This is a genomic window from Pseudofulvibacter geojedonensis, assembly GCF_042675745.1.
GTDB lineage: Bacteria > Bacteroidota > Bacteroidia > Flavobacteriales > Flavobacteriaceae > Pseudofulvibacter > Pseudofulvibacter geojedonensis.
On sequence record NZ_JBHTJM010000001.1, the window covers coordinates 64,587 to 174,342 of the forward strand.

Annotated in this window: 92 protein-coding genes and 2 other RNA genes; 43 read left to right on the plus strand and 51 right to left on the minus strand. The window is 30.7% G+C overall.

Translation table 11 applies throughout. From position 1 onward, the window contains the following. Positions 1-186: 186 nt before the first annotated feature. The 4 genes from ACFQ1O_RS00290 to ACFQ1O_RS00305 all read right to left on the minus strand — a co-directional run bounded on the left by ACFQ1O_RS00290 (position 187) and on the right by ACFQ1O_RS00305 (position 7,192). Complete coding sequence (locus ACFQ1O_RS00290) at positions 187-2,766, minus strand: T9SS type A sorting domain-containing protein (protein ID WP_377712101.1); 2,580 nt, start codon at positions 2,764-2,766, stop codon at positions 187-189. Positions 2,767-2,929: 163 nt separating this feature from the next. Then, a complete protein-coding gene (locus ACFQ1O_RS00295; RefSeq protein ID WP_377712103.1) occupies positions 2,930-5,821 on the minus strand; it encodes a sensor histidine kinase in 2,892 nt (963 codons plus the stop codon). 56 nt (positions 5,822-5,877) lie between these two features. Then, positions 5,878-6,624: a LytR/AlgR family response regulator transcription factor gene (locus ACFQ1O_RS00300; RefSeq protein ID WP_377712107.1), complete on the minus strand. Its 747-nt coding sequence runs from the start codon at positions 6,622-6,624 to the stop codon at positions 5,878-5,880. Between the two features lie 106 nt (positions 6,625-6,730). Continuing rightward, positions 6,731-7,192 (minus strand): Lrp/AsnC family transcriptional regulator, encoded by a 462-nt coding sequence (locus ACFQ1O_RS00305; RefSeq protein ID WP_377712110.1) that lies wholly within the window; start codon positions 7,190-7,192, stop codon positions 6,731-6,733. A 151-nt stretch (positions 7,193-7,343) separates the two neighbouring features. Between ACFQ1O_RS00305 and ACFQ1O_RS00310 the strand changes: the two genes are divergently transcribed. Next, positions 7,344-8,456: a histidine decarboxylase gene (locus ACFQ1O_RS00310; RefSeq protein WP_377712112.1), complete on the plus strand. Its 1,113-nt coding sequence runs from the start codon at positions 7,344-7,346 to the stop codon at positions 8,454-8,456. A gap of 70 nt (positions 8,457-8,526) precedes the next feature. Here ACFQ1O_RS00310 and ACFQ1O_RS00315 read toward each other — a convergent pair whose 3' ends face one another. Further along, a complete protein-coding gene (locus ACFQ1O_RS00315) occupies positions 8,527-9,183 on the minus strand; it encodes a class I SAM-dependent methyltransferase (RefSeq protein WP_377712114.1) in 657 nt (218 codons plus the stop codon). 59 nt (positions 9,184-9,242) lie between these two features. On the opposite strand from ACFQ1O_RS00315, the gene ACFQ1O_RS00320 reads away from it, so the two are divergent. Continuing rightward, entirely contained in the window at positions 9,243-9,917 is a 675-nt protein-coding gene (locus ACFQ1O_RS00320; RefSeq protein ID WP_377712116.1) for a hypothetical protein, read from the plus strand. Continuing rightward, positions 9,898-10,341 (plus strand): hypothetical protein, encoded by a 444-nt coding sequence (locus ACFQ1O_RS00325; RefSeq protein ID WP_377712118.1) that lies wholly within the window; start codon positions 9,898-9,900, stop codon positions 10,339-10,341. Before ACFQ1O_RS00320 ends, ACFQ1O_RS00325 begins: the two co-directional genes overlap by 20 nt. A gap of 69 nt (positions 10,342-10,410) precedes the next feature. Here ACFQ1O_RS00325 and ACFQ1O_RS00330 read toward each other — a convergent pair whose 3' ends face one another. Both ACFQ1O_RS00330 and asnA read right to left on the minus strand, forming a co-directional pair. Further along, the gene (locus tag ACFQ1O_RS00330; protein ID WP_377712120.1) at positions 10,411-11,658 is read right to left on the minus strand and encodes an aminotransferase class I/II-fold pyridoxal phosphate-dependent enzyme; all 1,248 of its coding nucleotides are present in this window, start codon (positions 11,656-11,658) and stop codon (positions 10,411-10,413) included. A gap of 21 nt (positions 11,659-11,679) precedes the next feature. After that, positions 11,680-12,636, minus strand: a complete 957-nt coding sequence (asnA, locus tag ACFQ1O_RS00335) for an aspartate--ammonia ligase (RefSeq protein ID WP_377712122.1) — start codon at positions 12,634-12,636, stop codon at positions 11,680-11,682. 163 nt (positions 12,637-12,799) lie between these two features. On the opposite strand from asnA, the gene ACFQ1O_RS00340 reads away from it, so the two are divergent. The 4 genes from ACFQ1O_RS00340 to ACFQ1O_RS00355 all read left to right on the plus strand — a co-directional run bounded on the left by ACFQ1O_RS00340 (position 12,800) and on the right by ACFQ1O_RS00355 (position 16,043). Then, positions 12,800-13,255, plus strand: coding sequence for an Lrp/AsnC ligand binding domain-containing protein (locus ACFQ1O_RS00340; protein ID WP_377712124.1), 456 nt, complete (start codon positions 12,800-12,802; stop codon positions 13,253-13,255). 78 nt (positions 13,256-13,333) lie between these two features. Beyond that, positions 13,334-13,840, plus strand: coding sequence for a hypothetical protein (locus tag ACFQ1O_RS00345; RefSeq protein ID WP_377712126.1), 507 nt, complete (start codon positions 13,334-13,336; stop codon positions 13,838-13,840). A gap of 2 nt (positions 13,841-13,842) precedes the next feature. Then, positions 13,843-14,448 (plus strand): peroxidase-related enzyme, encoded by a 606-nt coding sequence (locus ACFQ1O_RS00350; RefSeq protein ID WP_377712127.1) that lies wholly within the window; start codon positions 13,843-13,845, stop codon positions 14,446-14,448. Between the two features lie 95 nt (positions 14,449-14,543). Next, on the plus strand, positions 14,544-16,043 hold the full coding sequence (locus tag ACFQ1O_RS00355) for a carboxypeptidase-like regulatory domain-containing protein (RefSeq protein ID WP_377712128.1): 1,500 nt from the start codon (positions 14,544-14,546) through the stop codon (positions 16,041-16,043). Between the two features lie 12 nt (positions 16,044-16,055). Here ACFQ1O_RS00355 and ACFQ1O_RS00360 read toward each other — a convergent pair whose 3' ends face one another. Next, positions 16,056-16,595: a 1-acyl-sn-glycerol-3-phosphate acyltransferase gene (locus tag ACFQ1O_RS00360; RefSeq protein ID WP_377712129.1), complete on the minus strand. Its 540-nt coding sequence runs from the start codon at positions 16,593-16,595 to the stop codon at positions 16,056-16,058. A 142-nt stretch (positions 16,596-16,737) separates the two neighbouring features. Between ACFQ1O_RS00360 and ACFQ1O_RS00365 the strand changes: the two genes are divergently transcribed. Continuing rightward, positions 16,738-17,403, plus strand: a complete 666-nt coding sequence (locus ACFQ1O_RS00365; protein WP_377712130.1) for a spermidine synthase — start codon at positions 16,738-16,740, stop codon at positions 17,401-17,403. A gap of 3 nt (positions 17,404-17,406) precedes the next feature. Here the strand turns inward: ACFQ1O_RS00365 and ACFQ1O_RS00370 are convergent, their stop codons facing one another. Genes ACFQ1O_RS00370 through ACFQ1O_RS00395 form a run of 6 tightly spaced genes read right to left on the minus strand, consistent with a single transcriptional unit; the run spans position 17,407 to position 21,469 of the window. Then, complete coding sequence (locus ACFQ1O_RS00370; protein ID WP_377712132.1) at positions 17,407-17,781, minus strand: RDD family protein; 375 nt, start codon at positions 17,779-17,781, stop codon at positions 17,407-17,409. Continuing rightward, on the minus strand, positions 17,782-18,504 hold the full coding sequence (gene kdsB, locus ACFQ1O_RS00375) for a 3-deoxy-manno-octulosonate cytidylyltransferase (protein WP_377712134.1): 723 nt from the start codon (positions 18,502-18,504) through the stop codon (positions 17,782-17,784). It lies immediately after the preceding gene. Positions 18,505-18,558: 54 nt separating this feature from the next. Next, a complete protein-coding gene (locus ACFQ1O_RS00380; RefSeq protein ID WP_377712136.1) occupies positions 18,559-18,840 on the minus strand; it encodes a hypothetical protein in 282 nt (93 codons plus the stop codon). 5 nt (positions 18,841-18,845) lie between these two features. Next, positions 18,846-19,445: a YdeI/OmpD-associated family protein gene (locus ACFQ1O_RS00385; protein WP_377712138.1), complete on the minus strand. Its 600-nt coding sequence runs from the start codon at positions 19,443-19,445 to the stop codon at positions 18,846-18,848. Positions 19,446-19,447: 2 nt separating this feature from the next. Continuing rightward, the gene (locus ACFQ1O_RS00390; RefSeq protein WP_377712140.1) at positions 19,448-20,026 is read right to left on the minus strand and encodes a DUF4126 domain-containing protein; all 579 of its coding nucleotides are present in this window, start codon (positions 20,024-20,026) and stop codon (positions 19,448-19,450) included. A 15-nt stretch (positions 20,027-20,041) separates the two neighbouring features. Next, positions 20,042-21,469 carry an ATP-dependent DNA helicase gene (locus tag ACFQ1O_RS00395; RefSeq protein WP_377712142.1) on the minus strand — a complete coding sequence of 476 codons (1,428 nt, stop codon included), beginning with the start codon at positions 21,467-21,469 and terminating at the stop codon, positions 20,042-20,044. A 157-nt stretch (positions 21,470-21,626) separates the two neighbouring features. On the opposite strand from ACFQ1O_RS00395, the gene ACFQ1O_RS00400 reads away from it, so the two are divergent. The 4 genes from ACFQ1O_RS00400 to ACFQ1O_RS00415 all read left to right on the plus strand — a co-directional run bounded on the left by ACFQ1O_RS00400 (position 21,627) and on the right by ACFQ1O_RS00415 (position 24,363). Then, positions 21,627-22,355 carry a hypothetical protein gene (locus ACFQ1O_RS00400; protein ID WP_377712144.1) on the plus strand — a complete coding sequence of 243 codons (729 nt, stop codon included), beginning with the start codon at positions 21,627-21,629 and terminating at the stop codon, positions 22,353-22,355. Next, positions 22,303-23,163: a DUF3822 family protein gene (locus ACFQ1O_RS00405; RefSeq protein WP_377712146.1), complete on the plus strand. Its 861-nt coding sequence runs from the start codon at positions 22,303-22,305 to the stop codon at positions 23,161-23,163. The genes ACFQ1O_RS00400 and ACFQ1O_RS00405 overlap by 53 nt, the downstream gene beginning before the upstream one ends. Further along, positions 23,164-23,724, plus strand: coding sequence for an RsmD family RNA methyltransferase (locus tag ACFQ1O_RS00410; protein WP_377712148.1), 561 nt, complete (start codon positions 23,164-23,166; stop codon positions 23,722-23,724). Positions 23,725-23,796: 72 nt separating this feature from the next. Continuing rightward, complete coding sequence (locus tag ACFQ1O_RS00415; RefSeq protein ID WP_377712150.1) at positions 23,797-24,363, plus strand: T9SS type A sorting domain-containing protein; 567 nt, start codon at positions 23,797-23,799, stop codon at positions 24,361-24,363. Here the strand turns inward: ACFQ1O_RS00415 and rnpB are convergent. Continuing rightward, an RNA gene (gene rnpB, locus ACFQ1O_RS00420) (RNase P RNA component class A) lies at positions 24,357-24,664 on the minus strand. The genes ACFQ1O_RS00415 and rnpB overlap by 7 nt on opposite strands. Positions 24,665-24,766: 102 nt before the next feature. Here rnpB and dnaX point away from each other — a divergent pair. Together dnaX and miaE are read left to right on the plus strand one after the other, a co-directional pair. Continuing rightward, positions 24,767-26,464 (plus strand): DNA polymerase III subunit gamma/tau, encoded by a 1,698-nt coding sequence (gene dnaX, locus ACFQ1O_RS00425; RefSeq protein ID WP_377712152.1) that lies wholly within the window; start codon positions 24,767-24,769, stop codon positions 26,462-26,464. A 63-nt stretch (positions 26,465-26,527) separates the two neighbouring features. Further along, positions 26,528-27,112 carry a tRNA-(ms[2]io[6]A)-hydroxylase gene (gene miaE / locus ACFQ1O_RS00430; protein ID WP_377712279.1) on the plus strand — a complete coding sequence of 195 codons (585 nt, stop codon included), beginning with the start codon at positions 26,528-26,530 and terminating at the stop codon, positions 27,110-27,112. Between the two features lie 360 nt (positions 27,113-27,472). Here the strand turns inward: miaE and ACFQ1O_RS00435 are convergent, their stop codons facing one another. The 4 genes from ACFQ1O_RS00435 to ACFQ1O_RS00450 form a co-directional block, all read right to left on the minus strand. Continuing rightward, a complete protein-coding gene (locus tag ACFQ1O_RS00435; protein WP_377712154.1) occupies positions 27,473-30,790 on the minus strand; it encodes a LamG-like jellyroll fold domain-containing protein in 3,318 nt (1,105 codons plus the stop codon). 274 nt (positions 30,791-31,064) lie between these two features. Continuing rightward, positions 31,065-31,952, minus strand: coding sequence for a Ppx/GppA phosphatase family protein (locus tag ACFQ1O_RS00440; protein ID WP_377712156.1), 888 nt, complete (start codon positions 31,950-31,952; stop codon positions 31,065-31,067). Continuing rightward, on the minus strand, positions 31,949-34,009 hold the full coding sequence (gene ppk1 / locus ACFQ1O_RS00445) for a polyphosphate kinase 1 (protein WP_377712158.1): 2,061 nt from the start codon (positions 34,007-34,009) through the stop codon (positions 31,949-31,951). The genes ACFQ1O_RS00440 and ppk1 overlap by 4 nt, the downstream gene beginning before the upstream one ends. Beyond that, positions 34,006-34,491 (minus strand): SixA phosphatase family protein, encoded by a 486-nt coding sequence (locus ACFQ1O_RS00450; RefSeq protein WP_377712160.1) that lies wholly within the window; start codon positions 34,489-34,491, stop codon positions 34,006-34,008. The genes ppk1 and ACFQ1O_RS00450 overlap by 4 nt, the downstream gene beginning before the upstream one ends. A 265-nt stretch (positions 34,492-34,756) precedes the next feature. Here ACFQ1O_RS00450 and ACFQ1O_RS00455 point away from each other — a divergent pair, with 265 nt between their 5' ends. The 3 genes from ACFQ1O_RS00455 to ACFQ1O_RS00465 all read left to right on the plus strand — a co-directional run bounded on the left by ACFQ1O_RS00455 (position 34,757) and on the right by ACFQ1O_RS00465 (position 46,899). Beyond that, positions 34,757-43,921, plus strand: coding sequence for an HYR-like domain-containing protein (locus ACFQ1O_RS00455; RefSeq protein WP_377712162.1), 9,165 nt, complete (start codon positions 34,757-34,759; stop codon positions 43,919-43,921). Between the two features lie 78 nt (positions 43,922-43,999). After that, positions 44,000-44,917, plus strand: coding sequence for a PorP/SprF family type IX secretion system membrane protein (locus ACFQ1O_RS00460; RefSeq protein WP_377712164.1), 918 nt, complete (start codon positions 44,000-44,002; stop codon positions 44,915-44,917). An 80-nt stretch (positions 44,918-44,997) separates the two neighbouring features. Continuing rightward, entirely contained in the window at positions 44,998-46,899 is a 1,902-nt protein-coding gene (locus ACFQ1O_RS00465) for an OmpA family protein (RefSeq protein ID WP_377712166.1), read from the plus strand. A 404-nt stretch (positions 46,900-47,303) separates the two neighbouring features. Here the strand turns inward: ACFQ1O_RS00465 and pdxH are convergent, their stop codons facing one another. Next, positions 47,304-47,948 carry a pyridoxamine 5'-phosphate oxidase gene (gene pdxH / locus ACFQ1O_RS00470; RefSeq protein WP_377712168.1) on the minus strand — a complete coding sequence of 215 codons (645 nt, stop codon included), beginning with the start codon at positions 47,946-47,948 and terminating at the stop codon, positions 47,304-47,306. Positions 47,949-48,022: 74 nt separating this feature from the next. Between pdxH and ACFQ1O_RS00475 the strand changes: the two genes are divergently transcribed. Next, positions 48,023-48,448: a hypothetical protein gene (locus tag ACFQ1O_RS00475; RefSeq protein ID WP_377712170.1), complete on the plus strand. Its 426-nt coding sequence runs from the start codon at positions 48,023-48,025 to the stop codon at positions 48,446-48,448. 18 nt (positions 48,449-48,466) lie between these two features. On the opposite strand, the gene ACFQ1O_RS00480 is transcribed toward ACFQ1O_RS00475, so the two are convergent. The 6 genes from ACFQ1O_RS00480 to rpsA all read right to left on the minus strand — a co-directional run bounded on the left by ACFQ1O_RS00480 (position 48,467) and on the right by rpsA (position 54,846). Then, positions 48,467-50,158 carry a gliding motility-associated C-terminal domain-containing protein gene (locus ACFQ1O_RS00480; RefSeq protein WP_377712172.1) on the minus strand — a complete coding sequence of 564 codons (1,692 nt, stop codon included), beginning with the start codon at positions 50,156-50,158 and terminating at the stop codon, positions 48,467-48,469. A 17-nt stretch (positions 50,159-50,175) separates the two neighbouring features. Beyond that, the gene (locus ACFQ1O_RS00485; protein WP_377712174.1) at positions 50,176-51,084 is read right to left on the minus strand and encodes a ribonuclease Z; all 909 of its coding nucleotides are present in this window, start codon (positions 51,082-51,084) and stop codon (positions 50,176-50,178) included. A gap of 88 nt (positions 51,085-51,172) precedes the next feature. Beyond that, positions 51,173-51,508 carry a ribonuclease Z gene (locus ACFQ1O_RS00490; protein ID WP_377712176.1) on the minus strand — a complete coding sequence of 112 codons (336 nt, stop codon included), beginning with the start codon at positions 51,506-51,508 and terminating at the stop codon, positions 51,173-51,175. Beyond that, a complete protein-coding gene (locus ACFQ1O_RS00495; RefSeq protein WP_377712178.1) occupies positions 51,505-52,437 on the minus strand; it encodes an aspartate carbamoyltransferase catalytic subunit in 933 nt (310 codons plus the stop codon). Before ACFQ1O_RS00495 ends, ACFQ1O_RS00490 begins: the two co-directional genes overlap by 4 nt. A 9-nt stretch (positions 52,438-52,446) precedes the next feature. Then, positions 52,447-52,986: a bifunctional pyr operon transcriptional regulator/uracil phosphoribosyltransferase PyrR gene (gene pyrR / locus ACFQ1O_RS00500; protein ID WP_377712180.1), complete on the minus strand. Its 540-nt coding sequence runs from the start codon at positions 52,984-52,986 to the stop codon at positions 52,447-52,449. A 108-nt stretch (positions 52,987-53,094) separates the two neighbouring features. Continuing rightward, positions 53,095-54,846 (minus strand): 30S ribosomal protein S1, encoded by a 1,752-nt coding sequence (gene rpsA / locus ACFQ1O_RS00505; RefSeq protein ID WP_377712281.1) that lies wholly within the window; start codon positions 54,844-54,846, stop codon positions 53,095-53,097. Between the two features lie 278 nt (positions 54,847-55,124). On the opposite strand from rpsA, the gene ACFQ1O_RS00510 reads away from it, so the two are divergent. After that, positions 55,125-55,505 carry a LysM peptidoglycan-binding domain-containing protein gene (locus ACFQ1O_RS00510; RefSeq protein WP_377712283.1) on the plus strand — a complete coding sequence of 127 codons (381 nt, stop codon included), beginning with the start codon at positions 55,125-55,127 and terminating at the stop codon, positions 55,503-55,505. Between the two features lie 75 nt (positions 55,506-55,580). Here ACFQ1O_RS00510 and cmk read toward each other — a convergent pair whose 3' ends face one another. From cmk to ACFQ1O_RS00545, 7 genes are all read right to left on the minus strand, one after another. Beyond that, entirely contained in the window at positions 55,581-56,264 is a 684-nt protein-coding gene (gene cmk / locus ACFQ1O_RS00515) for a (d)CMP kinase (RefSeq protein WP_377712285.1), read from the minus strand. Positions 56,265-56,271: 7 nt separating this feature from the next. Further along, positions 56,272-57,291, minus strand: coding sequence for a type IX secretion system protein PorQ (gene porQ, locus ACFQ1O_RS00520; RefSeq protein WP_377712182.1), 1,020 nt, complete (start codon positions 57,289-57,291; stop codon positions 56,272-56,274). A 95-nt stretch (positions 57,292-57,386) separates the two neighbouring features. Continuing rightward, positions 57,387-59,837 carry an endopeptidase La gene (lon, locus tag ACFQ1O_RS00525; RefSeq protein ID WP_377712184.1) on the minus strand — a complete coding sequence of 817 codons (2,451 nt, stop codon included), beginning with the start codon at positions 59,835-59,837 and terminating at the stop codon, positions 57,387-57,389. 195 nt (positions 59,838-60,032) lie between these two features. Then, complete coding sequence (locus ACFQ1O_RS00530; protein ID WP_377712186.1) at positions 60,033-61,439, minus strand: DUF6252 family protein; 1,407 nt, start codon at positions 61,437-61,439, stop codon at positions 60,033-60,035. Positions 61,440-61,451: 12 nt separating this feature from the next. After that, positions 61,452-62,186 carry a hypothetical protein gene (locus ACFQ1O_RS00535; RefSeq protein ID WP_377712188.1) on the minus strand — a complete coding sequence of 245 codons (735 nt, stop codon included), beginning with the start codon at positions 62,184-62,186 and terminating at the stop codon, positions 61,452-61,454. A gap of 46 nt (positions 62,187-62,232) precedes the next feature. Then, entirely contained in the window at positions 62,233-63,549 is a 1,317-nt protein-coding gene (locus ACFQ1O_RS00540; RefSeq protein ID WP_377712190.1) for an MFS transporter, read from the minus strand. Between the two features lie 79 nt (positions 63,550-63,628). Beyond that, a complete protein-coding gene (locus tag ACFQ1O_RS00545; protein ID WP_377712192.1) occupies positions 63,629-64,471 on the minus strand; it encodes a M48 family metallopeptidase in 843 nt (280 codons plus the stop codon). A 151-nt stretch (positions 64,472-64,622) separates the two neighbouring features. Between ACFQ1O_RS00545 and msrB the strand changes: the two genes are divergently transcribed. From msrB to lpdA, 3 genes are all read left to right on the plus strand, one after another. Next, the gene (gene msrB / locus ACFQ1O_RS00550; protein WP_377712194.1) at positions 64,623-65,111 is read left to right on the plus strand and encodes a peptide-methionine (R)-S-oxide reductase MsrB; all 489 of its coding nucleotides are present in this window, start codon (positions 64,623-64,625) and stop codon (positions 65,109-65,111) included. 53 nt (positions 65,112-65,164) lie between these two features. Next, a complete protein-coding gene (locus tag ACFQ1O_RS00555; protein WP_377712196.1) occupies positions 65,165-65,380 on the plus strand; it encodes a hypothetical protein in 216 nt (71 codons plus the stop codon). A gap of 146 nt (positions 65,381-65,526) precedes the next feature. Then, positions 65,527-66,918: a dihydrolipoyl dehydrogenase gene (gene lpdA, locus ACFQ1O_RS00560; protein WP_377712198.1), complete on the plus strand. Its 1,392-nt coding sequence runs from the start codon at positions 65,527-65,529 to the stop codon at positions 66,916-66,918. A gap of 69 nt (positions 66,919-66,987) precedes the next feature. Here the strand turns inward: lpdA and aroQ are convergent, their stop codons facing one another. From aroQ to ACFQ1O_RS00575, 3 genes are all read right to left on the minus strand, one after another. After that, entirely contained in the window at positions 66,988-67,401 is a 414-nt protein-coding gene (aroQ, locus tag ACFQ1O_RS00565; RefSeq protein WP_377712200.1) for a type II 3-dehydroquinate dehydratase, read from the minus strand. 84 nt (positions 67,402-67,485) lie between these two features. Further along, on the minus strand, positions 67,486-67,965 hold the full coding sequence (locus ACFQ1O_RS00570) for an Lrp/AsnC family transcriptional regulator (RefSeq protein ID WP_377712202.1): 480 nt from the start codon (positions 67,963-67,965) through the stop codon (positions 67,486-67,488). 50 nt (positions 67,966-68,015) lie between these two features. Next, positions 68,016-69,155, minus strand: a complete 1,140-nt coding sequence (locus ACFQ1O_RS00575) for a M14 family metallopeptidase (RefSeq protein WP_377712204.1) — start codon at positions 69,153-69,155, stop codon at positions 68,016-68,018. A gap of 282 nt (positions 69,156-69,437) precedes the next feature. On the opposite strand from ACFQ1O_RS00575, the gene ACFQ1O_RS00580 reads away from it, so the two are divergent. The 5 genes from ACFQ1O_RS00580 (at position 69,438) to ACFQ1O_RS00600 (ending at position 75,026) form a co-directional block, all read left to right on the plus strand. Next, complete coding sequence (locus ACFQ1O_RS00580) at positions 69,438-69,851, plus strand: helix-turn-helix transcriptional regulator (RefSeq protein ID WP_377712206.1); 414 nt, start codon at positions 69,438-69,440, stop codon at positions 69,849-69,851. A gap of 44 nt (positions 69,852-69,895) precedes the next feature. After that, positions 69,896-70,276: a DNA topoisomerase IV gene (locus ACFQ1O_RS00585; RefSeq protein ID WP_377712208.1), complete on the plus strand. Its 381-nt coding sequence runs from the start codon at positions 69,896-69,898 to the stop codon at positions 70,274-70,276. Positions 70,277-70,283: 7 nt separating this feature from the next. Continuing rightward, a complete protein-coding gene (locus ACFQ1O_RS00590; protein WP_377712210.1) occupies positions 70,284-71,072 on the plus strand; it encodes a TerC family protein in 789 nt (262 codons plus the stop codon). Between the two features lie 89 nt (positions 71,073-71,161). Continuing rightward, positions 71,162-73,063 carry a 7TM diverse intracellular signaling domain-containing protein gene (locus ACFQ1O_RS00595; protein WP_377712212.1) on the plus strand — a complete coding sequence of 634 codons (1,902 nt, stop codon included), beginning with the start codon at positions 71,162-71,164 and terminating at the stop codon, positions 73,061-73,063. Positions 73,064-73,121: 58 nt separating this feature from the next. Further along, a complete protein-coding gene (locus ACFQ1O_RS00600; RefSeq protein WP_377712214.1) occupies positions 73,122-75,026 on the plus strand; it encodes a 7TM diverse intracellular signaling domain-containing protein in 1,905 nt (634 codons plus the stop codon). Here the strand turns inward: ACFQ1O_RS00600 and ACFQ1O_RS00605 are convergent. The 8 genes from ACFQ1O_RS00605 to ACFQ1O_RS00640 form a co-directional block, all read right to left on the minus strand. Beyond that, complete coding sequence (locus ACFQ1O_RS00605) at positions 75,023-75,877, minus strand: mechanosensitive ion channel family protein (RefSeq protein WP_377712216.1); 855 nt, start codon at positions 75,875-75,877, stop codon at positions 75,023-75,025. The genes ACFQ1O_RS00600 and ACFQ1O_RS00605 overlap by 4 nt on opposite strands. A 66-nt stretch (positions 75,878-75,943) precedes the next feature. Beyond that, entirely contained in the window at positions 75,944-79,141 is a 3,198-nt protein-coding gene (locus ACFQ1O_RS00610; protein WP_377712218.1) for an AsmA-like C-terminal region-containing protein, read from the minus strand. Between the two features lie 58 nt (positions 79,142-79,199). Beyond that, on the minus strand, positions 79,200-79,643 hold the full coding sequence (locus ACFQ1O_RS00615; protein ID WP_377712220.1) for a hypothetical protein: 444 nt from the start codon (positions 79,641-79,643) through the stop codon (positions 79,200-79,202). Between the two features lie 93 nt (positions 79,644-79,736). Continuing rightward, positions 79,737-82,376, minus strand: coding sequence for a DNA gyrase/topoisomerase IV subunit A (locus tag ACFQ1O_RS00620; protein ID WP_377712222.1), 2,640 nt, complete (start codon positions 82,374-82,376; stop codon positions 79,737-79,739). Then, entirely contained in the window at positions 82,377-82,847 is a 471-nt protein-coding gene (locus ACFQ1O_RS00625) for a hypothetical protein (RefSeq protein ID WP_377712224.1), read from the minus strand. 74 nt (positions 82,848-82,921) lie between these two features. After that, entirely contained in the window at positions 82,922-84,775 is a 1,854-nt protein-coding gene (locus tag ACFQ1O_RS00630; protein WP_377712226.1) for a DNA topoisomerase IV subunit B, read from the minus strand. 158 nt (positions 84,776-84,933) lie between these two features. Beyond that, positions 84,934-86,025, minus strand: a complete 1,092-nt coding sequence (gene ychF, locus ACFQ1O_RS00635; protein ID WP_377712228.1) for a redox-regulated ATPase YchF — start codon at positions 86,023-86,025, stop codon at positions 84,934-84,936. Between the two features lie 326 nt (positions 86,026-86,351). Continuing rightward, complete coding sequence (locus ACFQ1O_RS00640) at positions 86,352-86,705, minus strand: 4Fe-4S dicluster domain-containing protein (protein ID WP_377712230.1); 354 nt, start codon at positions 86,703-86,705, stop codon at positions 86,352-86,354. 121 nt (positions 86,706-86,826) lie between these two features. On the opposite strand from ACFQ1O_RS00640, the gene ACFQ1O_RS00645 reads away from it, so the two are divergent. From ACFQ1O_RS00645 to ACFQ1O_RS00690, 10 genes are all read left to right on the plus strand, one after another. After that, positions 86,827-87,888, plus strand: a complete 1,062-nt coding sequence (locus tag ACFQ1O_RS00645) for an acyl-CoA reductase (RefSeq protein ID WP_377712232.1) — start codon at positions 86,827-86,829, stop codon at positions 87,886-87,888. Between the two features lie 44 nt (positions 87,889-87,932). Then, complete coding sequence (gene serC, locus ACFQ1O_RS00650; protein ID WP_377712235.1) at positions 87,933-89,006, plus strand: 3-phosphoserine/phosphohydroxythreonine transaminase; 1,074 nt, start codon at positions 87,933-87,935, stop codon at positions 89,004-89,006. Continuing rightward, positions 89,007-89,957 (plus strand): NAD(P)-dependent oxidoreductase, encoded by a 951-nt coding sequence (locus tag ACFQ1O_RS00655; RefSeq protein WP_377712238.1) that lies wholly within the window; start codon positions 89,007-89,009, stop codon positions 89,955-89,957. Between the two features lie 95 nt (positions 89,958-90,052). After that, entirely contained in the window at positions 90,053-91,216 is a 1,164-nt protein-coding gene (locus tag ACFQ1O_RS00660; RefSeq protein ID WP_377712240.1) for a M20/M25/M40 family metallo-hydrolase, read from the plus strand. A gap of 166 nt (positions 91,217-91,382) precedes the next feature. Then, positions 91,383-92,021, plus strand: coding sequence for a DUF937 domain-containing protein (locus ACFQ1O_RS00665; RefSeq protein ID WP_377712242.1), 639 nt, complete (start codon positions 91,383-91,385; stop codon positions 92,019-92,021). Between the two features lie 85 nt (positions 92,022-92,106). Next, on the plus strand, positions 92,107-92,514 hold the full coding sequence (locus ACFQ1O_RS00670; RefSeq protein WP_377712245.1) for a DUF6146 family protein: 408 nt from the start codon (positions 92,107-92,109) through the stop codon (positions 92,512-92,514). A gap of 84 nt (positions 92,515-92,598) precedes the next feature. Next, complete coding sequence (locus tag ACFQ1O_RS00675) at positions 92,599-93,108, plus strand: DUF6787 family protein (RefSeq protein ID WP_377712248.1); 510 nt, start codon at positions 92,599-92,601, stop codon at positions 93,106-93,108. A gap of 61 nt (positions 93,109-93,169) precedes the next feature. After that, entirely contained in the window at positions 93,170-93,511 is a 342-nt protein-coding gene (locus tag ACFQ1O_RS00680) for a hypothetical protein (RefSeq protein ID WP_377712250.1), read from the plus strand. A gap of 39 nt (positions 93,512-93,550) precedes the next feature. Then, complete coding sequence (locus tag ACFQ1O_RS00685) at positions 93,551-95,956, plus strand: TonB-dependent receptor (protein ID WP_377712252.1); 2,406 nt, start codon at positions 93,551-93,553, stop codon at positions 95,954-95,956. A 20-nt stretch (positions 95,957-95,976) separates the two neighbouring features. After that, positions 95,977-96,525 carry a type 1 periplasmic binding fold superfamily protein gene (locus ACFQ1O_RS00690; protein WP_377712254.1) on the plus strand — a complete coding sequence of 183 codons (549 nt, stop codon included), beginning with the start codon at positions 95,977-95,979 and terminating at the stop codon, positions 96,523-96,525. Positions 96,526-96,588: 63 nt separating this feature from the next. On the opposite strand, the gene ACFQ1O_RS00695 is transcribed toward ACFQ1O_RS00690, so the two are convergent. From ACFQ1O_RS00695 to ACFQ1O_RS00715, 5 genes are all read right to left on the minus strand, one after another. Beyond that, on the minus strand, positions 96,589-96,906 hold the full coding sequence (locus ACFQ1O_RS00695) for a hypothetical protein (RefSeq protein WP_377712256.1): 318 nt from the start codon (positions 96,904-96,906) through the stop codon (positions 96,589-96,591). Between the two features lie 137 nt (positions 96,907-97,043). Further along, complete coding sequence (gene rny / locus ACFQ1O_RS00700; RefSeq protein ID WP_377712258.1) at positions 97,044-98,609, minus strand: ribonuclease Y; 1,566 nt, start codon at positions 98,607-98,609, stop codon at positions 97,044-97,046. A gap of 49 nt (positions 98,610-98,658) precedes the next feature. Next, positions 98,659-98,765, minus strand: a non-coding RNA gene (gene ssrS / locus ACFQ1O_RS00705) — 6S RNA. 56 nt (positions 98,766-98,821) lie between these two features. After that, a complete protein-coding gene (locus ACFQ1O_RS00710; RefSeq protein ID WP_377712260.1) occupies positions 98,822-99,112 on the minus strand; it encodes a cell division protein ZapA in 291 nt (96 codons plus the stop codon). Between the two features lie 5 nt (positions 99,113-99,117). Beyond that, positions 99,118-99,408 carry a hypothetical protein gene (locus tag ACFQ1O_RS00715; protein ID WP_377712262.1) on the minus strand — a complete coding sequence of 97 codons (291 nt, stop codon included), beginning with the start codon at positions 99,406-99,408 and terminating at the stop codon, positions 99,118-99,120. A 215-nt stretch (positions 99,409-99,623) separates the two neighbouring features. Between ACFQ1O_RS00715 and ACFQ1O_RS00720 the strand changes: the two genes are divergently transcribed. The 4 genes from ACFQ1O_RS00720 (at position 99,624) to ACFQ1O_RS00735 (ending at position 107,179) form a co-directional block, all read left to right on the plus strand. After that, positions 99,624-101,321 carry a M23 family metallopeptidase gene (locus tag ACFQ1O_RS00720; RefSeq protein WP_377712264.1) on the plus strand — a complete coding sequence of 566 codons (1,698 nt, stop codon included), beginning with the start codon at positions 99,624-99,626 and terminating at the stop codon, positions 101,319-101,321. 3 nt (positions 101,322-101,324) lie between these two features. Then, complete coding sequence (locus ACFQ1O_RS00725) at positions 101,325-103,796, plus strand: TonB-dependent receptor (protein ID WP_377712266.1); 2,472 nt, start codon at positions 101,325-101,327, stop codon at positions 103,794-103,796. A gap of 454 nt (positions 103,797-104,250) precedes the next feature. Beyond that, the gene (locus ACFQ1O_RS00730; protein WP_377712267.1) at positions 104,251-106,476 is read left to right on the plus strand and encodes an NADP-dependent isocitrate dehydrogenase; all 2,226 of its coding nucleotides are present in this window, start codon (positions 104,251-104,253) and stop codon (positions 106,474-106,476) included. A gap of 157 nt (positions 106,477-106,633) precedes the next feature. Next, complete coding sequence (locus tag ACFQ1O_RS00735; RefSeq protein WP_377712269.1) at positions 106,634-107,179, plus strand: hypothetical protein; 546 nt, start codon at positions 106,634-106,636, stop codon at positions 107,177-107,179. A gap of 79 nt (positions 107,180-107,258) precedes the next feature. Here ACFQ1O_RS00735 and ACFQ1O_RS00740 read toward each other — a convergent pair whose 3' ends face one another. Further along, positions 107,259-107,966 carry a hypothetical protein gene (locus ACFQ1O_RS00740; protein WP_377712271.1) on the minus strand — a complete coding sequence of 236 codons (708 nt, stop codon included), beginning with the start codon at positions 107,964-107,966 and terminating at the stop codon, positions 107,259-107,261. 150 nt (positions 107,967-108,116) lie between these two features. Between ACFQ1O_RS00740 and murQ the strand changes: the two genes are divergently transcribed. Both murQ and ACFQ1O_RS00750 read left to right on the plus strand, forming a co-directional pair. Further along, on the plus strand, positions 108,117-108,941 hold the full coding sequence (gene murQ / locus ACFQ1O_RS00745) for an N-acetylmuramic acid 6-phosphate etherase (RefSeq protein ID WP_377712273.1): 825 nt from the start codon (positions 108,117-108,119) through the stop codon (positions 108,939-108,941). Continuing rightward, on the plus strand, positions 108,925-109,137 hold the full coding sequence (locus ACFQ1O_RS00750; RefSeq protein ID WP_377712275.1) for a DUF6095 family protein: 213 nt from the start codon (positions 108,925-108,927) through the stop codon (positions 109,135-109,137). Before murQ ends, ACFQ1O_RS00750 begins: the two co-directional genes overlap by 17 nt. Here ACFQ1O_RS00750 and ACFQ1O_RS00755 read toward each other — a convergent pair. Continuing rightward, positions 109,127-109,645 (minus strand): DinB family protein, encoded by a 519-nt coding sequence (locus ACFQ1O_RS00755; protein WP_377712277.1) that lies wholly within the window; start codon positions 109,643-109,645, stop codon positions 109,127-109,129. The two genes, ACFQ1O_RS00750 and ACFQ1O_RS00755, sit on opposite strands and share 11 nt — an antisense overlap. Positions 109,646-109,756: the final 111 nt, after the last annotated feature.

Sequence of the window (109,756 nt, forward strand, 5' to 3'; positions counted from 1 at the left end):
ACCATTTCACACTATTACACTACTCTCCTATCGTCGTTTCGTATAAGAAGTGTTCCATTAACTTTAGTAAAAGAAGGTTTTGAGAAGAAAACTTTTAAAAGAAAAATCAGTAAGTAAATAGACCTTTATAGAAAAAGCTCAGTTATTACAACTGAGCTTTAAACGCAAGCAATTTTAAGATACTACTTAATTTTTTATAAAACGCTTCACTCCTACTTTACCATTTTGTGTATATACTTTTAGCAAGTACATACCTAATGATAAATTTGAAACATTAATTTCTGAAGTATTATTTTCTAACACTTTTTGTCCTTGTATAGAATAAATTTCTACTTTTTCTAAACTTTCTTCTAATTGAATATTTAAGCTATTTTGTACTGGATTTGGATGTATTTTAAATGCCTCTAACAAGTCATTATCTGCAATACCTAATGGAGGTGCTCCAAATTCATAAGCTCCCCTATCTACTGTAGCATTAAAAATTCGTTGGTTTCCTAATAAATCGGCAGCAGTGGTGGCCAAACTATTATTTCCTGTATCAATAGCATATGACCCTGTACTTAACTGAAATGCTGGGTTTAAATTTGGATCGGTTACATAAGTACCCGTTGGTGCACTTGGAAAGGTTGAAAAACCATCTTCGTCTGTATTGTTTGTTACTTGTAAGGTTCCTACTGTCCCAACGTTATTGGTGTTATTAAATTCCTCACTACTACTTGCCGACTTACCAATAGATTTTGATAACTGTCCTCCATTTTCCGTATTCCCCCAAAATATGTTATTTGCTATGGTAATATTTCCAAGTTTACCATTATTTCTTGATAAAGTTATAACAGGAAAATTACCAGCATTTGTGTTTGCTGTACCCAAACTAACATTATTAACAAAGGTATTGTTTACTATAGATGCATTGAGAATTACGTTATTAAAGTATGCACGCAAACGTGCAGCTGCTCCACCTGTTCCAGTTCTACTTAGCGCTGTATTATTGGCCGTTTTATTGGCGTTAAATAAAGAGTTTGTAATTGAGATATTAATAGTTTCACTAGAGCCAGATAAATGATAATCAATTCCTGCGCCAACATTAGCTAAATTATGTTCTATAACACAAGCATCTATTGTTATACTTGATGTGTCATTTGATGTGATAGACAAGCCTGCTCCAGACAGCGCTACATTGTTTTTTATCACACAATTCTTAATTATTAAATCAGTAACAGATATTGCTTTATATATTCCAGCGCCAAACCTATCACTACCACTTGTTGCATCGGCATAACCATCTTTTACAGTGACCCCATTTATTTCAATATTATTAGCAATTACTTCTACTACATGCCTACTGTTATCATCTCTCGTTAAATCATTAAAATCTACTGTAGCGTCATCATCACCTAATAAATCACCACTTAAAATAGTTTCGTTGGTGGTATGTATTTTTGTAATATCCCTATCAGATAACGTAGTTTCAGTTCCTTCAAAACCTCCAAATAAATTTGTATTTAAAACAAAACTAGCACTTCTATCTGTTGTAGCTATTGGCTTATAAATACCTTTAGCAACCCAAACATCTACACTTGACGTTGCTATATTTAATGCTGTTTGTAAATCTGTATAAGCGTTTGCCCAAGAAGTTCCATCATTATTTCCAGTTGCGTTTTTATTTACATAAATCTTTGGATTTGGTTGCGTGGTTTGAAAGTTTTTAGAGTCAGACCAATTGGGGTTATTAACACATTGTTTTTTTATGTAAACTTCATAATCTGTAAACACATCCAACCCTATTAAATTAACGATAGAAGATACCGTTGTACTTGAAATATTAGTTATGATTGTGGCATTACTAAAGGGTTCGGAAGTTTTATGATATGCTAAATCATATACATCACCATCACTAGCTATTGTAACTTTGGCTGTTGTGTTTGTGATATCTGAAATGCTTAAGATTGATGTAGAAGCTTTAAAACAATAATTGTTATAGTTTGCCAATGTTTCTACTTCAGCCGCTGTAAACCTTCTATTATATATTAATATATCATCAATAACATCTGAATACCGATTTGCGATAGGTAAATGATTATATCTACTATTTGCAACTGTAACATTACCATTAGTAATTGGTGAAGTAGTTATTGGAGCTGAGACTATAGTATGTGTATCTAAAACATTATCTATATATATGTTTGATGTAAAATTACTGCTAGAAATATCTTCTGTTGCACTAAAGGTTATGACTATATGATGCCATTCACCGTCTGATATTACCATAGGATGTTCGTGTCCATAACCTATTACAGATGGATTATTCCCTGGATTGGTTACAACAAATCTACTGGATAAATTTATTTTTCCGTTTCTGTAAAAAATATAGTAACCAATGTCATTACTATCAAAACCGGCGGAGGTATCTCGGGTACTATCATCTATAATAGTTTTAATATCGCTAGTATTCGTATTGGTTTTTAGCCAAAAAGAATAACTCAAATCAAACGCATCAGAAAATGGGTTGCTACCTGCTATTGAAATATTAGGTCTTGTTAAATAATCGCCATTAAGGTTTATGGCACTTGTAGGTGCAGAATCAAAACGATCATTAACCTCTGTTAGAGCTGTTCCTGTTTGGGTAAAATCATTTCCTCCTACAGAGCTGTCTTCTAAAACAGCACCATTGGCAAAGTTGTATTTTGCCCTAATATTAGTTGTTGAAATTTGTGCAGATGCAAACCCATAAATGAGTAACAACACATATAGTTGTTTGGTTTTCATAATAATTAATTTATAAAGTTTTTTATAAATGTATTTCAATTTACTTATCGCGTAACAACAAACTTTATGAATGTAAAATTGAGTTTATGAATAAAGAATTTACATTCTTTTTTTAGTATAAAAATTGAGCCAGAAAACAAGTGTGGTGTGTATAAAAAATGAATTAGAATTGTCTTTTAAAAGGCATTAACACCACTACTTTAGTCCCTATTGAAAGATTTTTTTCATATAAATCCTCAATTGAATAACCAATATTACCGTTAAATTGTTTTTTAAAAATTTCTAATCGCTTTTCAATTGCACCTAAAGCATATGATTCGTGATGATTTCCTTGCCTTTTAGATATTTTTGCAGCCTCTACTCTTCCTATTCCATTATCAATAATGGTACATTGTAATACCTCATTCATTAATTTAAAATTAATAGTAAGTATTTTATTTCCTGACTTATGCAACAAACCATGAACTAATGAATTCTCTATAAAAGGCTGTATTAATAAAGATGGTACATTTATTTCTATATTTTCAGAGTAATTTATATCATAGGTAAATTCTTTTCCAAAACGTAATTTCTCTAGTTGCAAATAAACTTTTAAGAAACGTAACTCCTTCTCTATTGGTATAAAATCTTTATTTGAATAATTTAATGCATTACGTATTAACTCTGCAAACAATACAATAGAATCGTAAGATGCTTCTGTATCCTGTTTTAACACTAAATCTTGAATAGAATTTAAAGCATTAAAAATAAAATGCGGATTCATTTGAGAACGCAATGCTGTTAAGTTTATGGCTATTATTTCTTTCTCTAAAGATAGTTTTTCTAGCTCTACAACACGTTCTCTTTCTTTCTTTCGCATTTTACTTTTAAAGTATAAAACTATACCAATAGTAATAAATAATATTATTAAAGTTATAAACCACCATGTTTTCCAAAATGGAAGGTTTATTACAATGTTAATTTCTTTTATAGTGCTCGCTTTAGAGGTACTAGGTAAACTAGGTTGCACTTGAAAAGTAAAATTACCCGCAGGTAAGCTATTATATTTTACAGCATTTTCACCTGCATCTGTTAAAAACCATTTATCATTAAAACCTTTTAGTCGATATTTATAGCGTCCTTTTGTATTATATGATAATCCATTAACATTAAAACCTAATTTAATTGAATTTTGATGAAACTTTAAATTGTAGCTTGATGTTATGCTTGTGTCTTTTTCATTAATTTGAATCTGATTAAAATATACCTGAGGATGATAATTTTTAAAAGATTTTTCTTTATCTATTGAGAACAATCCTTCACTAGATGAAAAATAAATTCGATCATTAACTATTTCTATTCCAGATATATCATAAGATAAAACCCCTTCATTTTTGGTAAGTGTTTTAAACTGTTTAGTATTAATATTTAACGATTGTATACTGTTTTCTAAAGCTATCCATAAAATATCTTTATCGGCTTTTATTTTTTCTATATTGTTAGATGTTAAACCATTATGTACATTATAATGGTATAAAACGGTATTGTTTTTAATTCCTAATACACCATTTTTAAAAGTAGCTACCCAAATGGTACCATCATTAGTTTTTGTTATAGATTTACCGTAAATAGGTTTATTTTTATATTGTATTTCTTTTGAATTCCATACACTATCATAAACAATTAAATCGTCTACATATGCAACATAAACTTCTTTATTTTGCTTGTCGTATAATGAAGTATAGGTACGTTTACCTGTAGAAATAATTTTTCTTTTTGTTAAAAGAGTATTTTTGTCTAATTCAATATCAGATTCTCTTACTAATTTAACGCTGTAGTAATTTGTGCTTACTAAATTGCCATTATCATCAATCAAAAAACTTTTAACCGCCTGGTAATCGCTCACTTTAGTGTATTTTGAATTTTTAATATTAACAACATACGAACTCCGATCTTTACTTACAATTATTTTATTGCTTGGGTGGTATATTAAAGATGAAACCCTGTCATTTGTTGGTAAAGTAATTATTTTGCTTGAATTCTTTTTCGTATCATATACCCCTATTTTCCCATTTGTAAGTCCGAAAATAAGTGTACTATCGTTTACTTTATCTAAACTACTAATGTTTTTATTTTCAGATAAAATAGAACTTTTTTCAATGTTTATATTTGGAATAATATAAATACCACTATTTAACGTTGTAAACCAATAATTATCATCCTTATCTTTTACTATTCTGGTGATGTCTTCTTCTTTAAATAGTTGCTTTTTAAATTGAAACTTATCATTTGTATAACTATACATCCAGACACCTTTATTAGTTCCTATCCATATTTCATTGTTATTAGAAAATATTGCATAAATCCTTTTATCTGCAACAGCTTCTAAACCTTTAATTTTTTTAAATCTATTTTTAGAGATATTAAATCGAAAAAAAATGTTTTTAGACATCCTGCTTTGCACTAAAAACGACTCTGAATCTTGTTTAAAAATAATTGATTTACCTTGACTAATGGCTGAATTATTTTTAGTTCTATATGGTAAGTGTGTTGCTAAAGAATGTAATTTGGCGCTTTTACCTAAATCGATTCTGTAAACGGAGTCTTTACTTTGAAAATAGATTGCTTTTTTATCGCTAAATGGATTTCCTAAATCTTTGTCTCCAATTAAGAAAGTAGAAATTTCTTTACTTTTTAAACTTATCTGATAAACTTTAGAAAGCGAAAATACCCATAAGTAATGATTTCCTATTGCAAAATCGGCTAACTCTCCTTTTAGCTTACTACTTAAGTCTATAAATAAATTTAACTTATTATTCTTAGTATAAAAGAATTGTCCTGAAATATTATTGCACCATATTTGATTGAACTCATCTTGTTTAACACCAAACACAGACAATCCTTTTTGATGCTGGTTGGTATATTGTTTAAACTTTTTACCATCATATTTAAATAGTCCTTTGTCTGCAGCAAGCCAGATAAATCCCTTGCTATCTTCTACTATGCTATAGAATTCTTTGTCTGGCAACCCATTTTTTTCTGTGAGATGTAAAAAAACAGGTTCTTGAGCTTGCAATAAACATGAAGCGAAAAATAAAAGATATAGTAATAAGTATTTGATATAGAGAAGTTTTAAATAAACACTTGTTCAAATTCGCTAATTCTAGCTCTAGAAATTTTAGCTGTTACAGAACTATTAGCCAAAGTAATACTTAGAGCAGATTTATTTAAAAATTCAATATAATCTAAATTAATAATCCACGCTCTATGCGAACGAAAAAAAGATTCATCATTTGGTAAAACGCCTTCAAAATATTTTAAATTTTTACTTGTAGTTACCGTATTACAATCTTTTAAATACAACTTACTGTAAGCTCCATCTGCCTCTATAGCAATGATATCACTTAAATTAATAATACGTCTATTCCCTAATTCTGGAATAACAATTTTTTTTGGATTAGAATTCCTTATTTGATCTAATAAATTTTGATAATCTACCTGAATGTTTTTTTGAATAAGTTGATTTTCAAGCTTATTAATTGCCATTGCTAACTTTTTTCTATCAATTGGTTTTACCAAATAATCAATCGCATTCAATTCAAAAGCCTTTATAGCATATTGGTCATAAGCTGTCACGAAAATAATTTCAAAATCTATTTTATCTAAAAAATCTACAATTTCATAACCTGCATAGTTAGGCATTTGAACATCTAAAAAAACTACATGTGGTTTAAGCTTTTTAATTTGCTCTACCCCCTCTTTTAAATTACTACATGAAGAAAGTACTTTGATATTAGAATTAGTTCTTTCTAACAAATTTGCAAGTACATTTCTTGCACTTTGCTCATCGTCAATAAGTATAGCGTTAATTTTATCCATACACAAATATAAAGAGTCGGTTATAATTTCTTCACAAATAATTTATGACTAGCAAAACTGATTTATAAATGATTGTAATTATTTTATATTTTGACTATTAATTTCTTTAAGGCATTATTATAGAATTATTTTTTGTTTGTTTGATAACAAACGAAGTTTGTATGTTAGAAATAACTCCTAATTGAGAAATCTTTTCAATTATAAAATTTTGATAGTCATTCATATCATTGAGAATAACCTTTAGCAAAACATCATAATTACCGGCAATGTAAGATACTTCTAATATCTCATCCATACCTTTAACATGTTCTTCAAACTCTATAAAATCTGATCCCTGATGCTTAACTAAAGTTACTTGGCAATATGCTAACAATGTTTTTCCTAAAGTTTGTGGATTTACTATAGCCATATACTTATTTATAATGCCATTACTTTCTAGTCTTTTTATTCGTTCATGCGTGGGGGTTATAGATAAGTTTACCTTATTTGCAAGTTGTTTAATAGACTGCTTACAGTCTTTTTGAAGTTCACGAATTAAACATAAATCGATTTCATCTAATTGATTCATAGCAAAAATTTCTGTTTAAGGGTTAAAAAACAATAGTCAAAGGTATAAATTTCTTTTATATAGAAAATAACAAGTATTTTTTCTTAAATATACATCTTATAACAGTAATATATACCTCAGTTTTATCTTTGCAAAAAAATAAAATTGAATTATGACAGAAATAGAACAGATTTACAGTAGAATTAATGAAAATTCTTCTAGCTTTTTAGGTTACCCTTTAGCTAAAGATTTTAATTATAAAGAGTTTGCTCCGTTTTTAAATTTATGTATAAATAATGTTGGAGACCCAGAATCTCCTTCTACATTAGCAATAGACACAAAAGATGTAGAAAGAGAGGTAGTTTCCTTTTTTGCAGACATTTTATCTTCTAGTATAAAAGATATTTGGGGATATGTTACAAACGGAGGAACAGAAGGAAATCTTTATGGTTTATACTTAGCCCGTGAAAGCTTTAATAACCCTATTGTTTATTATAGCGAGTCTACACACTATAGTGTTAAAAAGAACTTACACTTACTAAACTTAAACAGTATTGTTGTAAGGAGTCAGCCAAATGGTGAAATGGATTATGAAGATTTAGAAAATCTTATTACACTAAATAGAGATAAGCCTGCAGTTTTCTTCTTAAACATAGGAACTACTATGACTGAAGCTATTGACAATATAGATCAAGTAAAAAGGATCATTAATAAATATGCCATTAAAGATTATTATATACACTGTGATGCTGCTTTTTTAGGCTGTATTGCCCCTTTTGTAGAACCAAAACCAAAGTTTGATTTTTCTGAAGGAATTGATAGTATTTCTATTTCTGGTCATAAATTTATAGGAGGTCCTATACCATGTGGTATTGTTCTGGCTAAGCGAAAACACAGAAATCGTATTGTAAATTCGGTTTCTTATGTAGGAACTTTAGACACAACTATTACTGGGTCTAGAAACGGTTTAACTCCTTTATTTTTATGGTCGTTTATTAAAAAAAATGGTAAGAAAGGATTAATAAGTAGAGCTAGAAAATCTCAAGAATTAGCTGCCTATACCGAAGAAAGACTAAAAAATATTGGCATTAATGCATGGCGTAATAATGATGCCTTAACAGTAGTTTTTGACAAGCCATCTGCTAAATTGCTCAAAAAATATCAATTAGCATCAGAAAATAATATAGCACATATTATTTGTATTCCTGGTTTAGAAAAAGTACAAATTGATGCTTTTATTGAAGATTATAAAAAAGAGATATTAGTATCAGAAGTATTTGCTTAAAAATATAATACCTACATCATTTTGTCTTAAAATAAAAAAGGTCATCTAAGTTTAGATGGCCTTTATTTTACTACAAAGTATATAAAACGGTTTTTATAACACCTTTATTTTCATTTAATTTAATAGAAAGTAATTCTTCTTCTGTTCTAGGCTTGAAATTAAAAGGAGGTTTTGTTATAACCAAACCACTTTTCTTTTTTAATCGAATCCCTTGTCCAGATATAATATCTTGATTCGCTATAAATCCTCCGGTAGGTATATGCTCTGTAACTATAACATGTTTAAAGTTGTATAATTTTGTTACAACTTCTTGTACTTCTCGATTAGATAAATGCTGTAAAACTTGCCTAATAATAACACAATCGGCTTGTGGTAAATTGTCTTTTGCAATGTCTAAACAAATGAATTCTAATCCTTTCTTCGAATATAATTTTTTATTCCTATCAATTAGATTTTCAACAATATCTACTGCTATATAGCGATGGGTATAACCTACTAACCTATTACCTACATTGAAATCTCCACAACCTAAATCTAACACCGTAAGTCCCTTTGCTTTAGATTCTAAAAATTCTATTAGAACATTTACATAAGGTTCTACCAATTGTGATAGATGAGATCCTTCTCCAGAATAAAAATCGTACTCCTCTCCTCCCCAGAGTTTCATTTCATATACTTGTGTCATCGCAGCTTTAGTAGGCCAAGGTTTATTCTTTTTTTCTTTCAATTAAAACTAGTTAAAGTTAGTAACGGCAAAATGATTTATATTTATATAAAATTACAACTATGCATAAACACTTCTTGCTTATAATTATCACAATTGTATTAATCTCGTGTAAAGAAAATAAAAAAAACACCAATTCTAAAGTTGAAAAAGAAACATATGAGGTAGAGGTTGATTCATACCAAATTAGTGAAGAAGAGTCCGAAAAATTACGGATTGAAGATTCAATCAATATTGAAATAAATAAAAAAATAATAGAAAAAGAATCAATACTTAAGAAAAACGGAAATTATACAGATAGAGATCAAATTGTAAATATTTTAATAAAACTAGGTTTCTTATCGTCTTTTAAAGCTAATAATGTAGCTTTAAAAGAAATAGTTCTTAAACCAGATAGTAAAGATGTTTACTGGGTTCCGTGCAAGTATAAAACAAAAACTACTATCGAATTTAATGATCGAGATTCATCTCCATATCTAATTGCGTCTACATCTAACTTAGATACTTTTTACTATTATATAGACAAGATTTCAATAAATAAAAACGGTAATGAAATAGAAATAAGTCTAAAAAGCATAGCTCAAGATGGCAGTATATCTGATAAATATCATATAAAGCCTTTTATGGTATACCTATATGATCACTATGTATTAGAATTTAATCATAAATCTTTTGCTATAAAGTCTATTGTTGATTCTTTAAAAGTTGAAGAGTGTGATGAACCAAAAAGAAGATAAATACCCAGAAATTATAGCCTTAAAACGTTTTTGTAAAGAAAAAAACTGCTTTACAAAACAAGCAGATAGTTCATATAATATTCATCCGTATTTAACTCCTATTTTATTATTTATAGGTAATGAAGAAGTTTTGATACAAGTACAAGACGAATATGAAGACTTATTTAAAGATAACGTTCTGCTTAACGTTATTCTTTGTTTACAAGAATTAGAGTTGGTTGAAGATTCTACAGATTATCTAAATTGGCTACAATTACAGAGTATTGAAAAAAGTACTGAATCTTTACGATTATATTATCAGAACATGGTTAAAACTGTCTCAAAATTAAGAGTTCAATTTCCAAATAACAGAATTACAGCTTTTATACCAGATTTAGATTATCAACTTAATTCGAATAGTATGTATTACTTAAGAAAGAAATAGTATAAAATATAAAAAGCCACCTTATAATGATTAATAAAGTGGCTAATTTATTTATCTGTAGTTATGTTTTTAAACAGCTACAGATGCTTTCATTTCTAATGCGGCTATTTTTGTAGCTAAGCAAACTATTCTCATTGCCTGTTCTATTTCATCTATGGTAGGACAAGAAGGAGCTAAACGAATATTACTATTTTTAGGATCTTTTTTATAAGGATAAGTTGCACCTGCTCCTGTAAGTTTCACACCAGCCTCGGCAGAAAGTGCTACTACTCTTTTTGCACAACCTTCAGGAACATTAAAACTAATAAAGTATCCTCCTTTTGGTTTCGTCCAGGTTGCTAAGTTTGTTCCTCCTAATTCTTCTTCTAAAATACTCAAGGTCTTAACAAAACGAGGCTTTAATAAAGCTGCATGTTTTTTCATATGCTCATACAGACCTTCAATATTTTTAAAAAAACGATTGTGTCTTTCCTGATTTAATTTATCTGGACCAATAGTAGAAATAAACAAATGTTTTCTATACCAATCCATGTTATCAGTACTACCTCCAACTGCAGCTACCCCTGCACCTGCAAAAGTAATTTTAGATGTTGAACACAGAATAAAAGGTCTATTATCGTTACCAAACTCTTTACAAGTAGTCAAAATATTTTTTAATTGATCTTGATCTTCAGACAAATGATGTACAGCATATGCGTTATCCCAAAAGATTCTAAAATCTTCTGCAGCTGTGTTCATCATACTTAAACGATTTACCACTTCATCTGAACAACTTAATCCTGTTGGATTACTGTATTTAGGAACTATCCAAATACCTTTTATACTAGAGTCATTAGCAACCAATTTTTCTACAACGTCCATATCAGGTCCATCTTCCGTACAAGCAACTGGAATCATATCAATACCAAAGTGCTCACAAATGCTAAAGTGACGATCATATCCTGGAACTGGACAAATAAATTTAATTTTTTCTTTTCCCCAAGGCTGATAACTATCACACATACCATGAGTTATCCCTCTAGATATAATATCATGCATAATTGTTAAAGAAGCATTTCCTCCAATAACAACTTCTTCTACAGAAGATACTTCTAAAAAATCTTTAAATAATTGTTTAGTTGCTGGCAATCCATCTAATCCTCCATAATTTCTAGTTTCAGCTCCAGTAGAACTTAAATAATCGTTAGATGTAACAGTATCTAAAAGCTCATTAGACAAATCTAATTGAGCAGCACTTGGCTTTCCTCTAGACATGTCTAATGATAATTTTTTTGCTTTAAAAGCTTCAAACTGTGTTTGTAACTGTTCGAGTGTCATTTTTTGTGTTGTTGTGTTTTCTTAATATGCCGTAAAGATAGGCTGTACGGTTGAAATATCCGCTCTTTTATTTACAAACATTGCTACTCTACTTTGCCCTATTCCACCACCTATTGTATAAGGCAGTTTTCCCGCTAATAAAGCCGTATGAAAAGGTAATTCTTTTCTTTTTTCTTGTCCTGTTAGTTTTAATTGATGTTCTAAAGCTTTTTCATCTACACGAACACCCATAGAACTAATTTCTAAACTCTTTTCTCTTATAGAGTCCCAGACCAATAAATCGGCATTAATACCAGGTCTACCTTGTGCATCTTTGGTTGTCCAATCATCGTAATCTGGAGCTCTTAAATCATGTTCTACTCCGTTAGACAGCTTGTCTCCTATGCCAATTAATAAAACTGCTCCAAACTCTCTAGTTATAGCATGTTCTCGTTCTTTTGAACTTAATGCAGGATATTTTTCATATAAATCTTCTGTATGCATTACAGTTAACGATTCTGGTAAGCTTACTACTCTACCAATCTTTGTAGCCATCTCTTTCTCGGTCTCTTTTAATGCTTCAAAAACTGCCGTTCCATGAGCAACCAAGGTTTCAATAGTCCTCTCTTGCTTATCAATAACCTTTTCCCAATCCCATTGATCTACCAAATGTGAATGAATACTCGATAATTCTTCATCTGCCCTTATTGCTTTCATATCGGTTACTATACCTTCCCCTTTTTTAGCTTCAAGCTCTCCAAGGTACCAACGTTTCCATTTTGCTAATGAATGTACAATTTCATGTTCAACTCCTCCTAACTTAAAAGATACTGGTCTTTCTACTCCATTTAGATTATCATTCAAACCAGAATTTTCAGATACATAAAGAGGCGCATTCACCTTAGTTAAGTTTAAACGCTTTTTCAATTGTGTTTCAAATACTTCTTTCGATTTAGTGATTAATTGTTCACTTGCTAAACTTCTTTTAATAGTTTTCATGATAATTAAGTTATTAATTCTGAAAACAAAAATATTTAGTTATTAAATTAAAATGTTTAAATAAGTTTATTTTTTTTATGCTTTTGCATATATTGCTTTTTTTTTGAAACTTTAATGCTTAATTAAATAATTTTTTATTACTTAACCATATACAAAATAGCTTATGAACTTTCATTTAGATAGTACCGATAAAAAAATTTTAAAACACCTCATAAAAGATGCTAGAATTAAAGTAGTAGATATAGCTAGTTTTGTAGGTGTTACTAGTGCTGCTATACATCAAAGAATCGGAAAAATTAAACGAGGTGGTATTATTAAAGAATTTACTTTACGACTCGATGAAAAAAAATTAGGATATGCTACCTGCGCTTTCGTTGGAGTTTTTTTAGATAAGAATAGTAACTACGAACAAATAATTAATCAGTTAAAACGTATTGAAGAAGTGGTTGAAGCTCATTATACTACGGGTGAATACGGATTATTTGTAAAACTATATACTAAAGACAATGATCATTTAATGACAGTTTTAAACAAAAAAATCAAACAAATTAAAGAAGTAACGAGAACAGAAACTTTTATTTCTTTAGAAGAACCTATAAATAGATCTATATCTTTTTAAGCATTGAGATGACAAACATCTTTATATTTAAGTAATAATAATGTAAATTATACGTCTAATCTTCATATAAAAGGTCAAATGCGTGTATTTCTGTTATTATTACTACTTGCCACCAGTATTTACTCTTCTTTAGCACAAGATATGAGCAATGAGGAGCTACAAAAAATCATAAAAAAACAATCAGATAGTATTCAAGACCGTAGTCGTTTAGGTTACTGGCAATTTCATAAAGAAGATGTACTTCTAATTTGTGTTACTGACACGAAAGCTAATAGAATGCGAATCATGTCTCCTATAACAAAGGTAGAGCAATTAAATAACGAATTACTTTTAAACTCTTTAACAGCAAACTTTCATACCGCATTAGATGTTAAGTACGCAATATCAGATAATATACTTTGGTCTGTTTTTATTCACCCCTTAAAAGAATTAGCAACTCATCAAGTTGAAGATGCAATTTCACAGGTATACTATGCCAATCTAACTTTTGGTTACACCTACTCTAGTACAAACTTAGTTTTCCCTGGAAAAAAAGAGAATTCTGAAAAACAAAAAGATACGAATAACCCCAAAACAAAACATTAATCATGAGCTGGATAAAAACCATTTCTTTTGAAGAGGCTACTGGTAAATTAAAAACCATTTACAACCGAATTAAAGGTCCAAACAATCAAATTGACAATGTATTAAGTATTCATAGTTTGAGACCGCATACGTTAACTGGTCATATGAGCTTATACAAAAATGTTCTTCACCATTCAGATAATACATTCGACAATTGGTTCTTAGAACTATTAGGAACTTATACCAGTTTTTTAAATAAATGTGACTATTGTTTTGAACATCATTTTGTAGGAATGTCTCATTTTTTAGATAACAACCAAAAGGCTAAAGCCATAAAACAAGCAATACAAGAAGACAATTTATCCAGTGTGCTAAACAACAAACAACTTCATTTGGCAAATTATACCAAAAAACTAACCTTTGAACCATACAATATTCAGAAATCTGATATAGAAATGTATCAGCAAGCAGGAATAGATGACGGTGAACTATTAGAAATTAATCAGGTTGTTTCTTATTTTAACTATGTTAACAGAACTGTTTTAGGTCTTGGAGTCAACACTAATAATGAAGTATTAGGACTATCTCCTAAGAATACTAATTCTGAAACTGAATGGTCACATCAATAAAATGTATTGAACGCTAAAAAATTCTTAAAAATGGTCTAATATTTGTTTAGTAATTAGAAATATCAGAATTTGGCTTCAAATTTAAAACACTAACCATGGTGAACAGATTTTCTATTTTTTTATGCTTTTTACTTGCTGGATATACAATATCTGCTCAAACAACAATCGCTGCTAAAGTAATTGACACAGATTCTAAAGATCCAATTCCTTTCTTAACTGTAAAATATGCAGAAGGTAAAGGTGTTGTAACAAATGAAGAAGGTGACTTTAGTATTACAATAAATGAGGACATTAAAGAGACGGATTCTATTCAATTATCATATATGGGATATGGTAAAAAAAGTTTTGCTATTAAGGGGTTCAATTTGTCTACAATAGAACTGAAAGAAGAGGCTTTAGAGTTAGCTACTGTTTTTGTTACAGACAAGAAACTACCACCAGAAGAAATTATAGAACGTGTAAAAAACAACTTGACTCGTAATTACAAAGGTGGTTATACTAAAAATAAGTTTTTTCTAAGAGAAAGTTACAGCCAGTATTACAAGCAATTTGATTTTGGTTTTAAAAAATCGTCTATAAAAGAGTTGAATAAAGAATTAATAGATAGCATAGCTAATAGCATACCTAAACGCATGGCTTACTATAATGAAACTCTAGGTAATTTGTACACTCAAAATTTTAACTCTCAACAAAAACTAAATATTATAAAAGGTTCTAAACTATTCAATAAAGATTTAAACTTATCTTTTGAAGCCTTAAATAAAAAGTTGATGGATATTATGAATAAGAATATCAAAAGAGATTCTTATTTAAAGATTCGATCTGGTATTATTGGTACTAAAGTTGAAGTAGACTCTATAGTTAACGATGTTAAAGAAGCTGAGAAAAAGGCTAAAGAAAATCCACATGAACATTTTCATGATCAACGTACCAAAACATTAAGATATTTACTAGGAAACTTATTCTACGAAGAAGATTCTGAAATGAACATGCTACACAAGTCACATAAATATGAATTTGAATTGTTAGATTATGCTGAAGTTAATGATGATTTAGCTTATGTGATTAGTTATAGATCTAAAAATGGTAATGGTTTTAACGGAAAAATGTATGTAAATACAGATGATTTTGCAGTTCTTAGAATTGATTATGCTAGCAGTAAAAATATTTATGATAAAAAGTTTAATATGTTTGGTATTAATGCAAATCATATCAATTTTGAAGGGTCTATGCATTTTAGTAAGCATGATGAAAATAAGTATTACACACTACAATATTTACAGCATAGGAACCTTGATTCTTTTAAATTAGACAGACCACTAGCGGTTATAGAAAAAAATAAACATGTAAAAGGAAAGCGAAAACAAAACGAATTGAAACTTCAGATGCTTTTCAATTTGATAAATAGAAGCACTTATGATTTAGTAATTTTTAATTCTGAAGAGGTTAATAATGATGTTGTCAATAATATTACAGAAAATAAAAAGGTAGAAGTTAAACACTTTTCTAAATACAATCCTGATTTTTGGAAAGGTTATAATATTATAGAACCTAATAAAGCTATCCGTTCTTTTACAGCAGAAGAGCAATTATAAAAGAAAATATATTTATGAGTACTCTGGAACCCTTCCTACTACTCCCTCAAAAAAAGAATACATAAATTCAAAATCGGCTTCTACATTATCTGTTGGGTAAAAAGGAGCCGATATTTTATGCTGTTTTTTACCAAAATCAAAAGCAACCATAACTATTGGCACTTGAGCTTCTTTAGCAATATAATAAAAACCCGTTTTCCATTTTTCTACTTTCTTTCTAGTACCTTCTGGAGCTATATTCAAAATAAACTTATCATTATCTTTAAATAATTGAGCATAAGCTTCAACTTTATTCTGCCCCTTGGTTCTATCAATAGCATAACCACCTACTTTTCGTAAATACCAGCCTAAAGGACCTTTAAACAACTCTTTTTTTGCTACAAAATTTATTTTTGTATCTAATATATTTCTCAACATAATACCCATTGGAAAATCATGCCAATGAGTATGAGGTACAGCAATAACAATGTACTTATTTAAGTCACGAGGAAAATCACCTATAATTTCCCATTTCAACAGTTTAAAATATATAAACTTATAAATAGCTTTCATTTATATAGTAAAATTTACTTTACTTAAAGATACATAAAAAGCAATGAAATCTTTAATTTGCTTTTTACATAAAAAGCAAACCTAAACAAATTATTATTAAAAAAATGTATATTTGGTTACAGATACCCCAATATCTTGCAAAATGACCCGACTTAAAAAGCTTATTAGTTACCTATATCCTATAAGGGTAAAACAAATTCCTTCGTCTAGAAGTGGCCAATTAGAAATTACTATGGTTAATGGTAAATTACTAATTGATGCCGAACATGTTAATTATAGCTATGGAAACCTTCAGAAAGCTCTAAAAAAAGGTCTAACAGCTATAGGAGAAACTAAATTAAATTCTTTTAAAAATATTTTAGTTTTAGGGGTTGCAGGTGGTAGTGTTATAGAAACTATTAGAAGAGACTTTAAACTTCATATTCCAATTACTGGTGTTGAGATTGATGCAGATGTAATTGGTTTAGCAAACGAATATTTTAATTTAGATAAAGCTCAAAATTTAGATCTTAAAATAGACGATGCTTTTGATTATATAAGCAATACAAAAGATACATTTGATCTTATTATAGTTGATATATTTAATGATGAACAAATGCCTGATAATTTATTTAACAAAGTATTTTGGGTAGACATATATAAAACACTTAATAGCAACGGAGTATGTCTATTCAACTCAATAGTTAGTTCAAACAGAGAGATAGAAAGAAATCAACAACTCCATAAACTTAACAAAGGTATTTTTAAGAGTATACAACGTATAAAAACTCAGAAAATAAATGAATTGTTTATTCTTGAAAGAGACTGAAACCTATTTATCTTTTTCCACTTTAGTTTTAGATAAAAAATCATGAATTCCGTTTTTAAATATCAAAAACGAAAAATGATCAAAAGGTATTAACCTAAAAAAAGTACGAGAAAATATATCTGAATTATCTGGTTTACCTCCATTCATTTTTACAACTTTCGTTTTAGTAATAAATTTCCCTAATGTTTTTTGATATTTTAACTCAAAAAAAGAATAATAGAATATAAATAATAAGAAAGCTATTGAATAAAAAACTAAAGAAGAAATAACATAATCATGTATATTAATTAATTTTGAAACTAAATAATTAATTACCAGCAAGACAACTAGCCAAGCAAAAAGATTAATAATAAAATTTATAAACCTGATTATCTTCATTTAAAACTTTTTATTCGCTGCTACTAAATCCTCAGGGGTATCTATACCAATAGAAATATGAGGAGTTTCTACCATTTTAATATTTTTATTAAATTCTAAATAACGTAGTTGTTCTAATTTTTCGGTAGCTTCTAAGTACTTCATAGGTAACTTAGTAAAATCTAACAATGCTTGTTTTCTAAAAGCGTAAATACCTTGGTGTTTGTAATACTTTGCTGTAGATTTTTCTCTAGCATAAGGAATTGGCGAACGAGAAAAATACAAAGCTCTATTGTTATTATCTATTACCACTTTTACTGCATTTGAGTTATTTATTTCATCTAAATCAGTAATCGAGTGCATTATAGAAGCTAAATCTATTTCTTTATCTTCATCTCCTTTAAAAACTTTTAACAGATCACTTAATGCATCTTTATGCACAAAAGGTTCATCTCCTTGTACATTAACCACAATATCACATTCAATATTAGTTACTGCTTCTGCAATACGATCGCTTCCACACTCATGCTCTGCTATACTCATAATTGCATTTCCGCCATTATTTACAACTTCTTCATAAATCAAATTAGAATCAGTTACTACATATACATCAGAAAACAATTGAGTACTAACAGCGTTTTCATAAGTACGCATTATAACTGATTTCCCTCCTAGGTCTTTCATTAGTTTACCAGGGAATCTTGAGGCTTCATAACGAGCCGGTATCATTGCTACTGTTTTCATATTCACACCTTATATGTGGCTTGCTTTTATTTATTGGGAAACAAAAGTAGTTAATTATATTCGTACATACAGAAAGTAATTCAACCACATTGACAACCCAGAAATAATAGATAAAATGATTGTTGTATATATATAACCTTTGCTAAAAACTTCTTTTATTTTCCATATAAGAACTCCTAAAAAGCCTAAAAAACCTAGTGTTGACACTCCTATAACTGTTAACTGTAGCTCAGAAGAAAAACTTTCCAGAGCTTCATAGTAATTTACAAAATAGGTTACAAAAATGGTTAAAGCACATATACCACAACAAAGAGCTAATAATTTATTAAAATTCATTATCGTTAACAGTTTTTATATTTATCATGTAAACCCTTCCCTTCTAAAATCATAGGTTTAACTTTTTCTAATCTATTTATTTGAGTAGCTTCTCTTTTAGCCGAACTAATATGATCTACATACTCTCTTTGCTTACCAGGTGTTAATTTTTCAAAAGCAGTCTTTAATTCTCTACTAGCTAATAAAGCGTCTTTAAGTAGACCTTCTAAAACAACTTCTTTTTTATTGCGAACAGGTTTTATTTCCTTTCCTAACTTTTGATTTTCTATTGCTTCAAGCACATATGCCTTAACCAAGTTTTTATCTACGGATTCGTTTTCACTAAATCTCCACTGGCGTAAAGCTTTGGTTTTTCCTTCTTGAGCATTTACTAGTTTATTTTGTTCATCTTTTAAAAAAACACCATTAAAAAACCATATACCTGCATGATGTTTAAAAGCTCCTAACCCAACTACATTTTTACCGTTAATAGTATACACTGGTGCACTCCATTTTAAGGTTTCTTCTAGCTCTGTACTCAACAAAATAGATCTCAACTCATTTAACAAATCAGACCAATTTTCATGATTCTCTATATACTCTTCTATACTTGTTACTTTTTTCATAGTTAACTTTTCTTAAAAAAAGTTTTAACCTTCTTAAAGAAGAAAAAACTTCCAACTAACATTAAAACAGCTACAATAGCAGCTATCACGGGAATAAAAATTGATAACGCAGACATAGCAGTTGCCCCTCCTGTTTCAACAGTTGCAACTACAGGGTTAGCTATTCCACCCGTTGTTGCTGTAGATGTGGCTCTTGTTGTTGCAGCTGTTCCTTTTATAGCTGCTGCAGTTCCCCCTCCTGCTATAATTGCTAAAGCCCAAGTTACCAACGGATCTAAGTTTGCTGCTGTACTAACCATAACTGCAGTTCCGGCTACAGCTGCTAATGGAACAGCTATAGTATCTAACAAGTTATCAAACCAAGGAATATAATACGCAAATATTTCAAGCACAGTAGCAATTCCTAAAGTTACTAAGGCTGTCATGCTACCAATCCATTGCCAACTTTCATTTAACGGAATAACATCTAAATAGGCTGCTAAACTTAAAGCAAATAAAGGGACGAATACTCTAAACCCCACCGAAGCCGCTAAACCAACTCCTAAAAATATACTAATAATGGTTTCTGATAACTCTAACATATCTATATTATATTATTAATCTTCAACAAAAAAATCGCCTTTAAAGCCAATTAAATACAACTTTTCTTCTGCTCTTGTTATAGCTGTATACAACCATCTTAAATAATCTTTACTTACTCCATTAGGTAAATATGGTTGTTCTACAAAGACTGTTTTCCACTGCCCTCCTTGAGACTTATGACATGTAATAGCATATGAAAACTTAACTTGTAAAGCATTAAAATACTTGTTTTTCTTTACTTTTTGAAACTTTTTATATTTAGAAGTTTCGTTTTCATAATCTTTCATTACCTCTTGATACAATTTATTACCATCTTCATAAGATAAAGCTGGTGTTTCTGCATCAATAGTATTTAATAATAAAACGGTTTCAAAATCGGCCATATTTGGGTAATCTACCATTCTTACTTTTACTTCTGCAAAACGAAAACCGTACAACTCTTTAAAAGAAAATATCTCTAGAACCTCTATTATATCACCATTAGCAATAAAACCAGCTTCACTAGATTCCTTTAGCCAAAAATAATTATTCTTAACAACCATTAGATAATCTCCAGTACTTAATTCATTTTCCTGAAATAAAATTCTTGAACGGATTTGTTGATTGTAAATATTAGCCCTTTTATTAGATCTAACTATAATAGCAGTGTCTTCTCTACTATGATTATTGTAAGCATCCGTAATTGCTTCCTGAATGTCATACCCATCTGTTAAACGAACGATATCTGTAAAAGATTGTAAATGAAATTTAAAATTGTCAAAAAAATGAGATGACAATTGTTCTCTTATAAAAGTAGCATTGGTTAGAATACCTGATCCTTCAGATTGTCGTACTACTTCATCTAGTTCTAAAAAATCAACAGTCTTATTATAATTTAAGGCTAGTTTGTTTTCATCTAATGCAGGACTAATATCTAACTTTACTGGTGGCAGCTGTGCAGTATCTCCAATAAAAACTAATTTACAATTATGTCCAGCATAAACATACATTAATAAGTCATCCAGTAAAGAACCGTTTTCAAAAAGTTTAGAATCTGAATTTACATCAGATATCATAGAAGCCTCATCTACAATAAAAATAGTGTTTTTGTGTTTATTAGGTTGCAAAACAAAACTTAATCCACCTCCTTTTTGTTTTTTAGGAAAATATATTTTTTTATGTATGGTTAGTGCTTCTCGTTTAGAGTATTTTGCAATTACTTTAGCCGCTCTACCTGTAGGTGCTAATAAAACAGCAGATTTATGCGCTTTCCACATATTGGTAACTAAAGTACTTATTAATGTGGTTTTTCCAGTACCTGCATAGCCTTTTAATAAAAATAAACTTTCTTTATCTCCATCTAATATAAAATTAGACAACTTCTGTAAAACTGCCTCTTGTTTTAGTGTTAACTCAAATGGAAATTGTTCTTTTAGTAAGGTATAAAACTCAGTAACATTCATTAATTCAGACTCAGTAGATTTATGTTTTTCAAAGATAGGTAGGTTTTTTTCTTTTCCTTAAAATTATACCATATAAAATTTGAACTTATTCCTTTTCTGATTGAAAAAAAATTGTAGATTTGCGTACATACATTTATAATCTATAATTTAATACATAATGATTACATTAGTTTTAATTCTTTTAACTTTAGTAGCTGCTGTTGTTTTAGTAAAGCTTATCGATAAATTTGTTCCTCAGAAAACAAAGTGGATTTTTACTATTTTATTTTGGCTAATAGCTGTTTTTGTTGGTTGGAAACTGTACGATTCAATTATGGCTCCAATAGAGTTCAAGAAAGAAAAAGAGATTCGCTACGCAAAAGTAATCGAAAACTTAAAAGATATTAGAGATGCGCAAATTGCTCATAAAGCAGTTACTGGTAAGTATTCTAAAGACTTTAATGCTTTAGTTAGGTTTATAGATACTGCAGAGTATACTTTAACTCAACGTAGAGATTCTAGTATAAATGATGAAGAATACTTTAAGACTTATGGTGTAGAAAACACAAAAGACATCGTTATTATTGATACTATAGGTACAGCTTCTGTAAAAGATTCTATCTTTAAAAACTCTGATCGTTATAAAACAATGATGAACGTTCCTGGATCTGATCAAATCTTTAAGTTAGACGCTGGAGAAATTGAAAAAGGTAAATCTATGTTACCAGTTTTCGAGGCTAAGATTTCTAAAAAGTATTTATTAGAAGATCAACCTAAAAACTTGGTTGCTGAAGAATTAGAATTACAAGCTGTAGATGGTGTTAATGGAGAATTCATTAGTGTAGGATCTATGGATGAAGTTAGTACCAACGGTAACTGGCCAAGAAAATATGACGAAGAAAAGTAGTCTTAATATACTATCAAACTTACAACTGTCCGTTCAAGCTAGCTTGGATGGACTTTCTTTTTGTATTCTAGATACTATAGAAAAAAATATAGTTGCTTTAGAAGAATTTTATTTTGATAAACAATTAACCCCTCTTGAGTTAGAACAAAAACTACAAGAGCTTTTCATTTCTAATGAATTCTTACAACAAGAGTTTAAACAAGTGAGTTTAATTCACAAAAACAACTTAGCTACTTTTGTTCCTAAAGATTTATTTAAAGAAGAAAATCTAATTGACTATCTAAAGTTTAACAATAAAATATTTGAATCTGACTTTATTGCTACTGACGAAATTGTACCTCATAGCATTATTTCTGTATTCGTTCCTTTAGTAAATATTAATAATTTCTTTTTCGATCGTTTTGGTAGCTTAGACTACCACCACTCTAGCACTTTACTAGTAAAGAAACTGCTACATCAAGTGAATTCTTTTACAACCAAATTGTATTGTCATGTTAGTAAAAATTCTTTTGAATTAGTTTATGTAAAAGAAGGTAAACTTCAGTTTTACAACCATTTTTCATTTACTACTAAAGAAGATTTTATCTATTTTTTATTATTTACAATCGAACAGCTAGAAATAGACACCGAAACTATTGATTTTATTTTTTTAGGAAACATTGGATTGGATGATGAAGTATACAGTTTAGTCTATCAATATATTAGAAATGTTTCATTTGGAAGTAGAGAAACCCAATTTGTTTATAGAGATCCAGAGCAAAAACCAAAATACGGACACGACCACTTTACTTTATTAAATACTTTTTAAATGCGAATAATATCTGGAAAACATAAAGGGAGGCGTTTAGTTGCTCCTAAAAAGTTACCTGTAAGACCTACTACCGATTTTGCAAAAGAAGCATTATTTAATATTTTAAACAACGATTTTTGTTTTCCTGAAATATCATTATTAGATCTATTTTCTGGAACAGGAAATATAAGTTATGAATTTGCTTCAAGAGGATGCTCTAAGATAACAGCAGTTGATGCAGATTATAGTTGTACATCTTTCATTAAAAAAACAGCTAGAGAATTGGATTTTGACATTACTTGTTTAAAAAGTGATGTATATAAGTTTTTAGAGAAATGGAAAACACCCTCAACAATTGTATTTGCAGACCCACCGTATGATTTTTCAGATGCAGATTTTGCAAAAATTCCAGAATTAATATTTTCTAAAAATTTACTTTTAAGCGATGGTTATCTAATTATAGAACATTCTAAACACACAAATCTAGAAAAACTACCTTATTACAGTTTTTCAAAGAGCTATGGAGGTTGCACTTTTAGCTTTTTTGAACATACCGTAATTTCATCAGAAGAAGAATAGATAAAACACTGTAAACAAAATACTTATCGTTTTTTTTTGTAACTTTAAGAAGCTAATCAATTTTTAATTATTATGAAAAAAATTATTCTTTCTCTTATTTTATTGTTAGCCCCTATTACTTTTCTTGCTCAAACCACACATGATATTAACTGGACTTTCAACCCTTCTGGAGATTTAACAATTAATCAAGGTGACTCTGTTAGATGGACCTGGGGAGATAATTCTACACATACTGTTACGAGTACATCTGGAGTAGAAACATTTGACAGTGGTAATATTAATGGTATGGGAATGACCTTTACACATACGTTTAACAATATTGGTGTCACTGATTATAGATGTGACATACACCCTGGCAATATGACTGGAAGAATAACTGTTCAAGTATTAAACATTGAAAACGAATCAAAGCAAAAAACACAATTATATCCAAATCCTGTTAGCAATATTTTAACTGTTAAAACAGAAAACACAATTAGTAATATTAGAATTACAAACGTTATAGGAAAAGTTATAATAGACAAAAATTATAATCTCTCAGAAATCCAATTAAATGTAAGTAGTCTTAAAAGCGGTATGTATTTTATTCAAATTAGTAACGACAAAAACAAAAAAGCACTTAAGTTTTTTAAAAAATAAGCAGGCAATAAGCCGGATTCTGTTCTCTTAAAAGAGCCCTTATCATTTATCTAGAACTAATATTACTATTAGTTTCAAACCGCCTACCCTCCAACATTGAGCGTGTAACTCTTTAACGTTGGTTTACATGGCGTTGCACCCTATAGAGTTTACCTGATTTCACTACAGCATTACCTGTACATTCTTTCTGTTGCACTTGTCCTCATCTCACGATGGACGGCTGTTAGCCGCTATAGCACACTATGGTGTCCGGACTTTCCTCTCTCCTATTAAATAAGACAGCGATAAGGTAGCCTGCTTACTGCAAAAGTAACATTATATTGTTGATAACATCTAAATAAATTACAATTTACATTCCAATAATTTTATGGCTATTTTCTATATTTGTTAAGTAAAAGCAATTATGGAGCATTTTGTAGTATCGGCACGAAAATACCGTCCAAAAACATTTAAAAATGTTGTTGGACAACAAGCTATTACCAATACACTATTAAATGCTATAGATAATAACCATTTGGCTCAAGCTTTATTATTTTGTGGGCCTCGTGGTGTTGGTAAAACTTCTTGTGCACGAATATTAGCAAAGCAAATTAATCAGCAAGAGCATCAAGACGAAAATGAAGATTTTGCTTTTAATATATTTGAATTAGACGCAGCTTCAAATAACTCTGTAGATGATATTAGAAGTTTAATTGAACAAGTTAGAATACCTCCACAAGTTGGTTCTTACAAAGTTTATATTATAGATGAGGTACACATGTTATCTCAAGCTGCTTTTAATGCTTTTTTAAAAACTCTAGAAGAACCTCCTAAACACGCTATTTTTATATTAGCAACAACCGAAAAACATAAAATTATTCCGACCATATTATCTAGATGTCAGGTTTTCGATTTCAAAAGAATCACAGTTAAAGATGCAGCCGAATATTTAGCATATATAGCCAAAGAGCAAGGAATTACTGCAGAGGAAGATGCTTTGCATATTATAGCCCAAAAAGCAGATGGTGCCATGAGAGATGCATTATCTATTTTTGACAGAGTTGTTAGTTTTTCTGGTAGTAACTTAACTAGACAAGCAGTTACCGAAAACTTAAATGTTTTAGATTACGATACGTATTTTAAAGCTACAGATTATATTCTCAACAATCAAATACCTGAACTGCTAATATTGTTTAATGAATGCTTAGCTAAAGGATTTGACGGACACCACTTTATTGCTGGCCTTGCCTCTCACTTTAGAGATTTATTAGTCTGCCAAAATCAAGCTACAATTCCTTTACTTGAAGTTGGAGAAAGAGCTAAGCAACAATATTTAGAACAATCTAAATTAAGCTCACAAGGCTTTTTAATTACCGCCATAGATAAAGCTAATGATTGTGATCTTAAATACAAGACCAGTAAAAATCAGCGTTTATTAGTTGAATTATGTTTAATGCAATTGGCTTCCATTACTTTTAATGGTGAAAAAAAAAAGCCTAACAACTTCATAATTCCTGCTACTTTCTTTATTAGTACGCACTCATCTGTAATTACCAAACCTGTAGAGTTACCTAAAGTAGAAACTTCAACTAGCCAACAACAAGAAAATATAATTTCAGAGCCTAAACCTGAAACAAAACAACCTACAATGAAACCTGAAAAAAACAGAATTTCAGGTCTATCATTAGCAAGTGTAAAAAAGAAACAAGACCACCTTAAAGCCAAACAAGAAAAAGAAACTCAACATGTAGAATTACCTACCGATCCTTTTAAGGATAGTGATTTAATCAATTTTTGGAATAAATACATTGAAATTTTGCACAAAAAAGGCGAAAAAATTTTAGCTTCTATTTTAGAGGTTGACATTCCAAAAATTAAAAATGAAACTATTCATTTAGAATTCCCTAACGAAACCATGAAAGTTGAGCTAGAAAGAGCTCAATACCCTATTTTAGCTTACTTGCGAAAAAAAGTTAATAACTACAATGTAAATTTTCATATAGTTGTTAATGAAGCTACACAAAAGAAATACGCTTTTACTGCTAGAGAAAAATTTGAAAAACTTTGTGAGTTAAACCCTGCTCTTGATTTACTTCGAAAAGAATTTGATTTAGACATCTAGTTTTTAGTCTTTAATATTATATATTTCTATTTTTGCCTTCTTAAAACTTAGAGAGATATGTCAATGTTAGGATTAAAACTTGCTACAGATCCAAGATGGGTTAATATTGTAGAAAAAGATATTCATGAAATTTTAACCGATCATGCTTTTTGCGAACAAAAAGCTGCTAGCTCTGCTATATCTATAGCTGTAAAGTTTTCTGACAGACCAGAATTAGTTTCAGCAATGTTAGAATTAGCTCAAGAAGAGTTAGATCATTTTAAAATGGTTCATGACATAGTTGTAAAAAGAGGTTGGGTTTTAGGTAAAGAAAGAAGAGATGAATATGTTAGACAACTAACAAAATTCTTTCCTAAGCCTAAAAATGAAAGTTACAACCTAGTTCACAAATTACTTTATTCTGCCATGATAGAAGCAAGAAGCTGTGAACGCTTTAGACTTCTTTCTGAAGAAATTAACGATTCCGAATTACAAGAATTTTACAGAGAACTTATGATTTCTGAAGCAAATCACTATACTTTGTTTTTAAAGTTTGCTAGACAATATGGAGAAGATATAGAGGTAGTGAACCAAAAATGGAATGATTTACTCGCTTTTGAAGCCGAGTTAATGTCTAAATTAAGTGTATCTGGAACCATTCATGGTTAAAAAAAAGCCAGCTTATTACCCGTAAGCTGGCTTATCAACCCATAATTAAAATAAATAATTAATAATTACCCATAATTATTACTTTTACTATATATAATTTATTTATAGACTATATTTTTTATACCAAAGTTGTTTTGAGAAACATTGTAGCTCATTGAGGTTTACTCAATTTTTAATTAACTACTTACTTAAATATAAAGCTTTATCAGTTACTAAAAACTAACCCGCTATATATATTCGATTATTTGCTTATTTTAAGGTTAAGCTACCTTATTTTAAACGTTTATAAGTACAAAAAAGAGCCTATTACGCTATTAACAGACTCTTTTTCAACCCAAAATTAAAATAATTACACTAAAATTACTTTACTATTATCTTTCTTGAAACCAACATTTCGTTGTTGTATTTAAACCTTACTAAATAAGCTCCTGTTTTAAAAACATTTGGAATTATTGCCTTAGTAATTTGCTGTTGTCTTTCAATGCTGTTATAAACTTCTTGACCTAACATGTTAAATAACTGGACATTAGATAATGAAAATGCTTTTTCATTACTAATTGCAATATGGTTATCTGTTATATTGTAATACACAGATAAATTATTTACTTCTTCCAACTCATTTCCCACAGATAAAACTACTCTTTCGAACACAATAAAAAATCTATTTACATATTCACCGACTGGCAAATTTAAACTAGCCTCTGTATTCGATTCTAATATTGTACGATTACCGGTTTCTTTATCTAAAAAATAAACATTGATATCTTCATCTAAATCCGCTAAGCTTTCTGCTGTAAATGTACTTAATCCATCTTGACCAGTTCTTATATATAAAGGCAATTCTAAGCCGCTGTAAATACTTCCTATTCCTTGTATAACCATTGATTTATTTTCTACTATAAAAGCACATTCAGACGGATGAAAGTCATCTAATAATTCTGCATCATAGCCATAATCTATCATTTCTGTTAATCCGTCTTTTACACCCAATAACAATTGCCTTATAGGTCCTTCTGGTGTTACAAAATTAAAATATACCCTATCTATATCATCCTCACCTTCTGATACACTTCTATTAGATGCAGATCTAGATGTTAATGATGTTGCTGTAGACACAAAAGTTGAATTACCGTCCATTTCTCTTTCAAAAACTCTCTGACTGTTATTAAATTCTATTGTTCCACCATCTGAATCTCCTTGAACAAAAAAACCTTGGCCTACTGGAATATAGCGTTGTGGTAAAGCCTTATTACTATTATCTGTATCTTGATTAGACACACCAGGATCTGGTATAGCATAAGTTGCCCCTAATTTATTTAAGGTAGCATAACCTCCTTGATAATCAAGTAAATTGTGACTTTCACCTCCCCAGTGGTCCCAAAAATACAAAGCTCCTGTTGTAGTTCCCGATCCTACCACATCTCCATTGTCTTCAATACTAGCTATATTATCGTCAATAAACTTATGGGCATCAATTGCTGATGGAAATGGATTTCCTACTAAGTACGTGTTATTAGCTCCAATTGGTAATTGTATAGAGTTGTTTCCCGTCATTGCATTAGAATCGGCTTTTCTTCCGTTATTTGGTTTTCCTTCAAAAACATAATTTTGAGAAGAAGCAGATGTTCCTGTCCCTTTTTGAGTATACCCCTCTCCTACTTGTAAGCTTCCAGTAGAGCGTATATGGGTCCAATTATTATAATCGTCCGGACTATTTACGAATTTAAACATCCAAAAGTCTGCTAACGATATAGGAGTACCTGACTGACCATCATAACTATAAGTAATAAAATTTATATTTTGAGGAACTAAAGGGTTACTACCATCTTTTAAAACATTGGCTACTGTATAATTAGTATTATTAGCAGTAGTATTTACAGGGTTTACAGGTGCTGACCAATAATTATATGAATGTACATCTGATTTACCTTGTTGGTCTATTTCTATAGCTCCAGAACTAGTTACATCTAAATCACTAAACTCTGTTTGTACTAATTGAGATTCTCCATTTAAATCTAACTTACCGTCTAATTTTAAATACCATGTATTAATTATACCTGCATTGTTTTGTACATCTAACTCAGAATTATTTCCAACTAAGAGCCCTATTTGATTATGTGTCTCTGTAGTATTGATAGTTACCCCATCAGCAATTCTAACAATTGCACAATCACTGTTAGGGGCATTATCAATATCCCAAACATCTCCATGTTCCCAAGTAGACACGTCTGTCCAATCACCACTATTAATAGCTACATATGGCATAGGTGCATTTCTTTCCTGATAGGTACGCATATTATTTAAACCACCATCTACACTCAAACTAGATTCATCGGGTGTAAAACCAGTATTTACTATATTCATTTTATAGTATAATATTAAAGTATTCCAAGACAATCCTTCAATATTTTTAGGTATAACTGTACCTCTTACAAACCCTCCATTATTTTCAATTTCTTGGTAAACTTGTCTTTGCAATTGACTATCGGTTAAAGCCACATTATACACTCTGGTTTCATATATTGCTCCTTTAAAATAAGCATTATCAAACTCAGTATTTCTTCCAATTTCAAAATCATCACTATTCCAGCTTGCACTATTATCTAACATATTACCAGTAAGCAAACTATAACTCCACACCATATTTCCGTTTATAAACAAATCAACAGACCCTTTGTTTCCATTGTATCTTGTGCTAACATGGCACCATTCATTTTCTTTTAATACTGGAGCCAGAATATCAGGAGTTGTTATACTATTTAAAGCAATCCCATTGGTTTTAACAAATACTTTCAATCTATCATTGCTATCAACAAAAACGCGAAGATTTTTTTGTCCCATTATTTCACCTCCTGTAAAACCATTATCTAAACGTACCCATGACATCATTGTAATTTCTGAGTTACCTCCTAAAAAAGCAGGTCTATTAATATAATCGTTCACACCATCGAAATCTAAAGTTTGTGGCAAACAAAAACTAAAATTCCCCAATCCAGATCCATGAGTTCTATTAATGCTACAAGTTGAGCAATCTTGCCATAGAAAAGTAACACTAGTGATATAATCATTATCTAAAAAATTAACTCCTACAATAGCATCATCACCTGCCGTAGAACTTGCAGTTGCATCTACAACACCTGTTGAATTATCTACTGTATAGGATGGATTTCCTGAAACCGTAAATGTTGGCAAAATTGTTCCTCCAGAAGTAGTTGTAGCTGATATAGTATACTTATCACCATGAACACTAGATTTATTAACATGATACAAATCAAAAGAAAGCGCATAAATTGGCGAACTAAATGTTATAGTACATGTTATGCCACTGGCTACCGTAAACCCACTTGTTCTTAAATCTAATCCTTCAAATGCTCCTGAAGATGCAGAAGTACCTACCTTAGGAGTATCTTGTCCTCCCCAATCTTGAAAAGTACCTGTATCTCCTGTGAAAGACACCGTGAAATCAATTCCAGAAGCATCAACATCTGAAAAAGTATTAGTTATAGCTCCATCTGGAGACCAATCGTATTCATTTGAAGTTACTGGAGATGCTGTCCAGTCAAGTGTAAAATTCTCACCACACTGTGGCGGTGCATGTAACTGAGCTAAGGCTGTATTTGAAATTAAACCTATTAAAATTGAATAGAAGCACAGAGTTTTATGTGTAATTGTCTTCATAATTTACCATATTTAGATTAAACAAACCGTTTTTCTAAATAATTCTTTCGGGAAGAATATGGTAAAGTAATTTCTTTGATTGCCATTCTTAATATGGCATGCTATTTTTTTGAGTAAATCTTTGTTGTGCAAAGATTTTTGTTGTTGGGATGAAGTTCTAGTTGTATTAAGAACTCTTATTTAATCTACGAACATTCTTTTGTTTTAAACAAAAAAAGAGCCTTTTAATCGTTAAAAAAAGCTCTTTTCTAGATGAAAAACATTTTTAGAGTACTTATTTATCTGAATAATAAAGTGTTTTTATAATTCCATCTGACAGACCTATTTTAGGTACATATACTTTTTTAGATTTACTCCATTTCATTGCATTTAAGTATATTTTTAATGCAGGTATAATTACATCTGCCCTATCAGGGTTTAAGCCTATTTCAGAAATTCTATCAGCATAAGACATTGCATTAAAAAAATGATATTGAGCATTTAAAAACACATAAGACAATGGTCTATCGGTGGTTTTTCCTGATAACTTATGTATTTTATTAATATTCCCTCCAGAACCTATCATAGTTATTTTTTCATAAGCATTGGTATTCTTCTTAATCCAAGATTCTATATTATTCCACACTTCTTCTGTTATAGACTCATTAATAAGCCTAACTGTGCCTATTTTAAATGATTTTGAATTAATTATTTTACCTCTAGAAAAAACAGTGAATTCTGTACTCCCACCACCAACATCTACATATAAATAATTTTTATCTGGATCTATAAATGTTTTTAAATCTGTAGAGGCAATGATAGCAGCTTCTTTTTTACCATCGATTATTTCGATATCGATATCGCTAGTTTCTTTTATTGCTAAAGCTATATCTTTTCCATTATTAGCCTCTCTCATTGCTGAAGTTGCACAAGCCATATATTTTTCTACACCATGAGATTTCATTAGCAATTTAAAAGCCATCATGGTGTCTTTCATTTTAATAATTTTCTCTGGAGAAATAGTTCCAACAGTAAAAGCATCTTGACCTAAACGAATAGGAACACGTATTAAGGAACTCTTTTTAAAATTTGGGCGCTTCCCTTCTTCTTCAATTACATTTGCTATTAACATTCTTACAGCATTCGATCCAATATCAATTGCTGCATATTTTTTTATAATCATTTACTATTATTTTTATTTAAATAATAACTATACGTTTCTACTTGAGATCTAAAAGTAGGTTCATTAGATTTTACGTACTCATTCTTTTGCTCTTTAGAAAACACTCTTGCTTTAACGTTGTCTTTCCAGCCAATAGTAAAAGTTTCTATAATTTCCTTTTTTATACTTTGATCGTAAATTGGACAAGTAACTTCAACTCTATTATCTAAGTTTCTAGTCATCCAGTCTGATGAGGATATAAATACTTTTTCATTACCATCTGCTCCAAAAATCAACAATCTAGGGTGTTCTAAGTACTTATCTACAACACTAATAGCCTTTATAGATTCACTCAAACCTTTAAGCTGAGGAATTAAACAGCAAACCCCTCTAATTATCATCTGAACTTCTACTCCAGCCTGACTAGCTTCATAAAGCTTATCTACCATTTTATAACTAGTCAAACTATTTAGCTTTAGTCTGATTTTAGCCTGCTTACCTTCTCTTGCCTTAATTATTTCCTGATCTATTAATTTCAAAAATGCATTTTTTGCATAATGAGGAGAAACTAATAAATGTTTGTATTTGTTTACAATGTAGTTTCTATCTAAGAAATTAAATACTTTATTTAAATCTTTTAATATTTCTTGGTTAGCAGTAAACAAGGTATAATCTGTATATACTTTTGCGGTAGAACTATTAAAGTTACCTGTACTTATAAAACCATAGCGTTTTATTTTATTTTCTTCTAATCGTTCTACTAAGCAAACTTTACAATGAACTTTTAAACCTGGTACGCCAAAAATAAGTTTTACCCCTTCATCTTGCATTCTTTGGGCATATAACATGTTTGACTCTTCATCAAAACGGGCTTGTAACTCTATCTGAACAGTAACATCTTTTCCATTTTTAGCAGCATTAATTAAAGAACTAGCAATATGAGATACTTTAGCTAGCCTATAAATAGTTATTTTAATGGCTTTAACCTTTGGGTCTAACGCTGCTTCTCTTAAAAATTTAATAGTATAAGAAAAAGTGTGATAAGGTGTATATTGCAGATAGTCTTGCTGTGCAATTTTGTTAAATAAGTTATCATTTAATGATAGGCCTTTAATTGGGAGAGGTTTGTCTTTTTTATACAATAAATCGGTTCTACCAAAACTAGGAAAATCCATATAGTCTCTCCTAAAATGATACCTACCTCCTGGTATAACACTATCGTTTTCTTCAATACCCATTTTAGACATTAAATAATGCAATGTATCTGCAGCTATATTTTTATCGTAAACAAAACGTACTGGATCACCATCTTTTCTGTTTTTTACACTTTTTGATAATTTTTCAAGAAAGCTTTTTCCTAAATCAGATTCCATATCTAACTCGGCATCACGAGTTATTTTTATCATATGAGCTTCAATAGAATCATAATCAAAAACATTAAATATGGAATTTAAATTATAACGAATTAAATCATCTAAAAGAATAATAGAGTCCTTACTATTAATACGAGGTAAAACAACAAATCTATCAATTGTTCTAGGTATTTCTAACAAAGCATATTTATTATCTCCATTAATAACTGTCATTTTTACTGCTAAGTAAGCCGCAGAATCCTGTAGTCTTGGTATGGGAGTAAAATCGTTTAATAAAATAGCCATTAAAGCTGGACTTACCTTTTCAACATAAAAACGTTTGATAAATTCTTGATGCTCATGATGCTTTATAGAATCTTCGGTTAAAACAAAAATATTTTCAGCCTCTAATTCTTTATAAATAGACTTCAGAATGGTCAAACTTTTTGTTTGTTGTTCTATAACTTCTTTGGTTATAAGATCTAATAACTCATCAGCCTTATAGACCCCTAGAGCTTTTCTACCTCCTTTACCAGCTTCAGAAATTCTTTTTACAGTTGCATATCTTACTTTAAAGAACTCGTCTAAGTTATTAGAAAAAATTCCTATAAAACGTAAGCGTTCTAACAACGGAACCGTTTTATCTGCAGCCTCTTGAAGAACTCTTTCATTAAATTGTAACCAACTTAACTCTCTATTGATGTAACGATTGCTCTTATTTGTCATCTAATTTCTTTTGGAAAAACTTTATAGATTGTAGTTCCTTTTGTAATATTTGCCCAAGAACTGACATTAAAATCAATTACTACAAATCCACAAGTAGGAACATTTTCTACATATATGTTTCCAAAAGTATTGACAAAGTCGGTAACAGCAAAATTATGACCAAAAATCATTAAAGAATTAATGCTATTATCACATTGTTTTACTTGCTGAATGAGATCTAAGCCTGAAAAATCATATAGTTGAGACTTATAAAAAACTTTTTCGATATCTAAATTCCAATTTTTAATAAAATAATTAGCGGTTAACCTAGTTCTGTTTGCTGTAGAACAAAGAACAATTTCTGGATTATCAAATAACTCATTGGTATACTTTGATAATAATTCGGCATCATTTTCTCCTCTTTTTTTTAATGGTCTATCATGATCTTTTAGATTATATTTCCAAGAAGATTTTGCATGCCTAATTATAAACAGTTTTTTCATTTTTATTTTTTTTATTAAAAAACTACATATATAATATTAATAATATAAGCATTTTTTTATTAACAATTATTTATTTTTTAATTAGTTTTTTTACTAAATTTGAAAAACACAATTGATTTAACTAGTCTTAATTGTTTATCTAAATTCTTTAATTATTCTAGTTATTTTTTCTTAAACCTGTCCAATTAAGCGCCCTAGTCTTAAATTGAACAGTTATACATCCTACCTATGTTATCATTAATAACAAATGAAAACATTGGGGGTTATGAAAAATTTTGTTTTACCATTATTGGTACTATTATGTTTGTATGGTACTAATTCAACTTTCGCACAATTAAATCCAGAAGATGATTTAAGAGATCTGGATCTTGGATGCAACTCTAACAACTACACAATTTTAGAAGTATTTCTAGCAGGCAGTCCAACAGATTCATCTGTTCCAGTTTCTCCTTGTAATCCAGGAGATCCTGTAATGGCTTATGTTTGGTCTAATTACTCTTCTAATTCAAATTCTAACGTTAGTGCTTTTACCATTTTTGCAGATTTAACATTAAATCATCAAGATGGTACAACAGATACTATTTTTTATCAACATTGTGTTGGAGACTTATCTAGCTCTAACAATGGAGTTAATGAAATTATGATTGATTCTATAAATTGGACTTGTGGAGATGAAATCATTTTCTCTAATGCAACTTTAGGATGGGTTACAGCAGGAGGAATAGATTGTAACAATGTTCAAATAACTGATTTTAACAAAGCTCAATGTGATAATGTAGGTGATATATTAGTAGATGCACCATTAGTTGCAAATTTTATAACGGATGTAGATTGTAGTACAGACTATACAGCAAACTTTACTTCTACCACTACCGGTGGTTTAGTAAGAGATCCTAACGACCCAATTGATGTTCTACTTCCTAACCCATACCAGTATACTTGGGATTGGGGACATTCAGGAGTTGGTACCGGTCCTATTGAGGGACCTAGCCCTTTCATGCCTTCTGATGCTACTTTTTCTCACACCTTCCCAAGTGCTGGAACATATAGTGTAACCCTTATAGTTACTGATGGTAATGGTACATCAGATACAATAATAAAAAATGTTACTGTTTATGATATTATTACATTATCTGAAACTCATATTGATATAAGTTGTAATGCAAGTAATGATGCATCCATAGATTTAACAGTATCTGGAGGTTTAGCTCCATACACCTATGATTGGGATAATGACGGATTAGAAGACCCTGATAATGATACACAAGATTTAAATAGCCTATCGGCTGGAGACTATACGGTAATTGTAACTGATGCAAACGGATGTACAGATACAATGACTGTAACTATTAATGAAGGTGATAACAATCCACCTACGGCCACTAACCCTAACTCAATAAATGTTCAATGTAGCGCAGATGTACCAGATCCTGATATTAATGTAGTTGATGATGAAACTGATGATAGTGGCACTCCTACTGTTGCTTGGATTTCTGATGTATCTGATAACAATTCTTGTCCGGAAGTAATTACAAGAACTTACTCTGTAACAGACGATTGTGGTAACTCAATTAACGTTACTCAAACCATTACTATTGATGATGACATTTTGCCTACTGCTTCTAATCCAGATTCAGTAAGCATACAATGTTCTGCAGATTTACCTGTTGTAGACATAGAAGTAGTTACAGATGAAGCTGATAATTGTACGGCTAATCCAGTAGTTGCTTGGGTTTCTGATGTGTCGGACAATAATTCTTGTCCAGAAGTAATTACAAGAACTTACTCTGTAACAGATGATTGTGGTAACTCAATTAACGTTACTCAAACTATTACTATTAATGATGATACTTTGCCAACTGCTTCTAATCCTGATCCAATAAGCATACAATGTTCAGCAGATATTCCTGCTATAGATATCGAAGTAGTTACCGATGAAGCAGATAACTGTACAGCTAATCCAGTAGTTGCTTGGGTTTCTGATGTGTCGGACAATAATTCTTGTCCGGAAGTAATTACAAGAACTTACTCTGTAACAGATGATTGTGGTAACTCTATTAATGTTACTCAAACCATTACTATTGATGATGACATTTTGCCTACTGCTTCTAATCCAGATTCAGTAAGCATACAATGTTCTGCAGATTTACCTGTTGTAGACATAGAAGTAGTTACAGATGAAGCTGATAACTGTACAGCTAATCCAGTAGTTGCTTGGGTTTCTGATGTATCTGATAACAATTCTTGTCCAGAAGTAATCACAAGAACTTACTCTGTAACAGATGATTGTGGTAACTCAATTAACGTTATACAAACCATTACTATTGATGATGACATTTTGCCTACTGCTTCTAATCCAGATTCAGTAAGCATACAATGTTCTGCAGATTTACCTGTTGTAGACATAGAAGTAGTTACAGATGAAGCTGATAACTGTACAGCTAATCCAGTAGTTGCTTGGGTTTCTGATGTATCTGATAACAATTCTTGTCCAGAAGTAATTACAAGAACTTACTCTGTAACAGATGATTGTGGTAATTCAATTAACGTTACACAAACCATTACTATTGATGATGATATTTTACCTACAGCTTCTAATCCAGATTCAGTAAGCATACAATGTTCTGCAGATTTACCTGCTGTAGATATAGAAGTAGTTACAGATGAAGCTGATAACTGTACAGCTAATCCAGTAGTTGCTTGGGTTTCTGATGTGTCAGACAATAATTCTTGTCCAGAAGTAATTACAAGAACCTATTCTGTAACAGATGATTGTGGTAACTCAATTAACGTTACACAAACCATTATTATTGATGATGATGTTCTTCCTACTGCTTCTAATCCAGATCCGGTAAGCATACAGTGTTCAGCAGATATCCCTGCTGTAGATATAGAAGTAGTTACGGATGAAGCTGATAACTGTACAGCTAATCCAGTAGTTGTTTGGGTTTCTGATGTATCAGATAACAATTCTTGTCCAGAAGTAATTACAAGAACTTATTCAGTAACAGATGATTGTGGTAACTCTATTAACGTTACTCAAACCATTACTATTGATGACGATATTTTGCCTACTGCTTCCAATCCAGATCCAGTAAGCATACAATGTTCAGCAGATATTCCTGTTGTAGATATCGAAGTAGTTACAGATGAAGCTGATAACTGTACCACTAATCCAGTAGTTGCTTGGGTTTCTGATATATCAGATAACAATTCTTGTCCAGAAGTAATTACAAGAACTTATTCAGTAACAGATGATTGTGGTAACTCTATTAACGTTACTCAAACCATTACTATTGATGATACTATCGCGCCAGATATTTCAGCTTGTAATTTAGATATTAACACTTCGTTAGATTGTGATGCATCCAACAATGAAACAGCTGCAGACCAATGGAACGCAGACAATCTTGCTACAATTCAAGCTTGTGCTACAGATAACTGTGATATAGACTTAACAGTTACTTCAGATTATAATTTCAGTAACTTAAACCAAGTTTGTGGACCTTGTGGTACTTTAAGTGTAACTTATAATGTAATAGATGATTGTGGTAACAACACTCCTATTACACTTAACTTATCTTTTAATGATAATACCATTCCTGATTTATCAAACTGTAATGTTACAGATGAAACTATAGAATGTGACGGAACTAATAATGAGGCTATAGCAGATCAATGGAATGCAGATAATATTGCTGAATTAGAATCTTGTGCTCAAGATGATACTGCTGTTACAGTTAATTCTAACTATTCATTTACCAACTTAAATTCTACTTGTGGTTTAGGCGGTACTATTCTTGTAACTTATACTGTAACAGATGAATGTGGTGGTTCAGCTTCTTTAAATGCTACTTTAACTTTAAACGACTCTACTCCACCTAACTTAGATGCATGTTCAGTAACCAATACTACTATTGAATGTGACGGTACTAACAATGAGGCTATAGCAGATCAGTGGAATGCAGATAATATTGCTGCTCTAGAATCATGTGTTGCTGATAGTTGTGATCCTGATTTCTCAGGACAAGTAACTTCTAATTATGCGTATAGCAACTTAAGCTCTACTTGTGGTTTAGGTGGTTCTATTGCCGTTATCTATACAATTACTGATGATTGTGGTAACTCAAGTACATTAAATGCTACTTTAACTTTAAACGACTCTACTCCACCTAACTTAGACGCATGTTCGGTAACCAATACAACTATTGAGTGTGATGGTACTAACAATGAGTCTATAGCAGATCAGTGGAATGCAGATAATATTGCTGCTCTAGAATCATGTGTTGCTGATAGTTGTGATCCTGATTTCTCAGGGCAAGTAACTTCTAATTATGCATATAGCAACTTAAGCTCTACTTGTGGTTTAGGTGGTACTATTGAGGTTATCTATACAATTACTGATGATTGTGGTAACTCAAGTACATTAAATGCAACCTTAACTTTAAACGATTCTACTCCACCTAACTTAGACGCATGTTCGGTAACCAATACAACTATTGAGTGTGATGGTACTAACAATGAGTCTATAGCAGATCAGTGGAATGCAGATAATATTGCTGCTCTAGAATCATGTGTTGCTGATAGTTGTGATCCTGATTTCTCAGGGCAAGTAACTTCTAATTATGCATATAGCAACTTAAGCTCTACTTGTGGTTTAGGTGGTTCTATTGAGGTTATCTATACAATCACTGATGATTGTGGGAACTCAAGTACGTTAAATGCTACTTTAACTTTAAACGATTCTACTCCTCCTAATTTAGACGCATGTTCGGTTACCGATACAACTATTGAGTGTGACGGTACTAACAATGAGGCTATAGCAGATCAGTGGAATGCAGATAATATTGCTGCTCTTGAATCATGTGTAGCTGATAGTTGTGATCCTGATTTCTCAGGGCAAGTAACTTCTAATTATGCATATAGCAACTTAAGTTCTACTTGTGGTTTAGGTGGTACTATTGCTGTTATCTATACAATTACTGATGATTGTGGTAACTTAAGTACATTAAACGCCACCTTAACGTTAAACGACTCTACTCCTCCTAACTTAGACGCATGTTCAGTAACCAATACAACTATTGAGTGTGATGGTACTAACAATGAGGCTATAGCAGATCAGTGGAATGCAGATAATATTGCTGCTCTTGAATCATGTGTAGCTGATAGTTGTGATCCTGATTTCTCAGGGCAAGTAACTTCTAATTATGCATATAGCAACTTAAGTTCTACTTGTGGTTTAGGTGGTACTATTGCTGTTATCTATACAATTACTGATGATTGTGGTAACTCAAGTACATTAAATGCTACTTTAACTTTAAACGACTCTACTCCTCCTAACTTAGACGCATGTTCGGTAACCGATACTACTATTGAATGTGATGGTACTAACAATGAGTCTATAGCAGATCAGTGGAATGCAGACAATATAGCTGCTCTAGAATCATGTGTAGCTGATAGTTGTGATCCTGATTTTTCAGGGCAAGTAACTTCTAATTATGCATATAGCAACTTAAACTCTACTTGTGGTTTAGGTGGTACTATTGCCGTTATCTATACAATTACTGATGATTGTGGTAACTCAAGTACATTAAATGCAACCTTAACTTTAAACGATTCTACTCCTCCTAACTTAGACGCATGTTCGGTAACCAATCAAGTATTAGAATGTACAGATGACAATCAAGCTGCTGCAGATGCGTGGAATGCTGCTAATATAGCTGCTTTAGAATCGTGTGTTGCTGATAGTTGTGATCCTGATTTCTCAGGACAAGTAATTTCAGATTATGATTTTGATAATTTAAATACTACTTGTGGTCCTTGTGGTTCTATTAACGTGACCTATACCATAACAGACGATTGTGGTAACTCAAGTACACTAAGCGCTATCCTTTCTTTTGATGATATTACAATACCTGATTTATCTGATTGTGATGTAAATAGCTTAACACTAGAATGTGATGGAACAAATAACGAATCTATCGCAGACCAATGGAATGCAGACAATATTACTGCTTTACAAGCCTGTGCTAATGACTTAGGTATAACCGTTACTTCAGATTATAGCTTTAGCAACTTAAATGTTTCTTGTGGACAAGCAGGCTCTATCCCAGTAACTTATACAGTTACTGATGACTGTGACAATAGTGCTACTTTAAATGTAACTATTACTTTTGAAGATACCACTGCTCCTAACTTAGACGCATGTTCGGTAACCGATACAACTATTGAGTGTGACGGTACTAACAATCAGTCTATAGCAGATCAGTGGAATGCAGATAATATTACTGCTCTTGAATCATGTGTAGCTGATAGTTGTGATCCTGATTTCTCAGGGCAAGTAACTTCTAACTATACATATAATAACTTAAGCTCTACTTGTGGTTTAGGTGGTACTATTGCTGTTATCTATACAATTACTGATGATTGTGGTAACTCAAGTACATTAAACGCTACCTTAACTTTAAACGATTCTACTCCTCCTAACTTAGACGCATGTTCGGTAACCAATACAACTATTGAGTGTGACGGTACTAACAATGAGTCTATAGCAGATCAGTGGAATGCAGATAATATTACTGCTCTTGAATCTTGTGTAGCTGATAGTTGTGATCCTGATTTTTCAGGGCAAGTAACTTCTAATTATGCATATAGCAACTTAAGTTCTACTTGTGGTTTAGGTGGCACTATTGCCGTTATCTATACAATTACTGACGATTGTGGTAACTCAAGTACATTAAATGCTACTTTAACTTTAAACGATTCTACTCCTCCTAACTTAGATGGGTGTTCGGTAACCAATCAAGTATTAGAATGTACAGATGACAATCAAGCTGCTGCAGATGCGTGGAATGCTGCTAACATAGCTGCTTTAGAAGCTTGTGTTGCTGATAGTTGTGATCCTGATTTTTCAGGACAAGTAACTTCTGATTACAATTTTGATAATTTAAATACAACTTGTGGTCCTTGTGGTTCTATTAACGTAACCTACACCATAACAGACGATTGTGGTAACTCAAGTATACTAAGTGCTATCCTTTCTTTTGATGATATTACAATACCTGATTTATCTGATTGTGATGTAAATAGCTTAACACTAGAATGTGATGGAACAAATAACGAATCTATAGCAGATCAGTGGAATGCAGACAATATTGCTGCTCTACAAGCCTGTGCTAACGACTTAGGTATAACCGTTACTTCAGATTATAGCTTTAGCAACTTAAATGTTTCTTGTGGACTAGCAGGTTCTATTCCAGTAACTTATACTGTTACTGATGACTGTGACAATAGTGCTACTTTAAATGTAACTCTTACTTTTGAAGATACCACTGCTCCTACTTTTAATGAAAATTTACCTGGAGATATTACAGTAGAATGTGATGAAGTACCGCAAGCTGAAACATTAACTGCTGGAGATTCTTGCGATAACGATATTCAAATATCATTTAGCGAAAGCTTTAGTGGACAAGATGATGAATGTGCTAATGAATATACTATTACAAGAACTTGGGTAGCTACTGATTGTGCAAGTAACTCATTCTCGCACACTCAAACAATCACTGTAATAGATTCAGATGCTCCAGAGTTTGTAGCTAGTTCTTTACCACAAGACATGACTGTTGAGTGTGATGACGATATTCCTAATTTAAACGATGTAGTTCTTGAAGCTATTGATAACTGTGCTGATGTAAGTGACATTACCATCACTCCTTCTGAAGTAATTTCAGGGCAAGACGATGAATGTGCTAACGAATATACTATTACAAGAACTTGGATAGCTACAGACTGTGCTGGTAATTCATTCTCACATACTCAAGTAATCACTGTAATAGATTCAGATGCACCAGAATTTGTAGCTAGTTCATTGCCTCAAGATATGACTGTTGAGTGTGATGATTCTATACCAGACTTAGAAGATGTTATACTAGAGGTTACAGACAATTGTGCTGAAGCCAATGATATTACTATTACTCCTTTCGAAGTAATTTCAGGGCAAGATGATGAATGTGCAAATGAATATACAATTACAAGAAGCTGGACAGCTACAGATTGTGCCGGTAATAAAACGGAACATATTCAAATCATAACCGTTATAGATAGTACAGCACCAGATTTTTCTGGAGAATTACCACAGGATATCACTTTAAACTGTCATGATACCATTCCTAGTTTAGATGATGTTATAGTAACTGCTGTAGATAATTGTAACTCTGATACTAATATTACTATTACTGCTTCAGAAGATGTTGAAGGTCAAGATGATGAATGTGCAGGTGCTTACTCTATTATCAGAACTTGGACCGCTACAGATTGTGCTGGTAACAGTAAAACCTATCAGCAAATTATTACAGTTGAAGATAACTCTGCTCCAGTTATAGAGGTAGATGCACAAGATTTAACAGTAGAATGTAGTGATTATACTGAAGAAATGTTTGAAGATTGGTTAGCAACTTTTGGTGGAGCTACAGCTACAGATAACTGTTCTGAAGTAACCTGGACAAACAACTATACTGAAGATAAATGGATTGATGGTTGTGGTAGTCAGCAATATATAGAAGTAACATTCACCGCAGCAGATCCTTGTGGAAATACTGCAACTACAAGTGCTATATTTAGCATAGAAGATACTATTGCTCCTACCATACTTACTGAATTAGAGTCAGAAATAACTGTTTTTTGTACAGAAATTCCTGAAGTACCAGAAATCGAAGCTACAGACAATTGTGATGAAGATGTAACTATTGAATTTAATGAAGAAATTGTAACAGTTTCCGGAGATAGTGATTATGATATTGTTTGGTCGTGGATTGTTTCCGATGAGTGTGATAATATAAGTACAATACAACAGGTAATTCATGTAACTACCAATGAAGTAATTACTCAAAATATTGAGCTTTGTATAGATGATGAAGTTTTAGACTTATATACATTGATAAACGATGAATATCATGGTACTGGTTACTTCGAAGTAACTTCTGGTCAGTATACAATTATAGATCATCATTTCGATCCAACCATTGCTCCAGTAGGTCAATATACTATTACCTATTACACAGATGATGAATGTAACCTTACAGGAACTATTACCATCATAGTAGATGATGAGTGCTTTGACTGCACAGACGATATGTATATTTCTAAAGTAGTTACTCCTAATGGAGATATTTATAATGATTTCTTTAAAGTAGAAGGTCTAGATGACTGTGGTACACCTACTTTAAAAATATTTAACCGTTGGGGGAACCTAGTTTTCGAAAGCAACAACTACGACTCTAAAAAAGGTGGTTGGAGAGGAAATGCTCATGCAGGTGGATCTACCATTGGTAGTGGAACTAAATTACCACATGGTACGTACTATTATATAATTGAAATTAAAAACAGCGATGTAGATCCTATAACTGGACACGTGTTTTTAGGAACAGACTAACAACTTAACACAATCATACGGCAACACACACCCCAAGGTGTTCCATCTGAGTAATTACTAATTTAATACTAAAAACAGATGAAAAAGATAATTTTAATCGCGATTGCCCTAATAAGTTCTCAATACAATTGTAATGCGCAACAACAACCGCAATTTACACACTATATGTATAACACCATTGCTGTTAACCCAGGCTATACTGGTAGTAGAGATGCTCTAGCCATTAATGCTGTGAATAGAAATCAATGGGTTGGATTTGATGATGAAGTTCCTAGAACTACAACCATTTCCGTTCATTCTCCTCTAAGAAACGAAAATATGGGATTGGGTATTTCTGTAATGCACGACCAATCAGGTTATGAAAACTTCTCATATGTATATGCAGATTATTCATATACTATAAAAGTAAAAGAAGATCATCATTTAGCTTTTGGAGTCAAGGCTGGTTTTAGTCAATATAAAATTGATCCTGAATTATTTACGTATCAAGAAGTTTTAAACGATCCATATTTTCAAGATCAATTAAACAGATGGACTCCTAACGTTGGGGTTGGTATGTATTATCATACAGAAAAATGGTATGCAGGTCTATCGTCTCCAAGAATATTAAACAACGACTATAACAAGGACAGTGAATATGTTGCACTTGAACAAAATCATTATTACCTAATTGGTGGTTATGTTTTTGACATGACATCAAACACCAAGTTTAGACCTTCTTTTTCTACGAAATATACAAGTGGAGCTCCTTTGTCTGTAGAAGGGAGTGCAGTATTTCTTTTCTATGAAAAATTTTGGTTAGGAGCTTCCTACAGAGTTGATGATGCCATTGGAGCACTATTCGATTTTAAGTTAAATAAACAATTTAGGATTGGATATGCATTTGAATATCCGGTAACAGATATAGCCAGATATACATCTGGAACACACGAAGTAATGCTTATTTATGAATTTAAATATAATAACAGTAGATATAAATCACCTAGGTATTTTTAATAGCGTGCAAAGCTAACCTAAGTCTATAATCTATATATCGAGCGCCTAGGTGATTTTATAACACTTTAAATTATTTTATTATGAAACGTATCGTCCTTTTAATAATAGCTACCTTATTTAGCTTGACAGCTTTTAGTCAACTAGGTAAGAAAAAATATGCTGATAAATTATATAATGAATTCTCATTTATAAAAGCCGTTGAAGTTTACAATGAAATGTATCAGAAAAAACCTGACAATTTTCATATTAATGAGCGATTAGCGAATTGCTATATGTTTTTGAGGCAACCAGAAAATGCTTTAAAACATTACAAAAATGTAGTAAGAAAATCGGCTAATCCAAAATATTATTTAGCATATGCTCAAGCTTTAAGAGGTGCTGGAGAGTATAAAAAATCAGAAAAATGGATGCGTAAATTCAAAAATATTGGAGGGAAAGATACCCGTGCCAATCAATTTTTTGACAATCCTGATTTTTTTGATTTAATATATAACAAAGAAAAACGATATGCTTTAAAAAACCATCCTGCAAATACATATAATAGTGATTATGGAGCTATAAAATACAACGGAGAAACCTATTTTGTTTCAGCAAGAAATGATGAAGATGCAAGTACAAAAAGAGTGTATAACTGGAACAACCAACCTTTTCTTGACATTTTTAAATTAAATGATTCTAGTAGTGTTGCTATACGCTTACCAGAGTCAATTAACACAAAGTTTCATGAAGGAGCAGCCTGCTTCACTCCTAACGGTAAATATATGTATTTCACTAGAAACAACTATCATAACAAAAAGGCTATTAAAGACTCTGAGGGAACTAATAACTTAAAAATATTTAGAGCCGAATTGATTAACAACGAATGGGTAAACAGTAGACCTTTATTTTTTAGTAGCGATGAATATTCTGTAGGTCATCCTTCTATTAGTAGCGATGGAAAATATTTCTTTTTTACTTCAGACATGCCTGGTGGTTATGGAGGAACAGATATTTATGTTTGTGAAGTACACGAACGTGGAGGCTTAAAAAAACCCATGAATTTAGGACCAATTATTAATACAGAAGGGAATGAAATGTTTCCGTTTTTCCATCAAAAAGAAAACAGATTATATTTTTCTTCAGATGGTCATTTAGGTTTAGGACAGCTAGATATATTTACAGCAGAATTAAAAGATAACACATATAGTAATGTAACCAACCTTGGAGAACCTGTGAATAGTATTGCAGATGATTTTGCTTATAATTTAAATGAGTTAGGAAACGAAGGATTTCTTTCTTCAAACCGAGAAGGTGGCGTTGGAGACGATGATATATATACTTTTACCAGAAGAAGAGACTTTACACTTAAAGGTAGAATAACAGATAAGATAACCAAAGAACCACTTGAGGGAGCTACTATAATACTGTCTGATAGCGATGGAAATATTTTACATGAAGTAGTTACAGCTGAAGATGGTTACTATGAAAAACTAATCAAAAGAAATCATAACTATCAAATAAATGGTGATAAACCAAAATTTGAGAACGATTTTAAAGCCTTCAACTCATTTAATCAAGAAGAATATACAGAAATGATTGTAAATCTTGAATTAGATCCGCTTAGAGATATGAATATATTAGCTGGATTAAGTGCAGATATTATTTACTTTGATTTTGATAAATGGGATATTAGAGAAGATGCAAAACCTGAGCTCAACAAAATTATTGCGGTAATGAATAAATACAAAAATATGGTTATTCATATTGAATCTCACACAGATTCTAGAGGATCTGCAGCGTATAATGAAAAACTCTCTTCTAAAAGAGCAGAATCAACTTATAATTACTTTATAGAGCAAGGTATAGAAACAAGTAGAATAACATCTCATAAAGGATATGGAGAATATCAATTAACTAATGATTGCGGGGATGGTAAAAAGTGTAATGAAGATCAACATCAAGCAAATAGACGAACAGAATTTGTGATTGAGAAAATGAATTAAAACATCACCTTTTATAGTGATATCATCAATATAACTGTTTATTTTTTAAATAAAAATCATTATTTTAACAAATATTACGTATATTTATAATCCCAAAAAACTCATTCCTCTAAAAATTACTATTATTAAAAAGTAGTTAAACAATTATCAATAAAATAATCTAGAGACTACTTCGTATATTTAAATTATCGAAGATTGTGTAATTATTAGGGTTTAAGTCGATATAATGCGGAGTGGTTCTCTTTTTATACAAACCAAGTAATAAATTCCCCCATCAAAAAAATACTTACTAAAATGTAGTTAATCAAATTTTTAAATATTATAACTACTTCACGTAATTAAATTATCGAAGATTGTGTAATTATTAGGGTTTAAGTCGATATCATGTGAAGTAGTTATTTTTTTTATGGAGCTAATCTATCTATCTTCCAAGAAAAATCCTCTTCTAGCTTATACCTTATTCTGTCATGAAGTCTATTTGGTCTACCTTGCCAAAATTCAATTTCAACCGGTTTTACAATATACCCTCCCCAATGTTCTGGCCTCGGTATTTCTTTTCCTTCATAATACAATTCTAACTCCTTCAACTTGTTTTCTAGGTCTTTTTTTTGAACCACTTTACTTTGATTAGACACGTGTGCACCTAGCTGACTTCCTCTAGGCCTACTAGCAAAATAACCATCTGATACTGAATTAGAAACCTTTTCTGCTTTACCCTTTATAATTACTTGCTTTTCGGCAGAATGCCAAAAAAAAGACAAACAAACCTGATTATTATGAGCTATAGCTTTTCCCTTTTCACTATTGTAATTAGTATAAAAAATAAATCCTTCGTGAGTATATTTTTTTAACAGTACTACTCTACTTTTTGGAAAACCATCTTTACCAATTGTAGATACAGTCATTGCATTAGCTTCATCAACCGTATCTGACCTGTCCACTTCATAAAACCAAGTTTGAAATAATTGCAATGGATTATCTGGAACATTATTTAATAATAGTTCAGACTTCTCATAAGACTTCCTGTAATTACTTAAATCCTTTTGCATTAAAATCATATTAATTGATACACAAAAGTAGTTTTTAAATCAGTTTTAATCGTTATTTTTATAAAAAACATTTTATGAAATTTACTTGTTCTGTTTGCATAAATAAACCTGTTAATACTGTTATTGAAGAGTTTTTAAACCCAGAATCTCTTAAAAGAAGCATGAAGGGTTTTATTAAAAAAGAATTAATTAGTGGAGAACTTCATGCTACTGGAGCTAAAAGTAAATTATACTACGATAAGTTTGAAATGGAAGAAACTATTTTAGAAAACAATCTACCCATGTTTTTCTATGCTCAATACGACCATACACATATGAGTAATACTATGAAAACTACCTTTAAGCCTTTATCTGATAATGAAACTCAAATAATCACAGAGATTCATTATACAATTTTTAAAGGTTTTGTAATTAAAATCATATCGAAATTATTTCCTAATTTTTTCAAAAAACAAACTCAAAAATGGTTAAATGAGTTTAAGAAATATACAGAAAAATAAGTATAAATTATAACAGCATTAATAGTTAAGATAAACCCAACCATTATATTTAGTATTAGTATGACATCCTGAATTATCACCTAAATTTAACATATAATAATAAGATCCTGTAGGTAAAAGTCCACTCCCTCCTTTATTAGATTCTCCATTCCAATCATTAGAATATCCCTTAGTTTTTTCATATAAAAGATCTCCCCATCTATTAAAAACTTTTAATGTAGCATTAGGATAAAATTCTATATTAAGAATAATAAAACTATCATTTACACTATCTCCATTAGGTGTAAAAGAATCTGAAACTTCAATTATAGGAGAATTAATAACCGAAACTGTAAAACTCTGATTATAAGGGCAAGTTGAATTATAACCTAAATACCTATATATTGTTTGGTTTGTTGTTATGTTTAAGCCAGGAGAGAGCATTTCACCATTTCCGTTAGGCAATGTATAATAGTTTCCTGCTGTTAAATCTGGTAATATATAATTATTACAGACTTCTATATCTGAAGGAAAGTTAGTATCATACTCAAAAACTCTTGCTGTTCCTGAATTAACTCCATCAATATCACTCCCAGGTAATCCTAAAATAAATTTATTTCCTTCATTATTTATAGCTATATCTATTCCATCTCCTAAAGCTTCTCCACAAACTCTATTTTCTAATAGAATCCACTCATTCGCTTCGTTACTTTTATAAACTTCTACATAACCACTAGTATTATCTCCATAAGCATGTTCTGCTCCTATTGCTAAAATATTTCCTTCAGAATTTAAACTCACATTAAAAACACCATCGTTTAAAGCTCCTCTTATATCATTTCCTATTTGAGTCCAATTACCTGAAACATTTTTAAATACTCTCGCATAACCAGTAAAATTATCACTTAAAATATAATCTTGTCTGGCAGCAATTGCCAAAATATTACCCTGAGAATTAAAACTAACCCTACTTAAATAATCATAAGCTGCATCTCCTACTATATCATTTCCTACTTGTACCCAACTATCATTTATATTTTCAAAAACTTTTACTCTACCAGCTCTATCCATACCATTTACATTGCTATGTTCTGCCCCTATAGCAATCATATTTCCTTCAGAATTCAAACTTATATTTCCTCCAAAAAAACTAGCTTGCTCACTTTCAATTATATCACTACCTATTTGCTCCCAATTTCCAAAAACAAACCTATAAATCATAACTTTATTACCATAATAAGCAGAAACAGCAAGTATGTTACCTTCATCGTTTAAACTTATGCTATTGCCAAAGTCAAAAAAAGAGGTGTTTCCGTAGATTGAATTACCTATTTGTTGCCATGATCCTGAAACATTTTCATAAACCCTAACAATGCCATGATTAAAGCCATTTTCATCATTACCTAAACCGCCTATAGCAAGAATATTACCATTATTACTTAAACTAATTGTAGATGAATAATCATAAGCTCCTGTTCCGTATATAGCATCACCAAATTGAACCCAATTTCCTTCTTCATTTTTAAAAACCTTCACATAACCGCAATGGTATTCTCCATTATCTGTTGTATTATTTCCAGATATAGCTATTGTATTTCCATCTCCACTTATCTCAGTATGAGAACCATAAAAATCCCCCTCATCAAGCCCATATAAATCTTGTCCTACTTGCACCCATTGCCCGTAAATTATTGAAGGAATGATAAATACTAAACATCTAAATAAATACATATTGTAAAATTTAATCACTAACTAAAATTAAACTCTTTACCATCGTCTGCTAAATAAACATCACTAAACACTGTTTGTGCTTCTTTTTTAAAGCACTCTATATTATCATAACGAGTAGAATAATGTCCTAAAATTAATTTACCCACTCTTGCCTGTTTTGCAATAGTAGCAGCTTGTTTTGCTGTACTATGCTTTGTTTTTTGACATAAGTGTTCATGCTCTTCTAAAAAAGTACTTTCATGGTATAACACAGATGCATTAGTAATAATTGGGACTATTTTTTCGGTATAAGCAGTATCACTACAAAATGCATAACTTTTAGGAGGTTCAGGATCTAAACTCAATAAATTATTAGCTATTACCTTTCCTGCTTTATTTGGTACATCTTTTCCTAGTTTGATATTTCTATAATAACATTGCTCTATATCATAATTCAAAACAGCATTTATATCAAGTTTTCTTTCACCTAACTTTTCTTTAAACAAAAAACCGTTAGTATAAACCCTATGCTCTAACGGAATAGTATGAACTGTAACCTTATCATCTTCATATATCAACTCAGATGACTTATTTGTTAACTCATGAAAAATCAACTCATAACCTCCATAAGAATTTCCTAACTTCAACAGCAACTCTATAGCTTCTTGGATACCTTTTGGCCCATATATATGAAGAGGAGCCTCTCTACCTAGTAACCTAAAGGTAGAAATTAAACCTATTAGACCATAAAAATGATCTCCATGCAGATGAGAAATAAAAATATTTTTTATTCTAGAAAATTTTACTTTAAATCTACGAAGTTGCACCTGAGTACCCTCTCCACAATCTATTAAAAATAAATTTCCTCTAATATCTAATACTTGTGATGTTGGATTAGTAAATGCTCTTGGAGTAGCTGAGTAACAGCCCAAAATGGTTAGTTTCATGTATAAATCAAAATGTCATTCAGAAAAAAGGCAAATAACAATTTTAAATTAGCCTTAATCTGAACGACATTTACATATTTTTAATTGATTAAATTGCTAAATCACGCTCTATTTCTTCCATTTCTATTATGTCGTGCGCCTCTTGAAGCGTAGGGACAATAGTTAATTCTTCTGGTACATCATCAATTTTAATTTTAGATGAGACTATAACAAATGATTTATTAGATTCGTTTTTATGCTTTTTAGAAATCGACAAAAAATCATTTATTGCATTTGGCAACATTTCTTTAACTGAAAATAAGTTAACTATAATATTATCATTAGAAAAATCTTTGTGTTTTTCTTCTATTTTAGAAACCAACTCTATAATAGTTGCTCTTTCTTGTGTAATTATTGTAGTATTCCCCGTTTTACTAAAAATCATACTTTTTTTATTTTCGAAGCTAATAAATATATTACTGCCATCCTAATTGCCACACCATTTTCTACCTGATTTAAAATAATAGCCTGATCTGAATCTGCAACATCGCTAGTTATCTCTACTCCTCTATTTATAGGACCTGGGTGCATTATAACGACTTCTTTGTCTAAAGAATCTAATAGCTGCTTATTCACACCAAACTGTTGAGTATACTCTCTTGTAGATGGAAAATAACTAATATCCAATCTTTCATTTTGTATGCGCAGCATATTAGCAACATCTGCCCATTCTAAAGCTTTTCTTAAATTGGTTTCTACTTGAACACCTAATTTTTCTATATGCTTTGGGATTAATGTTTTGGGTCCACAAACTTTAACATTAGCTCCTTGTTTTTGTAGTGCAAAAACATTTGACAAAGCTACCCTGGAATGTAAAATATCTCCAACAATAACCACATTTTTACCAGAAACCTCTCCTAACCTCTCTCTGATAGAATATGAATCTAATAACGCTTGTGTTGGATGCTCATGAGCTCCATCTCCAGCGTTTACTATACTTGCTCCTATGTGTTTGGATAAAAAGACACCTGCTCCTGGATTCGGATGTCTCATCACAACCATATCTACTTTCATAGATAAGATATTATTTACCGTATCTACAAGTGTTTCTCCTTTTTTTACTGATGATTGCGCAGCTGAAAAATTAATTACATCTGCCGACAATCTTTTTTCTGCTAACTCAAAAGATAACTTTGTACGTGTAGAGTTTTCAAAAAACAAATTTGCTATTGTAATATCTCTTAAAGAAGGTACTTTTTTTATGGGTCTGTTTATTACTTCTTTAAAATGGTCTGCAGTTTCAAAAATTAACTGAATATCTTCAGGTTGAAGATATTTAATTCCTAATAAATGATTAACACTTAACTCACTCATTTCCTATCTTTATTTAGATATTAAATAAACGGCATCTTCGCCATCTTGTTCTTTCCACAATACTTTTACCTTCTCCTTGTTGATAGCATCTACTTGTCTTCCTCTATAATTTGGTTGAATAGGTAAATGTCTACTAAACCTTCTATCAATTAGAGTAAAAAGCTCTATTTCTTTTGGTCTTCCAAAAGACTGTATAGCTGTTAATGCTGAACGTATACTCCTACCGGTATACAATACATCATCAATAAAGACAACTTTTTTATCCTCAACCAAAAAATTAATTTCTGTACTATTAGCCTCTAATGGTTTATCTCCTCTTCTAAAATCATCTCTATAGAAAGTTATATCTAACGTTCCTATAGTTATATTAGGTATCTTATAATAATTTTCTAATAAGTCTTTAATACGATTAGCTAAAAAGGTTCCTCTGGGCTGTAAACCAATTAAAACAGCATTTGAAAAATCGTCATGATTTTCTATTAATTGGCAAGTTAAACGATGCAAAATAACATTAACTTCTTTTGCATTCAATAACACTTTTTCATTCATGTGTTCCAAAAGATTATTTGGAATACAAAACTACGGATAAATCTCTATATAATAAAAAAACCTCCCAAATGAATTTGAGAGGTTTTTTTATCTAGAAATAAACTAAGTTTACTTTCCTTCCATTTTTGCTTTTAAAGCTGCTAACGCATCTAAATCTCCTAAAGTAGATTTTTCTGCAGTACTAGCTTTCTGAGTTGCAGCTTTAACATTACGTTGCTCTTCTTCTCTAAAGATAGCTGTATGAGAAGCTACTACACGCTTAAAGTCTTTGTTAAACTCAATTACTTTAAATTCAGCAGTTTCACCTTTCTTTAACTTAGAACCATCTTCTTTCTCTAAATGACGAGAAGGAACAAAGGCAGAAATATCATCGTTAAATTTCAATGTAGCACCTTTATCTACCATTTCATCAATAGCAGCAGTATGAACAGTACCTAAACCAAATTCAGCTTCATACTTATCCCAAGGATTTTCTTGAGTTTGCTTATGACCTAAACTTAGTTTTCTTCCTTCAACGTCTAACTCTAATACAACAACATCTAATTTATCACCTACAGCAACAAACTCAGATGGATGCTTCACTTTCTTAGTCCAAGATAAATCAGAGATATAAATTAATCCATCAATTCCTTCCTCTAATTCAACGAATACACCAAAGTTAGTAAAGTTACGTACAGTACCTGTATGCTTAGAACCTACCGGGTATTTAGCAGTAATATCTGTCCATGGATCTTGCGATAATTGCTTGATACCTAATGACATTTTTCTATCTTCTCTGTCTAATGTTAAGATTTGAGCTTCTACTTCATCTCCAATTTTAACAAAATCTTGAGCTGAACGTAAGTGAGTAGACCAAGACATTTCTGAAACGTGGATCAATCCTTCTACTCCTTGAGCTACCTCGATAAATGCACCGTAATCTGCAATTACAACTACTTTACCTTTTACATTATCTCCAACTTTTAAGTTAGCATCTAAAGCTTCCCATGGGTGAGCATTTAATTGCTTTAATCCTAATTGGATTCTTGATTTCTTATCATCAAAGTCTAAGATTACAACATTTAATTTCTGATCTAATTCTACTACCTCGTTCGGGTGGTTAATTCTAGACCAAGATAAATCTGTAATATGAACTAAACCGTCAACTCCTCCAAGATCGATGAACACACCGTAAGAAGTAATGTTTTTAACAACACCTTCTAATACTTGACCTTTTTCTAACTGACCAATGATTTCTTTCTTCTGTACTTCGATATCTGCTTCAATAAGAGCTTTATGCGAAACAACAACGTTTTTAAACTCGTGGTTGATTTTAACAACCTTGAATTCCATTGTTTTGTTTACATACTGATCGTAATCTCTAATTGGCTTTACATCAATCTGAGATCCTGGTAAGAATGCTTCAATTCCGAAAACGTCAACAATCATACCTCCTTTAGTTCTACACTTAACAAAACCATTAACGATTTCACCAGTATCATGAGCATTATTTACTCTATCCCAAGCTTTAATTACTCTTGCTTTTCTATGAGATAAAACTAATTGACCTGTTTTATCTTCTCTTACATCTACAAGAACTTCAACTCTATCACCAACTTTTAAATCTGGATTATAACGGAATTCATTTAATGAAATAACCCCTTCAGATTTTGCATTGATGTCTATAATAGCTTCTTTGTCTGTTAAACGAACAACTTCTCCTTCAACTACTGCGTCGTCTGCAGTCTCAACAAAGTTTTCTGCTACTAATTTTTCAAACTCTTCTAATTTAGCATCTGCTACTGGATCTATACCTTCTTCGTAGTTATGCCAGTTAAAATCTGCTAAAAATTGTTCTTGTGTTTTTGTTACTTCAGCCATTGCTGATAAAATTTTGTATTCTGAGTTATCTGGAGTAATTACAGCACATAAGCCCAGAAGCGTTAAAATAAAATAAATCAAATCCCTTTTTTACTCCATCCTGCTAAAAAGGACTGCAAAATTACAAATATCTATACTGAAACACAACAAATTAGTGTTTTAATTTATGGCATATGATTTGTTTAGGAAAAGACAATCGAAAAATAACAGCTTTTAAGATCAGCAAAAAAACGTTATATTTGATAGGAATCAATATTAATAACTTAAATAAAATTTAAATTATGGTTAAAGCTAAATACCAAGATGTATTAAATTTAGGAGAAGAATTACAAATTGCTAATGGAGATGTTCGTGAAGAAAATGGAGTTTTAAAAATTAAGGGAGAAGCTAAAACTCAATATGAAAAAAACCTTTTATGGGACAAAATAAAAGAAATTGGAGGCAATGAACCTTCTGATATTTTAGCAAATATTACTGTAGCAGACAACTCTGTTTATCACAGACATGTTGTCCAAAAAGGTGAAACTCTAGGTGGTATTGCTAAACACTATTACAAAGATGTTATGAAGTACAAAGCTATATTTGAAGCAAACACTGATATATTAAGCAATCCAGATGTGATTCATCCAGATCAAGAGTTAGTAATTCCTAATTTATAGTCTTTTAATTTACTATTAAAAAGCCACTTCGTTTGAAGTGGCTTTTTTATGACATTATACAACGAAGACTATAATTTAACTCATTTCTTCTATCATTTTTTTTATTTTTTCAAACTGTTCATCTATAGACAAATTAGAATTGTCTATTTCTATAGCATCATCAGCTTTCATTAAAGGAGAGTTTTCCCTGTGAGAATCGATATAATCTCGTTCTCTTACATTATGCAACACTTCATCAAACGTTACCTGTTCTCCTCTAGCAATTAATTCATCATATCTTCTTTGAGCTCTTACTTGGTCTGAGGCTGTCATAAATAACTTTAATTCAGCATTTGGAAAAACCACAGTTCCTATATCTCTTCCATCCATTACCAAACCTTTATTTTTACCCATTTCTTGCTGTTGCTTGACTAGTAAGTATCTAACTTCAGGAACAGCTGCAATAGGACTTACAAAACCAGAAACTTGCATAGTTCTAATATGCTTTTCAACATTTTCTCCGTTTAAGTAAACTTCTGCAAAACCTAATTGAGGATTAAACAAAAAAGATATTTTTATTTTATCTAACTCCAACACAAAGTTTTCTACATCGAAATTTTCATCAGAAATATAACCATTCCTAATAGCGTATAGTGTCACAGCTCTATACATAGCACCAGTGTCTACGTAAATAAAACCAAGTTTTTTAGCTAATTGTTTTGCTAAAGTACTTTTACCTGTAGAAGAATAGCCATCAATAGCTATAATAATTTTAGATATATCCAAACTACTGTAAGTTTATATTAAGACCAAAAGTATGAGCGTTTGCTGCAGTACTAAATTTTTGAAAGGCGTAGTTCACTCTAAACTTATTAAGTTTAATACCAAAACCAGCTGTTAAACCGGCAAAAACCCTATTAGCTTCCAACTTCAACTCTTCACCTCTTCTGAAGTTATAACCAAAACGCAAATTAATTGCTCTACCATGAAACAACTCTCCTCCTATAACTATATGCCTAATAAACTGATTAAAAAAACTAATTTCTTCTTCAGTCTCTACTCCATCTAAATCTACTTCAGATCTAGCTGGATTAGCAGAGGCTATATTAAGCTTTTGTAAATTTTCAAAAACAATATGCCATTTTAAAGGTAATTTATCTAACTTCTTAGAAAAAGCCAAATCAACATGAAATGGTATTTTCTCTTTTGTCTCTTCATAAGTAGTAAATTGATTACCTATATTATTAGCTACCAGAGTTAGTACTGAATTAGAGTCTTTAAATTCATACAATGCAGCCAAATCTAGTGCTCCACCAATAGAACTATACTGTTCTAGTTTTGATGATATAAATTTAGCATTAACTCCTAATTTTAAATTGGTTTCTGGAATATTATACTTGTAACCAGCTGTAAAAGCAAATTCATTTCCTGAAAAAGTCCCAGTAGAATTTCTATTCTCATCATAACCATCAAAACTTCCGTAATCGATATATGTAATACCCGCTATAATTAAGTGCTTTTTTTCTCCAAAGCTTTTGGCAAAAGCAGCACTTCCATAATTTATATCGGCAAAATAATTAACAAAATTCAACGCTAATTGCTTGTCCATCTCATCATTAATTGCTGCAGGATTATGCAAAGCTTGAGAAGTATCCCAATCATTATTGGTTAGTACTTTTCCTCCTAAAGCAGCTTGACGAGGAGATGAAACCAAATTAAGAAATTGATAAGTATATTCTCCCCCTATTTGTGCAAAAACACTCGAGGAAATAAATAGCAACAATAGAAATATTGATTTTTTAATCATAAATACAAAATAACTAAAACTTCGGATGAAAACGAATAGCTTTTTAAAATATTTTACAGAAAATAAAAAAAGCCTCTTTAGAAGAGGCTTTTCAATTAAAGCTTTTTAGCATTTTTTACTTTTTGCTTGGTAAGAGCAATATCTAAAACTTCATCCATTTCTGTAACATAATGAAAGTTTAAACCTTTTAAATAATCAGGTTTTATTTCTAAAATATCCTTCCTATTCTCTTCAGAAAGAATAATCTCTTTAATTTTAGCCCTTTTTGCCGCTAAAATTTTCTCTTTAATTCCTCCTACCGGAAGCACCTTCCCTCTAAGAGTTATCTCTCCGGTCATAGCTAATTGTTTTTTAACCTTTCGCTGAGTAAACAATGATACTAATGAAGTTAACATTGTAATTCCCGCACTAGGACCATCCTTTGGTGTAGCACCTTCTGGCACATGTAAATGAATATTATATTTATTAAACGCATCTTCATCGATATCAAATCGTTCTGCATTTGCTTTAATAAACTCAAGAGCAATTGTAGCAGATTCTTTCATAACCTTTCCTAAGTTACCTGTTATAGATAAACCTCCTTTTCCTTTAGATAAAATTGACTCTATAAATAATATATCTCCTCCTACACTAGTCCAAGCTAAACCTGTTACAACTCCAGCTACATCATTATTTTCATATTTATCTCTTTCTAGCCTGGCTGGTCCCAATACTTTAACTACAGTATCCTTATTAATTTTAACATCATATTCTTCTTCCATAGCTATTGATTTAGCTGCATAACGAACTACTTTAGCTATTTTTTTATCTAAACCTCTTACTCCAGACTCTCTAGTATAACCTTCAACAATAAATTCTAGCTCTTTTTTACCAATCTTTAAGTGAGTTTTATCTAAACCATGTTCCTTTAGTTGTTTTGGCAATAAATGATTTTTAGCTATTTCTACTTTTTCTTCAATAGTATAACCGTTCACATCTATTATCTCCATTCTATCTCTTAAAGCTGGTTGTATTGAACCTAAACTGTTTGCTGTAGCAATGAACATAACTTTAGAAAGGTCATATCCCATCTCTAAAAAGTTATCGTAAAATTCAGAATTTTGCTCCGGGTCTAACACTTCTAACATAGCAGAAGATGGATCACCTTGATGCGAATTAGATAATTTATCTATTTCATCTAAAACAAAAACCGGATTGGAAGTACCCGCTTTTTTTAAGCTTTGAATTAATCTACCAGGCATTGCCCCTATGTATGTTTTTCTGTGTCCACGAATTTCAGCTTCATCTCTTAGGCCTCCCAAAGAAATTCTTACGTACTCTCTACCTAAGGCTTCTGCTATAGACCTACCCAAAGAGGTTTTACCAACACCAGGAGGACCATACAAACACAGTATAGGCGATTTCATATCGTTTCTTAACTTTAATACAGCCAAATACTCAATAATACGCTGCTTGACATCCTCAAGACCGTAATGATCTCTATCTAAAATTTTCTGTGCTCTTTTTAAATCAAATTTATCTTTAGAAAATTCACTCCATGGTAACTCTAAAAACAATTCTAAATAATTTCGCTGAATTGAATACTCTGCAACTTGAGGATTCATTCTTGACATTTTAACTAACTCTTTTTCAAAATGCTGAGCGATTTTATCATTCCATTTTTTAGTTTTTCCCTTAGCACGCATTTCCTCTACTTCTGCTTCATAAGAAACCCCACCTAATTCTTCTTGAATGGTTTTCATTTGTTGATGCAAAAAATACTCTCTTTGTTGCTGATCTAAGTCATTTCTAACTTTAGACTGAATATCGTTTTTAAGTGATAGTTTCTGTTGCTCTAAATCCATATACTTCAGTGTCTCTAAAGCTCTATTAGACAAAGAATGTATTTCTAATAGGTCTTGCTTTTGAGAAACTGATAAATTCATATTGGATGAAATAAAATTTATCAAAAACGAACTACTTTCTATATTTTTAATAGCAAAAGACGCCTCAGAAGGAATATTTGGACTTTGTTTAATTATATCTAAAGACAACTCTTTAATAGAATCTATAATAGCTTTAAACTCTTTATCTTCGTTGGCTGGCTTGTCTTCTATAATTTCGTTTACAGTAGCTATTAAATACGGATCTTCTTTAACAATCTCATTTAACTCAAATTTCTTTTTACCTTGAATAATAACTGTTGTGTTGCCATCGGGCATTTTTAAAACACGTAATATTCTCGCTACTGTACCTATATGATTGATATCTTCTTTAGTAGGATTTTCTACTTCCTTATTTTTTTGCGCAACAACACCTATTTCCTTTTTTTCATTATAAGCATCATTCAACAACTGAATGGACTTATCTCTTCCTGCTGTAATAGGAATAACTACTCCTGGAAAAAGAACAGTATTCCTTAAAGGTAAAATAGGCAATTCTTCTGGTAACGATTCACTATTTATTTCTTCTTCATCTTCAGAAGTCATTAAAGGAATAAACTCTGTTTCCTCATTTATATCTTGTAATGACAAACTGTCCATATTTAAAAAATTTGATTGACTCATATTAATATTTTGCCAAACTGTCATTAATAAACAGCTTGAATTCTTTTAAATTATACTGATTAACATCTATTTACAGCAAAGTACCACAAAAGTATTTAACCTAAAAGATATCAATTCAATTCTCATGCCACTTAACTTTATGTCATAAAAAAAGAGCAGATATACTGCTCTTTTTTTTATAAATTATATTGAATATTATTCGTAGGTAACATCGAATGTTCCGTTGGTAATTACATGAGAAACAACAGGGTCTTGACCTATAGAAGCCGTAATAAATCTATAAGTACCTACAATTCGTTTATTTACTTCATCGTGTAAACTAATGTTTAACCCCCAAGTAACATTACCATTACCAGTATAAGTAATATTGGTAAAACTACCAGAAGTAAAAGACTTTTGCTCATACTCAACAAAATAAGGATCAGTGTTATCTGCAGTAGTTGCTGGATCTCCATCAGGACCATTAATTTCATTCAGGTTAGATGTTCCGTCTCCGTCACAATCAGCATTTTGCCATGCTGGTATTGTTGCGTTATACCCAGTATAACCAGCAGATTGTGCAGGAGAACATGGGTCATTTATATCTGTTCCATCTAGTGTTTCTTGAGTATCACTAACACCATCTCCATCTGTATCTACATTCCCTTCGTAAGGATCTGTACCAGCAGTAATTTCATCTCCATTATTTTGTCCATCATTATTACAATCTGCAGCCATCCAAATAGCATTATTAGCATCATGACCTGTATACCCCGCTGGTTGTAGTGGGCTACATGGGTTATTTGGGTCTGTTCCATTTTCTGTTTCTACACTATCTACTATACCATCACCGTCTGTATCTGGCCCAGTAGGTGTAGTAGGATTTGATGTAAAGTAATGAAGACCATCGAAATTAAATGTACCAGAGATTAACTTATTATCTGCATCAAACTTAGTTATTGCAATATTTCCGTTTGCTTCATTATTAGAATTAGCATATACATTTCCACCTCCATTTGAAACAGTATAATTAGCAGTATTATTAACAGATGACCCAGGTGCAACAGGACCAAACTGATAAGAATTAACAGCTACTGCATTTAAAAGAATATTAAATGATTCTCCGTTATTTCCTCTATAACCGTTTATAGTTGTAACACCATTATTAACATTTGCCTGTGCTACATTTGCAACCCATAGAGATTCATCAAAAGTTACATGCATTCCTCCACTTTCTGCTGCAGAATAAGAATCAACATTACTAGTGTTGTATATTGCTTCATAATTTGTAGTAGCATTTCCAAGAGGATAAGGAGTATTAACATTATTTGGAGCAATACTTAAAGGCATTTTTAAAGTTATAACTTCTGAACCTTTTTTTCCTGAAATAACAATTTTATCTCCTGTACTACCATCATTGGTAAGGCGAGCTTTTATTTCATCTAGCTCCATAAAATCAGTACCATCAATATTAGCAGTCATAGTACCATCCATAATAGGATTTACAACTACTGGATCTGTTACATCTAGTGAAGGATCTAACTCTGCAGGCTCTTCTGCGCTACAAGCCATTAACAACAAAGCTGCTAAACAAGATTTTAAATATATATTTATTTTTTTCATGATATTTTACGATTAATTTAGGGTATAACTGTTAAGTTTATAAGTCACTCCATCTATTGAATATTCAATAAGACCAATATCTTTTGAATAATAATAATCTCCTTCTATATCCCCTGTATCTCCTAATGAACCACCTTCTCCCAAGGTTTCTAACACATGGGATATATGAATAACGTTGTTATATGTTTGTCCATTTACATTTCTAGTTAAATCCCTACCTAGCAAAGTGTATTTATAATTCATACTTACAGTAGTATTTGGAATAGCAGGACTATCACCTATTGGAGTATATGAATAAGTAGATGAAACTACATTGTCCCATGAAGTACCTACAACTGCATCATCTTGAAGAAATTTAATTTCAAATGGCGTACTTTCTATTATGTAAGCCGGATTATCTATACTAACTGCTATTCTATTAAAATAACTAGCTGCTGATTTACGAATAGATCCATACCCGACTGAAGAGGAAAAATCATAATAGGTAATTGAGTTATGTTGAGATGTACTAACCATATTTAAAGACTGTGTCCCTCCTGTGCTTATCGAAAGCTCCCATTGATTACCGACTGCCCTAGGAAAATAATCTCCTGTAGAAGTTCCTGAACCAGCTCCTGCACCACCTCCTCCGGCATTATCAATATTAAGCTCGTCAGCAAAATTACCCTCTAAAGGCTCATCATTACAAGAAATAAAACTTAAACTTGTAATAAGTAAAAGAACGAATGTAGATTTGATAGTTTTCATTTTTTAATTACGGGTTAATTTCATTATCGAACAAACATAAGAAAAATTATTCATTTTTTTTAGGAACTCTAAAAAGTAATATTAAGCCAATAATAAAAAAGAATATCAGAGCCAAAATAGAATTTCTACTACTACCTGTCATATCTCCAATAAATCCATATAAAAATAAACCAATGACCATTGCACACTTCTCTGTAACATCGTAAAAACTGAAATACGAAGTTGTATCGGTAGTTTCAGGAAGAAATTTAGAGTATGTTGATCTGGATAAGGCTTGCACCCCTCCCATTACCATACCAACTCCTGCTGCTGCAATATAAAACTGAAAAGGGCTGTAAACAAAAAAGGCATAACAACACAAACCTATCCATATTCCGTTAATTAATATTAGGGTTTTAACATTACCTATTTTTGATGACAGCTTAGAGGTGAGTTGAGCTCCTAAAACTGCTACTAACTGTATTAATAATATACTTACTATTAAGCCTGTACTTTTGTTGTCTTCATCTCCCCAATTAATCTCTTTTTCTCCAAATATTGTAGCAACTGTCATTACAGTTTGAACCGCCATACTGTATACAAAAAAAGCAATAATAAACCTCTTAAGCTGCATACTTTCTGTAAATGATTTCCATACTTTTGATAACTCTCTAAATCCATTTACCAAAACTTCTGAAGTGACTTTTTTTCCTGTTTTTAAATTCGGTAAATACTTATATGAATAATGACTAAATCCAAACCACCATATACCTACTGTTAAAAAAGAAATTCTCATTGCTTGCATTTTCATTTCACCAGCAGTATCACCTTTAATACCAAAAGACTGAGGAAACATTACAAGTGCCAAATTAAACACTAGTAGAACAACACTACCAATATACCCCATAGAAAACCCCTTAGCACTAATAGCATCTTGCTGTTCTGGATAAGCTATATCAGGTAAATATGAATTATAAAAGACCAAACTCCCCCAAAAACCAATTAAAGCAATAGCATAAAAAAGAAAACTCAACTCTAAGTTATCTTTACTGAAAAAATACAGCATCATACTTGAAATTGAACCTATATAACAGAACAATCTTAAAAACAACTTTTTATTACCCGTATAATCTGCTATACCAGATAAAATAGGAGAAATTATAGATACAACCAAGTACCCAAAAGCTGTAACATAAATCAAAACTATATCATAACTTTTGTTCTCTAAAAACAAAAAATCTATTGCTTCTCCTTTTAAAAATAAAGCTCCATAAAATATCGGGAATAACGCAGAAACTATAGTTAAATTGTACACTGAATTTGCCCAATCATAAAACGCCCAAGCATTTAAAACTTTCTTACTTCCTTTTATAAATTTTGTCATTTAGTTAATTTTTATAAACAAAAAAAGCTGTCCTTAATATGAACAGCTTCGAAAATACAATATTTTATTTTACAAGACCTTAAAAATTACCTAAAGGTCTAAAACTAGTAATTCCAAATTTTTTAGCTTCTTCTTTAGCGTTTGGAGCTAACTCTTTTAACGTATCTATTCTAGAGTCATTAGATGGGTGTGTACTTAAAATTTCTGGAGGTGCTTGTCCGCCACTATTAGCTTTCATTCTTTCCCATAACTTAGACGCTTCATCTGGATTATAACCTGCAATAGCCATAAGTATCAACCCTATTTTATCTGCTTCTGTCTCATGACTTCTACTAAAAGGTAACATTCCTCCTACTTGAGAACCTACACCATAAGCTTGCATAATCATTTGTTGCTTTTGCGCATCTACACCTCCTGCTTGCATACCAACAGTACCGGCAACAGCAATACCTTGCTGTATTTGACCAGCTGTCATACGTTGACCACCATGGTTAGCTAAGGCATGAGCAACTTCGTGCCCCATAATAGCCGCTATAGCCGTTTCATTTGAAGCTACCGGTAAAATCCCAGTATAAAATACTATTTTACCTCCTGGCATACACCAAGCGTTAACAGTCTTGTCATCAACTAAATTATACTCCCATTTATAATCTTTTAAATACCCTTCATGTCCGTTAGCATTTAACCATCTTTCTGCAGCCGTGGCTATACGCTCTCCCACTCTAGTAATCATCTCAGCATCTTTGGTACCTTTAATTACTTTATTTTCATTTAAAAATTGATCGTATTGTTGAAACGCCATTGGAAACAATTGATCATTCGAGTAAGCATTTAAGGTTTTTTTGCCAGTAAATGGATTTGTTTTACAAGCAGAAACCATAAAGATTACCAATACTAATAATGTTATTCTTCTGAAAATCATAATCAAATATATTTTAAATAAGGTTAGCATAAAATTACTTAATATTTTATACTTCACACACTAATATTTAAAAACATTTATTCAAATTTTATACCATTCTCATTCTGTAAGGCATTTATGTTTTTATCGTCTTAAGAAAAAAATGTACACAATGATTAAATCTTATTTAATATCAACTATTTGCATATTCTTTATTTGTTGCCAATCTAATACTGCCCAAGACAAAAAAAACAGCTCAAAAAAAGTTCAGAAAACTGAATTAGAATGGAAAAAGCAACTGACTTCACTAGAATATAATGTTTTAAGAGAAAAGGGTACTGAAAGAGCTTTTACTGGCAAATATGATAAATTCTATGAAAACGGTACTTATCTATGCAAAGGATGCGACACACCTTTATTCTTGTCAGAAAACAAATTTAACTCCGGAACAGGTTGGCCCTCTTTTGATGCTGGTATTAAAGGAAATATAGGCTATGACTCTGATAATTATTTGGGATACACTCGAACAGAGATTCATTGTAACACATGCAAAGGACATCTTGGCCATGTATTTGATGATGGCCCTAGCGAAACAACCGGAAAGAGATATTGTGTCAATTCTGTCTCCCTACTATTTGCTCCTAAAAAAAAACAAGATTAAACCTTTTTCACTTTTAATCGTCTTATACTATATATAATTATAAAAAAGCGATTATGAAAAACGTATTATACTTATTCGGAATAATTCTTTTATTAAGTTTCAATTCTTGTGCAACCAGAGTAAAAGCAAGAGCTACAGCAAAAAAAGTAACTGTTGTTAAAGTAGCCCCAAGAGGTCATAAAGTAGTTTATGTAAAAGGAGCAAAGTACTACACTTGGAACGGAAAGCGTTACCAAAAAACCAGAAGAGGTTATATTTTAGTAAGATAAATTAATTTATAAAGATATATTTTTAAGAGCTGTTCTACCAAAGGTCCGAACAGCTTTTTTTTGCTTTACTTAGATTTCGTTATCTATTTTCAATTTCATTTTGTAAATTCGTGCGATTAAAAATTCGACAATAAAATTCATTACAAATGAGTAAATACGATATTATAGTTCTTGGATCTGGACCAGGAGGTTATGTTACAGCCATTAGAGCTTCGCAGTTAGGATTTAAAACTGCTGTTATAGAAAAAGAAAATCTTGGAGGAATATGCTTAAACTGGGGATGTATACCAACAAAGGCCTTATTAAAATCTGCTCAAGTTTTTGAATACTTAAAACACGCCGAAGATTACGGTTTATCTGTGAAAAACCCAGATAAAGACTTTTCTAAAGTAGTTGCTAGAAGTAGAAATGTAGCTGAAGGAATGAGTAAAGGAGTTCAGTTTTTAATGAAAAAAAATAAAATTGACGTTATAAATGGCTACGGAAAAGTACAAGCTGGTAAAAAAGTAGCTGTAACTAGCGATGATGGAAAAGAAACTGTTTATAGTGCAGATCATATTATCATAGCAACTGGTGCTCGTTCTAGAGAATTACCTGCCTTACCTCAAGACGGAAAAAAAGTAATTGGTTACAGACAAGCAATGACCTTGCCTGAACAGCCTAAAAAGATGATTGTAGTAGGTTCTGGAGCTATTGGAGTAGAGTTTGCTTATTTCTACAATTCTATGGGAACAGAAGTTACTATTGTAGAATACATGCCTAACATAGTACCTGTAGAAGATAAAGATGTATCTAAACAACTGGAGCGTTCATTCAAGAAATCTGGAATGAAAATTATGACTTCTGCTGAAGTTACTAAAGTTGATACTTCAGGAAAAGGAGTTAAGGCTACGGTTAAGACTAAAAAAGGAGAAGAAGTTTTAGAGGCTGACGTATTATTATCTGCAGTAGGAATTAAAACTAACATTGAAAATATTGGATTAGAAGATGTTGGAATTGTTACCGATAGAGACAAAATTTTAGTAAACGATTTTTATCAAACAAACATACCTGGGTATTACGCTATTGGAGATGTAACACCTGGACCTGCTCTAGCTCACGTAGCATCAGCAGAAGGTATTTTATGTGTAGAAAAAATTGCTGGCCAACATGTAGAAGCTATCGATTACGGAAACATCCCAGGATGTACTTACTGCTCTCCAGAAATTGCTAGTGTAGGAATGACTGAACAACAAGCTAAAGATGCTGGATACGAAATCAAAGTTGGAAACTTCCCTTTCTCAGCTTCAGGAAAAGCTAGCGCAGCCGGAACTAAAGATGGTTTTGTAAAAGTTATTTACGACGCTAAATACGGAGAATGGTTAGGATGCCACATGATTGGTGCTGGTGTTACAGATATGATTGCCGAAGCAGTAGTTGCAAGAAAATTAGAAACTACTGGCCATGAAATATTAAAAGCTATCCATCCTCACCCAACTATGAGTGAAGCTGTTATGGAAGCAACAGCTGCTGCCTATGACGAAGTAATACACCTATAAACAGTAAGTCAAAAAATAAAAAGGCGTTTTGAGTTATTCAAAACGCCTTTTTTAATTCAATATCTTCAACTATAAAAAACTACTTAAAGCCAATTCATAACTCTGAAGACCAAAACCAATTATCACTCCTTTAGCATTTGGAGCTAAGAAAGAAGTATGTCTAAACGATTCTCTAGAATATGTATTAGAAATATGCACTTCTACAACTGGTGTTTCAATACCCGCAACAGCGTCTGCTATCCCTACAGAAGTATGCGTATAAGCAGCAGCATTAAGCACAACTCCGTCATAACTATAACCAACCTCATGAAGTTTATCTATTAACTCACCTTCTATATTGGATTGATAATAACTCAATTCTATCGAAGGGAATTTTAATTTTAATTCATCAAAAAAACTCTGAAAAGTCGAACTTCCATATATATCGGTCTCCCTCTTACCTAACAAATTTAAATTTGGGCCGTTTATTATTATTATTTTCATTTTTTAATACTTTTTTCTTTTAAACAAAAAAAGGTAGCAACACTTAAATCACCACCTTTTGATTATATTTTATTTTTAAAAAGATTAAATATCTCTAAATATAGAGCTCATCAACCTTTTTTTATCATTGATACTCTCTTCTAAAGATATCATTGTTTCTGTTCTATACACACCATCTATATCATCTATCATAAAAATAACCTCTTTAGCATGTTGAGTATCTTTAGCTCTAATTTTGCAAAAAATATTAAATTTCCCTGTTGTGATATGAGCAACCGTTACAAAAGGAATTTCGTTAATCCTTTCTAAAACAAATTGAGTTTGAGATGTGTTTTGCAAGAAAACCCCTACATACGCAATAAATGAGTATCCTAGTTTTTCATAATCAACCATTAAAGACGAACCTGTAATAATACCTGCATCTTCCATTTTCTTAACACGCACATGAACCGTTCCAGCAGATATCAATAACTTTTTAGCTATATCTGTAAACGGAACCCTAGTATTCTGTATTAACATATCTAGTATTTGGTGATCTATCTCATCTAATTTAAACTTTGCCATTTTTAAAGTGCTGTAATTATTATTTTGGATTAACAAATATACATTATTCACTAAATAATGATAACTTTTTTTACGAAATCTTCGCCATCAAGCAATATTTCGTTAATTATCCCTAAAGAATCAGCTGAAATTTCTTTTCCGTTAACTGTCATTTTTTTAAAATTAGCATTCAACTCCTTATGAGCAAAATTTTCAGTTAAATCTCCTACTTTTTCTACTAAAGGAATGAAATTCACTTCACCATCAACCAATTCTTCTTTATATTGAATAGCCACATCTAAAGAATTTTCATTACAACCTTTTACATCTCTAATAATGACATCATAAAACAGTTTTTGGTTCTCCGGAAGCTTAAAATACGCTTGATAATAATCTCCTTTTACACTTGTTGAAACAATATAGTCGAAAGCTATTTTTAATGCTTTAAAAATAAAATATCGAGTTTTTTCTCTTTTATAGTCACCAGGATAATGCCCAGCCTCAAACAAAATTGTTGGGGTACCCAGACTTTGAAAAGTATCTCCTACACAATTGATATTAAAAGCGTCATCATAACGGGCTATTTGATTAGGTAATTCCTTCTCTAGTTCTTTATTAATAACAGAAATAACCTCCATCCCTATCTTTCTAGAGCTAGTAATTGATCTCTGCATATCTGATGCTGGAGACAAAAAAGACAAGACTGATGAATTATTTGAGTAACCTGCGCTAAAAATTGTTCTTTGACCATGTAAGTTAAAACAAAAATGTGGTTTAAATGAATCATAAACCTTTCTCAAAACTTTACTCTCTGGTTGAGATAACTTTTGAGCATCTCTATTTAAATCAACCTGATTAGCATTGAACCTGGTATAATATTCGGCTCCATCTGGATTTAAAATAGGTATAAAACAAAATGTATAGCTTCTAAGCAGTTTGTCCACATTTTCATTAGAAAGCATTAAGTAATTAAAAAAATCAAATAATGCTTTTGTTGTGGTACTTTCATTACCATGCATTTGAGACCAAACTAAAATTCTTTTATTCCCAACACCTATATTGAAAGAATATATTTTTCTCTTCTTAACCGAAGTTCCTATATGAGTAATTTTAAAGCTACTCTTGTATTTGTTTATCAATTTTTCTACATCATTATTATTGATATATCTTCCAAACAAACTCTCTTCTTTTATATCGGTATACACTCGCATCAAATTTAGTTCTATACAAATGTAAACAATTGATTTTTTACATTTGTAAACAACTTAAAACAACAAGTTTGTTTACGATTGTATACACGATTAACAACTACTAACTCATAACTAGCTTATTTTTAACATTAATAAGTTTGAATAATTCCAAATAACTGCTTTTCAGTTATTTACAATACTCCATTTAACGTTTTAGTTTATATGCGTTCTTTATTGTTTATAATGTTTACTTGTGTAACTCATAATGGTTGTATACATTTGTATACATAAAATACTCTTGTCATGAATTTTGCTCAGCGTTTACAAAAGTTACTAGATTATTACGATTTATCTGCATCGGGATTTGCAACAAAAATTGGTATTCAACGTTCGAGTATGTCACATATTTTATCTGGTAGAAATAAACCTAGTTTAGATTTTACTATGAAGGTTTTGCATACTTTTCCAGAAGTATCTATTGAATGGTTGATTGATGGTAATGGCTCATTTCCTAAAAGCACTCCTACTCTTACACCAAATGTTAATCAAGAAATCGAAACATTCAATGAAAAATTAGATAGCCAAAATGAAAAAAAAGAAAATATAGATAGCACTAATAAGATTATTTCTGAAGTAAGTAAGCTTGATAAAGATATAGATAAGATAGTCTTCTTTTATAAAGATGGTACTTTTACTATTTATCAAAACACACCATAACTTTTATCTTTGTTGCCCTATAGATTTTTTGTTACTTTGTGTCTATGCAAAAAATCTCATTATTTATACTTCTCATTTTAATAACTTCTTGTTATGAAAAGCCTGAACGAAACTGTAGTGATTTTAAGTCTGGTACTTTTGAATACGAATATGAAGTAAAAGGAGAATTAAAAAAAGCTACCTTTACTCGAAACGATACTTTAGAAATAGATTATCATGGCAAACATATTGATTCTATTCATGTTACCTGGATTAATGATTGCGAATATATACTCAGGAACATCAACCCTAAAACAATGTTAGAAAAAAAGGCTATACACTTTAAAATACTAACAACAAAAGGAAACACTTACACCTTTGAATCACAATTAGTAAATGACCCCTTAAAAAGGAAAAGTAAAGGAACCGTAACTAAAACTAACTAAAAATATTATGTTTGAAATCTTTACAACACCTGATGCTTGGGTAGCATTATTAACCCTAACTTTTTTAGAAATTGTTTTAGGTATAGATAATATTATTTTTATCTCTATTGCTTCTAGTAAATTACCTGAAAATCAACAAAAAAAAGCTACTAATATTGGTTTAATATTAGCTATGGCATTACGTATTGTGCTATTATTTGGTATTTCTTATTTAACAGCATTAAGTGCTCCTTTTTGGCATATTAATCTTTCGTGGATTCAAGGTGGTATATCAGGGCAAGCATTGATACTATTTGCAGGCGGCCTTTTTCTGCTTTATAAAAGCACCAAAGAGATTGCTGAAAAGGTTGAAGAACCTGAACATGACAAAGAAGAAGTAAAAAAATCTAGGTCTTCTTCTCTATCAAATGCAATTGTTCAAATAACTATGATTAATATAGTTTTTTCATTTGATTCTATATTAACGGCTATTGGTATGACTAATGGTATTGGAGATAAACCAAACGATGCTTTAATTTTAATGATTGTAGCTGTAGTTATTTCTGTTATTATTATGATGTTATTTGCTAACCCTGTTGGTAAATTTGTAAACAAGCATCCTTCTGTACAAGTTCTTGGCTTATCTTTTTTAATCCTGATAGGTTTTATGTTAATTGCTGAAGCTGCACACTTATCACATTTAACTGTATTCGAACAATCTATTGGTGCCATACCAAAAGGCTATTTGTATTTTGCAATTTCTTTCTCTCTTTTAGTAGAATTTTTAAATATGCGAATGAGAAAAAACAATAAATAATTAATTCTATTTTAGTTTATAAAAAAATCAACGCATATAGCGTTGATTTTTTTGTATATTATAGTTTGTTAATTGTTTCCTGAACTCAATTGAAAAAGATTATTCTTTATATATTATTCTTTTCTTCTTTTCTAGCTTTTTGCTCACAAAATGAACGTGTAATTAAATATCAGAACAGCACAAAACTATCAAGAATAGGAAAATATCTAAGCTTTTATGAAGATACTAGCAATCAATTATCAATTAAGGAAATAAGCAAATTACCTTTTACTCCCTGTATTAATAACACACCAAATTTTGGTTTTTCTAAAAGTACATATTGGGTGAAATTCACTTTAGAGAATCTATCTAATACCGAAGAATTCTTACTGGAATTTAATCGCATTTACGCAAAAGAACTCTCATTATATTATCAGGTTCAAGATACTAGCTCGTTTTTAGTGAAAAATTACAACGAAAATTCAAAAAAGCATATAGGTAGGTTGTTTTTATTCGAATTTTCTATACCAAAATCAGAAAAGATAACTTTTTATATTAAACTAAAAACTACTTGGAGTTACTCTTTTCCAATAAAAATAAGTCCTCAAAAAAATGCGTTCAAACAGTTATTTCATCAAGAACTTATTGGTGGTATTTACCTAGGTATTATATTAATTATGGTTTGTTATAACTTTATTATTTTTTCATCTGTTAGAGACAAAAGCTACTTGTATTATGTTGTATATATAGCCTCTTTTTTTCTTTTTCAGTTAAACGAACTAGGATATGCCTATAAGTATTATTGGTATTTAAAACCTTACTTATTTCATATTTTCACAAAAGTAACTCCTATACTCTCTTGTATTACAGCTATATACTTTGTTCGAGATTTTTTAAAAACAAAACATCATACGCCAAAATTACACAAGATATACAACTACTTTATAATTGGCTTTATCTGTGTATTATTCACAATTACAAATAATAAATATAATGAGTTTTACTATACCATATTTAATGTCATAGCTTTTAGCATTTCTATATTCACTTTAATTGTTGCTATTGTTATTTTAAAAAAAGGATTTTCTCCCGCTAAATTTTTCTTAATAGCTTGGTCTATATTATTGCTATCTATTATTCAATATACACTTAGTAACTTAGATATTATACCATATTTTTCTTTTACAAGATATTCTTTAGAAATTGGCTCTATTATAGAAATTGTTCTACTCTCTTTTGGTCTTACATATCGTATTAATGTATTAATGAAAGAAAAAGAAAAATCGCAAGCTTTAGCGTTAGAATTAGCAAAAGAAAACGAACTTATAATTACACAAGAAAACCAAAAGTTGGAAGAGTTAGTTAATAAACGTACAAATAAATTAGCATTAAAAAACATTCAAATACTTGGACAAAATGAAGAGAAATCTACTATGATGAGAGAAATACATCATCGAGTTAAAAACAATTTACAAATGATTAATAGCATGATTCGCATGCAATCAAAATTTGTGAATAGCAGTGATTCTAAAGACGTCCTTAATAAAGTACAGAGGAGGATTATTGTTATGGCGCAGCTTCATGAAAAAATGTATTTATCTAAAGACTTAAAATCTATACGTATCAATTCTTATTTAACAAATATGATTTCTGATATTTTTAAAAACGATGAGAATGATAATTCTTTTATTTTAAATATTTCTGAAGAGCTAGAATTCAATACCGAAAATGCACTCTCTGTAGGTTTACTTATTAATGAACTTATAAATTATACTTTGCCTCAGGTTAAAAATGACATCATCAATATTGAAATCAAAGAAGTTCAAAAAAATGAATTTATTTTAACTTTCTTCAATAAAAATAAGGGCATTAGCTATAGTAGTTTAATGAAAAAAACATCTTTAACTCAAAGATTAACTTTAAACTTTATAAAACAACTTAACGGTTCTATTCCAGAAAATCAACATGTAAATAACGAGCATGCGCTTGTAGTAAAATTCGATACTTTGTAGTTTACTTTACATCTATAATGTTGTATATTTATAGTTGATAGCTTTTACGTATTTAATTTTGAGAATAAATCTTCTTATTTATTTTATCCTTCTTTCGTTTTTCCATTGTTCTGCAAAAGAAAAAGAATTAGTTATTTCTAATAGCTCTAAAATTATACGAGTAGGTCCGTATATGGAAATATTACAAGACTCTACTAACCAACTATCTATAAATGATGTATCTAAACTAAATGGCTTTGTAAATTACAATATGTTAATTCCTAGTTTTGGCTTATCTAACGATAATTTTTGGGCTAGATTTACAGTAAAAAACAACTCCGATCATGAAAACTTTACTTTCGAATTCAACAAAGTTGATATATTAACCTTAAACCTATACTCTGTTAATGGAGAAATTTATTCTGAACAGAAAATAAATATAGATGACCAAAAGTTTAGTGGAAGAGTTTTTCTTTTTAACACCATCATACCTAAAGGTGAGAGTAAAACATTTTATTTAGAGTTTAAAACCAAGTGGAATGTTACTTTTCCGTTACAAATTGGAGAAAAAAAGCAAGTGCTTTATGGTCTTTTTAACGACGAGTTAATTAATGGTTTGTATGTTGGTATCTTTCTCATTATGGTTTTTTATAATTTGTTTTTATACTGTTCCATAAAAGATAAAAGTTATTTATACTATGTAATCTATATTTTTTGTTTTTTACTGTATCAGCTAAATGAGAGCGGTTATTTATATAAATATTTTCTGTATAAAAATCCTTACCTATACAGTGTACTAGCAAAATTATTTCCAATAATAACATCTATATCTGCTATTTATTTTATTAGAAACTTTATTCAATCTAAAAAATATATTCCAAGATTGGATAAATTATACAATATATTAATAGTACTTTTTTTATGTAACATTCCGCTTATTTTCAATTCAAAATATAATGGTATTGCTTTTTTATCTCTCAATATATTGAGTTTAACTGCTGCTATATACGCTTTTATAATTGGCGCTATAGTAATTGCTAAAGGATTTAAGCCTGCTATATTTTTTATAATAGCTTGGACAGTGTTAATTATATCTATTTCTCAATTTACCTTAAGTAACTTAGGTATTTTGCCTTATTATGCTATTACAGACCATTCTTTAAAAATTGGTTCTGTTATAGAAATTGTACTCCTATCTTTAGGTTTAGCAAATAGAATAAATGTGTTAACAAAAGAGAAAGAGCTTTCGCAGGCAAAATCATTAAAACTTGCCGAAGAAAAAAAAGCAATCATTACTCAACAAAAGCAACGTTTAGAAAAACTAGTTCTTGAAAGAACAAAAAGTTTAGAGCTTAAAAATAAAACTATAGTAGAACAGCACGAAGAAAAATCTACAATGATGAGAGAAATTCATCATAGAGTTAAAAATAATTTGCAAATGATTAATAGTATGATTCGCATGCAAGCAAGGTATGTAGAAGATCCAAACTCTTCTGAAGTATTGAGCAAAGTACAAAGAAGAATACTTACAATGGCGAAATTACATGAAAAAATGTATCAATCAGACAATTTAAAACTAATTGATTTGAACGATTACATTCACAATATAGTTTCTGATTTATTTGAGATTCACAGTAATGAAAAGACAAATTATTCAATAAATATAGACTCAAAAGTCACTTTTGAAACAGAAATTATTCTGTACATCGGACTTGTTATTAGCGAACTAGTTATTAACTCTTTAAAACATGCTTTTCCTGGTAAAGACGGTTTTATATTAATAGAATTAAGCAATAGAACTCTAAATGCATTTGAATTAAAAATTTCTGATAATGGAATAGGGTTTGATGTAGAAAAATTCAATAGCAGTAACTCATTAGGTCAACGTTTAATAAAAAGCTTCGTTAGGCAATTAAACGGCGAATTATTTATATCTAGTAATGAATACGGCAGTAGTTTTACCATTAATTTTACAACTAATTAATTGATAATTCTTCTAATTTGTATAGGTAATTCTACTTTTTCTGCTATAAAGCGCTTATGTACAGCTTCTTTTAAATCACACTTCATTTTAAACTCCCATAATGGTTCACTTAACCATATATAAGCCCTTATTTGCACTCCTATTTCACTAACTTCTACTACACGAATATCAAATTGAGGAATATTTTTTACTACGTCTTCTGGTTTTCTATTATCTATAACAAACTCTAATTTATTGGCTTCTTCTTTAATGATTTTTTTAGCCAAATCTATATCTGCATGTAACCCTACTAAAAAATTATTAAAACTAAGTACTTTGGCTTCATCTATAGTATGATTTAAAACAGACTCTGTACTTATAATAGAATTCGGTATTATTAAACGCTTGTTTTCAAAATTATTTATAACAGTATGTCGTAGCGTAATATCTTCTACTATTCCGCTTCTTTCATTATCTAATTTTATATAGTCGCCTACTCTAAATGGTTTAAAAATAACTATAAAAAAACCAGCAACTAAATTAGATAATGCGTCTTGAGCAGCAAAACCTACAATAGCAGCTAATATTCCAGCACCAGAAAAAATATAGCCCGCTTTTTCTTTAAAAACAGGTATCGTACCTACAACAATAGCCAATGCTAATAAACCAAAGATAAAACGCAATGAATTACGTGTAAACTTTAGACTTGTAACTCCTATTTTTTCTTTTGTTAAGTTTCTTTTTAAAAAAAAGATAAGTATTGTTCTAGCAATTCTAGAGGTAACCCAACAGGCAAAAACCACTAAAAAAACATAAACTGCTATGCTTAGTGGATCTTTTAAATTAAAAAGCGAAGTTATCTGCTTCAACATTATTTTTATATTTAATAATACAAAACTAATAAATTGTTTTTGCCTTGTTCTTAAATTGAGCTTAAATTACTTTTTATCTTTACCCAAAGATATTTTGTAATCTTCTACACTTCCTTTTACCTTTAAATTAAGATAACGTATTTTTTTAGAAGTATCTACCTCAACAATTTTATCTTCTTGATTTACATCAACACTATCTTTCTTACTACCAAAAAGTTTGTGTTTTGCAGCTTTCCTTACTGTTTTCCAAGGTATTCTAATATAATAATCTATTTGTTGATCTGTATCATGTGTGCCTGATATTTCTATATGACCAAGAGTAGATTCAATAGCCATTTTAGGGATGATAATTTTTCCTTTTTGTACATCTAAATGGTTTTGAAGCGTATCAAATCTAATATTTCGTAAATTCTTGTCTCCCATATAATCAGATAAAGCCAGCATAGGGTCGTAATTTTTCAACTTCCCATTTAGTACTTTTACATCCATTTGAATGTCTGACTGATTTAAATCTGGCACTAAATCTGGATACACTCTTATTGTACCTTTAAGCCTTGTAGATAACTTCCCCTCTAAATTCTCTGAAACCAAATGATCTTGACCGAAATTTTCAAACTTGAATAACAACTTATCTAAATCTACATTTTCTGCAACCAAGTCTGGTTTCATATAAATGTTTTTAGCATCACTACCATTAAAATAACCCGATAAATTAATCTTCCCTCCTGCTGCATTCATGCTTAAGGTATCTATATAAACATAATGATTAGGAGTGGTTCTTAAATTGGCAACTATATTCTGTAAATCGATTCTATGATGAATAAAATGAGTAATAGAAACATTGAACTTCATATCTGTAAACGGAAGCTCATATAAATTAAACGCTTCTTCATGCTTTTTTACATCATTTCCTTTAGAAGCAGTTGATTCTTTAGAAGATGTTTCCTTTAAATTGAAATTATTCAATTTATCTAAATCTATATAATTTGCTTTTAAGACTAAATAATTATCGCGCTTTTTAATAGCCTCATCTTTTCCTAGGTAATAATTTAAGTCTACCGTAAAATTAGTTTTACCTATTTCACCATGAAAGTCTTCTATTACTATATGGTCATCCTCATAATGAACTCTACCGTTAAAGTTTTTAAATTGTAGCGGATGTAATTGCATTTTAGTATCTAACCTATCTAAATCTACATCTATAGAATGCAAAGAAGAGTCTTTATAATGCATACTAGATTTCATATGAAGCGTTAGATTTTCAAATTTTTCGTGTCTGTAATCTTTTGGAACGTAGTTCTCTGCTTTATATGAAAACACATCTTCTAATCGTAGTTGTTTAGATGTTAAATTAATATCTAAGTCCACATCTCCTTTTAACTGCTTTTTCATCCAAAACCCATAATCATGAACCAATCCGTCTAAATGAAAATCTGAATCATCAATATGCCCCGTAAAGTCAACTATTTTTAAATCTTTATCGTCTATAAAAATGTCTGAATGAAAATCGTGAAGTTCATGCGGATAATGCTTTAATTGTGCATGCAAACTATCTATTAAAAATTCTCCCTTTGGCAAATACTCAAACTCAGTTAAGTCTTTAGCGATCGACTTAAAAGATAACCCTAATCTTAAATCTGTAATTTGCTCGTCTACTCCTATACTATCTTGCTTAGAGAATTTAGTTAACTCGGCTATATCAATTAATTTAGATGTAATATCTAAATGTGCTTCTATTGGCTTTTCTGTATGGTGAATGATAGCTGGAAGATCTGACACAAAACCTGTAATAGATACATCAGACTTCCCCATTAACATGTCAAATTGATTTAGCTTAGCTCCGTTACCATCCATTACCATATGCACATTTAAATCTTTTAATGGTGCTGGTAAATCTTTAGAAGATATACTTAAATCTTTAATGGTTAGTTCACTAAAGTAAGCCTGATTAAGCTGATTAAGTGCATGCTGAGGGTTGTCTATATCTATAATATCATGAAAGTTCATTTGTAACGAAACAGCTCCCGATGTTTTATCTACATTTTTTAGATTTAAAAATTGAACCATAAAGTCTAAATCAAAATTAGCATCAACTTTCATATCTACTTCTGGCTCTTCAAAGTTTTTAACTATTACCGAACCTAAAAATTTCCCTTCATCTAATTTAGCAGTCATGTCTACTAAAGAGAACTCCATTGTACTAATATCTCTCTTTGCTCCATTGGTAAAATGACCTTTAAAGCCCATTTCATCTATACGTTTAGCTTTAGCTGTATTTTCTAAGAAGGCTTTACTAGCTCCAAACTGAACATCTATTAGAGGTACATTTCCTTTATTAGCAGGTCCGTTAATACTGGCATTAAAGTAAATTTCTCCAGCATTTTTATATCGTTCTAAAACTGGAATTAAATCTGATGGAGCAAAAGCGATAAACATATCAAAATTAGGCTTTGTACCCTTGATTGATAAATCTAAATCTACATCGTTTTTAGTATCTACAGAACCATTTAATTCAAAATCGCCATGTTCCATTACTATTCCAGATGGTTTGATTTCTAAAATTCCAGTCGTTTCATTGAAATCTAAGTCGGTATGAACTTCGAAATGTTTTTTCTTTATAAAGGTTGTATCGTTATCTTTTATAACGTTTAATTCAAACTCTGTATCTATATGAGCATTTATATGCTCATTTTTTTTCTTAAAACCTCCTTTAGCTTCATAAATAAAAGTTTCTACGTCTGTATTAGTAGCCTCATCTAGTTTATGAATATCTAAATTACGTAGCTTTATCTTTTTTAAATGAATATTGGCACTACCCTCTTCTGTATCGCTAGTACTTGCTAAAGCATTCTGAATATTAGTAGTGTTATTTTCATGAATAACGATATTGAAAACTCCTTCTTCTATTAGCAATGATTGGATATCAAAGTTTCCCGTTACTATATCTAATAAATTAAAACCGACATAGATATCTTCTACATCCATTATAATTGGTGCCTTATCTTCTTTGGTTTCGTAAATACGAACATCGTCTATTTTAATTGATATATGTGGAAAATTACCAAATACAGAAAGCTTACTTTTTCCTACTGCTACTAAGCCTTTATAATCTTTGTTTAGTTTTGCTATTTCATCCTGAATAATACTAGCTTGGTTAGCTTGTATGTACAGCAACAAACCGCCAATAAGCACCAGTGGTAGTACTACTGCAAATAATAGTATTCTTTTTAGAAACTTTTTATTTTTTAAAAAGGTTATATTCATTAATTTTAAAATACCTAAAATTCATTTATGTAATTAGACGACATTATTTTCAATTGTCTTATTCTATTGGGGTCAAGTCCCTTATCAAACATGCAGTTTCATAATCTTCTCTCTCCAATAGCTCTTGAAGATAATTTTCGATATCAACTTTGTCTGTTGATAATGGATGAATAATCAATTTAATTGTAGTTCCGTAATTGTAATCGGAATTAGTATAAGTAAGATGATTATTGTAATATTCCTTACTGTTTAATGTTGATAGATCAAGCCTTTTTATCTTATCATTATATGAAATGTACCAATCAAGAGAATTTGTAGCCAATGCTGAAACAAACTTTCTACATTCATCGCAAGTTTGAGAATGACGAATAAAATCAAAACCATTTTTCATCTCAATGATGACATTAGGAATATCTTCATATTCTCTCGGAGTAAATTTAATCCAGTCAACATCACTAATGTTAATATGGACTTCGAGCTTCTTATTAAATATTGAAATCATATTCTGTTTGCAATTAAGTATAACTTATTAATTTCAGTAATACAATTACTGATATACCACTAAATGTTCAAGTATTTTTTAAATTAATAAGATTTAAAACAAAGTCCCCTGTTCTCCATCTCCTTCATTTATAGATTTTGATAAGTCTATATTGTTAGCAGGTATTTCTTTTTCATCTACTACTTCAATTTCCTCAGTTACCACTTCTTCTGGTGCTTCGTAGGGTAAAGGATCTAATAAATTAACTTGCTTTAACTTATCTGTAGTTAATTGGTTTCCTAAAGCTTTTAAGCCTTTAATCGCAATAAATTGTTCTAAATCTACTTCTTCATTCGGTTTTTGATCTTTTCCTCTTTGCTTAGAAAAAACTAATTCTGCTACTGGTCTGTAATCTGTAGCAACAATCTCCAACTGAGAGTTTGGGTGCTCAGAAATAAATAGTTCTTCTTTGTTTTCCGATTCAATTAAGAAACGCTTTACATAATAGCGTTCTTTATTACCATCGAAATAAATAGCTGAAATAGGTTTATTAGGAATCCATTTTTCTAATACTATCATATCATCATCAAAATGCAAAGTTACTTCTGGAGTTACCGTTTTTACAATTCCTTTTTGTGATATAATTAGTAATTTATCATCTCCTTTAAATTCTCCTAACAACTCTCCTCTACCATCTAGATTTAATCGTTGTACACTATCATCAAACCAAATTTTTCTAGGTTTTAATGTAGAAACTCCTTTAGACTTTAGTTCTATACGTTTAACCGCATATTTAGTAACTAGATTACCTTTAGAAGCACGGCCTTTTACTAGTAAATCAGCAAAATCTAAATCCCATTTTAGTTTTTTAATACTACCCACCTGACGTAAATTAATGGTTACTACCTCAGCTTCTCCATTAGGGTTTGCTGTAAAATACGTAACCATAGAACCTTTATTACCTTGAGTAATATAATATTCTTTATCTCTTGTTACACTTGTTACCGAGAAACGTTTTATATAAGAAGCTTTAGATGTACCGTCTTTGTATATAGCATTATAAATAGTGCGCTTGTCTTTCTTTTTAAAGACTGCAACATGAATAATGTTTTTACCAATAAATGTTTTAGAGGCTACCTTGGTAACCATCATTTTACCATCTCTGGTAAAGGCTATAATATCATCAATATCAGCACAGTCTGCAACATATTCGTCTTTACGTAACGATGTACCTACAAAGCCTTCTTCTCTATTTACATATAGTTTGGTATTACGAATAATAACTTTGGTAGCATCTACATCTCCAAATAAACGCAATTCGGTTTTACGTTCTTTACCTTCGCCATAATCTTTCTTTAAACGAGTAAAATACGAAATAGCATATTCTATTAAATTCTCTAAATGGTGCTTTACTTCTTCTATTTGACCTTCTAAAGCTTCTATTTTCTGTTGTGCTTTATCTATATCGAATTTAGAAATACGCTTAATTCTAATTTCAGTTAAACGAACAATGTCGTCTTCGGTAACCGCTCGTTTAAGATGCTTAATATGTGGCTGCAATCCTTTGTCTATAGCAGCAATCACTCCTTCCCAAGTTTCTTCTTCTTCTATTAAACGGTAAATTCTATTTTCTATGAATATTCTCTCTAACGAAGCAAAATGCCATTGTTCTTGTAATTCAGATAACTGAATTTCTAACTCACTCTTTAGTAAATATACGGTATGATCTGTAGATCTACGCAACATTTCTGAGACCCCTATAAAAACTGGTTTATTATTATCAATAACACAACCTAAAGGAGAAATAGATGTTTCACAATTGGTAAAAGCATATAAAGCATCTATTGTTTTATCTGGCGATATACTGGCCGGAAGATGTATTAAAATCTCTACCTCAGCAGCTGTATTATCTTCAATTTTTTTAATCTTAATTTTACCCTTGTCGTTAGCTTTCAGTATAGAGTCTATCAGGCTAGAGGTTGTTGTAGAAAAAGGAATTTCACTAATTACTAAGGTGTTTTTATCTTGTTGTGCGATTTTTGCTCTAACACGAACTTTTCCTCCTCTCAGTCCATCATTATAATTACTTACATCTGCTATACCAGCTGTTGGAAAATCTGGAAATAAGGTAAACTTTTTACCTTTTAAATGTTTAATAGAAGCGTCTATTAATTCATTGAAGTTATGTGGCAATATTTTAGTAGATAAACCTACAGCAATACCTTCTGCTCCTTGAGCCAATAGCAATGGAAACATTACAGGTAAATTTACAGGTTCTTTATTTCTACCATCGTAAGATTGTTGCCACTCAGTAATTTTAGGGTTATAAACAACATCTAGAGCAAACTTAGATAAACGTGCTTCTATATACCTAGAAGCTGCTGCTCTATCTCCTGTTAAAATATTTCCCCAGTTACCCTGAGTATCTATTAGCAAGTCTTTCTGCCCAATTTGTACCATAGCATCGGCAATACTCATATCACCATGAGGGTGATACTGCATGGTATGACCAACAATATTAGCTACTTTGTTATAACGTCCATCATCTTTTTCTTTTAAAGAATGCATAATACGACGCTGTACGGGCTTAAAACCATCGTCTATAGCTGGTACGGCTCTTTCTAAAATTACATACGAAGCATAATCTAAAAACCAGTCTTTGTACATACCAGTAACTCTAGTAATGGTTTCTTTGGTATGTTGTTCATTACTGTTTAGCTCTTCTTCATTATTTAAATTGTCTTCTACGCTCATTTATATTGATGAATTTTCTCGTACTACTTTATTTAAAGAGGCTTTTAAAGCTTTTATCTTTTTATTACTTAAAAGTGTAACATCTACACTAGTCTTTTTTACTGTATTATTACTTTTGATATACAAATGTATTTTTTTGGAAAAAAAATAATTTGAATAACCAAATTTATACAGCTTTGTTTTAGGTATCTCAATTCTTTGCTCTCTGTAATTATTATACTCAGATAATAATATACCTTTTCTTATTATCACTAAACCTAAGCCCGTGCTATCATATTCAAAATAGGTAGCTTTTTGATGCCAGTATATTAGTAATAAAAGCAAACTTACTACCAAGATTATACTATCTATATTTGAAATAGAGTCGTTTAGAACTATTACTTTATATAAATAATAACCTATTAGTATCCCTATTAATAGGCCATATGTTAGTTTATATTTTGTTATTTTTTTTTCGTTTGAAAATTTCATCCCCCAACTTAATTTTCAATGATTAGTGTTTCTCTTATAGTTTGAATTTACATTATCTTTTCATCTTCAACTCGTTATTCTTCTAATAAATCTAATTCTACTTTAAGATTGTTAATAATAAATTTTTGTCTATCAGGAGTATTCTTTCCCATATAAAACTGTAAAAGGTTTTCTATAGACGTTGCTGTATCTAACATAACCGGATCTAACCTCATATCATCTCCAATAAAATATTTAAATTCATCTGGAGATATCTCACCTAGTCCCTTAAATCGAGTAATCTCTGGTTTACCTTTTAATTTTTCTATTGCATTGATACGCTCTTCTTCAGAATAACAATAAATCGTTTCTTTTTTGTTACGTACTCTAAATAGCGGTGTTTCTAATATATATAGATGTCCTTCTTTTATTAACTCTGGAAAAAACTGTAAAAAGAATGTAATTAGTAACAAACGAATATGCATACCATCTACATCGGCATCGGTAGCAATTACAATATTGTTGTAACGAAGATCTGAAAGTGATTCTTCTATATTTAAAGCGGCTTGGAGCAAGTTAAACTCTTCGTTTTCATACACAATTTTTTTAGACATTCCGTATGAGTTTAAAGGCTTACCTCTTAAACTAAATACCGCTTGTGTATTTACATCTCTCGATTTAGTAATAGATCCACTTGCAGAATCTCCCTCTGTTATAAATAAGGTAGACTCTAACCTGCGCTCTTTTTTTACATCACCCAAATGTACTCTACAGTCTCTTAGTTTTTTGTTATGCAAAGATGCTTTCTTGGCACGCTCTTTTGCTAATTTTCTAATTCCTGATAATTCCTTTCGTTCACGCTCTGCTTGCAAAATTTTACGCTGTAAAGCTTCTGCAACATCGTTGTTCTTGTGTAAATAATTATCTAGGTATTTTTTAACAAAATCGTTGATGTATGTTCTTACCGTAGGTAATCCTCCTCCCATTTCTACAGAACCCAACTTTGTTTTGGTCTGACTCTCAAAAACAGGTTCCATAACTTTAATTGCTATTGCAGCAATAATAGACTTTCTAACGTCGGAAGCATCATAATTTTTTCCGTAAAAATCACGAATAGTCTTAACTAGAGACTCTCTAAAAGCTGCTTGATGTGTTCCTCCTTGTGTGGTATGCTGACCATTTACAAAAGAATGATATTCTTCTGAATACTGAGTTTTACTATGAGTAATGGCTATTTCTATATCATCTCCTTTTAAATGGATGATAGGATATAGCATATCTTCTTTATTGTTGTTATCTTCTAGAAGATCTTTTAATCCGTTTTCTGAAAAATATTTTTCTCCATTAAAGATGATGGTCAAACCTGGGTTTAAGTACACGTAGTTTTTCAACATTTTAACTACGTATTCTGAACGGAACTTATAATTTTTAAAAATACTTTCATCTGGTATAAAAGTAACTTTAGTTCCCTTTCTTGCTGAAACCGATTCTACAGGAAATTCTTCTGTTATATTTCCTTGAGAAAACTCTACTGCTTTTCGCTGGTTGTCTCTATTCGATTCTACTCTAAAAAATGTAGACAGAGCATTTACAGCTTTTGTACCTACACCGTTTAGACCTACAGACTTCTTAAACGCTCTAGAATCATATTTCCCCCCTGTATTCATTTTAGAAACTACATCGACTACTTTTCCTAACGGAATACCTCTACCGTAATCTCTAATAGATACTTTTTTATCTTTAATACTTATTTCAATGGTTTTACCTGCTCCCATGACAAACTCGTCTATAGAGTTGTCTAAAACTTCTTTTAGCAAAATATAAATACCATCGTCTGCAGAAGAACCATCGCCTAATTTACCAATATACATTCCAGGACGCATACGAATATGCTCTTTCCAGTCTAATGAACGGATATTATCTTCGGTATATTTAGTTTCTTGCGACATAGAACAACGAACGTTTTAGGATATGATGCTAATATAACATTTCATTAAAAAAAATAAAAGCGCAATTAAGACTTTTATTTAACAGATTTTTCACCACAAAAAAACCTCAAATAACAATCTGCTAAATGAGGTTTGTATATATTATTATTTAAGTTTACTTACACATTAAATCTAAAGTGCATTACATCTCCATCTTTAACAATATATTCTTTCCCTTCTACTCCTAATTTACCAGCTTCTTTAACTTTAGCTTCGCTACCGTATTCTACATAGTTATCATAACCAATAACCTCTGCCCTAATGAAGCCTTTTTCAAAATCTGTATGTATTACTCCAGCAGCCTGTGGTGCCGTTGCTCCTATAGGAATAGTCCACGCTCTCACCTCTTTAACTCCAGCTGTAAAATATGTTTGCAAGTTTAGTAACTTATAAGCCGAACGTATTAAACGAGATACACCTGGCTCTTCTAAACCTATATCTTGTAAGAACATTTGTTGTTCTTCGTAATCTTCTAATTCTGCTATGTCAGACTCTGTTCCTACAGCTAATATAATAATCTCTGCATCTTCACTCTTAACAGCCTCTCTAACACGCTCTACATATGCGTTACCATCTTTAGCAGACGCTTCATCTACATTACATACATACAATACAGGCTTAGCTGTTAACAACTGAAATTCATCAACTAAAACCTGTTCTTTTTCATTTGCATCAAATACTCTTGCAGATTGCCCAGACTCTAATAATTCTTTTAGCTTATTTAAAGTAGACTGCTCTAACAATGCATCTTTATTACCTGTTTTAGCTGCTCTATTTACTTTTTCTAAACGCTTTTCTATCGTTTCTAAATCTTTTAATTGTAATTCAAAATCAATAGTTTCTTTATCTCTAATAGGATCCACTGAAGCATCAACATGCACTATATTATCATTGTCAAAACAACGCAATACATGCAAAATTGCGTCACATTCTCTAATATTCGCTAAAAATTTATTTCCTAAACCCTCTCCTTTACTAGCTCCTTTTACTAAACCAGCAATATCTACAATCTCTACAGTAGCAGGCATTACTTTCTCTGGAGAAACCAACTCTTCTAATTTAGAAAGTCTAGGATCTGGTACATTTACCACTCCTACATTAGGCTCTATAGTACAAAAAGGGAAATTAGCACTTTGTGCTTTAGCGTTAGATAAACAATTAAATAAAGTTGATTTACCTACATTAGGCAATCCTACAATTCCTGCTTTCATGAATTTTTATATTTGAAAAGCTATAACATAACAGCTTCTGTATTTTCAGCAGGCAAAACTACATAATTTTAAGCACATTTCTAACACTTAAAATAATGATTTAAACGAAAGTTATACTGACTTAAAATAAGTTTACTATAAACTCAACAACAGTTATCACTATAGTCATAACATACTTTACTAAAACACTCATAATTAGTTAGTTTTAATTCATTTCAAAAATACAACTTCTAAATTAATTAGAGCCATTTCTTACAAAACATTAATGTTAATTTAACAAAAAAGAGGCATCAAGCCTCTTTTAAAACACTATACATATTTTTATTTTATCCTTCAGGGTGCATAAAAGCTTGCTTCCCTAGCAATTCTTCTTCAGTCTCTACCACATCCTCATCTGGCACACAACAATCTACAGGGCAAACAGCCGCACATTGTGGCTCTTCATGAAACCCTTTGCATTCTGTACATTTATCAGGAACAATATAATAAATCTCATCACTAATAGGCTCTTGAGCATCTTCTGCCGTAACTGTTTTTCCGTTTGGCAACACTACATTTCCTTCTAAAGCAGTACCATCAGCATAACGCCAATCATCAGAAGCTTCATAAATAGCTGTATTTGGGCATTCTGGCTCACAAGCTCCGCAGTTAATGCATTCGTCTGTTATAATAATAGCCATAATATAATTTCTTTATTTTAATTCTTACTTAACTTATCTATAGAACTAGCTTTCTTTATATCTTTGCAGTTCTGATTAGCGAATACAAAAATAACGCCAAAAGCATTTAGATTCAAAATAAATGAGTAATATAATTCAACGCATAGAAGCTTTTTCTCAATTAGGACAATTTTTAAGTCAGTTTACAACAGAGAGAATTAGCAAAAAAGAGCAAGTTTTACATAACGATTTGTTTTTCGACGCCTTTAAAATGCAAGTAGAACGAGCTCAAGAATTTAACGGTTGGTTTACTTTAGATAATGTTTTGTTTTCTTGCGAAGGATGGTCTAAATCATTAACAAATGAGAATTTAAATAAATTTATTGATAGCATCAATATAAAGAAAAACACACCAAAAACTATTGCTATAATAATGGCAGGCAATATACCTCTTGTTGGCTTTCATGATTTTCTTTCGGTATTATTAATGGGCAACTCTGTTGTTGTAAAACAATCTTCTAACGATAAACATTTATTACCTATTCTTGCTAAATATTTAGAATATATTGAACCTAGTTTAAAAGGACAAATTACTTTTACTGAAGAAAAGCTAGAAAATTTTGACGCTGTAATAGCAACCGGAAGTAATAATACTGCTCGTTATTTTGATTATTACTTTGGCAAATACCCATCTATCATTAGAAAAAATAGAAATTCGATAGCTATACTTACAGGTAATGAAACTGATGATGAACTAAACGGATTAGCTGATGACATCTTTAGGTATTTTGGTTTAGGATGCAGAAGTGTATCTAAATTATTTATCCCTAAAGGATATAATTTTGACAAATTGTTCAATGCTGTATTTAAATACAAAGACATTATAAACAATGCTAAATACGCCAATAACTACGATTATAACAAAGCTGTCTATTTAATGAGTCTATTTGACCTATTAGAAAATGGCTTTTTGATGCTGAAAGAAGATACTAGCTACGCCTCTCCTATTGCCTCTTTATTTTATGAATATTACGACGATAGCAATTCGTTAAAAGAAAAGATTAATTCTGATAAAGAAAAAATACAGTGTGTAGTTGGTAATGGTTTTATAGATAATGAAATTGCATTCGGACAAACACAATTACCTACTCTATTAGATTTTGCCGATGGGGTAAACACTTTAGAGTTTTTAAATAATTTGTAATTAACACAACTTAAATAAGCCTTTCGCTTTCTCGGAAGTATAAAATGAAAAAACACAACTTTAGCGCTGGACCGTGTATTTTACCGCAAGAGGTATTAGTAAAAGCATCTGAAGCTTTAATTAATTTTGACGGGTTAGATTTATCATTAATAGAAATATCTCATCGAAGCCCGAATTTTGTTGCAGTAATAGAAAAAGCTAGACATTTAGTTTTAGAACTTTTAAATCTTGAAGGAAAGGGCTATCAAGTATTATTTCTACAAGGTGGAGCTAGCTCTCAATTTTTATTAAGTGCATATAACTTAATGAAAGATCAAAACGGAAAGGCTGCTTACCTAAATACAGGTACTTGGTCTAGTAAAGCTATTAAAGAAGCTAAATTATTTGGAGAGTTAGCAGAAGTTGCTTCTTCTAAAGATAAAAATTTCAATTACATCCCTAAAGATTATATTATTCCAAGCGATGTAGATTATTTTCACACTACAAGTAATAATACTATTTACGGTACACAAATGCATTCTTTTCCTGAATTTAACGGAATTAATGTTTGTGATATGAGCTCAGACATCTTTTCTAGGTCGCTAGACTTTTCAAAGTTTGATCTTATTTATGCTGGAGCGCAGAAAAATATGGGTCCTGCAGGAACCACTTTAGTAGTTGTAAAAGAATCTATCTTAGGAAATACAGGAAGAACAATTCCTTCTATGTTAGATTATCAAGTGCATATAGCCAAAGATAGCATGTTTAACACTCCACCTGTTTTTGCTGTATACACATCTATGCTAACTTTAGAATGGTTAAAAGATCTAGGCGGAATTAAAGCAATAGAAAAAATCAACAATCAAAAAGCACAATTATTATATCAAGAAATAGATCGAAATCCTCTATTTACTGGTGTTTCTGCTACTGAAGATAGAAGTAAAATGAATGCTACTTTTACTTTGAATAACGAATCCCATTCCGATTTATTCGATACTATTTGGGAAGAAGCTGGAATAAATGGTTTAAACGGACATAGAAGTGTTGGTGGTTATAGAGCTTCTATGTACAACGCTTTAACTATAGAAAGTGTAGAAGTTTTAGTAAACTGCATGCAAGAATTAGAAAGAAAAGCATAAATGAAAATATTAGTAAACGAAGGAATCTCTAACTCTGGAAAGGAATTACTAGAGTCGAAAGGTTATGAGGTAATGGTTATGCGAGTTGCTCAAGAACAACTCACTAATTTTATTAACACACACAATATCTCTATCTTATTAGTTAAGAACAATACTAAAATATCTAAAGAAGTTGTAGATGCCTGCCCTACATTAGAACTTATAGGTATTGGAGGTGATAATTTTAGCAACCTAGATTTAGCTTATATAAAAAGTAAGGGTATTGCTGTAATAAAAACTCCAACTGCTGCAGCCAATGCAGTTGCTGAGTTAGTTTTTGCACATTTATTAGGAATGGTTAGATATTTACATGATTCTAACAGACAAATGCCTCTAGAAGGAGATTTGCGCTTTAAAGAGTTGAAACAATATTATGCTAAAGGCACTGAGTTAAAAGGAAAAACTATTGGTATAGTAGGAACTGGTAACACTGGTAAAGCTGTTGCTAAAATAGCGCTAGGCTTAGGTATGAAAGTTTTAATGAATAACAAAAATGGCTCAGACACTAATATTTCAATTTCATATTTTGATGGACAAGAAGTAAACTTTTCGTTTAAATCAAATCCACTATCTTCTCTTTTACAAGATTCGGATTTTATAACATTACACACCCCTTCTCTATCTCAGCATTTAATTGGTGAAGCCGAGCTAAGACTAATGAAAAAGGGAGTTGGAATTATCAATACTGCTACTGGTGGTGTGTTAGATGAAGTTGCTCTTATTAATTTTATTGAAGGAAAACATGTTGCGTATGCAGCTCTAGACGTATATGAAACAGAACCTAATCCTGAAATCCAACTATTAATGAACCCAGAACTGTCTTTATCTCCACATATTGGAGGAGCAACTATAGAAACTCAAGAACGCATGGGAGTTGAACTAGCAAATCAAATCATAAAGCACTACGAATAAACAAATTAACTTTTGTTAATAAAAAATCCTATAACCTATATTACGAATATAGTTTATAGGATTTTTGTATTTTAGAGAAACTAAAAACCCTAAAAATGAAACTACATTACTTAATTTTTATGTACCTAACAAGCTTAATAGGTATTTCAACACAAGCTCAAACCTATAATGCCTACCACAATACTATAGCAAGTGGTTGTTCGCAATCTTCTGTAGATACTAATTTACAAGAATACGTGAATTTTGGAATAAAAAGTGTGGGTTCAACTGCTATACAAAACTCACTAGATTGGTTAAAGGCCAAATATCAAAGTTATGGGTATACAGACATTGTTGAGCAAGAATTCACAGCAAGCGGACAACAAACCAAAAACTTAATTATTACCAAGCAAGGTTCAACCTATCCTAACACTTATGTTATTGTTGATGCTCATTATGACTCTATTAATGGTGTTGGTGCAAATGATAATGGAAGTGGTACTGTAGCTTTATTAGAAATGGCCAAACAAATGGCAAATATACCCACTGCTTACTCTATTAAGTTTATTCATTTTTCTGCAGAAGAAATTGGTTTAATAGGAAGTCAATACTATGTAGATAATACTGTTATTCCTCAAAACATGGATATAAAACTAGTTTTAAATATTGACGAAATCGGTGGCATTAATGGTCAAACCAATGATACTATTGTTTGTGAACGAGACACTGGTAACCCTAGTAGTAACAATGCACAATCATCTGTAGTTACAAACCAATTAGCAACATGTATAGGATTCTATTCTACTTTAAACACTGAGATTTCATATGCTTACTCTTCAGACTACATGACTTTTGAAAATAATGGAGAAATTATTACTGGATTATTTGAAAAAAACCAAACACCATACAGACATACTCCAAATGATATTATTGCCAATATGGATACTGTTTACGTATACGAAGTAATTAAAGGTGCAACAGGTGCTTTAGCTTTCTTTGCTGAAGCGGATCAAGCTCTTTCTACTAATAGCGAAGTATTTAGTAATTTGGATGTATATCCAATTCCTGCTGACAAAAAAATTACTGTTTATTTTGGAAAAACAGTAAATGAAGTTAGAGTATCTATTTTTGATATAAATGGAAAAACAGTATTTAATAAATTTTATAGCAATATCGAGAATTCTAAAACTATTAATACAGAAAAATTACAATCTGGTATTTATGTTATGACAATAGATATTGATGGAATCAAGAAAAATCAAAAAATTCAAATAAAATAAAATGCCATATAATAAAAGATTTATCTAACTAATTTTAAGTTAATTTTTTCATTTCGTCGAATAAATTACGCAACTTGCCGAAGAGTATTTGGCGTCAAAGTTGTTAGATACAATATCTGTTATAAAACTCTTAAATTTAAAAAAATCAATATTAAAACTTAAGAAAATGTCAGGAATTTTAGACTTATTAAACAGTGATTTAGGTAAAACAATTATTAGCGGGGTATCAAATCAAACTGGACAACCTGCCGATAAAACTTCATCTGTTTTAACAATGGCTTTGCCTGTTTTAATGGGAGCTATGAAACGTAATGCCTCTACTCCAGAAGGAGCTGCAGGATTAATGGGAGCATTATCTAGTAAACACGATGGATCTATTTTAGATAATTTAGGTGGTTTATTTAGTGGTGGTGTAGACCAAAGTGTAATGGATGATGGCGCAGGTATTTTAGGACATGTATTAGGAAGTTCTGAAAGTAATGTAACTAATGCTTTATCACAAAAAACAGGTATGAGCTCTGAATCTGTAATGCAAATATTAAAAATTGCTGCACCAATAATTATGGGGTATTTAGGAAAACAATCTCGCCAGAATAATGTATCTAATTCTAACGGAATTGGAGATTTATTAGGTGGATTATTAGGAGGTGGAACTGGTGCTCCACAGCAACAAACTTTAATTGAGTCTTTATTAGATGGTGATGGAGATGGTAGTATTCTAGATGATGTAGCTGGTATGGTATTAGGTGGAAGCCAAAAGAAAGGCGGACTTGGCGGATTACTAGGCGGATTGTTTGGTAAATAATAGTATATTAATTTATATATAATGAAGCTGAGTATTTTTACTCGGCTTTTTTGTATCTTTATATTATCATAACAACTTGATTATCATGAAAATATTTAGTTTACTACTTACTTTTTTTATATTTATTTCCTGTGGAAACACAAAAGAAGTTCTTTCTGCTAAAGAAGATGATAAAGTTGTAATCAAAAATGAGGAGCTTGAATATGAAATTATTATTATAGAACCTGGTTTTAATTCTTGGTTAGCTACACAACCTACTCAAGACTTTTTTAGTCAAGAAACATTAGAAATAAGAAACAATAGATGGGTAGTAGAATGGAACAGTCGTGTTTTACAACCGCAAAGATTTAACCCTAACCTTTACGAAATGCAAATTGACTATCAACCTCAAATTGATTACGGAAAAGAGGTTAACTATAAACTATTTATGTACTTTAGGTATTTTCAACAAAAATACCAACAACGTTTATCTTCTCAACCTTTCGTAAATTAACAACAATTTCATCAATTTTGATTTAAATCATTTTTTCCATAAAACATCTTTCTTTATTTTTGCTTTTTGATAGTAAGATTGATTATGATAAACGATTTAAAAAAACGTTGGGAAATACAAAAAAATTGGCAGTTAATCTATCCCTTTTTAGGCATTATAGGTTTATTACTTAGTGGTTATATACTAGCAAAAGGTATTTTAAAATCGTTTTCTCCTGACAATTTAATTTTACTATTCTTTTTAACACTTTTAGTAAGTTATGGAATATTGAATGTTACATTAAAAATATTTAATAAGTTAGCTAGTAAATGGAACGTAACCTATAGATGGGAGTTAATAGCTATTTTCTTAGTATTTGCCATTACAGGATCTACCGCAGCAAAAATATCTGGCCCAATATTAGAAGCTCTAGATTTAAAAGAAATGATAAGCAATTCTTTTTTATTCTGGACAATTAGAATTTTACTCATCTTCCCTATTTACCAAGTTATGCTTGTATTAGTTGGTTGGTTATTTGGACAGTTTGACTTCTTTTGGGCTTTTGAAAAGAAAATGCTAAAACGTATGGGATTCAAGCGTTTTTTTAATGAATAATTTTTTTTGATGTTATCAGTTTTATTAAAGTTTATATATTTGTTTCTGTATGTAGAAAGTTGTGAATAAAACAAAGCAACATATAATTATTAAACTAAGTGCTATAATCATAGCATTGGCTTTTCTTTTACCAAGTATTGCCAACATAATTCATACTTTTGAACACAAGCACGAACACAAGTATGAACTGTGTGATAATAAAGATGAAGTCCATTTACATGAATTAGAAAATGATTGTGATTTCTGTAAATTTAAACTTAACCAAAGTTATCACAATAAAAATACCATCATACAGCATGTTTTTGTAGTTATACCTACAAAACTTATTCATACATCATATTCCTTTCAATATAATTTTCAAAATCTATCCTTTTCATTAAGAGCTCCTCCTGTTTTAGTATAATATATCATTATTCAATATATACTAAAATAAACATAGAGTATGAAAAATTGTGCCCTATTCTTACTACTACTCTTAAGCCAGTTAGTAAGTAGCCAAAATTGCAATTCTACATACTTAGGTGAGGTAAAAGATTTTCATGATGGTAGTCCTTTATATGGTGCTACTATACATCTTAAAGAACTCAATAAGTATGCTGCAACAGACATTAACGGAAAATTTAAGTTTCAAAACTTATGCGATGGTACCATAACTGTTTTGGTTTCTCATATAGGTTGTGAAACCAAAGAAACACAAGTTATAATTAATGGTGACTCCTTTAGTTCTATTAATTTAGAACATCATACAGAAGAGTTAGATGAAGTAAATCTTCATGGGAATTCAGGTAAGAAAAAAACATTGACCTCTCAAGAGACAGTTCTTAAGAAAGATGTATTAGAAAATTACAGTTCTGGTAGTCTAGGAGATGCTTTAAAAGAAGTAACTGGGGTTTCTTCTGTTAATACTGGTAACGCAATAGTAAAACCTGTAATTAATGGCTTACACAGTAGTAGAATTACCATTATAAACAACGGTGTTAGACTGCAAGATCAAGATTGGGGAATTGAACACGCACCTAATATTGATATTAACTCAGTTGAAAGTGTTACTGTTGTGAAAGGCTCAGGTGCTTTGGCTTATGGAGGAGACGCTATAGGTGGTGTTGTTATTTTAAACCCTAATAAGTTTATAACTAAAGATTCTCTATTCGGAAAATCAATTCTAACTGCTCAATCAAACGGTAGAGGTGGTAGTTTAACTAGCTCTTTAACTAAAACCTTTGAAAAAGGTTGGTTTGTTTCCGGACAAGGAACATATAAACAGTTAGGAGACTTTCATGCTCCAGATTATATCTTAACTAATACTGGTGTTAAAACCAAAGCTATTTCACTATCTACTGGTTATAAAAAATTTGAAAAAGGGTTCGATGTTTATTATAGCTATATTAATAATAGCCTAGGTATTTTATCTGCCTCACATATTGGTAATGCTCAAGACTTATTAAACGCTATTAACAATTCAGATCCTTTAATAACAGAAGATTTTAGTTATAAAATTAATAGTCCTAGACAAGATGTTTCACATCATTTAATAAAAACTAATTTTTACAAACGATTTGAAAATTTAGGTAAACTTAGTCTTCAGTATGATTATCAAAACAATAAAAGATTTGAATTTGATAAAAGAGTTGGAGATGACAGAAACAAACCCGCAGTAGATTTAACTTTACAAACTCACTCTATACTATCTGATTTTAAATTCGATGCAAACAACAATAGAGTCTTTCATGCTGGAGTTTTAACTAGATACCAAGACAACTTTGCTAATCCAGATACTGGCGTAAGACGACTAATACCTGATTATCAGAAAATTGACCTTGGAGCCTATATTACATCTCTATTTAAGTTAAATTCTAAACTTAGTATAGACGCTGGTTTGCGATACGATTTTAACAGAATAGACGCTAAGAAATTTTATCAAGAAAGTCGTTGGAATAGTAATGGCTATAATGAAGATTTTTCAGATATTATAATAGATGATAATGTTACAGGAAATCAATTATTAGTAAACCCCATTTTTAATTATCACAACATTTCTATTTCTACTGGCCTAATGTATAATATAAATAAAAAATCTCATTTTTCTTTTAATTATACCTTATCTAATAGAGCTCCTAACCCATCCGAATTATTTAGTGATGGGCTACATCATTCTGCAGCTAGAATTGAATTAGGTGACCTAAGAATTAAGCAAGAACACTCTAATCGTTTTTCAACTAGTTATAATTTTAATAATGATAAATTCTCTATTAATTCTGAATTATTTCTGAATTCGATTAAAGATTTTATTTATTTAGAACCTACAGGTTCTGAATTTACTATTAGAGGTGAATTTCCTGTTTGGGAGTATAAACAAACAAACGCCTTATTGTTTGGCTTAGATGCAAACTTGCAATATCAATTGAATTCCAATTGGATTGTTTCAAACAAAACATCTTTTGTTCATGGAGAGGATAAAAAAAATAAACGCTCTTTAATAGACATGCCTCCTTTTAACACAGTCACTAGTTTTACATTCAACAAAGGAAAATGGCTTGATTTAACCTGTACATTAAAGAGTGAATTAGTTGTTAAACAAAATAGATACCCTAATAACAATTTTGAAGTATACATACCTCAAACAGACTCTAATGAGTTAATAGATATAAGCTCTACTCCTGCTGGATATCATTTATTACATTTTATAAGCAGTATAAAAGTTTATCAGGAGTCTAAAACACCTATAGAGATAGGAGTAAATGTTAATAATTTGCTCAACACCTCATATAGAAATTACTTAAACAGATTACGATATTTTTCTGATGACATAGGAAGGAATATGATGATTTCTTTAAAAATTAATTATTAAAAATTTAAAAACACAAAAAAATGAAAACTATTAAGACATTACTTTTAGGATTAGCAATTGCAGGATTTACAGCATGTTCAAGTGACGATCCAGATCACGTACACCAAGAAGAAGTAATAACTACAATGACTATTACCTTAAGTCCACAAGAAGGTGGAACAGATGTTATATTAAAAACTCAAGATTTAGATGGAGATGGGCCAAATCCTCCTATCATTACCAATGGAAATTTAGTTGCTGGAAAAACCTATAATGGTAGTATAGTATTCTTAAATGAAACTGAAAGCCCTGCTGACAATATTACAACAGAAGTTTCTAATGAAGGAACAGAGCACCAAGTTTTATTTACTGCTGGTGGAGGTTTAGATGTAACTACAGATTATACTGATCAAGACAGCAATGGAAATCCGATAGGATTAACATTTACTGTTACAGCTAACACATCTTCTACTGGTACATTTACAGTAACTTTAAAACATGAGCCAACTAAACCTAATGATGGTACAATAGCTGGAGCTGGAGGAGAAACAGATATAGACGCAACATTTAATGTAAATATTCAGTCATAATTAAATTTTAATTACAAATAAAAAAGCCTTGCAGTTAGCAAGACTTTTTTATTTGTAATATCTTTATTCAACATCTATAATCTCTCCTCCTACTTTTCTTCCTTTCAATACATACTGATAAATCCAGGTTAAAGTAAAAGTTGGAATGATATCTAAACCAGGCATTAACTCTTCAAACAAACTTGTCAAACCAGCTATTTTACCAATAGCTCCCTTATACATTCTTGTCATTAAAAATGCGGATATAGGAGCCCAAACAACATCTACTCCTTCACCTAAGAAAGGTATTGTAAATGACACCATACCTATAGCATCAAACACTAAACCTAAAGCCAAATTTTTATATTTTTCTTTTTTATAAGTTTCTTCTGTATTGGTCATAATATAGTTTTATTGGTTATACCACTATAAGATAACAAATAATATGCCGAAAAATTGTCTTTTCTTAAACATTCTGAAAAGGAACAAAAAAAGACCTTCTTTTCAGAAGGCCTATAATATTTAAATATAAAAATAATTTACTTAGCTATATTTACCGCTCTTGTTTCTCTAATAACTGTTATTTTAACCTGGCCAGGATAAGTCATATCTGTTTGTATTTTTTGAGAAATCTCAAACGACAAAGCAGCTGCCTTTTCATCAGAAACTTTTTCACTCTCTACAATTACACGCAATTCTCTTCCTGCTTGTATTGCATATGCTTTCTTTACTCCTGTAAAACCAAAAGCAATATCTTCTAAATCTTTTAAACGTTGTATATAAGAATCTAATACTTGTCTTCTAGCCCCCGGTCTAGCACCAGATATAGCATCACAAACCTGAACTATTGGCGCCAATAATGACTTCATTTCTACTTCATCATGGTGTGCCCCGATAGCATTGCAAACATCTGGTTTTTCACCATGCTTCTCTGCCCATTGCATACCTAAAATAGCATGTGGTATTTCGTTTTCTTCTTCAGGCACCTTACCTATATCATGCAATAAACCTGCACGTTTAGCTAATTTAGGGTTCAATCCTAATTCTGCTGCCATTAACCCACATAATTTAGCTACCTCTCTTGAGTGTTGTAGTAAGTTCTGTCCGTATGAAGAACGATACTTCATTCTACCAACCATTTTTATCAACTCTGGGTGTAAACCATGAATCCCTAAGTCAATAACAGTACGCTTACCAACTTCTGCAATTTCAGTATCTATTTGCTTTCGTGTTTTTCTAACTACTTCTTCAATACGAGCTGGATGAATTCTACCATCTGTAACTAATTTGTGCAGTGACAATCTAGCTACTTCCCTTCTAACTGAATCGAAACAAGATAAAATAATTGCATCTGGAGTATCATCAACAATAATCTCTACTCCTGTTGCAGCTTCTATTGCTCTAATATTACGCCCTTCTCTACCAATAATTCTACCTTTAACGTCATCAGACTCTAAGTTAAATACAGAAACACAGTTTTCTACAGCCTCTTCTGTACCAATACGCTGAATTGTATTGATAATGATTTTCTTTGCCTCTTGCTGGGCAGTTAACTTAGCTTCTTCAATACTCTCTTGTATAAAAGACATCGCATCTGTTTTTGCCTCTTCCTTTAAAGAACGAACTAACTCTTCTTTAGCATCTTCTGCAGACAAACCAGATAATACCTCTAATTGCTCAACTTGTTTTTTGTGCAATTTATCTACTTCGCTATTTTTTTTATCTAAATACTCTAGTTTATAGTCAACGTCTTTTTGTTTAGCTTCTATTTCTTTATTAGCCTTTTTAGCCTTAGATAATTCATTAGAAACTTGAGATTCTTTATCTCTGGTTCTTTTTTCTGCTTCGGCCATTTTTTTATCCTTAGCAATAATTACCTTTTCGTGTTCTGCTTTTAACTCAATAAATTTTTCCTTAGCCTGTAATATCTTATCTTTTTTTAAAGATTCTCCTTCTTTTTTAGCTTCTTTAATTATAGAATTAGCTTCTTGTTGAGCTGCAGAAACCACCTTAGATGCACTTCCTTTTTCTAAAACCTTAGCAATAATAAAACCTACCGCTATTCCAATTACCCCCAAAGCAATTGGTATCAAATAATCTGTCATATATCTAATTTAATTATATAAAAAAACCTACATCAGTAGAGTTTTGTATAAACTCCAAAATAACAGGTTTAGAGCTAACGTACGGGTCAAGGATCTATTCTAGATAGCTTGCTTTAACCATATCGACTCACTCTTTTTAATAGAAACGTGTTGAGTTTATCAAAAAATTAAACTAATGTAGGCAGTAATCTTAATACTTATTTATAAGAACGTTATGTTATATACTTGTCAACTAAATCTTGCATTGCAAGTAATTTGTTGTTAATTGTATTATCATCTTGTTGGGCATCCAAACTCTCTTGCTCTAATTTAGAAGCAAACTGCAAAGCACACATAGCCAATACATCTTGCTTATCTCTTACAGCATAACTATTTTCAAATTGTTTAATTAATTCTTCAATCTTCTTTGTTGCTTTACGCAAGCCTTCTTCTTGTTCTGGGTTTATCGTTAATGGATACACCCTGTCTGCTATAGAAACTTTAACTTTTAGTTTATCAGACATTTTATTTATTTAGAAAGCTGTGTAATGCAATGATCAATTTCTTTAATTAAAGCATTTATTTTAAGCTTGGTTTCCCTTTTATATTCTTCACTACCTAACATAGAATTTGTAAGTTTTAAAGTGCTGAATTGTTCTTCTTTTTGAATTAATTCTTGCTCCTGAGCTTTAATTTTAGCTTCTTTTTTAGCTAATTCTGCTAACAACCCCTGGTTTATTTGCTCTTTTTCTTCTAGTTTACTTACTAACTTGTGCAATCTAACTTCTAAAGAATCAACCAGTTTTAATAAAGCACTCATTCACTAACCTATTCTATCGTGTTTTTCACAAAGTTAACATATCAATTGAAATAGTCCAATAAATTCGTATTTTTTTGTTTACAATAATTTAAGGCAACTATTTTGTTCTGAAAATTGTTGTACTCTTTGAAAAAAAATGACATTAATACTAAACTTATGATAATATATCTGTACTTTTATCTTACTTAGTAAATCCCCATTTCTAAATATATAGTATGCAATTAAAAACTACATTTTTAACAGCTTTTTTCTTTTCTATTTTTATGTATAGTCAAGATATACCACAAGATTATTTTAGAAATCCTCTAGATATAGAGCCTATTTTGTCTGGCACATTTGCTGAGTTACGATCTAATCATTTTCATTCTGGTATTGACATAAAAACTCAACAAGTAGAGGGACTAAATGTTTATGCAACGGCCAGTGGTCATGTAGCTAGAATAAAAATATCTCCATGGGGATACGGAAAAGCTATTTACATTCAACACCCTAACGGATATACTACAGTATATGCTCATTTAAAAAAATTTACTCCTAAAATAGAAGCATATGTCAAAAAGAAACAATACCAAAAAGAGAAATTTGCTATAGAACTCTTTCCAAAAGACTATGAGCTACCAATTACTAAAGGAGATATCATAGCGTTTTCAGGGAATACTGGTGGTTCTGGAGGTCCACATCTTCATTATGAAATAAGAGATCGAAAAGAAAGACCTATGAACCCCATGCTCTTCGGTTTTAAGGTTAAAGATCATACCAAACCAAGCATTAATGGAGTCTATGCTTATAGTATGAACGACACTTCTCAAGTAAACCATCATAACGACTTACATAAAATTAAATTATCACTAACAAAAGACGGAAACTATATTACCTCTACTGTATATGCGTATGGAGAAATAGGTTTTGGAATTAACACTTATGATAAACAAGATCAAGCTCATAACAAAAATGGCGTTTACAATATTCAATCTTTTGTAAATGGAAACCCTAGTTTTGAATTAGATTTTAGAAAGTTTTCTTTTAGTGAATCTAGGTATTTAAATAGGCTTATTGATTACAGTTACTTTAAAAGAAAAAAGTCTCGCATTCAAAAATTATTTAAAGAACCTAACAATCCTTTAAGCATTATTAAAAATGTAAATGAAAAAGGGTTAATACATTTAAAGGAAGGTGATCATGTTAATTACGTTATAACTGTAACAGACTTTAAAGGCAATAAAAGAACGATTACAATTCCTTTAGAAGGAAAAAAAATGGAAATTACCCATTTCAAGAAAAAAACAGAATCATTGCACCATGCTTTTGCTAATAAAGAAACTTATCTAGAAAATAACGGCAAATCAGTATACATACCTAAAGGTGCTTTATATGATAATCAGCCAATAATTTTTGAAACCAAAGGCGATACGATAGAAATTGGAGATAAAAACATTCCTCTTCATAAAAATATTACCCTATCTTTTTATTCAGACAATAAGTTTGAGAATAAAGATATGAGTAAATTATATGTTAGTAGATTAGGTTATAAAAATGAGCCATACCAATATGTATCTACTTATAAAAAAGAAGGTAAAATAAGTGGAAAAACAAAAACTTTCGGAAAGTTTACAATTTCTACAGACTCTATAGGCCCTATAATTACTCCCCTTAATCTATACAAAGGAAAATGGATGTCAAAATCAAAATATTTACAAATAAAAATCGTTGATAAGCTAACCGGGATAAAAAAATACCGAGCTACTATCAATGGTAAATGGATATTAATGGAATACAATCCTAAAAAAAATAAATTAACCTATGACTTTAATGATAAAGTTGTAACAGAAGCTGAGCACAATTTTAAACTAGTTGTCTTAGATAATGTTGGAAATAGTAGTACATTTGAAACCACCTTTTACAGAAAATACTAAACAATGCTATTAAAAACTATTCAACTATTTTGTTGCTTCTTTTTACTATCAATTACTTACTCTCAAGCACAAACTGCCATTATTAGTGGAGTTTTATTAGACGAAAACAATCAACCCATAGAAAATGTAAATATTAGTTATAGTAATTCTGAGGGGACTCAAACTTCTGCGGTCGGTGATTTTGTTTTAGAAATCCCTGCAAACAAAGATATTACTGTTACTTTTTCTCATATAAGTTTAAAACCTATTGTTCAGACTTTTAACCTAAAATCTGGAGAGCGATTTGAATTTAACCCCGTAATGAATTCAAAAGAAGAACAATTAGGAACCGTAATTATAACTGGTAACAAACGTAAACGTGTAGAAGGTATAACTACTATAGAGCCTAAATTACTTCGTAAAATACCTGGTGGTAATGCAGGTGTAGAAAATATTTTAAAAACATTAGCAGGTGTAAGTGGTAACAACGAATTAAGCTCTCAATACAATGTTAGAGGTGGTAACTTTGATGAAAATCTAGTATACGTAAATGAAATTGAAGTTTACAGACCCTTTTTAATTAGATCTGGACAGCAAGAAGGCTTGAGTTTTGTAAATAGTGATTTAGTTCATAATGTAGATTTTTCTGCAGGAGGATTTCAAGCCAAATATGGAGACAAACTATCTTCTGTATTAGATATTACTTATAAAAAGCCAAAGAGCTTTGCTGCTAGTTTAGATGCTAGTTTACTTGGAGGAAGCGTTAGTGTTGAAGGAACTTCAAAAAACAAAAAACTTACTGGTATAATTGGTGTTCGTTATAGAGATAATAGCTTATTTGTAAAGGCCAAAGAAACAGAAACCAATTACGATCCTAAATTTGGTGATTTACAAACCTATTTAACTTACAAAGTATCTAATAAGTTCGATATTGGCTTTTTAGGGAATGCTTCTATTAACAGATACAATTACGAACCACAAACTAGACAAACAAATTTCGGAACTTTAACAGACCCTATTGCTTTATTAGTTTTTTATGAAGGTCAAGAGAGAGATCAATACAATACTTATTTTGGAGCTCTTAAAGCTAATTACAATCCAAACAAAAATCTTAACTTAAAATTAATTGGATCAACTTATCATACAATAGAAGAAGAGTATTACGATATTTTTGCTCAATATCGTTTAGGTGAAGTAAATAGCAATATAGGTGATGAAAATTTTGGAGAAGTAGAATTCTCAGAAGGTATTGGTTCTCAATTAAACCATGCACGAAATGATTTAGACGCTTTAATTATTAATTTAGAACACAAAGGACATTATAAAAAAGACAAAAACAAATTCTCCTGGGGAGCAAAATATACTCGAGAAAACATAAGAGATCGAGTTATTGAATGGGAAGTTATTGATTCTGCAGGTTTTTCTATCAGACCACCAGGCCATATTCCTAGTAACAGTCAACCATATGCGCCTTATGCTGGTCCTTTAGAGCCATTTCAGAATGTACGAGCTACTAATGATGTTACCATTAACAGAGTTTCTGGATTTGTTCAATACAACAGAACAGGTGAAATTGGAGAACACGAAATATTTTACAACGCAGGAATTAGAACTCATAACTGGACTGTATCTGGAGATAATTTAACTTCTGAGTCTCATATTGTTTTTAGTCCAAGAGCTCAATTTGGAATTAAACCAGATTGGGAGAAAGACATCACATTACGTGTTGCTGCTGGTTTATACCATCAACCTCCCTTCTACAGAGAATTAAGAGATGCTCAAGGAGTTGTCAATCCTAAAGTGGAAGCGCAACAATCTTTTCATGCCATTATAGGAGGTGATTATCAATTTAAAATGTGGGACCGTCCATTTAAATTAACTTCTGAAGTATATTATAAAAGTCTGACTAATGTAAACCCATATACGGTTAACAATGTAAGAATTCGTTATGCAGCTAATAATAATGCAAAAGCATTTGCTACGGGTTTAGACCTACGCCTAAATGGAGAGTTTGTTCCCGGTACAGAATCATGGTTTAGTTTTGGATACTTAAATACCAAAGAAAATATTGACAATAGAGGTTTTATTGCTAGACCAACCGATCAACGCTTAAAATTTGGTGCTCTATTCCAAGATTATGTACCTAATATGCCCAATTTAAAAGTTTATTTAAACTTGGTATACAATACAGGTTTACCAGGAGGATCTCCTAGCTACGCAGACCCTTACTCTTATCAAAATAGACTCCCAGATTACAAAAGAGCCGATGTTGGATTTTCGTATGTTTTAGTAGATGATAGTAAAAAGTTTGAAAAAGGACATTTGTTTCATAATATAAAAGAACTGCAATTTGGATTTGAAATTTTCAATATGTTTAATGTTCAAAACTCGATAACCAATACATGGGTTAGAGATGTATATACAAAACAACAATATGCTGTTCCAAACTTCTTAACTCCACGTATTTTCAATCTAAGATTAGGCTTAAAACTATAACTATTTAAAAACCAACAACTTACTTGTTATTTAAAAATACTTTTCTTAACTTTATATTCTATTAATAAGTTGTTCTTTGTATTGTATAATGTATTGGAATAATAGTTAGAAATGTAGATAATAGTAATTACGAAATCAATACAGAGAATATATAGTTGAAGTATTTTTAGTTTTATTTTTATAGAATAGTTATTTAGCTAAAGATATTTCAAAAAAAGAAAGCCGAAACGAGTTTGTTTCGGCTTTCGAATTATATAAAATTAGCTATCTAAAATTACCAATATCAAATTTTTACATTTCCAATTTTATCAGTTTGATAATTCTTATACTCAAAACCAACTTCCCTCCTGCTTTATAACTTTAAAAAGCTTAATTAATAGTATATTTGCAACTATTCTTACTAGACTTAAGTTTTCTCTTTTGTCTTTATTATTAAATAATAAAAACCAATATCATGTCAGAAAAAGCTAAAATTATTTATACTAAAACAGATGAAGCTCCTGCATTAGCTACCTATTCTTTTTTACCAATTGTTCAAGCCTTTACAGCTACTGCAAATGTAGAATTAGAAACTAAAGATATTTCTTTAGCTGGTAGAATTTTAGCGACGTTTCCTGAAAATTTAACTTCAGAGCAACAAGTAGCAGACGCCTTAGCTGAATTAGGTGCTTTAGCTAAAAAACCAGAAGCTAACATTATTAAATTACCAAATATATCTGCTTCTGTTCCTCAATTAAAAGCTGCTATTAAGGAGTTACAAGATAAAGGATATAACATACCTGATTATCCTGAATCTCCTGAAACAACTGAAGAAAAAGAAATACAAGCTCGTTATAATAAAATAAAAGGTTCTGCTGTAAACCCTGTTTTACGTGAAGGAAACTCAGACCGTAGAGCTCCTAAGGCTGTTAAAAACTTTGCTAAGAAAAACCCTCACCGTATGGGAGCTTGGTCTAAAGATTCAAAATCTCACGTTGCTACAATGACTAGTGGTGATTTTGCACATAATGAAAAATCAGTCACAATTACTAACTCTGGTAATGTTTCTATAGAATTACATTCAGCTAACGGAAACAAGACAGTATTAAAGGATAAAACTGCCGTTTTAGAAGGTGAAATTATTGATTCATCTGTAATGCAGAAAAAAGCTTTAATTAACTTTTTAAATGAACAAGTTGCTGATGCTAAAGATAAAGGTGTTTTATATTCCTTACACATGAAAGCAACCATGATGAAGGTATCTGACCCTATTATTTTTGGTCATGCAGTTAAATCTTTCTTTGCTCCTGTTTTCGAAAAACACTCTACAGTTTTAGAAGAAGCTGGTGTAAATGTAAATAATGGTTTTGGTAACTTATTACAAAAAATACAAGATCTACCAGAAGCTAAACGTAAAGAAATAGAAGCAGATATTGAATCTGTATATAAAAACGGACCTGCTTTAGCTATGGTAAATTCAGATAAAGGAATTACCAATTTACACGTTCCTAGTGATGTAATTATTGATGCTTCAATGCCTGCAATGATTAGAACTTCAGGGCAAATGTGGAATGCTGCTGGTAAACAACAAGACACTAAAGCTATTATTCCTGATAGCAGTTATGCTGGTATATATACTGCAACTATAGATTTCTGCAAAGAACATGGCGCTTTTGACCCTACAACTATGGGAACAGTTCCTAATGTAGGATTAATGGCCCAAAAAGCCGAAGAATACGGTTCTCATGATAAAACTTTCGAAATTCAATCTGCTGGAACTGTTAAAGTAATAGATGAAGCTGGAAACGTTTTAATGCAACATGAGGTTTCAGAGGGAGACATCTGGAGAATGTGTCAAGTAAAAGATGCTCCTATTCAAGATTGGGTTAAACTAGCAGTTAATAGAGCTCGTGCTACACAAACACCAGCTGTTTTCTGGTTAAATAAAGAAAGAGCTCACGATGCAGAATTAATCAAAAAAGTAAATACATATTTACCTAACCATAATACAGAAGGCTTAGATATTAGAATTCTTTCTCCTATAGAAGCTACTAAATTTACATTAGAAAGAATTAAAAAAGGAGAAGATACTATTTCTGTAACTGGTAACGTATTAAGAGATTATTTAACAGATTTATTTCCAATTTTAGAATTAGGTACTTCTGCAAAAATGTTATCTATAGTGCCTTTAATGAACGGAGGAGGTTTATTTGAAACTGGCGCTGGAGGTTCTGCTCCTAAACACGTTCAACAATTTGTTGAAGAAAATCATTTACGTTGGGATTCTTTAGGAGAATTTTTAGCATTAGCCGTTTCTTTAGAACACTTAGGTAATAATTATAACAACCCAAAAGCTTTAATTTTAGCAGAGTGTTTAGACGACGCTACCGATAAATTCTTGGAAAATAAAAAATCACCATCTCGTAAAGCTGGAGAATTAGATAATAGAGGTTCTCATTTTTATCTTGCTATGTATTGGGCTCAAGAGTTGGCAAAACAAAATAAAAATTCTGAATTAAAATCGATTTTTACACCTATAGCTGAATCATTAGCTAATAATGAAACAACTATAGTTAAAGAGTTAAATGATATCCAAGGAAAACCAGTTAATATAGATGGGTATTACGAACCGAATGATACTTTAACATCTCAAGCTATGAGGCCAAGTAAAATCTTTAATGACATCTTAACTAATATTTAAAACTTTAAAGTTTAAATCATATTTTATAAAAGCTGAAACAATTATGTTTCAGCTTTTTCATTTCTTAAAGCATTATTAACATATTTTAATAATTGAAAAATTATGCTATATTTGACTGAATTTTAACGTATTAATCTTTTAAATATCATTAGGGGAAATGAAAAAAGTATTATTACTACTTATCTTATTATTATTAACCAATACTTCTTTGTTTGCTCAAGACAGCGATGAGTCTGCTACAAATGTAACTGATGTTTATAAAGAAATGCAAGCAATGAAAAAAGCCTACTACAAAGGCTTAAGAGATGAAAAAAAATCTGAAGTTGATAAAATAAACAAAGAAAGAGAAGCTAATAGGGAGCAAAAACTAACAGAAATAAGATCGTCTACAGAGGCCAAAATAGAAGCCGCAAAAAATGAAAGACTTGCTTCTAAAAATGAACGATTGGCTCAAATAGAGCTGAAAAAAAAGCAGTTATCTACTCAAAAAAAAGTAACTCTAGAGCAAAGAAGTAATGATAACTCTATCGAAATTCAACAAAAAAAAGAAGTTCTTGAAAAGGAAAATAAAGAAAAAATTTCTCAGAGAGATGAAGTAAAACAGAACAAGTTAGACTCTAAAAAGCAAGAACAGCAAAACAAACTAAATAAGCGTAAACAACTATTAATGAGTAAATATGCAAAATACGCTAAGAAAAAATAAGTTTTATTATATTACTAAATAAAAAAAGTATCGAATAAATATTTATTCGATACTTTTTTTATTTAAGTTTATTTTACTGCTAATACAATTCATATTTAAATTCAACTACTTGATAGTTTTTATCTACCACTTTTAATTGAGAGAAATCTAAATTATTATAATCTATATCATCACGCTTTTCGTATTGCAACCACAAAGCATTAGATTTAGTAGCAAACCCATTAGCATCTTTTTCTACTATATTATGCTTTGTTACATATAAATACTCATCACCAGTATTTATTACTTGATAGATATAATTTCCAATATCGTCAAACTGTCTAATAACAAAAGGTTCTTCATCGTTTTCAACAGTATAACCAAATAATGTATTATTATTTTTTATATATATCTCTGCTAAATTACCATCTACTCCATATAATTCAATTTTATCGCCATTTTTCTTTGGTATATATTTAAATACATTATCATTTCCATCCTTTTTAGAAGTACTATCCCCTGCTACTTTAGCTAAACTTGGATCCATTATTTCAATCTCAACCTCAAAAGGAAGAGATTCTTCATTAAAAGATTCTTTTGTAAAGTTAATTTGTTCACCTTGTATATACTTACCATATTTATAATCTGCTAAAAAGTCTTTTCTAGTAACCGATTTGATTTTAAAATCTTTTCTAATTGTAACCTTGTCTTCAACCTTTAACTCTGTAGCATTTAATTCTGTTGACTGCTCTTTTTTACAAGAAAATAATAAACAAACAACTGTTAATAGTAATAATGTCTTTTTCATGAATTACGTTTATTAGTTTAGTTTTACTATCAAAAAATATTAATAGTTCTTAATGCAATATAAGAAAACTTAGTCTTAGTTATAAATAATAGAATAATTTATTATTCTAAGATAAACTACTTATTTTTACGCAATATCATTGCTATAAAAATGAACTTTATAAAAACCACAGAACAAGATTCTAACTACGATCATTTAGAAAATATGAGTGTCAATGAATTATTGACCAATATTAATAAAGAAGATCAAACAATAGCTAAAGCAGTAGAAAAAGTAATACCTCAAGTTGAATTATTAACCACTCAAATCATAAAAAAATTAACCGAAGGAGGTCGTTTATTCTATATAGGTGCTGGAACTAGCGGTAGAATTGGTATTTTAGATGCATCAGAATGCCCCCCTACTTTTGGTGTACCTCATGACCTAGTAATTGGTTTGATTGCCGGAGGTGATACTGCTATAAGAAAAGCTGTAGAAAATGCAGAAGATTCTATTAATCAAGGCTGGAAAGATTTACAAGAATACAATATATCTAAAAAAGATATTGTAATTGGTATTGCTGCTTCTGGAACCACACCCTATGTAATTAGCGCATTAAAAGAAGCTAATAAACATAAAATAATTACAGGTTGTATAACTATGAATGAAAATTCTCCGTTAGCTAAAACTGCTAATTATCCTATTGTATGTTTGGTTGGACCTGAGTTTGTAACTGGAAGCTCTAGAATGAAAGCTGGAACGGCACAAAAGTTAATTCTTAATATGATATCTACGAGTACTATGATTCAATTAGGACATGTAAAAGGTAATAAAATGGTAGACATGCAACTATCAAATCATAAATTGATAAAAAGAGGTATTAAAATGATTGTGAATGAAATAGATGTTGAAGAATCACTAGCTAAAAATTTATTATTAGAACATAAATCTGTTAGAAAAGCAATACAATTTTATAAGAATGCAAAGAACAAATAAAGAAGTCTTATCTAAAGGAATAAAATTTATGCTTATAGCTATGATGCTATTAATTTTAGGTCCTTTTTTATTTCATTTAGGATTTAAGCTAAGAAATTATCTTACACTAACAATAGCTTCACTTGTTAGTATAGCTGCTATATTAATGTTTTTTAAAGGTATTAAAACATTAATAAAGGCTTTATTTAACGACTAAGTTTATTATTTTCTACAACTACTGGAGTACTCGGATTATAGCCAAAGTATGTGTTTTCAATTTTAACCCCTTGAAAATCCAATAATTGAGCAATAATTGCATAATGATGTATACTATGTGAATTAGCTTGAGAAAAAACAGAATATAAATTAGTGGGTATTGTTTGTTTTCCCAAACCAAAGTCATCAATTAATTCATATTTTTCAGATAAATCATAGTGCTTATAATCATTTAACTCATTGATAATCATTAAAATTTTATTCTTTGCTATTAAAGGACTCAATTCTAATACTTCTTCCCTTTTTCTATCTGTTAAATCAATCATATAATTATTCAATCCATTAAATATAGATTGATAAAAATCAATTATATGTCTCATATGTTTACCTATGCTAGAATAATAAGGTCCTACTGAACTATCCCTATATACATTTTCAGGTAATTCTTCTAGCAAATCAATCGATTGCTGTAAAGTATTTTGAAGTGATTCAATAAAATGTAGACTCATTAACTCTAAAATAGTAAAATAAATACAATAAGTCTAACTATTAATTATAAACTTACAATATTAATGATTATTTATATTAGAATTCATTGTATAAAAAAACCCTCAACATTT

Coding starts and splice junctions, on each gene's coding strand:
- ACFQ1O_RS00450 (WP_377712160.1), bottom strand. CDS start 34,491: ATGAAAAAACTGTTTATAATTAGGCATGCAAAATCTTCTTGGAAATAT.
- ACFQ1O_RS00380 (WP_377712136.1), bottom strand. CDS start 18,840: ATGAATTTTAATAAATTATTAGCTCTTTGTTGTGGTATATGTGCTTTA.
- ACFQ1O_RS00290 (WP_377712101.1), bottom strand. CDS start 2,766: ATGAAAACCAAACAACTATATGTGTTGTTACTCATTTATGGGTTTGCA.
- ACFQ1O_RS00720 (WP_377712264.1), top strand. CDS start 99,624: ATGCAATTAAAAACTACATTTTTAACAGCTTTTTTCTTTTCTATTTTT.
- ACFQ1O_RS00370 (WP_377712132.1), bottom strand. CDS start 17,781: ATGAAGATAATCAGGTTTATAAATTTTATTATTAATCTTTTTGCTTGG.
- ychF (WP_377712228.1), bottom strand. CDS start 86,025: ATGAAAGCAGGAATTGTAGGATTGCCTAATGTAGGTAAATCAACTTTA.
- ACFQ1O_RS00555 (WP_377712196.1), top strand. CDS start 65,165: ATGAAAAACGTATTATACTTATTCGGAATAATTCTTTTATTAAGTTTC.
- ACFQ1O_RS00485 (WP_377712174.1), bottom strand. CDS start 51,084: ATGAAACTAACCATTTTGGGCTGTTACTCAGCTACTCCAAGAGCATTT.
- ACFQ1O_RS00460 (WP_377712164.1), top strand. CDS start 44,000: ATGAAAAAGATAATTTTAATCGCGATTGCCCTAATAAGTTCTCAATAC.
- ACFQ1O_RS00715 (WP_377712262.1), bottom strand. CDS start 99,408: ATGAGTGCTTTATTAAAACTGGTTGATTCTTTAGAAGTTAGATTGCAC.
- ACFQ1O_RS00360 (WP_377712129.1), bottom strand. CDS start 16,595: ATGAAAGCTATTTATAAGTTTATATATTTTAAACTGTTGAAATGGGAA.
- ACFQ1O_RS00345 (WP_377712126.1), top strand. CDS start 13,334: ATGCGTGTATTTCTGTTATTATTACTACTTGCCACCAGTATTTACTCT.
- ACFQ1O_RS00320 (WP_377712116.1), top strand. CDS start 9,243: ATGCATAAACACTTCTTGCTTATAATTATCACAATTGTATTAATCTCG.
- msrB (WP_377712194.1), top strand. CDS start 64,623: ATGATTAAATCTTATTTAATATCAACTATTTGCATATTCTTTATTTGT.
- aroQ (WP_377712200.1), bottom strand. CDS start 67,401: ATGAAAATAATAATAATAAACGGCCCAAATTTAAATTTGTTAGGTAAG.
- ACFQ1O_RS00675 (WP_377712248.1), top strand. CDS start 92,599: ATGATAAACGATTTAAAAAAACGTTGGGAAATACAAAAAAATTGGCAG.
- ACFQ1O_RS00540 (WP_377712190.1), bottom strand. CDS start 63,549: ATGACAAAATTTATAAAAGGAAGTAAGAAAGTTTTAAATGCTTGGGCG.
- ACFQ1O_RS00340 (WP_377712124.1), top strand. CDS start 12,800: ATGAACTTTCATTTAGATAGTACCGATAAAAAAATTTTAAAACACCTC.
- ACFQ1O_RS00570 (WP_377712202.1), bottom strand. CDS start 67,965: ATGGCAAAGTTTAAATTAGATGAGATAGATCACCAAATACTAGATATG.
- ACFQ1O_RS00350 (WP_377712127.1), top strand. CDS start 13,843: ATGAGCTGGATAAAAACCATTTCTTTTGAAGAGGCTACTGGTAAATTA.
- kdsB (WP_377712134.1), bottom strand. CDS start 18,504: ATGAAAACAGTAGCAATGATACCGGCTCGTTATGAAGCCTCAAGATTC.
- ACFQ1O_RS00300 (WP_377712107.1), bottom strand. CDS start 6,624: ATGGATAAAATTAACGCTATACTTATTGACGATGAGCAAAGTGCAAGA.
- ACFQ1O_RS00365 (WP_377712130.1), top strand. CDS start 16,738: ATGACCCGACTTAAAAAGCTTATTAGTTACCTATATCCTATAAGGGTA.
- ACFQ1O_RS00415 (WP_377712150.1), top strand. CDS start 23,797: ATGAAAAAAATTATTCTTTCTCTTATTTTATTGTTAGCCCCTATTACT.
- lpdA (WP_377712198.1), top strand. CDS start 65,527: ATGAGTAAATACGATATTATAGTTCTTGGATCTGGACCAGGAGGTTAT.
- ACFQ1O_RS00670 (WP_377712245.1), top strand. CDS start 92,107: ATGAAAATATTTAGTTTACTACTTACTTTTTTTATATTTATTTCCTGT.
- ACFQ1O_RS00735 (WP_377712269.1), top strand. CDS start 106,634: ATGAAAAAAGTATTATTACTACTTATCTTATTATTATTAACCAATACT.
- ppk1 (WP_377712158.1), bottom strand. CDS start 34,009: ATGACAAATAAGAGCAATCGTTACATCAATAGAGAGTTAAGTTGGTTA.
- ACFQ1O_RS00400 (WP_377712144.1), top strand. CDS start 21,627: ATGATTACATTAGTTTTAATTCTTTTAACTTTAGTAGCTGCTGTTGTT.
- ACFQ1O_RS00755 (WP_377712277.1), bottom strand. CDS start 109,645: ATGAGTCTACATTTTATTGAATCACTTCAAAATACTTTACAGCAATCG.
- ACFQ1O_RS00530 (WP_377712186.1), bottom strand. CDS start 61,439: ATGAAAAAAATAAATATATATTTAAAATCTTGTTTAGCAGCTTTGTTG.
- ACFQ1O_RS00310 (WP_377712112.1), top strand. CDS start 7,344: ATGACAGAAATAGAACAGATTTACAGTAGAATTAATGAAAATTCTTCT.
- serC (WP_377712235.1), top strand. CDS start 87,933: ATGAAAAAACACAACTTTAGCGCTGGACCGTGTATTTTACCGCAAGAG.
- murQ (WP_377712273.1), top strand. CDS start 108,117: ATGAACTTTATAAAAACCACAGAACAAGATTCTAACTACGATCATTTA.
- porQ (WP_377712182.1), bottom strand. CDS start 57,291: ATGATTAAAAAATCAATATTTCTATTGTTGCTATTTATTTCCTCGAGT.
- ACFQ1O_RS00725 (WP_377712266.1), top strand. CDS start 101,325: ATGCTATTAAAAACTATTCAACTATTTTGTTGCTTCTTTTTACTATCA.
- ACFQ1O_RS00465 (WP_377712166.1), top strand. CDS start 44,998: ATGAAACGTATCGTCCTTTTAATAATAGCTACCTTATTTAGCTTGACA.
- ACFQ1O_RS00395 (WP_377712142.1), bottom strand. CDS start 21,469: ATGAATGTTACTGAGTTTTATACCTTACTAAAAGAACAATTTCCATTT.
- ACFQ1O_RS00630 (WP_377712226.1), bottom strand. CDS start 84,775: ATGTCGCAAGAAACTAAATATACCGAAGATAATATCCGTTCATTAGAC.
- ACFQ1O_RS00665 (WP_377712242.1), top strand. CDS start 91,383: ATGTCAGGAATTTTAGACTTATTAAACAGTGATTTAGGTAAAACAATT.
- ACFQ1O_RS00655 (WP_377712238.1), top strand. CDS start 89,007: ATGAAAATATTAGTAAACGAAGGAATCTCTAACTCTGGAAAGGAATTA.
- ACFQ1O_RS00385 (WP_377712138.1), bottom strand. CDS start 19,445: ATGAAAAAAGTAACAAGTATAGAAGAGTATATAGAGAATCATGAAAAT.
- ACFQ1O_RS00455 (WP_377712162.1), top strand. CDS start 34,757: ATGAAAAATTTTGTTTTACCATTATTGGTACTATTATGTTTGTATGGT.
- ACFQ1O_RS00475 (WP_377712170.1), top strand. CDS start 48,023: ATGAAATTTACTTGTTCTGTTTGCATAAATAAACCTGTTAATACTGTT.
- ACFQ1O_RS00710 (WP_377712260.1), bottom strand. CDS start 99,112: ATGTCTGATAAACTAAAAGTTAAAGTTTCTATAGCAGACAGGGTGTAT.
- ACFQ1O_RS00585 (WP_377712208.1), top strand. CDS start 69,896: ATGCAAAAAATCTCATTATTTATACTTCTCATTTTAATAACTTCTTGT.
- ACFQ1O_RS00590 (WP_377712210.1), top strand. CDS start 70,284: ATGTTTGAAATCTTTACAACACCTGATGCTTGGGTAGCATTATTAACC.
- miaE (WP_377712279.1), top strand. CDS start 26,528: ATGTTAGGATTAAAACTTGCTACAGATCCAAGATGGGTTAATATTGTA.
- asnA (WP_377712122.1), bottom strand. CDS start 12,636: ATGAAAACTATTAAAAGAAGTTTAGCAAGTGAACAATTAATCACTAAA.
- ACFQ1O_RS00625 (WP_377712224.1), bottom strand. CDS start 82,847: ATGAAATTTTCAAACGAAAAAAAAATAACAAAATATAAACTAACATAT.
- ACFQ1O_RS00580 (WP_377712206.1), top strand. CDS start 69,438: ATGAATTTTGCTCAGCGTTTACAAAAGTTACTAGATTATTACGATTTA.
- ACFQ1O_RS00610 (WP_377712218.1), bottom strand. CDS start 79,141: ATGAATATAACCTTTTTAAAAAATAAAAAGTTTCTAAAAAGAATACTA.
- ACFQ1O_RS00495 (WP_377712178.1), bottom strand. CDS start 52,437: ATGAGTGAGTTAAGTGTTAATCATTTATTAGGAATTAAATATCTTCAA.
- ACFQ1O_RS00480 (WP_377712172.1), bottom strand. CDS start 50,158: ATGTATTTATTTAGATGTTTAGTATTTATCATTCCTTCAATAATTTAC.
- ACFQ1O_RS00405 (WP_377712146.1), top strand. CDS start 22,303: ATGAAGTTAGTACCAACGGTAACTGGCCAAGAAAATATGACGAAGAAA.
- ACFQ1O_RS00325 (WP_377712118.1), top strand. CDS start 9,898: ATGAACCAAAAAGAAGATAAATACCCAGAAATTATAGCCTTAAAACGT.
- ACFQ1O_RS00545 (WP_377712192.1), bottom strand. CDS start 64,471: ATGATTTTCAGAAGAATAACATTATTAGTATTGGTAATCTTTATGGTT.
- rpsA (WP_377712281.1), bottom strand. CDS start 54,846: ATGGCTGAAGTAACAAAAACACAAGAACAATTTTTAGCAGATTTTAAC.
- ACFQ1O_RS00535 (WP_377712188.1), bottom strand. CDS start 62,186: ATGAAAACTATCAAATCTACATTCGTTCTTTTACTTATTACAAGTTTA.
- ACFQ1O_RS00330 (WP_377712120.1), bottom strand. CDS start 11,658: ATGACACTCGAACAGTTACAAACACAGTTTGAAGCTTTTAAAGCAAAA.
- ACFQ1O_RS00605 (WP_377712216.1), bottom strand. CDS start 75,877: ATGTTGAAGCAGATAACTTCGCTTTTTAATTTAAAAGATCCACTAAGC.
- pdxH (WP_377712168.1), bottom strand. CDS start 47,948: ATGCAAAAGGATTTAAGTAATTACAGGAAGTCTTATGAGAAGTCTGAA.
- ACFQ1O_RS00440 (WP_377712156.1), bottom strand. CDS start 31,952: ATGATTATAAAAAAATATGCAGCAATTGATATTGGATCGAATGCTGTA.
- ACFQ1O_RS00620 (WP_377712222.1), bottom strand. CDS start 82,376: ATGAGCGTAGAAGACAATTTAAATAATGAAGAAGAGCTAAACAGTAAT.
- ACFQ1O_RS00685 (WP_377712252.1), top strand. CDS start 93,551: ATGAAAAATTGTGCCCTATTCTTACTACTACTCTTAAGCCAGTTAGTA.
- ACFQ1O_RS00660 (WP_377712240.1), top strand. CDS start 90,053: ATGAAACTACATTACTTAATTTTTATGTACCTAACAAGCTTAATAGGT.
- ACFQ1O_RS00410 (WP_377712148.1), top strand. CDS start 23,164: ATGCGAATAATATCTGGAAAACATAAAGGGAGGCGTTTAGTTGCTCCT.
- ACFQ1O_RS00730 (WP_377712267.1), top strand. CDS start 104,251: ATGTCAGAAAAAGCTAAAATTATTTATACTAAAACAGATGAAGCTCCT.
- ACFQ1O_RS00690 (WP_377712254.1), top strand. CDS start 95,977: ATGAAAACTATTAAGACATTACTTTTAGGATTAGCAATTGCAGGATTT.
- ACFQ1O_RS00615 (WP_377712220.1), bottom strand. CDS start 79,643: ATGATTTCAATATTTAATAAGAAGCTCGAAGTCCATATTAACATTAGT.
- rny (WP_377712258.1), bottom strand. CDS start 98,609: ATGACAGATTATTTGATACCAATTGCTTTGGGGGTAATTGGAATAGCG.
- ACFQ1O_RS00355 (WP_377712128.1), top strand. CDS start 14,544: ATGGTGAACAGATTTTCTATTTTTTTATGCTTTTTACTTGCTGGATAT.
- pyrR (WP_377712180.1), bottom strand. CDS start 52,986: ATGAATGAAAAAGTGTTATTGAATGCAAAAGAAGTTAATGTTATTTTG.
- ACFQ1O_RS00740 (WP_377712271.1), bottom strand. CDS start 107,966: ATGAAAAAGACATTATTACTATTAACAGTTGTTTGTTTATTATTTTCT.
- ACFQ1O_RS00645 (WP_377712232.1), top strand. CDS start 86,827: ATGAGTAATATAATTCAACGCATAGAAGCTTTTTCTCAATTAGGACAA.
- ACFQ1O_RS00435 (WP_377712154.1), bottom strand. CDS start 30,790: ATGAAGACAATTACACATAAAACTCTGTGCTTCTATTCAATTTTAATA.
- ACFQ1O_RS00305 (WP_377712110.1), bottom strand. CDS start 7,192: ATGAATCAATTAGATGAAATCGATTTATGTTTAATTCGTGAACTTCAA.
- ACFQ1O_RS00390 (WP_377712140.1), bottom strand. CDS start 20,026: ATGTTAGAGTTATCAGAAACCATTATTAGTATATTTTTAGGAGTTGGT.
- dnaX (WP_377712152.1), top strand. CDS start 24,767: ATGGAGCATTTTGTAGTATCGGCACGAAAATACCGTCCAAAAACATTT.
- ACFQ1O_RS00640 (WP_377712230.1), bottom strand. CDS start 86,705: ATGGCTATTATTATAACAGACGAATGCATTAACTGCGGAGCTTGTGAG.
- ACFQ1O_RS00750 (WP_377712275.1), top strand. CDS start 108,925: ATGCAAAGAACAAATAAAGAAGTCTTATCTAAAGGAATAAAATTTATG.
- ACFQ1O_RS00490 (WP_377712176.1), bottom strand. CDS start 51,508: ATGATTTTTAGTAAAACGGGGAATACTACAATAATTACACAAGAAAGA.
- ACFQ1O_RS00695 (WP_377712256.1), bottom strand. CDS start 96,906: ATGACCAATACAGAAGAAACTTATAAAAAAGAAAAATATAAAAATTTG.
- lon (WP_377712184.1), bottom strand. CDS start 59,837: ATGAGTCAATCAAATTTTTTAAATATGGACAGTTTGTCATTACAAGAT.
- ACFQ1O_RS00575 (WP_377712204.1), bottom strand. CDS start 69,155: ATGCGAGTGTATACCGATATAAAAGAAGAGAGTTTGTTTGGAAGATAT.